This window comes from candidate division WOR-3 bacterium (assembly GCA_029858255.1).
Classification (GTDB): Bacteria; Hydrothermota; Tepidihabitantia; order SM23-42; family SM23-42; genus SM23-42.
Genome location: JAOUFJ010000003.1, coordinates 1 through 115343 on the forward strand (window position 1 = coordinate 1; position 115343 = coordinate 115343).

A 115343-nucleotide genomic window follows, 5' to 3' on the forward strand; every position below is an offset into this window, starting at 1 on the left:
CAGACGGCAGAAATAGACGCCGCTACTCACGCTCCGGTTATGCTCGTCAAGTCCGGTCCAGACAATACTGTATGAACCGGGGCTTTGATGGGAATCAACGAGGGTCTTTACCAATTGTCCGGCAATGTTATATATTCGCAAACGCGCGCGGCCAGCTGCATTGAGCTGGTAACTGATCACTGTCTGTTCACTGAAAGGATTGGGAATATTCTGCTCGAGAAGAACATCAAGATACACAACACCTTCCTTGGGTGTCTCAGCAATTCCCACTTCGCCAAAATCATTCATCACCTTCTCTGCTGCTGTCCGTGCCTGGTCCTGATCCATGAAATACAGAGGAAAGGCGAAGAGTACGATATTGTAGTCATTACCCAGAGATCGCACTGCACACACAGCACCTTCATATGAACTGCCATTATTACGCATGTCCATAGTGTAGACCGCCTCGCCAGGTGCAGCCGCCGTTAGTGATTCTATATACCGCAATACTCCGTTCCATGTGCTGAAAGGTACTTTTGCAGTATCAACCTCAAGTCTCGGATAGCCCAGCAGACCATCGGCCGCCTGGAACGAATCAACTGGCATGGTTATCTCCACGTGTGATATCCTCATATAATCATACATGAACGACCCGGGATTGAAGTTGAAGGGATATGCGGTAATACCTTCCAGGTTAGTCGTGGGCCGCCAGCCTACGAACCAAACATTACCACCGGCCTCGAGGTACTGAATGAAATCCTCGACATGCTCATCCGCATACTGCTGAGTGTAATCATCGGCATGCCATAACATCGATGAATATGGTACAAAATCGGCAAGCACAGGTGCCTCTGCTGGACTTCCGTATTCGTACTCGGTGTGAGTGTAGTTAGACATTATGTAATTATAAAAAGCATCCTGCAGACTATCAGGGGGATTCGTACCGTTGCTCGTTTCGTCGACAACCAGGATGCCTTGATCCAGCGTGATAGGCCGGCCGTAAGCCTCGACACTATATTCGCTGTAATTGCCGGCAAGGTCAAAAGCCCTAAGCGCATAGTAGTAACGGTTCGCACCGGAGAGCGGATAATCGGTGAATGTCGTATCGGTCAAGAGCGCTGTGTTCAGACTGTCGTATGTCGGGCTCTCATTGAGCCGGCAATAGAGCCTGTAGCCTGCCAGGTCGAGTTCGTCGTTCGGCAGCCAGTCGATCCTCACCCCTGATGAGACCGGTGTGGCAATGATCCCGGCCGGCGCGAAAGGAACCAGCCGCGGCGTGCATGTTACCTCATAGGATGCATAGCTCGGGTTACCATCAGAATCCAGTGCCCTGACCGTCATGTAGTATGTAGAATCGTTCAACAACCCGGTGATTGTATCGATGTGACTCGATGCGCCCGATAAAAAGAGGCTGTCAATGTATACCTCGCTCTGAAGACCCCAGCAAATCCTGTACCCGACCACATCATTCTCCGGACTGCTCGTCCAGCTCAGCTGCACATCGCTACCAGTCCCCAGGTCAAGAGCCAGTAAGTCCTCGACCGGGCCGGGGTACAACGACAGAACCGCTAGTGCTGCGACACCCGTCTTTATGATATCGGTGTAAAGAGTGGGAGACATCGTCGACAGTACATCTGTAGTATCATGATAATGTGGGTTGAAAAAGCTGCCAGCCCGCTCGGCCGCACCCACAGCTGGAAACCCATGGACCGCGAAAGGATACCAATCCGAGCCCCCTCCGGAAGTGACCCTGTATATCTCGAGGGGTGCTACGTAGGTCTGACCGACCTCATAAAACAAGTTGGAGAGCCAGAGCGGGGATGAAGAACGACGCTGGATAATGCAATCGAGATTCGAGTCGTCCATATATCCGATCATATCGAAATTCAAAACCGCGCCGATATCAAGATCGAGGCTATCGGCATGCTCGGCATAATGATAACTGCCAATAAGACCAAGTTCTTCGGCTCCCCAGGTGATGAACTGCACCGTAGGGTCCCACGAATAATTGCGGAATATGCGCGCTGCTTCCATCGCCGCGACTGTACCCGATGCATTATCATCAGCACCGGGCGCATTCCAGCTAGCCAGCGTCGTATCCCACCAGACTATCGCATCATGATGACCACCGATGACAACGATCCTGGATGGGATCACCGAGCCGGGCATCGTCGCGATCACGTTGCGCTCGTAACCGGACCCGGGCCAGTTAGTCGTCATGTAAAAACTGTCAAACGCGGTCGACAATCCCCAGGCGTTGAATTTCTGTGCCAGCCATTCAGAGGCCGCGAACGAACTGTCATGCAGGGCAAGCCTCGTTTTGAAATCCTGAAGCCGTTGGATATATGCGGTGATCGAATCCGTATTCACCTGGTCAACGATATTCTGGATGAATGGATCCCATCGAACTTCGTGTAATGGAACCATCTTGCTCAATACCTGGCGCCAGAATCTCTCTGGTAGTTGCTTTTTCCTCAGTGGTTGGAATCGGAGTGGCAGTTTATGCAACTCCACGTTTTGATCCTCCGATATTTTGATGAGCGAAATATTGGTGCCCTGCCATAATATGTCACCGGGGATCGCTGATTCCAGATCGACAGGAACCTCACTCAAGTAGTAAATCCCCGACCATGGTGAGTAGTCAATGACCTCAACGACATACCCATCTGCCCGCAGTGCAACCATATCCGTCTCGATGATTTCGGCAACTGCCTTATTATCGATGAACTCATACGTGGGATATTTCTTTTCCAGCCAATTCTCGATGCGGGTGTTATCACCAAGTTCGACCGTAACAAGCACCGGCTGTGCCTGCATAGATCCTACAGCGAGACAAAAAATAAAAAAACCAAATGCCTTCTTCACTGATACCTCCTCAAGTATTGTGAATAATATAGAAAAAATACGTCGATTGTTGGCAAGAGAATATACAAAATTTCCATATTATATTGACTAATGAAGCAGAGTCAAGAGACGATCAGCAGCCAATAGCTCTCACCCTGCTGAAACAATACTCACGGAACGCTCCTCCCGTGCTCATTTAAAAATCTCTGCCGCGTGATAGGATGAGCGTACCAGCGGTCCGCTGATAACGTGTTTTATTCCGATGCTCTGTCCAATATGCACGAACTTGCCGAACTCATCAGGCGAGTAATACCTCTGCACTGGAACATGTTTTATGGTAGGCTGCAAGTATTGACCGATCGTTACGATATCGACACCGGCATCTTTCAGATCGCCCAGGGTTTCGGTTATTTCATGGTCCTCTTCACTCAGACCCACCATGACCCCGCTTTTTGTGATCATTTGCCGGTTCAATTCCTTACATTTTCTGAGCACACTCAAAGACGTCTCATAACCGCAACGTCGATCCCTGACAAATGGTGTAAGCCGTCTTACCGTCTCCACATTATGCCCTACCACAAAGGGCCTCGCATCCAAGATTTTCTTAAGACATTCTGCGTTGTCACTGAAATCCGGGATGAGAGCTTCAACTTTCACATCGGGATTTTTCTCTGCAATCTTCTCTATCGTATTTGCATAATGTTGACTGCCAAAATCATCGAGGTCATCACGGTCGACCGATGTGATGACAACGTATTTCAATCCAAGGGATCTTATGACCTCGGCAACATGATCTGCTTCTTGAGGGTCCAGTAGCCCCTTCGGGTCTCCGGTTCTCACGGCACAGAACCGGCAAGAACGTGTGCAAACCTTACCGAGTATCATAACGGTCGCGCTCTTTTGCTTCCAGCACTCCGAGATATTGGGACAACGTGCTTCCTGACAGACCGTTGAAAGATTGTTTTTCTGGAGGATGCGATATATGGATTTATACTCGTCCCCGGACGGGATCTTTATCTTTAACCAGTCCGGCTTTTTCAAATAATCTCTTCTAAACATACTTGCTTAACGTCCTGATCGAAGGTCAAACCAAAACTTCTGATGATGCTCTTCTTGACTTCGTTCATCGGAATTTTCTTTCCCAATATCCTTTGCATAGAAGTCATTTCGACGTTCTTCAATCCGCAAGGCACGATCAGATCAAAGTAACTCAAATCTGTATTGACGTTCAAGGCAAAACCATGAAAACTAACCCACTTCTTGACCGCGATGCCGATCGAACAGACCTTGCCCCAATCGGTCCAGACCCCTATCATATCTTCCTTCTTGTATCCCTCTATGCCAAAACCGTGCAGGGTTGCGATTATTGCCTCTTCCATTCCAGTGATAAATGGCTTGATGCCGGCAAGCCCGTCGTGCACATTGAATATCGGATAACCTACTAATTGACCCGGGCCATGATAAGTCGCGTCTCCTCCACGCTCAATATGATAGAAATCGACGTCCTTCTCCTTCAAGAATTCTTCCGGGAAAAGCACATTGCTCTCTTGCCCGCTCTTTCCCATGGTGATTACTGGATTGTGTTCAACGAGGAGCAGGGTATTGGGTAATTCTTCATTGACCCGTTTCTCGTGGATGGTTTTCTGGAGTTCCCAAACCTCTTTGTAATCTCTATCGCCTAAATCCAATACATACACTAAAACACCTTCTTTGCTTCAGTTCTGCCTGATCGAATCGTTACTCTTTTTCAGCCGTGGCGCTGATCGGAATGGGTTTGACCGGCGGCCGAAAGGTCGGCTGCGCGATCTTCTCAACAGGCATATTGAGTTCCCGCGAAAGGATCTTGGCGATATGCCTGCGGCAGCCTTTGCCCTGGCACAGCCCCATCGTTACCCGAAGAATTCTCTTCAGGTCATCCATGGTTTGATACCCTTCTTTAATTTTCTGAACTATCTCTTCCTCGGTAATGTCCTCACAACGACAGATTATTTTCATGGAGTATTCTAACCGAAATTTCGTCTGAGTCAAGCCGGTCATAATCTCTTCCCGCTTTGGATTTTCCACCATAGAGTATATAGTTGTTGTTTTTTTACCTGTGCTCTATCCAACTCGCTGCTCAGAACCAACACAAACTGGATTTCTTGTCTGAACGTTCTCATCAACCACAGAATCAGACAACTGGATCTCACCATACCGTCAATGTTGACGCCGAGCGTTTTTTGTGTATCATTTAAAATCATGGAAACCCAGGCGTCGACGGAGCGTAGAAATTCCGGCCCATACGTCGTTATCGAATGTCCAGAAAAAATACCGTGCGATCCTTGTGTTGATGCGTGTCCGAATAATGCCATATCCATGCCCGGCTCAATAATCGAACTGCCACAGATCGATTATGAAAAATGCACCGGGTGCCTGGTGTGCATTCCCAGATGTCCCGGCCTGGCGATATTCGTCGTCGATGAAACACCAGAAGACCATTCAATTGTCTACATACCGTATGAATTTCTGCCCAGGCCTAAGAAAGGCGATACTGCCAAGGGCCTTGACCGTGAAGGAAAAGAACGGTGTGAAGTGAAAATCACCAGGGTCATCGATGCTAAGAAATTCGACCGTTGCGCGATCGTCGGGTTTTCAGCACCAAAAGAATTGGCTCACGAAATCAGGGGAATTCGACTTTGTGAGTAACTTATTCGATCAATTATTGTCTAAATAAATGAGGTGAAAAATGATGAAAAAAGTCTTATCTTTATTGGCAGTAACCCTCGTCTTTGCGATAGCGGACGAGTATCTTATCAGGGTCGATCTTGACCAAACAGGATTTGCTCCCCTCGCAGAGCAGGAGTTGAAGATCCTGGCAGAATTCGAAAACTCGGCGATCGTCTTGCATGAGGCGACTGAACTCGAAGATATCTCGTCGCTTAATTATTATATACTCGACACTGGACTACAAGAGGGCCAGTATTACATTGCACGTCCGATGGAGAAAAACACGGACCTGACACAATTCGCAGATATCCTGACCCGGGACGGTGATGACTACCTGCTAAAGGTACATCCTGGCATGCTGGAATCGCTCCTTGACCACAAGGTAATGGTCAAACGTCTAACTTTCACGCCGATGGTCCTCAGGAGTGAGGCAGATTTTCCATCGGTACGCTACGACCAAACTGTTCAAGACATCGTGGACCTTGTCGATGCCGACAGCATAATAGCGAAAGTGCAGAGAATGCAGGATTTCCAGACGAGACTGTCGACACATGATTCTTGCATGGCCGCGGCTAACTGGATCTTCAGTAAGTTTGACTCGATCGGATGCGACTCGATCTATTTTCAGAATCATACCAGCGGTCACGCGCCGAATGTCATTGCCGTCAAACACGGCACCGTCTACCCTGATTCGATATATGCAGTGATATGCGGACACTTTGACTCTTATGCCTTCTACTCGCCCAACTTAGCACCGGGCGCGGATGACAATGCAAGCGGCACGTCGGCAGTACTGGAGGCGGCGCGGGTGATGAGCAATTATGATTTTGAGTATTCGATCCGCTACATAGCATTTTCCGGCGAAGAAATGGGAATGTATGGAAGCGAATATTACGCTGCGATCGCTCGAATTGCGGGTGACAGCATTCTTGGAGTGATCAACGGCGACATGCTCGCGTATGTCGATATGCAGCCCGAGTCGCTCGAGGTAATTGCAAAACCGACCAACCCGCCGTGCGAACCCTTTGCTGACTTCTTCATCGCCGCAGCAGACACCTATACTACGCTCACGACACACAAACAGCTCTCTTCAACCATGGTCTATTCAGACCACGCGTCATTCTGGGATCAGGGCTATGTTGCGCTGTGCAACATCGAAGACTGGGATTATGGAACGAACAATCCATTCGTTCACACACCAGGCGATAGTATCGGCGCCGGATTCAATGACCTCGCATTTTGTACCGAAGCGACCAAGGCGGAAATCGCGGCACTGGCATTACTCGCAGTCCCCACCGGTACAGGAATCGAGGAGCTGACAAAGGACCAGTCGGGAAGCACAGGAATGGTTATACGACCGACCATCGGTAATGCGCTCTTCACGATCTCGTTTACGGTACAGGCAGCAAGTCTAGAAGGTCTAACGATCCATGATGTGGCCGGACGTGTGGTGAAAAATATCCCCACACAATCATCTGAAATCGGCAATCTCTTATCGGTAAAATGGGATGGTACGGACAATTCCGGGAAGAAACTCCCCGGCGGCATTTACTTCGTCAGAATTGCGGATGGATTATCGACGCAGACCGCCAAATTGATTTTGATGCACTAAAAAGAAACTGACAGGATACAAACAAGGTGGAGTGGTCGATTAGGGGTTCTCTTCCTCTATCCAGTTTTTTATTTCTTCCTTACTCGGTATTCTCCCGGAACACTTGATCTTGCCGTTAATGACGAGTCCGGGCGTCGCCATGATCTTGTATTCCATTATCTTCTTGATGTCCGTGACTTTCTGAACATCAGCCGCGATGTTCAGACCGGCGAGAACATCGATCGTTCTCTTTTCCACCTCATTGCATCTTGGACAACCAGGACCTAAAATTCTTATCTCCATAATACCTCCTTCGTAGAAATGCCTAAGTACCTAAACACCTAAATGCCGGAATACCTGAATGCCTAAAGAACATTAGGATGTGATTATTAGATAAATACCGCCGAGGATAACCAGAATGCCACATATCTTTCTCACAATGAGAGCACCCCTTGACCGCTCAGTCCAGTTTAAATAATGAGTAACGGTTTCGGTCAATGAACCGGCAAGGACGATTATTGAGCAATGCCCGATACCATAGGCGAGCAACAACCCGATCGCAAAAAACGATCTCTCGGCGGCGACCTTGAAAACAACACCAAGCATCGGTGCCATGTACGCAAAGGTGCAAGGCCCAAGGGCAAGACCAAAAATCAATCCGATAATAAACGCTCCAATCAGACCCTTGCGTTTCATCTGCCTGCCCCCTGATCCTGACCAAGGTAACCGAAAGACATCCAGCAGATGCAAGCCAATGACAAAAAATATCACCGCGACAAAATAATTGCCGATCGCACCAATATCGCCGAGCATACGTCCAGCAAAGGCGGTAATCAAACCTACCAATGCTATGGTCACCAGGATGCCGGTGGCGAAGAGTACTGAAATCCAAAAAGCCCTTTTAACTGATATCCGTCCCTGCTCATCGACGTAGCCAACGATCAAGGGAATGCTAGCAAGGTGGCAAGGGCTTAAAACAATGCTGAGGATACCCCAGATAAAGGATGCGCTTACGGCAATAACAGGATTGCCCTCAATTGCCTTTGTTAACCACGTAAGAAGCTCAATGATCATCAATCACTCCACCCCCATTTTCTTCAACTGGGCAACGATGTCTTCTTCAGCCATGAAACCTTGATGCCGGTTGACCTCTCTCCCGCTTGAATCGAAGAATATCTGGGTTGGGATCATCATAACCCCGTACTTTCTGGACAAGGAAGCGTATTCTCCGACGTCCAGGATAAGTATCTCAGCTCGCCCAGCGTATTCTTTCTGCAATTTCTCAAGAATCGGCAGCATCATCTTGCAGGGAATACAGGTACCACGGCCAAAATCGGCAACGACCGGTCTCCCTGATCTTAAGGCTCTGGATAGAGGATTATCGGCAATGGCGGCCTCTTGCTCCTTAATCCACTCTCCATTACGCACTATCGCCGCATTTGCCTGTAATTCGTTGATATAACCTTCTATGACCAACCTCTGCTTTTCTTCCAATGCATTGGGTCTAACCTGTTCCTTGAGCGACTCATAGTCCCTATGTGGAAACTGATCTTTGTTTCTGTCGAAGAATTCCCTCAGCTCTGATTCGGTGATCGACACATTAGCAACAAGTTCCCGGAGCAAGATATTGATCATGAGTTGCTCTTTTTGTGCTGAATTTTGTGCAGATGCTGTTTTGTATTCTGACCGTTCAGATATCTTCTTGCGCCGGGCATCTTGCAGCAACAGCCGTTTGACGATGAGTTCTTCCAGAAACCCTGCTTTGTCATCCTTGAAATATTCTTTTGCCTGTGGTGGCAATGCATTGAATTCTTTATTCAGCGCGGTGAGGGTCAATTCCTCGCCATTAACAGTCGCCAGCACATTCCTGGCTGGAGTAGGAGATTCGCCTTCTGGCTCACCCTGTTTCTTCTGAAGGCTGTCGACGTCTGTCACTGCTTCACTCCGATTGTCGCTCAGGCTGGTGTCCAATTGCGAATGATACATTGCAGTCGAATCCATCCCCACTTCACTGTCTCCAATATGTTCAACCTCTCTTTGTCTGTCTGAAGTCACAGACTTCAAAATGATCACAAACACTACGATGATAATCACCGTTATCACTATACCGATTTTGTAGTAAGTATTGATGGCTTTCTTCATCGCTCCTCGACAGTATGCTTTTTTTGCCGTCTGCCAAACATTGATTTTATCTTTTTTCCCAATGGCTCCAGCATGTTCCTCTCAACACGAATTCTGCAAACCAAGGCACAACTAAAATCCTAGCTATGATTTGAAAAACCATTTTGTCTTCTTACACAGCCACACAATAAAAAGCATCATGGGAACCTCAGTCAACACACCGACAACTGTAGCCAGCGCAGCACCCGACCTCACCCCGAAGAGCGTCGTTGCGACCGCGATGGCAACCTCAAAATGATTACTACCCGCAATGATCGCACTGGGCGCCGCATCCTCATAGCCAATTCCAATGATCTTGGCAACGATATAGGTCAATGCGAAAACCACAATGATATTCGCGAAAATGCCAACCGTTATCATGCCGATGGCGCCTGGTAGACTAATTATAACATACCCCTGGAGTGCGAAAAGAAGGATGAGCGTCACCAGGAGGGCGATCACCGAGACTGTCTTGAGGGGAGCGATGACGTGGCCGTTGAACCAGCCGAGCCCTTTCTTTTTTATACTGATGTACCGGGTTAAGTACCCGGCACCCAATGGAACACATATGTAAATCAAAACGGATAATGCGATCGTCGCCCAGGGTATGGGTATACCAGAAACACCTAGCAGGAGTCCGGCAAGCGGCGCGTACAGGATAACCATCGAAAGAGAGTTTACCGCACACATTACCAGCGTGTGCGCCATATTGCCTTTGGCCAAGTAACTCCACATCAAAACCATCGCAGTGCATGGAGCGACACCCAGTAATATCATACCCGCCCGGTACTCGAGTGCTGTTTCGTGCGGAATGAAATTCTTGAAAACAACACCAAGAAACAACCACGCAAAGAATGCCATGGTAAAAGGTTTTATACCCCAGTTTGCGATCAGGGTGGTCGCGATAGGTTTCGGTGTTTTACCGGCAACCACAACACGGCGAAAATCGATCTGAACCATAATGGGATATATCATCCAGAACAGACATATCGCAATAGGAATGGAAACCCTGGCAACCTCAAAGCGACTCAGGATTTCACTCAATTGCGGAAATAGCCGACCGAGCGCTATTCCCGCAATTATGCATAAAAACACCCACAGCGTGAGGTACTTCTCCCAGATACCAAGATGTCTGGGATCCTCAATTTTGGTCATAATTTCTCCTTACATTCCTCCGCCTGAATCCAATTCTTAGAATAAGAATCCGTAGAACCAGCCCACGATCGTCGACAACAACACAACCAACGTCACGAAAACCAATGTCTTTTTCGTTCCCATGATGCTACGGATCACCAGCATATTGGGCAGACTCAATGCCGGGCCGGCCAGGAGCAAGGCCAGCGCAGGCCCTTTGCCCATCCCGCTGCCCAATAGTCCCTGGAGTATCGGCACTTCGGTGAGCGTGGCAAAGTACATGAAAGCGCCGGCCACCGAAGCAAAGAAGTTCGCGAATAGTGTATTGCCACCAACTGATATCGCCACGAATCGCGAAGGAATGATCCCGGCATCGGTACCAGGTCTACCTAACAGGAACCCGGCGATGAGAACACCGGCAAAAAGCAGGGGTAAGATCTGCTTGGCAAAGGTCCAGGTAGAAAAGATCCATTCATTGAGTTCGTCCCTTCTGAACCAGGAAAACAACATTACGAAGAGTGTGATCAATGCGGCACCTGTCAAATACCAGTGAATGCCGTGAATTGTGTTCCAGAACCCGACAGTCTCTTCTGGCTTTGCCCAAGCCGCAAAGATCAATATCAAAACAAGCACCAGAAAATACAGGGCGTTTTGACAGAGAGAGCGCGACTTCAATCCAGATGTTTCGGCAGTTGTGAGTTCCTCATCCACGCCCTGCTTATCTTTGAAAAAAAATGACATTAGAAGACCAATGATTACAGAAAACACCACCGCTCCTATTGCGCGCGCAAGACCCAATTGAGGACCAAGTACACGCGCCGTTAGGATGATCGCCAGTACGTTTATTGCTGGACCGGCATAGAGAAAGGCAGTTGCCGGACCAATACCAGCGCCGCGGGTGTATATCCCTGCGAACATCGGCAATACGGTGCATGAACATACTGCCAGTACGCTGCCAGATACCGACGCTATGCTGTAGGCAAGGACCTTATTTGCCCTGGCCCCAAAATATTTAAAGATCGCATCTTTGGATAAGAAAACACTGATCGCACCAGCAATAAAAAATGCTGGGATCAGGCAAAAAAGGACATGCTCACGCGCATATTCCTGAACCATGAGAAAGGCTTCGATGATCGCACGCTGCAGGTTCAGCCCATTAAATGGCAGGAAATAGATACAGAGGAAAACAACAACAAATAAGAGTAACTTCTGCCAATCCTTCACTCAACGCCCCGCGTTGCTGATTGCAGAATATCTCGGGTTTTCTTCAAGTTAGCGAAAACACAATCGCCCACCAGATCTACGATATCAAAGATCGTTGAATCGGTCACTTCATACCAGACTTCGACTCCTCGCTTCTCACTCCGAACTATGTTTGCTTTCCTCAAAATGGACAGGTGATGCGAGACATTTGACTGTTCACCTCCAACAAATGGTATGATCTTACAGACGCAACAAGGACCTTCACGAAGCTTTTCGAGTATCTTAAGGCGGAGCGGATGCGCTAACGCATTGAAAACGGCTGCTTTCATCTTCAATATATCTTCCCGCATATATGAATATATTTAAATATTTACATATGTCAAGCATATTCTTTGAATGTCCTGTATTTTTGGGGGATATCAGCGTACGTGGTCTGGGCAGGATACTAGCCCCGACCCGACATCGTACTCATACGGGCTACTCGTAACCGGGCAGCGCAGATCGATGGCTGACAAACCTTCTAACAACTCCAAACTCTCAGGGTATCGGTCGTTCTCATACCGATAAAGCTGCAGCTGTATTTTGACCTTCCTGATCTGTGCCTCGCACTCAATGCTCCGCGCCCGCTCAACGGGGGTGGTGATATTTTCTGACCCGACACTTCCCTGTCCTGTATACAAAGATACTGCAATGATAACGGCGGCAGCAACGATCAGCAGAGACAAGACCAGCGCGATAATCCCAAAACCCCCATGGAGCGCCTCTTTCATCGGTAAATATAGACCTCCACGAACCAATGTCAATAACCATGAAATTGTGCTATTTACCTATTGACTTTTCCCTGGAATTAGCTATTATTAACGTCTATGGTTAAAATCATGAGTCGAAATTCAAACAATTGCAGGAGGATAGATGGACCCAATTGCTGACATGCTAACCATTATTAGGAACGGTTGCCGTGGCAAAAAGCAAGAGGTTACTGTTCCCTACTCGCGTCTGAAGACCGAAGTACTCAGGGTCATCCTCGAAGAAGGTTATATTAACAATTTCACCCTTGATGCCAAAAAGAGAAAAATCACCATCATGCTAAAATATGCTAAAAGCGGTGAATCCGTTATCAGAGATCTCGAAAGAATTTCCAAATGTTCGCGTCGCCTCTATGTTTCCAAGAAGGAAATACCGCAAGTCCTGGGCGGCCTGGGCACGGCAATACTCACAACACCAGTTGGTGTGCTGAGTGACCGCGAAGCCCGGCGCAAAGGCGTAGGTGGCGAGATCATCGCCTACGTTTACTAACGGAGGGCGCAAATGTCAAAGAATCGTTTTCGTCCGATAGTGATTCCGGAGAAGGTGAAGATCGAGGTTGCCGGCGGAAAGGTCAAGGTCACGGGACCGCTCGGTAGTTTGGCACAGAGTATCTGTCCTAAGGTGCAGGTTGTCATCGAGGACGGCAAAGTACTGGCACAGGCGCTCGAGAACACTAAACAATCAGCGGCGCAGCAAGGTACTATGAGATCTTTGATCATAAATATGGTGGACGGCGTGCTCAAGGAATTCGAGAAAACATTAATCATCGAGGGGACCGGGTACCGAGCGCAGATGAGCGGTACGGGATTACAGCTTTTCCTCGGCTACGTGAAGCCGAAAACAGTGGCCATACCCAAAGATGTAAAATGCGAACTGAAGGTCGTGAAGAGCGCGGAAAAAGGCGATCTTACCTACATTACTCTAAAGGGAATCGACAAACAAAAAGTGGGCGATACCGCGGCACTGGTAAAAAAGACGAAGAAACCTGATCCCTACAAACACAAAGGCGTTCGCTACGAAGACGAAGTACTGAAGAAGAAGATTGGCAAGCGTGCGGTAGTACAGGCATAAGGAGGAACGAGTGGCACTTCGCGGCAGAAAGAAACGGCACCTGAGCATCCGAAAGAAGATGACCGGCACTAACGATCGTCCTCGGTTGTGTGTTTTTCGTAGCAACCGGGCAATATACGCGCAGGTTATTGATGACACAAAACAGAAGGTTTTGTTCTCATGCTCCTCAGCAAATTTGAAAGATATCAAAGGCAAGAAGAAAACAGAAGTTGCGGCAGAAGTTGGCAAGATGATCGGCAAACTCGCCATCGATAAAGGCATAAAACAAATAGCATTCGACCGCGCCGGCTACAGATACCACGGCCGGGTCAAGGCGCTTGCTGATGGCGCCCGTGCTGCAGGATTGAAATTTTAGAAGGAGGTTTGGTGTTAGAGACTTCGCCATTCATTGAGAAACTTATCGAATTGAAGAGAGTCTCCAAGGTAGTAAAAGGAGGAAAGAGATTAAAGCTCTACGCATGCGTCGTCGTGGGTGACGGAACTGGAAGCGTTGGTGTCGGCCATGCAAAATCATCTGAAGTAGCTCCAGCGATCAGAAAGGCAACCGAAAGCGCTAAGAAGAATATGATGAAAGTCGATGTCACAGAGGGTACTATCTTGCATACGGTAACCGGGAAGTTCTGCGCCAGTCATGTCATGCTCAAACCTGCGCTCACCGGTACGGGTATCATCGCCTCGAGCGCGGTTCGCGCCGTCTGTGATGCCGCGGGCATCAAAAACATTCTCACCAAGTCCCTGGGTTCACACAACCCGACGAATCTCGCTCGTGCCACCATAAACGGACTGAAATCCATACGTTCTGTTGCCGAAGTGGCAGATATGCGTAATAAACCAATCGAGTATTTCATGAGGAAAAAGCATGAAAAAGTTGAAAATAACATTGAAGAAAAGCCTGATTGACAAACAGAAAAAACACAAATTGACATTGAAGGCCCTTGGCTTGACGACGATCGGCAAAACAAGAATATTCCCGGATAACAAGGCAATACGCGGTATGGTAAATCAAGTGTCTTACATGGTGGAAGTAGAGGAAGTCAAACATGAAACTGAATGAAATCGGCCCGGCAAAGGGAGCTACGAAGAAACCGAAAAGAATCGGTCGCGGTCCAGGTTCCGGACACGGGAAAACTTCCACGCGCGGACACAAGGGGCACAAAGCGCGTTCCGGATTTCGCAACAAACTCGGGTTCGAGGGTGGGCAGATGCCTCTGGCAAGGAGAATACCAAAGCGCGGTTTTACGAATATATTCAAAGCGGAATATGAGATAGTGAATCTAGATGTGTTGAGCAAGTTTGAACCCAATACTGAGATCACACCGGAATTCCTCAAAGAAAAGGGCATAGTAAAAGGCAAACACAAGTTAAAGGTACTCGGCGATGGAGAACTTTCTGCCCCACTCACGGTCAAGGCTCATAAATTCTCAAAATCGGCACGTGAAAAGATCTTAAAAGCTAAGGGCAACGTAGAGCAGATATCATGATTTCAACATTCGGTAATATTTTCAAAGTACCCGAGCTAAAGAAAAAACTTCTCTTCACCCTGTTTGCGGTCGCCGTATACAGACTTGGAGCCCACCTGCCGCTGCCTGGAATAAATGCCCAGGCACTTGGTATGTTGATGCAGCAGCTGAAGCAGCAAGGGTCGATCTTCGGCATGTACGATATCTTCGTCGGGGGAGCGCTGTCGCGTGCGGCAATACTGTTTTTGGGGGTCATGCCTTATATCTCCGCATCGATCATATTCCAGCTGCTGGGTTCTGTTTTTCCACAAATAGAAAGGCTACAGCGTGACCAGGCGGGCCGCAGAAAAATAACGCAATATACAAGATATCTCACGGTAGGTCTAGCTGCTTTTCAAGCGATCAGCATATCCATATTCCTGGAGAGCCAGAAGTTCTCGGGCCCGACCGGAGTCATACCGATTGTCTTCGACCCGGGCTGGGGATTCAGACTTACCGCCATGCTGACGCTGACGTGTGGTGCAATCTTCGCCATGTGGATCGGCGAGCAGATCACTGAAAAAGGAATCGGTAACGGCATCTCTTTTCTCATCTTCATCGGATGCCTCGAAGAATACCCAGGCTACTTCCTGCGGACCGTACAACTCGTCATGACCGAAGGCCTTTCCATCATAAACCTTATCCTGGTTATTCTGATCATGGTCCTGATCGTAGCCGCGGTGGTCATCATGACCCAGGCCACACGCCGCATCCCGGTTCAGTATCCAAAGCGGATCGTCGGCCGCAAAATGTACGGTGGGCAGTCGACGTTTTTGCCTTTGAGGGTTAACACAGCGGGTGTAATACCGATCATTTTTGCGCAAGCACTCGTGGTATTCCCGGGTACGGTTGCCGCCTACGTCCCTGCATTTAAAGGGCTCACCGAAGTCTTCAGACCAGGATATTTCCTGTATGATATTGTATTCTTTTCGCTGATCGTTTTCTTTACATACTTCTATACTTCGGTTGTCTTTAATCCTGTTGAACTATCTGACAACATGAAGAGGTACGGCGGATTCATTCCGGGTATACGTCCCGGTCCGAAAACGGCGTATTACGTCGATAGTGTTCTATCGAAAATAACCTTGCCGGGTGCGTTGTTTCTTGGTTTCATCGCGCTGGTACCATGGTATTTGATAAACTTTCTCAACGTACCTTTCTACTTTGGCGGAACGACGCTGTTGATTATCGTCGGCGTTGCCCTGGATACGTTACAGCAGATCGAATCGCAGTTGATGATGTACCACTATGAAGGATTCATGAAACGCGGCAAAATCCGGGGCAGACGATGAGAATCATCCTGTTCGGTCCTCCAGGTGTCGGCAAAGGAACCCAGGCGCAGGCGCTCGCGGAGAAGTTCAATCTAGTCAGGCTCTCCACCGGAGATCTGTTGCGTGAGGAAATATCACTGAGCAGCCCCATCGGCAGAAAAGTCGAGCAGTTCCTCAGGAAAGGCCATCTGGTCCCCGATGATATCATGCTTGAGATCATCGATAATATCCTTATCGAAAACAAGGATAGAGACCTACTCTTCGACGGATTTCCAAGGAATCTAAATCAGGCACACAGCCTGGAGAGAAGCCTGGCTCAAATGGAACAGGGAATCAGTATCGCATTCGAAATGCATCTTGAAGAAGATGAACTCGTGAAGCGACTGATGAACCGGAGGTATTGTCCGAGGTGCGAACGAATATATAACTTGATTACAAACCCTCCAAAGAAGGATGGGGTATGCGATGACGACGGTGTGAAACTGGTAACGAGAGAAGATGACACGGCAGAGGTTATTAAGAAAAGACTGAAGATTTACGAAGATGAAACACGCCCACTGGTGAATTATTATAAATTACTCAATGTCTACAAACAGATCGACGCCCGGGGAAATCAGGATGAAGTGTTAAACAGAATAACTGAAATAGTCAATGCCTATCTCAATAGCAAATGCACAAGCAATTGAAAGCATCAGGGCCGCCGGTCGCATCATTGATGAAATATTCAAACGGATCGACAAAATGGATCTAAGGCGAATGAAAACTCTGAATCTCAATGACCGGATCGACACCCTCATCAGGGAGAACGATGCTTCACCGGCTTTTCTCAATTACCGTGGCTTTCCAAAGAGCTGTTGTATTTCTCTGAACAACGAAGTCGTGCACGGAATTCCTGACAGCCGGAGAATCGAAGACGGTGATATTGTCAAGATCGACGTTGGTGTCAATTACCACGGGTACATTGCCGATGCCGCCCGCACTTTTCCGGCCGGCAGTATATCGCCTGAAGTCCAGCAAATGCTGGAGGTCACGAAGCAGGCTCTGAGAAATGGTATAGCTGCCGCAAAACCCGAAAACAAGATTTCGGATATTTCACGCGCCATTCAGACTACCGTCGAAGAAAAGGGCTACAGCGTAGTGCGCGAACTTACCGGTCATGGGATTGGCAAGAATCTTCACGAAGAACCGGCCATCCCCAACTTCGTAAACAGCGGCCCTGAGTTCTTTATCAAACCAGGCATGGCCCTTGCCATAGAGCCGATGGTTAATATGGGAAAACATGACGTTTTCACTGCACCGAACCGCTGGACCATAATGACCCGCGACAATTCACTTTCATGTCACTATGAAGACACGATCCTGATACTCGAAGACGGCAATCTGAACCTGACCAAAATCGTGGAGAACTAAGAAATGGCACGAAAAGACCTGATTCAAACCGAAGGCACAATAATCGAGACACTGCCCAATGCCATGTTTCGCGTTGAATTGGACAACGGACACAAAGTCCTCGCCCACGTATCAGGCAAAATGAGGATGAGCTACATCAAGATTCTGCCCGGTGACCGCGTGCTGCTTGAACTGACCCCATACGACCTGTCTCGCGGCAGAATCGTCTGGCGTTATAAATGATTACAAAAAGGGTTGATTTTTTGGGCAAAATGGTTATAATAAGAGTTTGTAGGAGGAATATTGAAGGTTAAGGCATCAATCAAGAAAAGATGCGCATCTTGTCGAGTCATAAAGAGAAAAGGTGTCGTGATGATAATTTGCAGGAATCCCCGACACAAACAACGTCAGGGATGATGGCAGGCGCCGGGGTAAGATTTGAGATGCAGAGAAATATCACCGCATGAGATTCACTGACCATCTACTCCCGACTGCTAACCGCTGTTATTCTAAGGAGGTTTATGGCAAGAATTGCTGGTGTTGACCTGCCGCCGAACAAAAAGGTGGAATACGGGTTGACTGCGATTTTTGGAATAGGTCTGAGCACAGCTCAAAGAATCGTCGGTCAAATTGGCATTGATCGCACTAAACGCATCAAGGACCTGACCGACGACGAGGTGACAAAAATAAGAAAATTGCTCGAAGCCGAATACCGGGTGGAAGGTGCATTGCGCGCCGAAATAGCGGCTGACATTAAACGATTGATTGACATCGGCTGCTACCGCGGAACAAGACACAAGGTTGGATTACCTGCACGTGGACAACGGACAAGGACAAATGCTCGTACGCGAAAAGGGAGAAAGAAGACCGTTTCTGTTTACAGGGGACCACGAGGAGAACGTAAGTGAAAAAGCCAATCAGAACACCGAGACGCAAGAAAGGCACGCGAGCTGAGTCAACCGGCATTGCTAGCATCTTCGCTACATTTAACAATACAATTGTGTCAATTACTGACACTAAAGGCAACGTGCTTTGCTGGTCCTCGGCGGGGCGAATCGGATTCAAGGGTACCAAAAAGGGTACCGCCTACGCCGCCGCAAAGTGTGCTGACGCCGCGGCTCGGGAAGCCCAGGCATTAGGCGTGAGGAAGGTTGAAGTGCGCATCAAGGGCCCAGGACCCGGCCGGGAGGCCGCAATCCGAACCCTGCAAACGGTTGGCTTAACGATAACCGCCATAAAGGACGTGACTCCACTTCCGCATAACGGCTGTAAACCACCGCGCAGAAGGAGGATATGATGGCACGCTACATTGGTCCGAAATGTAAGATATGCCGGCGCGAGGGTGAAAAACTCTTTCTACGAGGCAGCCGTTGCTACACCGACAAGTGTGCTTTCACACGCAGGGGTTATCCTCCAGGTACACACGGACGCGTGGGAAGGAGGAAACTCACTTCGTATGCAACGCAACTTCGCGAGAAGCAGAAGGTCAAGGCGGTCTACGGTATACTTGAACAGCAGTTCCGAAAAACATTCGCCATGGCGGCAAGAATTTCCGGAAACACCGGTGAGAACCTGCTGTCATTGCTGGAAAGGCGTTTAGATAATGTGGTCTACCAACTGGGTATTGCTGCTTCACGCACCCAGGCACGCCAACTTGTCAGGCATGGACATATAATGGTCAACGGGAAGAAAGTAGATATTCCTTCGTATGTCGTTAAAACCGGGCAAGAAATCAAACTGGTCGACAAACAGAAAAAGAATCCCGAGGTGCTCAAATCACTCGAGGAGCGTGATCTTGAAAGGATCGTCGGCTGGCTGAAGATCGACAGAGATACATTCACCGGTACAGTGCTGAGATATCCCAAACGCGACGACATAACCTTGCCGATCCAGGAAAGTTTAATCATTGAATTCTATTCAAAGTAGAGGGGAACTATGACACTAAAACCGCTGGTCATGCCGAAAAGTGTCGAAATCGACAAGGAAGCGACCAACGACATTTTTGGCCGTTTCATGCTCTCACCGCTTGAGCGTGGCTTTGGCGTTACTCTAGGAAATTCGCTACGCAGAGTGCTCATGTCATCGATACAAGGAGCAGCTATTACCCGGATAAGAATCGAAGATATTCTCCAGGAATTCTCTGCCATCCCAGGCGTCTATGAAGATGTCATACAGATTATCCTGAACCTCAAGAAGGTACGGGTCAAACTACTTTCTGATGAACCAAGCAATCTCTACCTGAAGGTCAAAGCAAGGAAAGAGTATCTGGCTGAAAACATAGAAAAGAATCCAAACGTGATCATCGCCAATCCTGATCAGAAGATCCTGACCGTCACGGATACCAAAGTCAATTTCACGTTGGAAATGTTTGTGGAGGCCGGTCGCGGCTACGCACCATCCGAAATGCTCAAGCATGGCGAAGTACCGGTTGGTACTATCTTTCTCGACGCCATCTTCTCACCCGTGCTCGCCGTCAACTTCGACGTCACTACAACACGAGTGGGTACCAGAACAGACTACGACCATTTGATTCTCGATGTGAAGACCGATGGCACGATTACTCCGGTCGAAGCGTTGGTGGAAGCATCGGGGCTCATGAAACACCATCTCTCTTTCTTTACAAGTCTCGGTGTGGAACCGCAATTCTCTTCCAAGGAACAGCTCGATGCCGAGCACCGGAGGATCAGAGAAATTCTGAAACGCAGCATCGACGAGCTCGAAATATCAGTAAGAGCCTCCAACTGCCTCAAAGAAAAAGACATCAAGACAATAGGTGAATTGGTCAAGAAAAGCAGCAAGGAATTGCTGAGCTACGAGAATTTCGGGCGAAAGTCGCTTAAAGAATTAGAGAAGAACCTCGCCAAAGTCGGACTCCACCTGGAGATGGATGTCAACAAATATCTGAAAGAGGACATATAACACCATGAGACACGGAAACCGCGTAAAGAAGCTCGGCAGGACAAGGGAGCACCGCCGTGCGCTTATGAAGAATCTCTGCCGCTCATTGTTTATCTTCGAGAAGATAAAGACGACACTGCCCAAAGCAAAAGCAACGAGGCAGGTGGCCGAGCGCCTCATCGAATTCGCCAAGAGAAACGATCTTTCGGCAAAAAGGCATATCTACCGCTATATTCCGGACCACAAGCTCGTAAAAATAATCTGCGAGGAAATCGGACCCAAGTTCACTGAGCGCGCCGGTGGTTATACGAGGATATACCGGATAGGGCCACGCCTCGGCGATGGCGCGGAAATGGCGCTGTTGGAACTTGTAGAACAAAGCGATGCAGCCGTGATTTCGCAAAGAAGAAAATTGATCGAAAGACGACAATTGGCTGAGACCAAGAAAGAGAAGAAACCAAAGGAAAAGAAGGTCAAAGAAAAAAAATCAAAAACCAAACCAGAGGAAAAGAAAGAAGAAAAGAATATAAAACCCAGAAAATCAACAAAAACAAAGAAAACAAAGAAAAAATCCAAGTAGCGGCCCGGTGCTCATTCGGTCATGGGATATCCCCGGCACATTAGTTAACTACATCCCTCTATCATGAACGCACCCGTGAGAGCGTTGTCGTTACTCTGTACTCTTTTGATTTGTGTAACCTGCACACGCCACGCGGCTATGGAGAGAGAACCTGTCTTTACCACGCAGAAACCACAACATGAATTCCGGAGGGGCATGTGGGTACGGGCCGCCTCGACCGCGTCGCCCGACTCGATATCTCGTATCATGCAGATCGCAGGACAAATGAAGATCACCGACATCTTTGTACAAGTGGTCGTAGGCGGCTATGCATATTATAATTCGGACTTACTCCCGCGCAGCCAATATCTTTCGAAAATATCAGATCCGGATTATGACCCGCTCGATTCGCTGATCAGGGCGTGCGCGAGCACGCACATACGGGTTCACGCATGGGTGAATACGCTTTTGTACTGGTCGTTGTCCGAACCACCGGATTCACTCAGCCATGTGCTTTACCAACACCCGGAATGGCTCATTCGCGATGTCAATAATCGCTCCATGGCTGATTATCCTTACCGCAAATGGAAGAATCTACGCCTGGAAGGCCTGTACCTCGACCCTGAAAACCCGCAGGTTGTCACGTTTGTTCAAAGTGTATGTACAGAGATTGCATCGCGTTATCCGGTTGATGGTATTCATCTTGATTTCATCAGATACCCTGGTGTGCTATGGGGGTTGCCCGCCATCGACGAAACGGCAGTGCTCGCTGGTATCGAGGCGGAGACTGCATCGTGGTGTAACCTAGTACAATATGGACGCATGAGGTTGTATCAACGCTGGCAGTTCTGGAACGCCTGGCGCCTTACGCAAGGCCGTCAATACACGATAGCACGGATCGTCAGCGGCATAAATAATGCACTGAAGGAAAAAGCGATCAATGAGGATTGTCGCCTATCAGCAGCGGCCTTTGCCAATCCGGCCCTCTATAAGTATTCATTCGCGCAAAACTGGGCCGAATGGCCAGCCGAAATGTTCATGCCCGTGATAATGTCATACACACCTGACACCTCGCTGTTCCGTGATTATGTTGACTATGCTCTCTTCCACCGTCCCGACGCCCTCATTGGCATCGGGTTCCTGTGGCCTGGCATGGCATATATATCACAGATGCAGGAGCAGATAGTGATAGAGGCAGGTGGCCGTGGAGTTTGTTATTTCGATTTTGCCGCCATTGACACAACGGTCGATCTCCTTGCCGGCCAAACCGGTTCCGTCTCTGAAGTGAACGAAAATCTGCTGAATCAAAGTTCAAGAAACGACCCGGTGCCTGATGCTTACGAAGATGAACCACCCGCCGTCCTCGTCACCGGGGGCACCAATTCCTACACCTGGAACAGAGCCCTCTATTTCGCTGCGTTCCTCCTATCTCTTTCCATGAACCCTGACCGCGACCTCGGTCGAATGGGTATCGGAAGGGATCAGTTCCTCCACCTCGTCTTTAACGACGTTGCCGCGTTCGAATACCTGAACAGTAAGATCTTCCCGTTGGGCGATGAATTGATCCGACCACCCACAAGATCGATCAGTTACAGTTTCATACCGTGGAGCGACGGAGATTCGCTTTCGTTGATTCAGAGGGCGAGCGAAATGAGCGCTTATCTGAACGATACCATTCTTTATCCGTTTGCTGCCGATGTCCTGGCCAGAGCAGCGTTTACGGCTCTACCCCACACCAATGAGGTGATCCGCACACTGACCGGGATCTATGCTTTTACGGTCGACACGGTATATGATGGTGGAGAGAAGATCAGCAGATTCGGATTATCACCTGATCTCCAGCCGGTTTATCTCAACTGGACGATAAAAAGCAGGTTCGGAGAAATCATTGAAAATGCTCAGCAGTTTGGCGAATAGCAAACGGGAGAATATATGTTTGAAAAACTGAAATCAATACTGACGAAAGTCGATGCCGAGTACGCCGACATACGTCATGAAGTCAAGAATGTAATAAAGATCGCCTTCAATGGCAGAGAGTTGACCGAAATTGGGAACAATACGACAGATGGTTATGTTTTGCGGATCCTGAACAAGGGAGGCTACGCGTCTATCTCTTTCACCAGCCCTGAGCAGCATGAGAAAGCCCTGGCAACCGTGTCGGAAAACGCACATCTGATGTCCAGGTCCGCTAAGAAACCAGTGGTTTTCAAGAAGACCCCGGTCGTCAAAGATTATTACTCACCAAAACTCGAGGAAGACCCGCGCAAGGTCGCAATCGACGAGAAACTTCAGCTGACCAAAAAGTACAACGATATCATCCTGGCTACCGATAAAATCACCACGACCAGTGTTGCATACGCCGAACTATACCGGGATAAACATTTCCTGAGTACTGAAGGCAGCGAAATAAGGGAAGAATTGATAACAACACGTATCAGCGGGCTGATCACCAGCCGTGACGGGAAACTCATTCAGAACGTGCGCGTGGCGGCTGGCGGAAGCAATGGTTTCGCGGTTCTTCGGGACCGTGAGGATGAATTCGAAAAACGCGCCGGCATCGCCGTGGACCTTCTCAAGGCGCAGCCCATGCAGGGTGGTTGCTACAACGCTATCGTTAATCAGAGTCTGGGCGGCGTGTTCACGCACGAGGCCTTCGGTCACTTCTCAGAAGCCGACATTATCGAAAACAATCGTTCCGTGAGGGAAAGAATGAAGATCGGTGCGAAGCTCGGCAATGAAACAGTTAATATCGTCGACGACCCGACGATGCTCAGCCAACTGGGGCATTACCGCTATGACGACGAGGGTGTTGCTGCCTGCCGGACTTCTTTGCTCAAGAATGGCGTCCTCGTCGGCCGATTGCACTCGCGAAGGACCGCCGCAGCTTTCGAGGAACCGGCGAATGGCCATTGTGTCGCTGAGGACTACCGTTACGCCCCAATAATCAGGATGGGCACGATCTTCATTGAACCAGGCAAGAACACGCTCGAGGAACTACTCGCCCAATTAGGCAATGGCTACTATCTACTCGACGCAAAAGGCGGCCAGACAAGCGGCGAGAACTTCACCTTTGGTGCCCAGTACGGTTATATCGTGAAGAACGGGAAAATAGGTGCAATGGTGCGTGACATCAACATCTCCGGCAATCTTTACCAGACACTGAATAGCATTACGGCAATCGGGGGTGACTTGAAACTGAGCGAGGTTGGTGGCTGTGGCAAAGGGCAGAAAAACATTCGTTCCTGCCACGGCACTCCGCATATGCTGATAAACAATTTGATCATTGGGGGATCGTGAAATGGAAGAATTAATAAAAAAAGCAGAATCACAGAGCGACCAGGCCGAAGTATATTCTCTGGAACACCAACAGAATGATGTCGAATTTGAAGACGGCATACTGAAGGATATCAAGAGCGCAATGCAGGCCGGCATCACCTTACGAATGATACAGAACAAAAAGTTGGGTTTTGCCTACACGCGCAACATCAAAGATAAAGAAACCCTGATCCAGAACGCAAAGCGAGCTCTCGCCGGCGGCGTCGATGCGAGCTATGATTTCCCTTTTACAAAAAAGGTATCATCGCTGGACAGCTACGATCCTGCTATCGACCGGACAACAAGCACGATACTTGCCGATGAATGCAGCCGGATACATGATTACCTGAAGAACAAAACAGAAGGGCAGGTCAATGTTGATACCGGAACGGCAGTAACCAGGATACACATCGTGAATTCAGCGGGCACGGATCTTAAAACACAGAGTTCTCATTACTACATCACAGTTGCGATAATGTACCCTGGTTCAGCAACTAGTGTACATCGTTCGTTGGAATTCAAGAGTTTTAAGAAGGTAGAGTATTCATTCTTGGACAATCTGGTCAAACTCTACAGCAAGAGTGAGAGAGAGATCGATAAGGCTCATGGCCGCATGAAGATCCTTTTCATGCCGGAGGCCATGTACACCCTTACGTGGCGTTTGCAGAGTGCGACCAGTGGCGAGTCTCTTTATCACAAGCAATCACCGCTTGCCGACAGCCTTGAAAGCAAGATATTTGACGAAAAAATCTCCATCATCAACAATCCACTCGACGACGAATATCCTGGTGCCCGGGCCTTTGATGATGAAGGTGTCGAATCCCGGGAAATGGTGATCATTGACAAAGGAACGCTCCGGAATTATTACAATGACCTTTATTACGCGGCAAAATTGCAGGCTGAACCAACAGGTAACGGCTACAAGACCTCACGCTGGGGCAGTGACACGCTTTCAACAAAACCGGCGCCTGCACTGAGTCACATCATGATTAAACCAGGCAATACTGAATTCTGGCAACTCGTCGAGAAAATTGACCGGGGCATCGTTGTCTGCGGGGCGCTGGGAGCTGACAGCGGTAACATATCAAACGGAGATTTCTCGATCGGGCCGTCACCCGGTCTCTATGTCGAGAAGGGTGAGATCGTTGGCAGGATCAAAGATGCAATGATTGCCGGCAATCTATATTCGGTCATGAAGCGTGTGGTAGATATCGAGAACCAACTCCATCCGGCATATACTGGTTACTACCCGGCCGTTCTCTTCGACGAGATGCATATAGCCACGAAAACCTGACGATCTACTATAACCGGCCCTCAGTCAACCTGCAGACCGCAAGAATCAGAGGCAGAATTTCTATCTTGTATATGTTGACCGTCATCGTATAACATTCCTCATCTGATCATGGCTGATGTGCTACATTTGTGAACATTCCATTTGATTTGCAGGTGCATAACAGGTCAAGCGTTGAACGATAACAAGGGAGTGAAAAAGGACTTGTGTTGCGGCATTTTTTACAATATAATGCCGGATGCAATCGATGTTTCCGTTTGTTGGTGAAGCTTTATCCCTGTTAACAGCAGTCGTCTGGGCGCTGGCGGTTACATTATTCAGAAAGAGCGGTGAAACCGTTCATCCCCTCGCCCTCAACGTGTTTAAAAATATACTGGCGCTCGTGCTGCTCATACCGACGATCTGGCTCTTTGGTCAGACCCTCTGGCTTCAAGCATCGACCAGGACATATGTTATCTTGTTTCTCAGCGGCGCGGTAGGCATAGGTATTGGCGACACGCTCTTTTTCCAGAGTCTGAACAGGCTGGGTGCGGGGTTGACAGGGATCGTGGTCTGCATGTACAGCCCGTTCATCATTGCATTTTCACATATCTGGCTGCACGAGAGCCTTGCCCAACTGCAGCTCTTCGGCGTGCTACTCATCATCTTCGCTGTCTTGTTCACGACCGTACACAAGACATCACGGAGCGACATGCCGGCGCGGCCGTTCTTGGCCATTATTTATGGTGTTCTCGCATCCGCGGCAATGGCCGCCGGCGTAGTTTTGATGAAACCGCTACTCGGTAAGTATCCGGTTGTATGGGTAGCGGAAATTCGGCTTTTGGGAGGCATGGCTGCGTTAGCCATTATATTATTAATACATTCTGGCAGAAAACGAATATTGGCATCTCTTATGAGAACGAGTAACTGGCGCTACACTTTGAGCGGTTCACTTCTGGGGGCATACGTTTCAATGGTCTTATGGATCGCCGGGATGAAATACACGCAGGCATCAACCGCCTCGGCGCTGAATCAAACTAGCACAATATTCATCTTCATATTCGCCGGGTTACTCTTGAAGGAACCAGTAACAGCACGCCGGGCTGTGGGGATCGCCATCGCTTTCGTCGGCGCTTTTCTTGTGTCAATCTTCAAGTAGGCACGAGCGTTATTCTGACCCGCGCGTCATTCGAAAAGTGCGTGAACGAAATCCGCGGGTTCGAACTCAACGATATCCTCAATACCCTCTCCAATGCCGAGGTATAATACCGGTAAATGCAGCTCGTTGGAGATAGGTATGATCGCACCGCCCTTTGCCGTGCCATCGAATTTTGTCAGTATCAAACCATTCAGACTGATACCCTCGGTAAAGATCCTTGCCTGTTGGATTGAATTCTGTCCCAGCGTCGCGTCTACAGTCAGAAGATTATAGTCGGGCCCACCGGCTTTGAATTTTCTGATCACACGCAGAATTTTTTTCAACTCTTCCATCAGATCTGTCCTTGTATGCAATCTGCCCGCAGTATCGACGATCACATAGTCGATCTTTTTCGAGCTGGCTTTGGCAACCGCGTCAAAAACGACCGAAGCCGCATCCTGGCCCTTTTGCGAACCGACCATCTCCACGCCTATCCTCCGTGCCCATATTCCGAGCTGCTCGTGTGCAGCGTCCCGATATGTATCACCACTCGCCATGAGCACCGATCCTCGCCGAACGTAGAGATTGGCTAATTTCGCTACGGTAGTAGTCTTGCCTGAACCATTCACACCACTCACCATTATGATATACGGCGGCGACCCTGCGATCTCAGGTTTCGGAAGACTCAACAACCTGATCATTTCTTCCTTCAACGCCGTCAGCGCATCGCCCTTTTTCTTCTGTATTCTCTGGAGGATGACCGATGTATACTGAATGCCAACATCGGCCTGGATCAAAGTATCCTCAATGACATCTGGTGAAGCGTCTCTTGTAGCCGAGAACGCTTGCCTTATTTTCGCAAGTTTACCAACTAACGTGCTGAACATCACCTTATATCAGTATTACGGTGGATATTCCCCGGTGCTATTCTTCCAGCGCGGTTATCTTCTCCAGGTCCGCAAGTCGTGCTGAGATCACCTTGCTTTCCCTCGGTTTCTCCATGGTCAACCCGTAAAGATAATCCGCATATTCCATTGTCGCGCGATTGTGTGTGATGATCACTACTTGTGTTCTCTGCGAGAGATCACGCAGGAACTTATTGAACCTCACCACATTGATGTCATCGAGTGGTGCATCGATCTCGTCCAGGATGCAGAATGGAGCGGGTTTGACTAAATAGAACGCCAGGAGAAGACTGATCGCAAGCAGCGTTTTCTGACCACCTGATAGCTGGTTAATGGTCTTCAGTTTTCTACCCATCATGCGTACTACTATTTCCACCTTGCTTGCCAGCGGATTTTCCGGATCGGTCAATATCAAATCCGCCTGCCCATCCTCAAAGAAATTCGCAAAAACGTAATTGAATTCTTTCCTGACATGCGCAAAGACTTCATTGAAGCGATCACGCGCCCGCTGATCTAACTCCTCAATCGACCGCAGGAGATTCTTCTTAGCGGCAATAATATCATCCCTCTGCCCGAGAAATTCGTCCAATCTTTTCTTCTCTTCTTCATAAGCCTGCAAGCTCAAGGGATTGACTTCTCCAAGTTTTTCTATTCTCCCCCTTACTTCCGAGAGCCTGCTTCCGGCATCGGGCATCTCCTCCTCAGGAACATGGTCGTCGAGGACGATGCCGAATTCCTCATCAGCCTTATGCTTCAAATCATCACGGCGGTGGTTCTTCTCGAACAGCTGATATTTCAATTGCATTATCTGATCCTGCAAGATTTCATGGTCCTTCTGTTTTTGAGCCAATTGGTCATAAACGAGACCCTGTCTTTTGCTGTATTCGGCAAGTAGCTGGTCAGGTAATTGTGCTTCTTGCGTCAACCTCTCCTGCCTTTTTCGATTGAGCTCTTCTTTCAGGTTATTGATAGCTTCATTCAATTCACTGATATTGACAGGTAGCGTCTGTTCTCGTAATGCGTTGATATCAGATTCCGCAGCATTTATTTCACTCTCGATCTGCGCTATAGAGCTGGCAATACTTTCATTCTTTCCCTCCAGGACCGCCTTTTCAGTTGCAATTTTATTCATTTCAGAAACCGCCGTGTCGATCTGAATTTTCTTCTGCTTCATGCTTTCAAAGAGCTGCAGATTCCCCTTTATCAGGTCAGCCTTTTCGGCTTGAAGCTGTTCAATATTACGTTCCGCCGCCTCTATATTCCTGCTAATCGAATCGATCTCCCGCACCAGCGTTTCGCGATCCTCTTTTATATTGACCAGTTCTGATTCCCGCTTACCGAACTCCTTCGTTGTATCTTGCAGTTTTAAAGAACATTCTGATTTTCTGACATTGATCGTAAACAGCGCATTACGGGTATCATCGATATGCTGTTTTATCTCCTCAAGCTCAGCGTTCATGCGTTTTTTCTCTTCGGTCATGAACAGGACTTCATTGCGAAGTGCTTCGATTTTACCCTTGTATTCTTCCAGACTCTGGGTGATTTTGAAATATCCAACCTCGCCCCTCTCCACAACGATCGTGCCGCCTCTGAAAAGAACGCCATTTCCAGTTACAAAACCAAATTCAGGATATTGTTTAGAAAAATCGACTGCCTTGGTGTAATCTTCGACGAAAAAGTAATTCTTCACATAACGCACCAGCGAATCCGGCGCCGATCTAAATTCTACAAAATCGCCTATCGGTATTGCCCCCGGCATATCCAGGTCGGTCGACTTCTCTGAAGATAACCTCATATCGATGAAACCGAAGCGTCCTTCCGGGCAGTTCATTAGATCGTCTACACTATAATCCTTGAGCAGATAGAAACTCAGAAGATCGCCGAGACAGAGGTCTATCACCGACTCTTTTCCCTCGGCAACCTCAATATTGTCTTTGAACATCCCGACCACCCTGCCACCAAACCTCTGCTCTATTTCCCTCTTGCCTTCAACGTGGAGCCGTCGATTGAACATATCGATCATAACCCGGCAGTCATTAATTGCATCACTGCGCGCTTTCAAATTATCATCGATTTCATTCAACGTTTTTTCTAATGCGGCCATGTTGTCGTGCAAAACCTTCAATTCATTATCAGCCTCATCCTGCTGTTTAACGATTATGGCTAACTCACGATCGAGCTCCTTCCGGCTGTGCCGGTACTTCTCGAGTTCATCATTCTGCTGCGAAAGCTCGTCGGCCATTCGTGATAACACGCCTTCTTTGTTATCTTTGTCATATTTCAGTGTTGATATATTACTCTGTGCAACAATGATGCTATTTGCGGCATCCGAAATCTTCTTCTCGCTTTCTCTATAGGATTTCTCCAAAGAAAAGTATTCCTCATTCTCGGCATCGAGTTTTTCACGTATACCGCTCATTCCCGACCGGACATCACCGAGTCTCGCGTCGATCTTCTTGCGTTCTTCTTCTGCTTCAGTCAACCGCTTGCGATTGTTGTTTACAACTTCTTCCTTTTCCTTAATGCTGGTGAGTATTCTTTCGGAGAGAATCGTCTTGGTCCTGACCTCTTTCTCTTTCTCATCGATCTGATTCTGCAAAGCGTCGATAGTGTTTATCAACTGGGACATTTGTGAAAGGTTTTCCTTCTTTTCGCTCTCGACATTCTCGATCTCTTTTTTCAGCTTCTCACGCTCCTCTTCCAGTTGCTTTATTGTATGCAGCAAAGTCTGCCGGGCAGATTCCTGCGCATCTATTTTGCCCTGAATTGTTTTGATGTCTCCGAGCGCCTCCTTGAGTTCATTGACCATGATATAGAGCTTAAGAGTCTTGTACTCTGCCCTCAATTCGTTATACAAACGGGCCTGACGCACCTGCCTTTTCAAACCTCTCAAACCCCGCTGCATCTCGCCGATGATATCCTCAAGCCTCAGTAGATCCTGCTCCGTGGCCACAAGACGGCGCCTGGTTTGCTCTTTCCTCTCCTGGTATTTAAGGATACCGGCGACATCATCGAACATCTCCTTGGTATTACCGTGTACGATCCGCTCAACCTCTGCCAGTTCGAGAAAAGAATAGGTCAAGGCACCTGAATTGAGAAACAAGGCCTGTATATCCTGTAGACGGCATTTGACCCTATTGAGAAAGAACTCACTTTCGCCGGTTTTGTAGAAACGCCGCTTGATCTCGAACTCGCTGCCGAATTGCGGGAAATAATCTTCATTATCTATTGTCACCGCGACCTCGGTGAAGTTCGCGTCCTCGTTGGTATCGGCAGACACATATATCAAATCCTCGATCCTCTCACAACGCAGAGCCTTCATGCTCTGCTCGCCGAAAACCCAGCGTAACGCATCGAATATGTTCGATTTACCACTGCCGTTAGGACCGACGAACGCAGTCACACCGGTGTTCAATAATACTTTTGTTTCCTCACGAAAAGATTTGAAACCGTAGAGCTTTATTTCTTTAATTTTCATCTGATTCCTTCATCACGATCCTGGCTAAGATTCCTCGCCGAGATAAATTTCCCGTTCCAGAAAAGGATGGTAATCGCTCCACTGTTTGTTCTGACCACGATGTCTTGAGTAAATCTGCCTCATCATTTCTATTTTTGAATCAAGGTTATCCGCATAATGTAACACCAGGGCTTCAGGAAACAAAGGTTGTTTCGGAGATCCCCATTCCTTTTCACCGTGGTGAGATAAGATCATATGCAGTATCTTCAACCTGAGATCGCCGGGAAAACCGGGAATGTGCCTGAGGCGCTCAGCAACCATCTCGCTACCAATCACGATGTGGCCGAGCAATCTTCCGCGGTCTGAAATGTTGATACTTCTTTTGTAGGTGTATTCTTCGATCTTACCGATATCATGCAAAATACCGCCGGTGATCAGCAAATCTACATTCAGGAAGTCATAAACCGATTGTATTTTCTTAAGCACCCTGAGTACACTCAGGGTGTGAACGGCAAGACCACCGAGATAGGCATGATGAACTCTCTTGGCAGCAGGTGCCAGGCGAAACAGTATCATGAATTCATTATCGTCAAAGAAAGAATCCAGGAGCTTGCGTAAGCTCGCATCCCGCACATTTGCCCTGAAATCCTGCAGTGCTTTCATCACTTCATTGATATCACCGGAATAGCTTGGCAGGAAATCACCCGCGTCAACCTCACTTTCCTCTACCAAGCTCATCGAATTAACGACAACCTGCAATCGTCCGCTATATTCAGTAACATTACCGGTTATGAACACGAAGTCGCCAGCCGAAACCTCACCAAGGCTATCACCATCCCACGAGATGCCGTCTATTGTACCGGTACGGTCAGAAAATTCCAGGATAGCGTAGAAACCGCCGTCCTTCTTGTCTTTGACTATCTTCTTGCCGAGCGCAAAAATCTCCTTGACGGATTGACCTGCCTTGAGTTCATCGACATACTGACTTTTCATGATCCTCGCTAATTTCTCAGGAAAATACTACTACCACATAGAATGCACCGATAGTCGGCATATTAACTGTCGGGATAGTAGCCAAGTTATGGTTATTTGCCTGGTGTTTCTAAATGGAGTATTTTCTTCTTAATCAAGTCCAATTTTTCGTGCAGTGTTCTCTCTTCTTTTTTCTCCACTTCCAGTGCACTGAGGACTTCTTCTCGCTTCTGTGAGAGCAAGCTTATCTCAGTATTAAGCTGCCCTTCTTCTTCCTTCAGTCCCTCTATATGTTTAATCAGATCGCTCTCCGAAGCCTTCAATTTCTCAATCGATTGCACAATTGGATTGTTCTCGGCTTCCTTTTTCTTTACCTCGTACTCCTCGGTGAATTTCTGTAGCTCCTGTTCTGTAGATTCAAGTTTCTCGTTCATATCTCGGAGCTTGTTCTGTGCTTCATTCTGCGCATTCTTCAAGGCTTCGATCTTCGGTGAAAATATCTCCGACTGACGTTTATTCATTTCATCAATCAGTTTTGCTTTGATGTTCCGCTTCGACAGCAGGGTCAAAAGAAAAGCAATGAACGCGACAACGACTCCAACGACTACAGTTATTGGATTACCCGAAACAGAAAATGTCCCGGATGTAACACGGGGGTTTGCGCCGAAGTATAGAAAACCTACTTTGGTCTTACCTATCTCGATCGAAAATCCACCTTCATATGAACCGTTCCGTTCTGACACGGCAGAGGAACCTCCCGCTAATACATTAGAGGTGTACGTCTTGCTTACCATCGCGGCGTCGGTGGAGACAAGTACTTTGTTATCGCCGTCAGTAATGTGGACATATGTTATTTCCGGTTCGTCGTTCTTCAAACGTGTAACGATTTCGGTGAGTTTCGCCTCTTCGCCCATGATGAGTGCATCCTCAACAAAGGCAGCGTGAGCAATAGAATTGCCAAGGCTCGTGAACCTCATGACGAGCAGTTCTCTCACGATATTCGAATCAAGTACATCATCCCGAGAGAAGAGATTCGGACTGAAGAAGAAAAACCCGGTAAGAGCAAGTACCAGGAATAGTATTACGATCGAAGCCGCGCCTTTTGACATCTATCCTCCGAAGCTGATCGAAATACGGTGCCCACCACCGAGGTCAAAATATGGTGAATAGGTATAGTCGATAAGGAGTCTATCCTTTCTGACGCCCAGACCGAGGGTCACACCGGCGAGAAAACCAAGTCCCTCAGAACCTATCGCGGACAACATCGTGTTGTACGAAGCCTTCAAATGGAGCAGAGAGTTGACATAATAGGCACCACCAATCCGGAGGCCAAAATCCGTCAGAGCAGGTTTGACAAGATCGACACAAAGCCAGCCCGCATCGAAAAGTTTGGCAGCACTGAGCGTGATCTCATAAGGAAACATTTCCTTGTCATCTATGTATGCTTTCAGCCCCAATCCGACGTTCTTTACGGACAAACCAACCTGTACACCCGGGTTCTTTATCGTGTAGATCGCCCCGGCGTCCACGCCGACACCAACTGCATTTAAGGTATCAATGCTTGCATACACACCCTTCAGCGAAATGCCCAGGCCGACATCCTTGTATATGAATCCCTTACCCACGTTCAGATCGATATGGTGGACACCAAAAGTGCCCAGCTCCGCTACGCCGTATTCGTCCACCTTTTTCATACTACCGCTATAGAAATACCGAACACCCACACCGAGCTGCTTGCGCTCATACCCAAGGTACCCAAAATGAGTGCCGGCAAAGTAATTCAGATAAGAAATCGAGTAATATGTATTATTGGCAAAGGCAAGACCGCCGGGATTGTAGTGCACATCATACCCGTCGTTATACAATGCATAACCCATACCGGTCCTGTGAGCAACCGGATCAACGGATAAAAACTCGAAGCCAATGGATGTTATTAATGAAAGGGTAATTACCAGCATTTAGCCTCCATATTGCTATTATAACATCGATATTCAAAAAGTCAAGAACCTTCTCGCCCTATTATTTCTGTTATTCTTGGCAAGAAAGCAGACCTGCGGGCGATGATATTGTTGAGCAATTTTGCGATGATCAATCCGAGCCCGAAACAGATCACGGCTACTAACAGTGCTCCGATCTCGTTCCAGCGCGAGCCCACTATCATACCAATCAGAGCAAGAACGACCGGCAGGCCGAACAGCATAGAAGCAGCGGCAAGACCTACACCAGGAGTCTGCTCTACATGTACTTCGTCACCGACCACTGCACCGATGCTATTATCGACAACTACCGACTGAGCTGACCCTGCGGTCTGACAATATTCATGTGCCTCGCATTTTGCGCATGCTTCACCTGTCTCAAAACATATTGTCGCCTTCGAACCATCAACCGCTATTACCCGTCCCTTTCTTCGCATAAGAGATTATAGATACACAGACATGCCTGTCAATTGAATCAATGATAGACAGGATAACTGATATCCACATCCAGCACAATGCCTCACAATCCCAGTTGACCCACAAGTGAATATGTCTATAATTCTTGATGGATCAATCTCTGATCGACGCCATCAGGACTATTCTCGGTGATGTCAAAGCCAGAGTGCCATACGTAGTAGGCACTCTCTTCAGCAACCGGGGTCTCAATATCGACCTTGATAGAAAAGACGAACGGCTATCATCGGCTCCAAGCAATATGGGCTTTGTGTTATCGATTTTCAATGGCGAGCACTTTGAGGAATTTGCATCCGACATTATCGACAAGGACCACCTTGTGGGATTCTGCCGTGCAGCACTCAACACTGTAGAAGTCAAAGAGCCGAGACACGTCCTTTCGCCTCCAGCAGGAGGAGATCAATCATTCAAAACAGTTGAGAAGATCGACCCCGCCTCGGTATCCCTGCAGGAAAAGATGGATGTATTAAGGGAAAGGCGTTCGCGTATAATCAATGGCAAGAATGTAGTCAATTGCGCGATCAGCTATTCTGAAGAATCATCGACCAAAACCTTCATCAGCCATGATGGAGTAATAAACGAAGAAATACGGCGGATTTCTCACTACCTGGTTGCGTATGTATCTAAAGGCAACGGGGTGAAATACGACTATTTTTCAACAGGAGGAACAGGAGGCTTGGAACTGATTGAACTGCCAGATGGTGCAATCGACGAAATCATCACCACCGGCAATCAGCTGTTGGAGTCAGAGCACATCGAAGCCGGTTTCTACGATGTCGTTGGCACCCCCGAGATTGCCGGGCTGATAGCTCATGAAGCTTTTGGTCATGGAGTCGAGACAGATATGTATCTGCAGGACCGGGCCCGTTCAAGGGATTATCTCGGAAAGAATATTGCATCGCCGCTGGTAAGCATTATCGATGATCCATCATTGCCTGGTGGCTACGGTTCCTACTTCGTTGATGATGAAGGTAACATTGCGCAAGCTACATACATCATCAAGAACGGCAAGTTCATACGCGGGCTGACGCACAAATATGCGAGCGCAGTGCTCGGTCTGCCATCGACCGCAAACGGCCGACGGGAATCGTTCGCGCGGAAAATCTACACCAGGATGTCCAATACTTTTTTCAAACCAGGAACGGACGAACCTGATGATATCATTGCGTCAGTAGACAATGGTGTCTACCTGATCAAAGGATTGAGCGGTATGGAAGATCCCAAGGGGTGGGGAATACAGGTCCTGGTTTTGTACGGCAAAGAGATAAAGAATGGACGGATCACCGGACGGCTCTTCTCACCCCTCGGAATAACCGGATATGTGCCCGATCTCTTGAAGAGCGTCTCACTGGTCGGAAAAGACTTTAAGGTTGACGTAGGCATCTGCGGGAAAGGTCACAAAGAGTATGTACCAGTCTCAAGTGGAGGACCGCATATCAAAACCAGGGTACGCTTAGGATGATGAAGAACCTTGCCGATAAAATCGCCGCACACGGATTTGCCGATTTCAAGGTCATTGAAGTCAAATCGAACGAGAATCAGCTGTATCTACTTAAGGACCGGATCGAATCAAAACGCACCATTGAAAGTCAATACTATGACATAACAGTCTACGCAGACCATAAAAGCAACGATGAAATGCTGCGCGGTGAATACAACTTCATTTACAAACCGAGCACCGACCTGAAGTTCTACCTTGAACAAGCCAAGTTCGCATGTTCGCTGATAAAGAATCGATATTATGGCCTGGTAAGAACTGCGAATTTCTCAAAAGTAGAATTGTTGGATCCACGACTGGAAAACGCAGAAGCAATCGGTATCGACCTGACCGATACGATCTATCAAAGCGTGAGAGATGCCAATGTTCGTCTTTCGAGCGCCGAGATATACCTGAAACGGTCCGAGGTTACGCTGATGACTTCAACAGGGATCGAGCTCAGCAAGCTAAAAGATCTGATCGAAGTCGAAATTACGCTCATCGGCAAGAAAGGGAAAAAAGAGCAGGAGATGAATTTCCATCTCAAGCGGAGACGCATTGAAGATTTGAGGCTGCAGGACCGTATCGAAGAACATATGAGACACACGGTCAACATGTTAAACGTCAAGGTACCCAGTAGCGGCAAGGCGGATGTAGTATTCAACGCATCTGATGTCTATGGATTAATGTCCCCGATTATTTTTCATAGTTCGGGCAAAGCCAAGGATCAAGGCATGAGCCGTTTCAGTCCTAACGATCGAATTGTCGGTCAATCTAAGAATGATTTCACCCTCAAAACAAGTGGTATCATACCGTTCGGGCTCTACAGCGATCCTTTCGACGATGATGGTATCCCCGGCCAGGAACATACTATAATCGATCACGGCATATTCAAGAAACATTGGACAACAAAACGTTACGCGGACTACCTTGGCGTCGAACCGACCGGCGCCTTCAAAAATCTGATCATTGAACCCCCGCCCAATTCCGTTTTCGCCAACGACAACTACTACGAAATCGTACAGTTCTCTGATTTGTCTCCGGATCCGATCACCGGCGATCTGGTTGCGGAAATCAGATTCGGTTACCGTGTGCAGAAAAACAAGAAAACACCGGTAAAAGGCGGTTCTGTCGGCTGCAATATCTTCGAGGCACTGCAGAATGCGTATTTTTCGAGCGATAATACCTTCGAGGGGCACTATCTGGGCCCCAAAACCGTCGTCTTGAAGGACCTGTCCATCAGCGGACAATAACTGTATAAATTGATTTTCTCCCAATTCCTGCACCCTGAATGTACTATGAGTATCTAAGACAAATCTATATTTGATTTGCTGGAAGCCACATATCTTGACATTATGCATCATATCAATATAATGATATGTTAAACAAAGTTTGGAGGTTTTGTATGCGTAAGGTTTTTTTCATCTTTATTCTGTTCTCGGCACTGTTGGTTGGTGCCACTCGTCCCGGTGCGGTATTCTTGCTCATCTGGCCCGGAGCAAGAGCAACTGCATTGAGCGGCGCATTTTCAGCCGTAGCCGATGATGCTACTGCCTGTTACTATAACCAAGCAGGGCTCGCCTTCCTTGATGGCACAATAGTATCCCTGCAGCATGCACCCTGGCTACCTGGTCTTCAAGGTGACATGTACTACGAATATGCCGGTGTCACGAAATCCTATAATGTCGGCACGTTCGGTTTGAGCATTGTATATCTTACGACGGGCCCAACAGAAGTACGCAATATCGAAGGTATATATCTTGGCACTTACACAACATTTGACATATCAGTTGGCTTGAACTACGGAGCAAAGATCAAAGAAAATCTGGGTATCGGGATAGGCTGGAAGTTCATATACTCATACCTCGTCCCCCCCTGGGTATGGGGTAGAATGCCCGAGTTGGGGATCAACAATGGCGGAATCGGCATAACCTACGCGTTCGATGTAGGCACTATCTACAAGCCCTTCTCTTTTCTCACCGTGGCGGGTGCATTGCAGAATATCGGTCCCGATATTAGCTACACAGAAAGCGGTGCCTCGGATCCGTTACCGTATACCTTGAGGCTTGGTCTTCGATTCCAGCCAATCAACAGCAAAATAATCCGTATTGCACTAACCACGGATATCACAAAGATCCTGGTCGGCATGTTCGCCGATGAAACACAGACTTTCTTTGAGAATTTGAGATACGAATTCAACGAAGCCTGGAAAGGCATCGGGCTGGAAATCGACTACTATAACTTCGTGAAACTGCGAGCAGGATATTTCATTGACGACGAAGGAGAGCGAGTCGGGTTCACCTACGGTGGTGGCATAAAGGCCGGTGGTTTTTCGCTCGATGTCGGGGTTGACCAGGACATCTATGATTTTCCGACATCTAACCGCAAATTTTCGCTTTCCTACCAGTTTTAGAGGCATCTTTTCTGAAAATACGGGAGCCATGACGTAGGAAGTGACATTACGGCGCGCCCTTATTTAGAAATCAAAAGCACGGCTATGTCTAACCAGGACATAGCCGTTGTGCTATTCCAAGGGATGATCAATTGGAGAATGAACGGATACTGGTGATCGGGGCAAGCGGTTTTGTTGGCAAGAACCTCGTACCTGAACTTGCGGCGAGAAACCGCGTGACTATCCTCGTTCGACCGACCTCAAATATTGATTCATTCAAAAATAACACCAGGATTTGCATACGTTACGGGGACCTGGAAACGGGTCGCGGAATAGTACAGGCGCTCCAGGACATTGACGTTGTGGTTCACTGCGCCGCCCGGACCATGGGACGGACCTACTGGGAATTCCACAGAACAAATGTCGTCGGCACCGCGAACCTCTTACAAATAATGGAGGAGCGCAACGCAGCAAAATTACTGTACTTGAGCTCCCACGCAGCCTGTGGGCCAAGCGCTGGCAGCGCTCCAATGAACGAGCAGCAGGAACAAACGCCAATTTCATTCTATGGCCGCACGAAGAAGCTGGCTGAAGATATGATTCGGAACAGCAGTTTATCATATGTGATCGTTCGACCCGTTTCCGTATACGGTCCTCACGACAAGGAGATACTCACCTATATCAAACTGTTGAACAAGGGATTCTGTCCAGTCATAGGGTACGGTCATAAGTACCTCAATCTTATCTTCGTCAAAGATCTGGTTACCCTTATCATCAAAATCATCGAGCGCGATTTGTTTGCAAACCGAACTTATTTTGCAAATGATGGACGATGTTATTCACTATACTCGGTGCTGGCCTCAATCGCCAGCGCTCTGGGGAAAAAGAGCTTCCGAATACATATCCCCGAATCCTTCGCCATGTTTGTAGGATTGCTTAATGATGCTCTATTACCGCCACATAAGAAACTGGTGACCCGCGATAAGATAAGAGAACTCGCCTGCCAAGCCTGGGTGTGCAGCAATGTAAGGGTTACCAAGGAAGTAAACTTCCAACCCAGGTATTCATTCGAGCAGGGTATCGTCGAGACGATCGATTGGTACAAAAAACACGGTTATCTTTCCTGACAGAAAAACCAGGCCAGCCTTGACAAGTATCCCGACACAAATATAATAACAAGTGAATAATTCTATGAACTGGTATGCGGGATATACAAAATGCAACCACGAGCGCATCGTCAAGAAAATACTTCAGGAAAAAGGTGTTAATACTTTTCTTCCCGAAATTATCGTTCCAGGACGTCGTAAGAATCGCCGGATTTTGGTCAAACGTCCATTATTCAGAAACTACCTTTTCATTCAAATAGATGCATTGCAGGAAAACTGGATCAAAGTATTTCGAACCCCCGGGCTTGCCCGGATATGCGGTAACGGCAGGCCCATGCCCATTCCCGATGAAGACATCGATTCCATAAAGATCTTTGTCAGAAGCGACCGGAATATCTTCCCGCTACCTTATCTGCAAGTCGGTACGAGAGTCCAGGTCACTTCGGGTCCCCTATCCGGAGCGATTGGAATACTCGTTCGAGAAGATCATAGGAAGCGGAGGCTGTCGGTTTCGCTTGAATTGATGGGACAGTCAGTCGTCGTTTCGCTATTCGATGACGAAGTCAGACCTTTCTAATCTGAACCCCAACTGTCAGAAATCAGAGAAATAAACGGATCAGGTTGAACCGTATGTTGTATTATCTAATGGTACAGCTTGATACCTAACTTCGTGTAGATTTCGTCCATTGTTTGAACTGCGATTTCCTTTGCTTTTTTTCTACCATTACGGAGCGTTTCCAAAACGTATTCACGGTTTTTACGTAACTGAAACTGCTTCTCCTGTATAGGTTCTAACTCCTTGTACATATTGTCCAAAAGGATTTTCTTACAATCGAGACAGCCAATGCCTGCTGCTCGGCATTCACGAGCGCAATAGTCGATATCTTCTTTCTTTGAGAAACCCTTGTGCATGGTGAAAATATTACACTCCTCCGGGTTACCCGGATCGGTGCGTCTCTTCCTTCTCACATCCGTCACCGCGGTCGACAATTTCTTCCACATCTCTTCTTTGGTGTCGTCGAGATATATACAATTATCGAGCGACTTGCTCATCTTGTTTACGCCGTCAAGACCAAGAATCCTTCGCACCTCATCCAGTTGCGCCTTTGGTTCGGGAAAAAGCTGGCCGAAAAGAGTGTTGAACCGTCTGACGATCTCGCGGGTCAATTCTAAATGCGGCAACTGGTCATCTCCAACCGGCACAACTTCGGCTTTGTACAACAGTATATCTGCTGCCATTAAGACCGGATAATCAAGTAAACCCATGTTCACGTAGTCTGGATTCTGCTGTCTCTTCTCCTTGAAGGTAGGGACCCTTAACAGCCAGGAAATTGGCGTTATTGTGTTCAGAATCCACGCCAATTCTGTATGCTCGGAGACGGTTGATTGAACCATCAGAACACTCATCTCGGGATCAATACCCGCAGCCAGATAGTCTATCGCACAGTCAAGGATACTCTGCTCCATGCCCTTCGTGTCAAAATGCACGGTCATTGCGTGATAGTCAACGATGCCGTAGATACAGAAATATTCCTTCTGCAGTGCGATCATGTTGCGCATCGCACCAACGTAGTTGCCAATATGCAACCGCCCTGATGGTTGGATACCGCTGAAAACCCTCTTCTCTGTCATGGTTCTATGATATCCGAATAATAATTCAAGTCAACCCTTCACTTGCCCGGTCAATTTCAACTATTGACAATATTTCAATAGCGCATATAATTATTTGTGAGGTCGGAACTATTCAATAACAAGGAGGTCCATGAGACGATTAAGCGTCTTGTTGTTTCTTTTATGCCTCTCTTCGGGGGCGTGGCAATCAAGCGAGGAATTCGCTCTCACGAAAATCAGTCAGATCAATGATCTGACAATAAGCGATAACGGGGAGACCTGGGTACTCTCCCCATCTATAATCTCAAAGATCGACGAAAACAACGGCGATCTACTAATACCCATACAAATCCAGAATGCCCGCGCGCTCGCTGTGCTTGGCCAGGGTATTTACTACGTAGACAACAATAATAGACTCGTCATGCAATCATCCGACGACCGAGACAATTCAGTGACGACCGAGTTGAACTTCATAAACCCTACGCAGATGACCGCACTATCAGTATCTGGAAGTCCGGGGCTGATCGTGCTTGAACCAACCAGGATTGTTTTCGCCACTCCATTTGAAACCATGAGTACGCTGAGCACTAATGCGGAACGCTTCTCGGTAATACCGCTCGCCGATTACTCGAATCGACGCACACCTTTTTTCACATTGTCCGGTAACAGGATCTACACCTGGTCGGGCGGTAGATTCCAGAATGCGGAAAATTACACCGGCCGGCTTCTTTACAGCGCATCAAACAAAATACTTGACTTCTGTGCTGATAAAAGAGGCAATCTGTACGTGCTGTTTACTGACTCGATTGCTGTCCTGGACATCAGCGGCCAACATAAGGGTAAAATCGGTATTGGCACCATATCTCGTGGATCGAGGATCCTATCGAATCCAGTAAATAACAATCTGGTTATATTTGATCGTTCAACAAAAAGTGTACAAATCATTTCGGAATCCGGACATGTAAACGAAGAACTCATCGTGTTGGAAAAGAACCGGCCCAATCCAGTAGACAATTACACAGAGATCTCCTTTACCTTAAGTGAACCACTCTATCTCACGATAACTATATACAATTTGATCGGCGAACCGGTCAAACTAATTGCCAAGGACCGTTTTCTGCAAGGCACACACCATGTAACATGGAAGGCAAATGACGAAAAGGGAAATCTGGTACCCAATGGCGTCTATTTCTATCGGCTTGAGTCCAGCCGGGGTGTAGCCATAAGGCAACTGATTGTGCTCAGATAAACCTCGCCCGCAAAACCCGATTTCAAAGGCGGCAATAAAATCAGGACTCTCTTCAGTTAAATACACGTTAGGACATCACTCTTTGCTTGAAAAACACGCGAGCGTCCTGGTCGGCGTTTCAGGTGGAATTGACAGCATGGTGCTTTTGTTTCTGCTCCTGAAATACAATGAAAAATACGCACAAAAATGGAGCATCAAAGCCGCCCACATCAACGAAGGATTTCCTGACTGGGATCCAGATCTTCTCGAAGAATACCTCTTGGCCCAAAACGTTCAGTTTGTCATTGCCGGTGGCAAAATTAATGACAGAATTAGGAAGGTTGAGGATAAGTGTTTCTTCTGTTCCCGTGCAAGGCGTAAGAAGCTCATGGAGATCGCCGAAGGATTCGATATTTTCAACATCGCGCTGGCACATCATCAGGAAGATGTTGTCGAAACGTTGCTCCTCAACATGCTTTTCACAGGCCGGATGGGCACTCTTTTACCCATGCAACCAATCGTCCGCGGTCGCTTCACCGTTGTGCGCCCGCTGTATTATATGGATAAGAAAATCATTGTAGAAATCGCTCAGGCCATGGGTTTGAAGAGTTTTGGCAATCCGTGTCCTTATTATGCAGATTCAAGGCGTGAAATGATACGTCAGTTGCTGAACCAAATCGAAAAGAAAAACCCCGACATCTACACCAATATTTTCCACAGTATTTTTGACATAAACAAGCCGTACATGCCGTAATCCGAATAGACAATCGACGGGTTAGACCCTGACCCACAATTGCGTGCCCCTTTGACAGGAAACATTATAGCCATATCGGGCATGTCACTGTAGCGTAAAACTGCACAACTGATCATATACCGGTCCCTCGGGCTTCAGCGTGGATTTGAAGAGAACGACAGCGGCAACTTCGAAGGACTCCGTGTAGATATTCTTGGCAACAATATCATCCACTTTGCAGTTTTTCTTTATCCGTCCAATAGTCAGATGCGCGTGGAATCTCTTTTCCTCCTTGAATCCGAATTGCGCGAGTTCCTTTTCCAGCGCATCAGCAATCGCACAGAGCTCGTTGCCGCCCTGCGTCACGCCGACCCATAGCACCCGGGGATTTCTCGGATGCGGAAAACATCCCAGTCCTTCTAATTTGACTTTGAAAGAACTATGTTCACGGCAAATCGTCTCAATCACCGGTGTAATATCCGTCTTTTTCTTTTCATCTATTTCCCCAAGGAATTTGAGTGTTATGTGCAGGTTTTCAAATTTAACCCATTTGATCGGCAATTCGCTCTTCGCCTCGGTCAGGATAAAATCATCAATGATCTTCCTCTCTTGCTGCGGTACTTCGACCGCCAGGAATGTCCTCATGTTACCGCCTTCCTGCTATGTTTATTTCTTCTCGTACATCCGCATCGATCCCTACATTTTCCCGGCCACGTCCGGTCAATCCGGCAATTAACGGAATGACGGATTGAGGGTTTTTCATATGCCAATAAAAATCATTCATAGAGTGACATCAATACCAATGGGACAATGGTCTGAACCCATCACGTCCTTCAAAATAAAGGCAGCATCCAGACGGCCGCGCAGATTTTCTGTTATGAAAAAATAATCGATCCGCCATCCGATATTCCGCTCACGTGCGCGTGTCTTGAGGTCCCACCAGGTATATTGCCCAGCTTGTCTGTTGAAAACACGGAAAGTATCAATCAAGCCGCAACCAATAAATTTGTCGATCCAGGCACGTTCCTCGGGCAAGAACCCGGAAACCTTGGAGTTCGCTTTCGGCCTGGCTAGATCGATTTCGCGATGAGCGGTGTTGACATCGCCGCATATTATCAGCCGCTTGCCCGTGCGCTGTAAAGACGTGATGAGAGCAAGAAATGCATCGTAGAAAGACATCTTGTATTTGAGTCTATCCCTTGATATTTTACCATTGGGAAAGTAGATGTTGAACAAGACGAATTTTCCGTAATCGACGGTTAATACCCGGCCCTCAACATCAAACTTTTTGATGCCAAAACCCCGTTCGACGCTTTCCGGTTTCAGCTTACTGAATACACCTACCCCGCTGTAGCCTTTCTTCTCGGCCGAAGCATAGTAGACATGATATCCGGGAATGTCTCTTAACTCATCAGGGAGCTGTTCAACAGATGCCTTCGTCTCCTGAACACAGAGAATGTTTGGCTGTTCGTCACCTAGCCAGCCCAAAAAACCCTTCCTGTACACCGCCCTCAGACCATTGACATTCCAGGAAACCATCCTTACCTTACCACCCTTCATACCCGGTCTCCATCGATCAGATATATTTACTGTCGTTCTATGGTATTGATCAACTCTTCAGAGAACACGGAGCATCTCTCTGATCATGTCGAAGGCCTTTTTTACTGATGATTTGCGAACGGTCTGCCGCCCGCCGATGAACATGAATCGCTTAACCTTGCATCTCTTACCGGCAGCCACCGCTATGTACACCAGGCCGACCGGCTTCTTTGCCGTACCGCCGTTTGGCCCCGCTATACCGGTGATGGCGACGCCAACATCTGACCTCATTCTATTCCTGACACCACGAGCCATCTCCCGCGCGGTTTGCGCACTGACCGCGCCAAACCGTTCGAGCGTGCTGCGTTTGACTCCGACAACATTCTTCTTCACCGCGTCCGAATAAGCAATGACGCCACCGGCAAAATATCTTGAACTACCCGGTGCACTCGTGATCGCGGCGCCCAACATGCCACCCGTACAGGACTCACACACGCTTATCCTCAGCTTCCTCTCCAGCAGCATGCCGCCGATGTCCCGCGCAGTTGATTTAGCCATCAGCCAATGCTCAGTAGATAATACTGGCAGATCTGAGAACCAGAATTATTATCGTTGTGTACACTGCGGCCATGAGGTCATCGAGCATGATCCCCCAACCTCCCCCGAGTTTCTCAATGTATTTCAAAGGCGGCGGCTTCAAGATATCAAAAACCCTGAATAGCACAAAAGTAATTGCGAGTGGCACTATTCGCAGCGGCGTGAAGTAAAGAGGAAGAAGAATGCAGGTGTACTCATCAATGACTACACGACGCGGATCCTTACCCCAATTTTTTTCGAGGTCGCCAGAGACAATCACCCCGATGATAAAGAGCGCCGATGCAACGATAATGTAGCCAATCTCACTGATATGGAGAAGATACCATATGAGAACGCCAAGAAAACAGGAAAGCGTTCCAGGGGCAACTGGAGAGTATCCCAGTAAGAATCCGGTTGCGAATAATGTCTTTAGATACTTCGTTATTTCTTCTTCTTAGGAAACTTTTCTTCCCAAACGGATACAATGTTAGCCAGGATGAATATCGATGAGTACGTTCCGATCAGGAAGCCGACCAATAGCGTGAAAGCAAAGTCAGCGATGACAGACCCTCCAAATAGCAGCAGGGCGATGACCGCCAGCAGTGTCGTTCCTACGGTCAGAATCGTACGAGAGAGAGTCTCATTCAACCCCGTGTTCAAGACCACATTATAGGGTTCGCGTCGCATCTTGCTGTATTTCTCTCTTATCCGGTCTGAGATGACTATCGAGTCGTTTATCGAATATCCGATTATCGTAAGCAGCGCACCTACCACGACAATTGAGAACTCACGCTGGGTGAGCACGAGCACGCCGACAGTGAAAACTGCATCATGGAACAGAGCGATAACCGCCGCCGCGCCAAATCGGTAGTCAAATCTGAACGAAACATAGATGAGGATCAACACCAGTGCAATCACGACAGCCCAGATTGTTTTTGTGAGCAACTCTTTGCCGATCTTTGGTTCCACGGTCTCTTCGCGCAGAAATTCCTTCTTTATATCGGGGAAATCCTCGACGAGCGCGTCCTTGACAGTACTGGCGAATTCTTCTGGATTTTCACCCGCGGCCCTGATAATGTATTCCGTGTCCTGCACACCGAGTGCCTGGATCTGTGCATTTCCCCTGCCGATTCTGGCAAGTGCATCTCTCAGTTCGGCAGTGGATACAGGACTTTCGAATCTGACCTGCAGTAAAGCACCGCCCGTGAAGTCAATGCCGAAGTTAGGCCCCTTGATGAAAATCAGGAGGAACGAAATTGCAATGACAACCGCCGAAAAAATAAAACCGAATTTTCTCTTACCGATGAAATCGATATTGGAGTTTCGTACTATTTCAATCATTGTTAGATCCTCAGTTTATGTACATCAAATTTGTAGGTGAAATAGTTGAAGATGACTTTACCCACGAATACCGCAGTGAACAGATTACTTATCAGTCCTATTGTAAGGGTGAGTGCAAAACCTCTGATCGAACCGCTTCCGAATATGAATAGAATAACTCCGATTATTATCGTCGTTATATTCGAGTCGAAGATAGTGATCCACGCCCTGGCAAAACCTTGATCTATTGCGGTCCTCGTCGTCTTGCCGATTTTCAGCTCTTCTCTGATGCGTTCAAAAATGAGCACGTTTGCATCGACGGCCATGCCGATCGTCAGCGCGATGCCAGCAATGCCCGGCATGGTCAAGCTACCTCGGAACGTGCTGAGAATTGCCAGCAGAAAAAACATATTAAGAAGCAAGGCAAAATCGGCCACGAATCCTGACAGTGAGTAGTATATGAGCATGAAAAGAACTACCAGCGCGCTGGCAATCAATACCGCCCGCACTCCGCTCTCGATCGAATCACGGCCAAGACTTGGTCCTACGGTCCTCTCCTCCACGATCTTCAGGGGCGCTGGCAGCGCACCGGCTCTCAATATGATAGCAAGGTCCCGGGCATCTTCGGCAGTGAAACGGCCGGTGATGCTGGCTCGGCCCTGCGGTATGCGTTCGGTTATCACGGGCGCCGATTGTACCACGCCATCGAGTACGATAGCCAACCTCTTATTGATGTTCCTGCCTGTGATCGCAGCAAACTGCCGTGCCGCCTCGCGCTTGAATTCTAGATCGATCTCCCAGGTGCCGACATACTGCAGATTACCGCTCTGATTGGGACCGTGGCGGGCATCGCGAATCGCTTCGCCGGTCAGCTCGGCCGTGGTCCTGAGCAGGTAAAACCGCTTCACCTCACGACCGGTGTATTCCTCGCGGGGACCAAATATAAATTCAACATCATCTGGAATGACTTCGTCGGCACGGGTGAGAAGCGCCAAGACCGAATCTTCATCGCGAAAGTCGATACCGGGATCGCGATCAACGGTCACTATGTAAGAGCTGAACGGCTGTTCAAATGCCAGGGAATCTCCTCCCTGCAGATACTGATCAATCCGATCAATGACTTCTGCAACCCGTTCATCTTCGCATACCCTGAATTCAAGATGGGCAACCTTCTTGATCAGTTCTACTGCCCTTTCCCTGTCCACTCCAGGTAATTGTATCATTATTCTGCCGCCGGACTGCTTTTCGATGACTGGTTCATACACCCCGAACTCATCAACTCGATTGCGGATGATCTCGAATGCGCGGTCTCTCAGGTCATCCGATTTTTCCTGAACACCTGCAGTATCGACCTCAAGAACAAGATGCATCCCACCCCGAAGATCAAGGCCCAAATGTATCGCCCTTTTTGACAGAGCGATCTTTTCTGCCTCCGACAGATTGCTTTCGGTGTAGAGCCTGATCGTAGGAATAATCGCATAAACTCCAAGGATAATGGCGACTATTACTATCCCGAGCCTCAAACCAATATGTCTCATCGTGCTCCTTTTATGATTTCGTTCATTTCACTGACGGCCTGCCGTAATCCAACGAAAAGAGCACGGGCAACAATCGCGAAACCGATCGAGTAGCCCGTGATCTCAGGAATTCTCAGCAGCGGCAAGATGTTTTTATAGTCAATGCCATGGCCTGCATGGACTACCAGACCATCGCGCCGCGCAGCCTTGGCCACGTGTGCAATCCTCAATGTTTCTCCTTTCTTATCCTTTGCCTGCGTATATTCATTGGTATTGATTTCAATACTCTCGGCGCCAAGTCGCAATGCTTCCTCCATCTGCGCCATATCAGGATCAATGAATATGCCCACCCGGATACCCTTGCCCTTCAAATCCAATATATAAGACTTGAGGTCGCCCTTCAAATTCAAGAGATTCAGACCGCCCTGGGTAGTCACCTCCCCAGGCGCCTCAGGTACCAGGGTAACACGATCTGGCATTGCATCAGCCGCAACACATGCCATTCCCTCGGTAGCCGCCATTTCCAAATTCAGTTCAGTCTTAATGATCTGCTTTAGCACAGTAAGGTCACGTTCTTTTATATGACGTCTGTCACCACGCAGATGTACGGTGATCCCATCCGCTCCGCCAAGTTCGGCTTCTACCGCAGCGTGCGCCGGATCCGGGAATCTCTCTTTGCGTGCTTCTCTTACCGTTGCTACGTGGTCAATATTTACTGACAGTTCCATGGGCTATTATATTCATATAATGTGCGCTGTCAACTAGCCAAACCCTGCAAATTACGGTCTATTTACAAGGAATTTCTCCTGACTTTGGTTGTATAATACATTACAAGGAGGTATGGATGAAGTTGATCGCATTAATAATATTGGGTTTAGCAATACCCCTAATAACATGCAGCGAATCTGAAGCGGTTGTGACGCATCTCAAGACAGTAAAGGTTGCCAACCCCATTAAATACAAGAATCTGACGATCTTCCCGCTCACAATGAGAACGATGAGCAGTACTGACTATGTGCCACTTGATAAGGCAATGAAATCCAACTGGCTGAAAATCAGGGAAATCGGCGATGGTGAGGTTAATTCAGTTGAATTAAGGAATACCGGCAACAAGATCGTCTTCATCATGACCGGCGAGATGCTGTCAGGAGCCAAGCAGGACCGGATGCTGCGCGAAGATGTTCTGGTTCCGCCAAACAGCGGGTGGCTCAGAGTCCCGGTTTATTGCGTTGAACACGGACGGTGGGTATCGGTATCCTCCAATTTCAAGCCAGCAAAGGAAGTCGCCCCCAACCAGCTCCGGCAACGTGCGAGAATAACTGAAAATCAATCCGAAGTATGGGATGCTATCGCATCAAGCCAGGACAGACTTGGCATTGCTTCAGGTACGAGCACGGTACAGGCGAACTATGAAGATGAGCGCATCAAGAACGAACTCGCCGAGTATACGCTCCACCTCGGAAAAATTCCGCGACTGACCAAGAATACGGTAGGCGTAGTAGTGGCAACGGGCGAACGGGTAATCTGTGTCGATATATTCGCTAATAACAAACTGTTAATGGAATTCTGGAACAAATTGCTGAGATCATATATCATGGATGCAATATTGGAAAGCGAAGCTGTCGTCACGAAAAAAGAAGTCGAGGGATTACTTAACGAACTGAGCACTGCGCGATATACATCGATTGGTACCCCTGGCCTGGGCGATCTCTATAAGATCGAAACCGATTTTGGAAAAGGCAATGCTCTATTCGACAAAGGCATGGCTGTACACCTGGATTTTTTCTTAGATGAATCGCAAGACGCCGACGATGATGAATGGCGGTTGGATATCAGGCGCGATCAGAGGCTGAACGACTGAGTGTTCATCGTCCACGAGCGAATGTAGGGCGACCTTCAGGTTTGCGACATCTCCATGCAGAGCTGAAGCTCTGCCCTACACTACCTGGATTTCTGCTGCTTTCCTCGTTCAGATCAAGTGACATGGCAGAATGTCAATAAAGGTTGACAAATCATTTCAAGAGTGTATAATATAAAGACCGCGGGGTGGAGCAGCGGTAGCTCATTGGGCTCATAACCCAAAGGTCGCTGGTTCGAATCCAGCCCCCGCTATTATGGGCGGAAAGCAAATAACTTTCCGCCCAAATTCTAAACAAACTCTAATTACCAAAACCCAAATCAGAAGAATTGTTTTGAAGATTCGAATTTAATGTTTCAGTATTGTTTAGGGTTTCGAAATTAGAATTTCGGATTTCAATAAGAGCCCCCGCTATTATAGGCGGAAAGTCTCTCACTTTCCGCCTAAATTCTACACAAATTCCAATTACATAAATTCAAAACAACAAACTGGCGATTGCACCTAAAGCAAAAACACAAACGTGCCTATGTTTAGGGCATTTGAATTTGTGATTTTGACATTGTTTAGAGTTCAGGATTTCGAAATTAATGAATATTGTATCACGATTACGGGGTACGAATACGAGTAACGATCGATGAATACGATTAAATTTCGCCGTACGCTGCCAGTATCTTGGTCATACCCACGATCGCCGCAGTCTCGCTCCGCAGTCGGGTATGACCAAGACTCAACAAAGAAGCCCCCTGGTCTACAACGTCATCTCTCTCCGAATCGCTGAACCCGCCCTCGGGACCGATCAGCAGAAGCAATTTGCTGGCACCGAGCGGCACCTCCTTGCTGCCATACGGGTCGGCAACAATGATTTTGTCGTGGTTGTCGATCTGCAGCATATCTGAGATACTCGTTGCATAAATCATCTCAGGCATGTAGTATTGTTGAGACTGTATCATTGCACTCTGTACTATCTTCCGGAGACGGCTGATTTTCTGCGCACCAACTTTTCTGAACACCGAATGTTCAGAGACGAACACAATGAATCGTGCTACGCCAAGTTCCATCCCCTTCTCAACGATCGCATCGTTCCGCATACCTTTAATGGGAACGAAGCCAAGCGTCACGTGCAGTGATGATCTTCTGGGTATGAATTCCCTGTGTATGATTCTCGCCCGCATCCCTGATCTGGTCACATCCCCCAATTCCGCATCATATCTGTAACCACACCCGTCGGTCAAAGATATTCTCTCCCCTCTCTTTCTTCTCAGCACTTTTACGATATGCTGAAGCTGTGAACCCGGGATGACAACTTCTTTGCCCTTGAAAAAATCAGTAGGGACGTAAAAAATATTATGGTCTTTCATGAAATGGAAACGAGCACCAGGGACTTTCTATCTCTACCGCAACCTTTATGGAATTTCAGTTGCCTCTGCGCCTTGGTCTGGGCTCCCCTTCGTAACGCTTCAGTTCATCAATAATCTTTCCCAGATTTCGATCGGTCGACTCCAAAGGCTTCAAATCCAACTCAACATACATATCACCATATCCGCCATCGGGTCTGGGCATGCCTTTGCCTTTGATCCGAATCACCTCCGGCGCAGTGCTGCCTTTTTTTATCTTCACACGTTCACGCTGACCGTTGAAACCAGGGACTTCGATCGAACCACCGCTTATCAATTTCGAATAGGGTGTCAGCATTCGTATGTAAAGGTCATAACCCCGGCGATCAAAATACTCATGTGCCTTCTCTTCAAATTGTACAATGATATTACCGCTGCCGCCCTGCCCGTGATGACCTTCACCGCGCAAGACAATATATTGACCGCTTGACACACCGCGTGGCGTCTTTATCTCAATTGTCCTGGCAATCCTTGTCCTTCCTGAGCCGCTACATTTGGAGCAAGGTGTCTTTATTATCTGCCCTGACCCCTTGCATGCAGGGCATGGGGTTACAGTCGTGAACGTACCGAAGAAACTCCGCGTCTGCGTCTTCACTTGACCCCGGCCACCACACTGAGAGCACGTGATCAAATCTTTTCCACCTTTGCCCTGACATGCTTTGCACGCCTCGAAACGATTGATCTTAAACTGTTTCTTCGTTGAATTGACAATGTCCTCAAGCGAGACCTTCAGGATCACATGGATATCGCCACCTTTACGCACACGCTGCTGGCCCCTTCGGCCACCGAATCCAAAAATGTCTTCAAACGGCGAACCACCGAACAAATTACCCAGAATATCCTGCAGATCATCAAAATGAGTGAAGTCGTCCCAGCTGAACCCACCGCCCTTGAACGTCTGTGAAACCCCGTCATGCCCGTATTGATCATAGAGCTGGCGCTTCTGCGGGTCCATCAAGACCTCGTAGGCTTCGGAAACTTCTTTGAACTTTTCCTCAGCTTCTTTCTTGTTGGTCGGATTCATGTCGGGGTGGTATTCTTTCGCCTTTTTCAAATACGCTTTTTTGACGTCCTCGGGACTGGCGCCTTTCGCCACGTCCAGCACTTCGTAATAGTCTTTTTTCATTTTCCTGTTTACTACTTCACTCCCCTAAAGTAACCCGCTGTTGGTAAGAAATCACCGGTAGTCACATATCATCCGCTCTTGTCGGGTTCATCATCGACTACCCGGTAATCGGCATCACCCTGACCTTCGGTATCCTGCGCACCACCCGCTGATTCATCCTGGGGCGGTGGCTGGCCAGGGCCTTGCTGTTCAGCACCCTGCTGCTGAGCCTGTGCCGCTTCCTTGTACACGGCTTCCGAAAGCTTGTACACAGACTGCTGAAGGTCATCCAGAGACTGTTTTATTGCTGCTACATCGTTGCCGTCTTTTTTCGCCTTGAGATCCTCGATTTTCTTTCCGATCTCACCGCGATCCTCAAACGATATTTTCTCTCCGTAATCCTTCAGCGTTCTCTCGACAGAGTGTATCACACTATCCGCCTGATTTCGCACATCGATCAATTCTTTCTGAACACGGTCCTCTCCAGCATGTTCCTCCGCGTCCTTTATCATCTTATCGACTTCATCTTTGGACAACCCGCTCGAGGCAGTAATCCTGATCTTCTGTTCCTTGCCCGTTCCCATATCCTTCGCAGAAACATGCATGATACCATCGGCATCGATATCAAACGTCACTTCGATCTGTGGTATGCCTCTCGCTGCCGGTGGGATTCCGTAGAGATCGAATCGACCAAGCGTCCGGTTCTGATTTGCCATCGGTCGCTCACCTTGCAGAACATGCACAGTGACCGCGGTCTGATTATCCTCAGCGGTCGTGAATATCTGAGACTTTTTAGTAGGGATCGTAGTATTACGCGGTATGATCGGTGTCATTACCTGACCGAGGGTCTCGATACCAAGGGTCAACGGTGTAACATCGAGCAGCAGAATATCCTTTGTCTCATGCCCTATGATTGCCGCCTGGAGGGCTGCTCCAAGCGCGACAACCTCGTCCGGATTTATGCCCTTATGCGGCTCCCTGTTGAAGAAATTCTTAACCGCCTGCTGGATCTTGGGCATTCGCGTCTGCCCACCGACCAGGATTACCTCATTGATATCACTCGGTGTTAGTTTGGCATCGGCGAGCGCTTGCTTGCACGGTGGAATCGAACGCTGGACCAAATCCTCAACGAGCGTTTCGAGTTTTGCCCTTGTTAAACGCATCTCAAGGTGCAGCGGTGTCTTGTCCTTGTCTGACGCGATAAACGGAAGGCTTATCGTGCTCTCCATAACGCTCGAGAGCTCGGTCTTCACCTTCTCGGCTGCTTCCTTTAGACGCTGCAAGGCAGTAAGATCGTTTCTCACGTCGATCCCATGCTTTTTCATGAATTCTTCTGCGATATAGTTGATTATTCTTTCGTCCAGATCATCACCACCCAGATGCGTATCGCCATTTGTCGATAATACCCTGAAGACACCGTCTTCCGAAATTTCGAGAATAGAGATATCAAATGTACCTCCGCCGAAATCATAAACGGCTATTTTTTCGCTTTTCTTTTTGTCCGCCCCATACGCAAGTGAAGAGGCGGTTGGTTCGTTCACGATACGTTTCACATCGAGCCCAGCGATGCGGCCCGCGTCCTTTGTTGCCTGACGCTGCGAATCATTGAAGTATGCCGGCACCGTGATCACTGCCTCGGTAACCTTTTCACCCAGGTGTGATTCAGCTGCCTGCCTCAAATACTGCAAGATCATTGCAGATATCTCCGGCGGCGAATACTTTTTACCGGATACCTCAACCCACGCATCACCGTTATCATGCTCCACTACCTTGAACGGAAAACGTGCAGTCTCATTCTTTATCTCACTATATCTACGTCCCATGAATCGTTTTATCGAATAAACCGTGTTCTCTGGGTTCATTATCGCCTGTCGCTTGGCAAGCGGACCAACCAACCGTTCTCCGGATTTAGTAAAGGCGACGACTGAAGGCGTTGTCCGTCCACCCTCCGGATTTGGTATGACGACTGGCTGTCCCCCTTCCATGACCGAGACGGCTGAATTTGTAGTTCCTAAATCAATCCCGATTATTTTCGACATCTTCGTTACCTCCTTTATTCTGTTTGGAGACCAGGACTTTCGCCGGTTTTATCACGCGCTCCTGTACAACATATCCCTTGCTTATTTCTTCGACGATTGTGTTCTCGGGCTTATCATTGTTCACAACCGTCGCAACTGCTTCATGCCGCGCCGGGTCAAAAAACTCACCAAGGCTGGAGAATTCCTCAAGACCCATCGACCTCAGCGCTTCCTGCAGCTGCCGATAGATCATCTCGACCCCTTGAGTGTATTTTTGATGATCGTTCTCTATACTCGCTCCATCCATGGCCCGGTCAAAACTGTCCAGGACAGGGATGATCTTATTGAAGAACTCGACCTGTGCGTATTTACGGTAACTATCGAGCTCCTTATCCATACGCTTGCGGTAGTTATCCATATCAGCCAACGCGCGCAGATATTTGTCCCTAAATTCCTCGATCTCTTTATCTTTGTTTTTCAGCTCTTCTCTTAATTTTGTGACTGGACCTTTCTTCTCCATTAACGGTCTCCTCAACAAAACACGCTTAATGCTCGAAATTTAGACAATATGACAGCTTGCCAGGTTTACCCGATCCATCTTCAAATGAATAAATACTCGGATCTTGAACCGATCACCTGCCGGCCAGGAGCCGGTCGGCCAGGACATCGGGTAAACCACCCATTATTATCTTCTGCTGGGCCAACGGAATATTGTAGTCGAGTCTTATGATCTCTATACTATTGTTATTGCCATCGTAGATCACGTAGCTGGCTCGCGGATCCAAATCCCTGGGCTGTCCAACACTGCCCACATTCACAATATATCGCCTTTTTGCCACGATCGGGAACGGATTGTCCCGGACCAGATCACAGTAGCCGTTATCATCCCGATATATGGCTGCCGGTATGTGCGAATGCCCGATAAAGCAAATCTGCTCACTAAACTGAGAGAACTCCTTCTCGTATTCCTCCAAACTGAACAGGTATCGCCATCTTTCTGGCTCGGCTGGTGTTGCGTGAACCAGATAAAGATCGCCCACTCTGTGACTCAATTCAAGACCCTTGAGTTTGTTGATTCCTTCCTTGCTAATATTTCCCTTAGTCCATCTAATTGCCTCGGCAGCCACGGGATTGAAAGTTGATACATCAGTCTTGTCGATCGCGGCCCAGTCATGATTACCGGCCACAACAACTTTGGATTCTTTCATGCAAAGATCGACACACTCATTTGGATTCGCCCCATACCCTATTAGATCGCCCAAGCAGAATATACTCTTGAGGCGCCGTTTCTTTATGTCTTTTAGAACAACCAACAGTGCTTCAAGATTCGAATGAATATCACTAATTACTGCCGCTTTCATGACTCTTTCTTACTGCATCAAGAACACCATTTATGAATCTCCCCGATTCGTTTCCTCCGTATTTCTTGCCGATCTCAATCGCCTCATTAATAGAAATCTGAGACGGAATATCATCAAAATAGATCAGCTCACAAGTACCCATGCGCAAAATTGTTTTGTCGACAACTGAGATACGATCATACTCCCAATTCTGGAGCACCCTGATTATTTCCTTATCGATCTGCTCGATGTTCTTAACTGTTCGCTCGATGAGTGCCTTTGAAAAATCCTTGTCATTCTTCTCGTATATCTTGACGTCAAGAACGCTCTTCATCGCACCCTGCAAATCGGTATCTCCTTCTTCGTAACGATACAACACCCTGAGAGCAAGCTCACGTGCCAATCTCCTGCCCATTTATTTGACTTGTGAATAGAGATCGGCCAGTTCGAGTGCCGTCAGTGCAGCATCCCAGCCTTTGTTTCCTTTCTTTGTCCCTGCTCGCTCGATCGCCTGATCGGTACTATCTGCCGTGATTATGCCATAGACAACGGCTGGACCGGGCTGCAAATTCAGCGAGGCAATACCTTTCGTCACCTCACTCGCAATGTAATCGAAATGAGGCGTGTCTCCTCTGATTACCGTTCCCAGACAGATCACGCCGTCGAATTTGTCCTTGCGTACCCGCCCGGCAACGCCCGGTATCTCAAAGCTGCCCGGCGTCCAATAGACACTTATGTCTTCAGGGCGTACTGCATGCCTGACCAGACAATCCATCGCGCCATCGAGCAAACGTTTCGAAATGAAATCATTGAAGCGCGAGACCACAATCGCAAACTTCTTACCCTGACCAATAAGATTTCCCTTAATTTCCTTCATTCTTCCTCCTCGGCTCATTTTTTCTTGCGTCCGGCGATTTTTTCCTTTTCGAAGATTGAATCCGGTATCAAGTGCCCGAGCTTATATCTCTTTGCTCTCAGATAATCAACATTGCGGCTATGCACTGCAAAGATTGGCACCTGCTTTGCTACGGTGAGACCATAGCCCTCCAAACCGATGATCTTCTTCGGGTTATTAGTCAGCAGAACGATAGATGACAACCCTAAATCGACAAGAATTTGTGCTCCGATACCGTAATCGCGCAAATCGGCGGGAAAGCCAAGAGCCAGATTCGCTTCAACAGTATCGAGTCCTTTGTCTTGCAGATTATAAGCCCTGAGCTTGTTCAGCAATCCGATCCCCCTGCCTTCCTGACGCATATATAGAAAGACACCGCGCCTGTGTTTGGCAATCAATTTGAGCGCCTGCTCCATCTGATCACCGCAGTCACATCTCAATGATCGAAAGACATCGCCGGTCAGGCACTGAGAGTGAACGCGAACATACAAGTTCTCCTTACCCTTTATGTCTCCGAGCACCAACGCAATATGATGATCGTGGTTTATTTTATCTTCATACAGAATCAGACAGAAATCACCGTATTTAGTAGGCAGATTCGTCTCGAGAATGCGCTCAACGAGCCTCTCCTTTTTCTGCCGGTATTGGATTAAGTCTTTGATGCTGATGATCTTAAGATTGAATCTCCGGCCTATTTTTCTTAAAGCAGGCATCCTGGCCATCCTGCCGTCGTCATCCATAATCTCGCATAGCACGCCAGCCGGATAGAAACCAGCGATGCGGGCAAGGTCAACACTCGCCTCGGTGTGACCCGCCCTTCTCAATACCCCGCCTTCAACGGCTCGCAACGGGAAAATGTGTCCTGGTCTTGCCAGGTCATCGGGTTTTGTCTTCTTGTCAACCAGGACCTTGATAGTCCTGGCACGGTCAAATGCAGAACTCCCTGTTGTTGTGCCCTTCTTTGCATCCACGCTCACCGTGAACTGAGTGCCATGGAGGGCGGTTATTTCATCAACCATGATAGGGATATTCAGCTCTTTCAACCTATCGGGTAACAATGTCGCACATATCAAACCGCGTCCGTGCTGCGCCATGAAATTGATCAAATGGGATGTAATCTTGCTGGCGGCAATGATGAAATCGCCCTCATTTTCACGACTTTCATCATCAACGACGATTACAGTCTTGCCTTTTTTGATGTCTTTTATTGCATCTTCGATACGGGCTAACATAGACAATATTCTACCGAAATTGCAAATAAAGTCAAGAAAAAAATGAAAAAATGTGGTGCGCCTATGAAGAATTTCTACATCAGCAGTTAAATTTGCGGCCAAACGCTACGAAATTTCATGCTTTTTCATTCTCGGCGTGATGCTTGATGACACGAGCCTGGGCAATGTATACGACGTCTTCACATATATTCGTCGAAAGGTCTGCAATACGCTCGAGGTTCTTCGCGACGAGCATATACTGTATCGCTGATTCTATTTTTTTCGGCTCTTGAAGCATATGTGTAACCAAAATGCGGATTGTTTCATTGCGCATAGCATCGACCACGCTATCCCTCTCGCATACTTTCTGTGCCTTTGCAGCATCGTTATCTATGAAGCTCTGGACACTATCACGCAGCATTTCCTTGACGATCTTGGCCATTGTCCAGATATTCGTAATCTGGTCAATGGCAGGAGCTTCAATTACGTATTTTATGCAATCCGCGATGTTCACAGAATGATCGCCCATTCGCTCCAGATCATTGTTCATCTTGATCGCGCCGATCAGAAACCGCAGGTCTCTACCCACTGGCTGGTGGCGGGCGATCAACTCAATGCACATATCCTCTACCAGAATCTCCAATTTGTCGATCCTATGGTCGAGATCACGAATTTCGCCGGCCATCTTTAAATCCTTATTCTTCAACGCGTCCAATGATTCGGTAATTGACTCTTCCACCGATGCTGCCATTTCCACGAGTTTCTTCTTAACGTTCTGCAGTTCTTCATCAAAGTGTCGATCCATTTGTACCTCCTTCTGACTCAACCAAATCGGCCACTGATGTAATCGAATGTCCGCTTGTCCCGCGGATCAGTAAATATCCTCTTGGCCGTGTCAAACTCTACCAACTCACCCAGCAACATGAAACCAACGTCATCGGCAATGCGTGCCGCCTGCTGCATGTTGTGAGTTACGATTATGATAGTATATTTCTTCTTCAATCCGATCATCAGTTCTTCGATCTTACCAGTGGCTATCGGGTCAAGCGCAGAACATGGTTCGTCCATCAACAAAATCTCCGGCTCAACCGCAAGTAGGCGTGCGATACAGAGCCGCTGCTGTTTTTCGGCCGAGAGAACCAATGCCGAGTCAGTCAGCCTGTCCTTCAGATCATCGAACAGATCAACCGCACGCAATGAACGCTCGACTATCTCCCGTAGTGTTTTCTTATCGCTGATGTTCCAGACACGAGGCCCATATGCAATATTATCGAAGATCGACAGCGGAAAAGCATTTGGCCTCTGAAATACCATGCCAACCCTTTTTCTAAGAAGGATAAGGTCGTGCATGGGTGAATAGATATCTTCCTCGTCAATCAAAACGCTGCCGGTGATCCGGACGCCTTCGATCAATTCGTTCATGCGATTGAAGACACGCAGCAAAGTCGATTTCCCACAGCCGGATGGTCCAATGATCCCGGTTATCAAATTCCGCTTGATACGCACACTCACGTTCTTAAGTGCCTGAAATTTTTGATAGTAAAGACTCAGATTGGCAGTGCGGATGCTCATCCGAATCTCCCCCGTATGTAATCATCGGTCCTCGTATCAGCAGGGCTAGTAAAGATTTTTTGCGTTTTTCCAATCTCAATCAATTCACCCAATAAGAAAAATGCCGTCCGGTCTGATACCCTTGCGGCCTGTTTGGTATTATTCGTAACCAAAATAAAAGTATAATCTTTTTTGAGTTCAAGCATTGTAGCTTCAATCTTCGCGGTCGAGATCGGATCGAGACCTGAGCATGGCTCATCCATCAAGATTATCTCAGGCTGCATGGCTAGTGCGCGGGCAATACACAACCTTTGCTGCTGCCCACCGGACAGGCGGGCAGCAGAATCATCGAGACGGTCCTTCACCTCATCCCAGAGATTTGCCGATGTCAGGGCATTGAAGACCAATTCTTCAACTTCCGCCTTCCCGATTCTACGGTGCAATTTTGGCCCGTATGACAAATTCTTGCGGATCGAGCCGGGCAAGACCACCGGTGTTGCGAACACAATACCGATCCTCCTCCTCAACTCATTAATCGGAATGTCGAATATGTCTGTTCCATCCAGCAATATTTTTCCCGTGATCCGCGCGTAATCGATCTCATATAAACGATTCAAAGCCCGCAGAAGAGAACTCTTCCCCGAGTTCGCGGGGCCGATGACCGCCATGATCTCCTTGCTCTCCACGTCAAGATTTATTGATTTTAATGCCTGGTGATTATTGTAGTAGAGACAAAGGGCTCGAATACTTATTTTTGCCATTTAATAATACCGAGCTATGAAACGATGCATTAAACGGTAAGCAATGAAATTTATTGCCAGTATGAAGATGATCAAAACGGCGGCCGTACCGTAAGCCTTTGGCATCGATATACCCTCACGTGCCAGAATATAGAAATGCACGGCAAGGGTACGGGTCGACGAGAAGATCGAAGTTGGCAAACCTAACGATGAACCTGCGGTGAAGATAACGGCTGCGGTCTCACCGACGGCCCGGCCGATTCCGAGGATGACGCCGGTCAGTATGCCGGGCAATGCTGTTGGCAGCACGACCCGGACAATGGTATCGAGTTTGCCGCCTCCCAGTGAATAACTGATCTCACGATAGTTATGTGGCACTGCCTTGATGGCCTCCTCCGAGGTTCTAATGATCGTCGGCATTATCATCACGGCGAGGGTCAGTCCCCCAGACAGAATGCTCCAACCAAGGTTTATAGTGATGACGAAGAAGATGAAACCAAAAAGACCGAAGATTATCGAAGGCACACCGGCAAGACAATCTGCTCCGAAGCTGATAATCCGACGGATCACACCGCCGCGCGTGTACTCGACAAGATAAACCGCACTGCCGACCCCGAGCGGTGTGGCGATCAGAATCGCAAACACGGTTATGAAAATCGTACCGAGAATTGAGGGTAAGATACCACCTTCCCTACCCATTTCCCTCGTCTTATCAGTGAGGAATTCAAGGGTCAACTGCCCTACGCCGTTCCTCAGTACGTAGAAAATTATGAAAAAGAGAACGATGACCACAATTACTGTCATCAACAACAGAATTGAATAGGCGATTATCTGACTCGTGCGCGGTCCAATACGGAACGTCATTTTCTACCTGTAATCCTGATTGCGACAATATTGAGGACTATGATGATCAGGAACAAAATGGAACCGCAGGCAAATAGCGCCGCCCTGTGATCACCGGCCGCGTATCCTAATTCAAGTGCAATCGTTGACGTAAGTGTCCGTACCGAATCGAATATCGAACCCGGGATCTTCAGCGCATTTCCGGCGATCATGATCACTGCCATCGTTTCACCGATTGCCCGGCCCATACCAAGTATGATGCCTGCGACAATGCCGGAACGTGCCGCCGGTATCAAAAGCATGACCACGGTTTGCCACTTTGTTGCACCAACTGCATATGAACCCTCACGGTAGGTTGTGGGCACGGCAAGTAGCGCATCATAGGATATGCTCACAATAGTTGGCAGGATCATAATACCTAATATAATACTGGCAGCCAGGACCGAAAATCCCGGACCGCCAAAAGTATTCCTGATGAATGGTACCAGTATGACTATACCAATGAATCCATAGACCACAGATGGAATACCGGCAAGCAACTCAATTACCGGTTTTAGCGTTTTCTGGATCGTCTTTGATGAAAACTCAGCCAGAAAGATAGCCCCGGCCAGACCAAAAGGCACACCAACTGCCAGGGCGCCAATTGTGACCATGAGCGAACCGATGATCATCGACAGGATCCCAAAACCAGCCCTGGTCGGCGCCCACTTTGCAGAAAAGAAATTCGCCAGACCAGCTCTGAATATCAGTGGAATACCCTGCTGGAATATGAAAAAAGTGATGAGAGCAAGCGACAATATTGCCGAGAGTGCAACGAATAGCAATACTTTCTCGGCGATCTTGTCTTTCATCAATCAGAAGCCACTTTGTTGACAGAGATCAATCCACTGCTGCCCAGTATTTCCTGGCCTTCTGGTGACAGCGTATAGTCGATGAATTTCTTGACATCACCCTTTGGCTCATCTCGCAGCAGTAGCAAGAAGGGACGTGCGAAACGGTATTGTTCGGTTGTGAGATTGGCGAGAGTAGGCTTCACCCCATCGAGCGCAATCGCTTTTTCCCGGTCATCAACCAGGCCCACCGAAATATAACCTACTCCCTGAGTAGTAGTGGCGATGATTTCACGAACCGCGCCATTTGAATCCTGGACAAGACATGCGTCGCTGATAACATCCTCGCCCATTATCATATCTTCAAATGAAGCCCTCGTACCAGACCCTTCCTCTCTGGTCACAGGTATTATTATGCTGTTCAAACCACCGAGCTCCTGCCAGTTGGTCGTCTTGCCGGCAAAGATATCCCGCACTTGTTCGACAGTGAGGTTCTCAATAGGGTTATCTTTATGAACGATCACCGCGATACCATCAAGAGCAATGAGAACGACTTCCAACCCCCGTTCACTCGGCTTGAGATTACGCGAGCTCGCACCGACATCGCATGTTCCGTTGATCGTCGCCTGGACACCAGCCGTTGAACCACCACCCTGTACGTTCACCGCAATGCCGGGATTCTTTTCCATAAAGTGTTCAGCGACTTTTTCTATGAAAGGCTGGACTGAGGTCGAACCGGCGATAATAACACCGCATTTGTTGGGTGCACAACTCAGCATTAAAAACAAGAAGATAAAGAAGAAGAGCCGCACGTTCTATTATATTCAAAAAGCACAGCGAGTCAACATTACTTCGTGGAAATCTTGATTCGTACTCGTAAATCAATCCTGGCCGTTCGGATCATTACGATCGCTATTGCCGTTTATATCGTTATTACCGTTTTGGTCATTCGGATTTTGATGTTTTGAATTTGTTTCGATATTCGGATTTCGGATTTTGTCTTTGGCTATTGGGCATCGTTACCGACCAACGTTTAACATTACCAATGCCTTGCTTGACTTAGATGTTTCTGCGGATAATATATGAAATGCCCAGAGGAAATAACGAAAGCATTAAAGTCAGGGGAGCCAGGGTGCACAACCTGAAAAACATAGACGTTTCCATACCAAGAAACAAATTTGTCGTTATAACCGGACTCTCCGGTTCGGGCAAATCATCTTTGGCATTTGACACGCTTTATGCCGAGGGCCAGCGCCGTTACGTCGAATCACTATCTGCTTACGCACGGCAGTTCCTCGGCATGATGGACAAACCCGATGTCGACGAGATCAGCGGCCTCTCGCCGGCCATTGCTATCCAGCAGCGCAGCGCCGCACGTAACCCCAGGTCAACAGTTGGCACGGTGACCGAAATCTATGACTACCTGCGCGTGCTCTTCGCCCGCATCGGCACACCCTACTGCTATAATTGTGGCAGAAGGATCCAATCACAAACGACCGATCAAATTGTCGATACGATACTTGACCTCCCAGCAGAAACCAGGGTAGAGATCCTCGCGCCTGTAGTCCGCGGCCGGAAGGGCGAGTATAAAGATCTCCTTAATAGTCTCAAGCGCCGCGGCTACGTGCGTGCAAGGGTCGACGAAAAAATATTTGAAATCGAAAATGTCCCCGGTCTTGAGCGTTACAAAAAACATAATATCGAGATCGTGATCGACCGGCTCATCATCAAGGATGATATCCGTAAGAGGCTTGCCGACTCCGTCGAAATAGGATTGAAAGAAGGCGATGGCATACTGATAATTTCAACCGATGGTAAGGAAGAGCGCATGTTCAGCCAGAAACTCGCCTGTGTCCACTGCGGCATCAGCTATCCGGAGATCACACCGAGAATGTTCAGCTTCAACTCACCGTACGGTGCATGCGAGCACTGTGACGGGCTTGGCTTCAAAATGGAAATCGATCCGGCAAAAGTCATCGGTGATGAAAATCTCTCTGTGCTCGACGGCGCGATCGAACCCTACGGAACACCCGGTCGCTGGCGTTCATCACTCTTGAGAGCATTATCAAGGAAAATGAAATTCAGCCTCGAAACACCGTACAAGAAATTGTCTGCAGAAGTAAAGAAAACATTGTTGTATGGTGAGGGGATTCCGATCAGGGTCGAGTACCGGCGCAGCGATGGAAGCGGGCATGGTGAATTTGACGAGCATTTTGAGGGCATCGTGCCCGAACTCATGCGGCGGCACCGTGAAACCCAATCACCAATGATGCGCCAGGAAATCGAGGACTACATGACCTTCACTCCCTGTCCAGAATGCAAGGGAACAAGACTGCGGCCGGAAAGTCTGGCGGTCAAGATCGGAGACAGCAACATCGCGCAGATCACTAAGTTGTCGATCGGAAATACCCTGCAATACTTTGATAAACTCAAACTCAGCAAGAAAGAATTGCAGGTGGGTGGCGAGATCATAAGAGAGATAAAGCGCAGGCTCGGATTTCTCAATTCAGTAGGACTGGACTATTTGACACTGGACCGAACGACCGAGACCCTGGCCGGCGGCGAAGAACAGCGGGTAAGGCTGGCAACGCAAATAGGTTCGGGACTGGTAGGCGTCCTCTATATTCTCGATGAACCATCGATCGGGCTCCATTTTAGAGATAACAAAAGACTACTTGCAACGCTCAAAGAAATGCGCGACCTTGGTAATACCGTGCTCGTCGTCGAACACGATGCAGAGACCATACTCGAGGCCGACCACATCATCGACCTGGGCCCGGGTGCCGGTGCCCAAGGCGGACGCGTCGTAGCAACCGGCACGCCCGAGCAGATCAGGAAAAACAGGAAGTCGATCACCGGCCGTTACCTGAATGGTACGGAACGCATCGAAATACCCGAACAGCGCCGGCCCGATAAAAAACGCCGGATAACGGTCAAAGGTGCGCGCGCCAACAATCTGAAATCGATCGAGGCAGAAATCCCGCTCGGCATGTTCGTGGTCATTACCGGCGTATCGGGTTCGGGTAAATCGACGCTCGTCGTCGACACGCTGTACCGTGCCCTTGCCCAGAAATACTACCATTCCAAATACCCGCCCGGCGAGTACGACAAGATACTTGGCATGGAAAACATCGACAAGGTGATCAACATCGACCAGTCGCCCATTGGCCGCACACCACGCTCGAACCCCGGTACCTATACGAGCGCATGGACCCCGATCCGCGAACTATTTTCTAAACTGCCGGAATCCAAGGTTCGCGGTTACCGTCCGGGAAGGTTTTCGTTCAATGTTCCTGGTGGCCGATGCGAGCAGTGCGAAGGTGATGGCATCCTGTGGATCGAGATGCACTTCCTGCCTGATGTGCATATCACGTGCGACGCGTGCGGAGGCAAGCGTTTCAACCGAGAAACACTTGAAATAAAATACCGGGGCAAGAACATCAGCGATATCCTGAATATGTCAGTATCCGAAGCCCTGGAGTTTTTCAAAAATATCCCGCAGATAAAAAGAAAATTGCAGCTACTCAACGACGTCGGTCTGGGCTACATCAAGATCGGACAGTCCGCCACAACGCTTTCCGGCGGCGAAGCACAACGTATCAAACTTGCCAAGGAACTCTCAAAGATCGCTACCGGCCGGACCCTCTACATCCTCGATGAACCGACCACAGGACTGCACTTCGAGGATGTCAAACTGTTGCTCAAAGTATTGAACAGGCTCGTCGACAAAGGTAACACGGTCATCGTCATCGAGCACAACATGGAAGTGATAAAATGCGCGGATTGGATCATCGACCTCGGACCCGAAGGCGGTGATGAAGGTGGTCGGGTCGTCTGTGCTGGCCGCCCCGAAGAGATCACAAAAGTCAAGGAATCCTACACAGGCCAATACCTAAAAACCCACCTCCCCTAAGCGGGGACAGGCATAAACTTTTAAACTTTTTGCAGAAAAAGTCCTGTATTATCAATAAATCTCACTCTTTGAAGCCAAAACCAAATTCTTGGTCTCTGATGAATTACCGTAACAAATGTCAAAAGTTTAAAAGTTTATGCCTGTCCTCACAGATTGTGTGAATAATCAGACCGATAACCGGCCGCTGTTATCTGATATCAGTTATCGGTCATCCGCCATCTTATTTATTCGCGGTAGTCCTCCCTGACCGGATAGAACACGTCAAGAATGCGGACCGGGGTTTTCGCTTTGCCGCCATGTCTTATGTTCGGCGGCACGATGGCGATGAAACCCGGTTTTGCTACGTAGACCTTTCCTTCTACTGTAAAATCAAATTCACCCTCTATCACGTTTACTATTTGTTCATGAGGATGCGCATGATCGGGCATGACGGCACCGGCATCGATATCCCAGTGGGCAACTGTCATGTTGTCACTGTGCACGAAACGACCCCGGATACCTTTAACAACTTCCCTCTCTTTTACATCATCAACCTTCGTTATCATCATTGTGCAATCTCCTTTCTTTGATTACAGCGTTCGCGCTACATTACTACAATTTGTATCTTAACAACGCTCCCACTCCGCCAATACTCAATAGTATTTTGTTGTCACCCGGGACGAACTCAACCGCTGCCCCGGTCCTTTTCGCCAGGCTTGTTAGCTCCTCAACAATCTTGGCGTTGATCGTCCCAGATATCACGAGGGTATCCACCTGACCCTTGACCAACGCACTGCGGGTCTCTTCAACACCGGCAATGCCTAGAGCCCCGCGCCGCAATTCACCGATCATTTTCGCAAGTAGTTCTTTTTCCTCATTGCGTTCGGTTTCTTCCATTATTGGTCTGACCTTATGCAGAAAATCACTGTCAGCAGCATTGAGGTCCCACCGAACCGTGGCAATCACCTTGCTCTTCAATTTCTGGCTCAATTCTCCCTCAAGAGCAGTGATCATGCGGTCACGGCCGGCGATCAGAATACGCCGGACATTTGCCTCACCGAACACTGCCTCTGCCTTGTCGACAACATCTCTAGCGAAATGCTGCACCTGTTTTAGACGGCGCCGCTGGTAGCGCATCTGTGACCAGCCACCGACCTTGGATAAATGATGGATCTTCTTGCAGAATCTGTCCATATCATCGATGATCAGCCCGGCAACCAGTAATATCCGGACGCAATGCGCATCGATCATGATGACACCGATGCGCTCGTATTCATCATACTGCAAGGCAAGAGGGTGAATAATCGCTTCTTTGTCCACAGCCAACAGAGGTTCAGTAGGCATATTCAACTCCACGGTCTTAAGGTAATCAGAACCCAGGTCAGCAAAGAACGCGATACCCGGTCCTTTGAAACCATCTTTTTTCTTTTCCTTGAGTACATCATCAAGGAATGAAAGCGACGTTTCAAAATATTCCTTCTCCTCCGGTGATAACAAAGGAACGATCCTTTTTGATTCCTGACTGATAAAACGGCGTGCTCTTTCCCAACCGTGTTCCATTTCAATATACACAGATAATACAGTACGTTCGGTCGCGGATAACAAAGAAAGCTCTCTGAGAAGCCCTTCAGTTATTTCACTGGTTTCGTAGATCACCTCTTCTCCCATTTCTCGGCAAACGCTATTCTCTTTCCCGGAGACGGATGTGAATATTTGTACCATTCAACGATCCGGTTCGGAAACGCGATCGACAATTGTTCGTTACAGAACTTTGCGATGAGCGCAACAAATGATGCAGAATCACCGGTCAGGTTCAGCGCACCGCTATCTGCCCTGCGTTCGTAGTATCTGGAAAGAAATGCGCCGAAGGGTCTGAAAACGTATGATATCAAAGAAAAAATGATCGCGAAAACGGGAAATGCAGCTATCTCCGAAGCATGTTCAAAACCAAACCACGCATAGACGAAGGTTTGAATCCTGAAGAACAGATAGAACGTGAGCACGGTGATCATCGACTGCCACAGAATCAACCACCACATATGGTGTTCACGGTAATGTATCATCTCATGCGCAACCGCCGACAATATCTCACCGTTTTCATATTCGGATAAAAGGGTGTCGCCGATGAGGATGCGTTTTGTGTTACCGAGCCCGACTACCGCCGCGTTTGCCTTGGTCGTCTTGCTGCTCAGGTCTATGCTAAAAATGCCTTTGACCTCAATACCCGTGCGTCTACCCAGTTCGGCTATTTGTTCTTTTAGATCACCATCTTCAACTGGCGATGATTTGTAGAACAACGGAAGGATCAAAACTGGAAAGATATTCGCAAGGATAACGCTGAATCCAACCATTATCAACGACAACCACAACCACCATAAGCTCGGAGCAGAGGGTATCAAAAGATAGATGACCTCGAACACCAGCAACCCGATAACATATGTAACAAGAAATGACTTCAACCAATCGATGAACCAAGCCCGCCGGTTCTGCTTAGAAAACCCGTACTTATGCTCGATCACATACCCCTCGACATATGCAAAGGGCATGGTCAGAAAAGAAAAAACGACATACAAGGCAGAGAAATATGAGGCGATGAGTAGCACCCTCGCACTCACATAGATAGACAAGAAACTCACGAAACCTTTTGAAAGGTCGAACAACAATATGACGGCGATAAATAATACACTGACGATCAACGACCCGATACTCAATCTCAGATTGTCACTGCGATAGCGCCGGGCAATCTTCTGACGCTCTTCATCGATCAATGGATGCGTACGCTTCGATGACATGAACCATTCTACATATTCGGGAATTGCATGTCAATGAAAACTTGACTTTTGTACTGTTTGGATTAGAATAGGAAAACTCAAGGAGGTAAAGTGAAACAAATTTATGTTTTTGGCAAGCCAGATTGTTCTGTCTGCAAAGACACACGTGAAAAATTAATGTATTTCAAAGAAAAAAATAGATTTGATGCACCAATTAAGTACTATGATATGGAAACCGTGGAGGGTCTTACGGAAGGAGCATATCGCGAAGTAAGCGATATTCCCACGGTCATAATTCTCGATGGTAACCAGGAGATTGTCCGCTGGGTAAAGAAACCACCCATCAGCGAAGAATTTCTGCCATACTTAATATAGGTCGCCCACATAAAAAAAATCATCAAACTCAAAACAATTCTGAGAAAATACCCTGGTGTTGTTGTCGCTTTTTCCGGCGGCGTTGATTCGACTTTCTTGTTGAGCGTCGCCAAAGAAGTCCTGGGCGACAGGGTGATCGCGGCTACCGTTGTCTCACCGCTACAGCCAAAGGTCGAAACAACTGACGCCTCCCGCATTGCCCGAAGTCTGAAAGTCAGGCATGTCGTGTGCCACATCAATGTGCTGCATAAGCCAGTAATCAGAAAGAATTCCCCGAATCGCTGTTATTACTGTAAGACGATCTTGATGGGAAAGCTAAAGAACCTGGCAGAGCAAAAAGGCTACGTAACCGTCGAGGCATCCAATATATCAGACCTCAGCGACCACCGGCCAGGGCTGGATGCGGTGAAACTCCTGGGAATAGAATCACCCTTGTTAGAGGCTGGCCTCAAAAAAGAAGAGATCCGTCGGGCGGCACGCCGCCGCCGGCTGCCGAACTGGAACAAACCCAGTATGGCATGTCTCGCTTCCCGCATACCATATGACGAGTTGATAACCGCTAAGAAGCTTCAGCGTATTGAAAAAGCCGAAGAATACCTTAGACGCCTGGGATTCACCCAGGTGCGTTTGCGTGACCATTTTCCCATCGCCCGCATCGAAATCAACGCGCACGAATTCAAGAAACTGATCTCGCATCGACAAAAGATCGTGAGGTACCTGCGCAGGCTTGACTACAAGCATGTTGCCTTGGATCTCGATGGATACCATACAGGCAGCTTGAACCCCTGATGGCAAGAAGCCTCCGAGAACTGACCAGGTCGATATTTAAAGTTGGCTTATTCGGCTTCGGTGGCGGCTTGGGCATGCTGGCCCTGCTGCGCACAGAATGCGTAAAGAAGAAACAATTCATCACCGATGATGATCTCTCCACGGCAGTGGCGATGGGACAGATGCTGCCAGGACCGTTTGTACCAAACTACTGCGAGTATATCGGATATCATCTGTTTGGAATACGCGGTGCAGTAGCAGCGGGTGCAGCACTGATACTACCATCATTTATACTAATGACCATCCTTTCCTGGTTCTACTTGACATATAATACCCTTCCCGGTATCACCCTTGTGTTCAAAGGCATCGGTGCAGTGATAACCTCGATCATCCTGTGGGCTTCTTACGAGATGGGCCGGGTACTGATAAAGAATGTCAAAGGAGTGGTGATATTCTTTTTTGCCCTAGCGCTCTTTCTTCTGAAATTCGATCCGATACTCACGGTTATCATCAGCGGCATTCTTGGTATCGTATTCGAACATGTTAGATTTACGCGCCACGCCATGTTGGCAGTGCCTCTGTTGCTCTTTGATTTCAGAAAAGCCCTGGAACTATTCGGCATCTTCGCAAAGATCGGCACCGTAATCTTCGGAGGTGGCTACGCAGCAATTCCCTTCATCCAGAATGAAGTCTGCACCGTGCGCAACTGGCTTACGGCAAAGGAATTCGTCGATGCCGTAGCATTAGGACAGATGACACCCGGTCCAGTGGCGATAACCGCGACCTTCGTCGGATTCAAAGTTATGGGAATACCCGGAGCAATGATCGCAACGCTGGGCATATTTCTGCCCTCATTTCTGATGTTGTTGATCATGGTTCGCATTTACCAAAGGGTATCGGCCAATGTCTACGTCAGATCTTTTTTCAACGGCATTAAATCAGCCGTTGTGGCCATCCTGCTATCAACCGGTGTTTTCTTTGTAATACTCAACTGGCAGCAACCAGTCTATGCTGTTTTCGGAATAGCTGCGTTGTTTCTACTCGTATTCATCAAATTCGAGCCGATATTCCTGATTCTTGCCGGCGCCGTATTCAGTCTGATCGCGCGATGAGAGAATTCTCAGTCCACCTTGTCCCCACTTCGAAGATATTAGCTGTCGGGTTGTGAACTGTATTTACCCGATTCTTTAAGCAGTCTTATTCAGTTTCGACCAACCGAAACTCAGCGACCGCGCTACGCTCCTTGCCACTGACAAGATCTTTGACCTTCAGCACGATCATATAGCTACCTGGCAGCAAATCCATAGGATGATACTCAGTGCCAAGGTATGCAGTATTGCCCGGTTCGATCCAATCTTTGATCATCACATCCACCACTTCCTGGCGCATTCTTTCTTTATTATAGACTTCGTATGTCGTTCTGACACGATACATTCCATCTCTTGTCTCAAGATTATACGCTTCGGAATACAGGTAAAAAGGATCGTGCACCGGCAAGGTCGTATTGAGAAGAGGAATCGTTCGACCAACAGGTTTTTCGAATTTTTCATGTGTGAAGGTGCGGTCGATCAGACGCGCGGGTATCAAATCGCTGATCTCCTTTACATCATCCTGATACTCGACGAGGTTCACGTCAAATTCCTTCTTGCCTATCCTTTCATTTTTCATGTCGAATAGTGAAACCTCAACATGATATTCCTCGGGTTTGAGCCAGAGATTGATTTCGTCAACGAACATGCCCCTATCACCGTGCTCAGGCATCAGTATGTGTCTTGAGTTATGCACCATGCTGTCCCTACGGTTGAAAACCGAAATCTCTCTATATAATTCGAAATCAGCGGTGTCTTCGATATCGATACTGGCATATATCTCCAAACGAGTCAGATTCTTCTGCTGTCTGAACCGACCATATGAGATACTGAAATCAAGCGGTTCTGCGGTCAACAATTCAACACTCGTGTCTGCAATCACCTCCTTCAGATGAGGGACCACGACCAGTTCGCCAAATTCGGAATGTGCCATGAGTTCATACGCGCGCGCCAGCCGGACAAAATCAAACATCAAACCCTCTTTCTGATATCTCCATATCTCAGCGGGATTTACGACAAGCGAAGCATTGACCCCGATTTTTTTCTCCGGAGTGATGATCTCCCTTCTTGTTGGCTCACCATATTTAACATAGATTGGAATTCGATCATCGCTCAATGGTGCGCTCCTGCCGAACTGCCTGAAGGCATATTGGCTACGCTCCTCAAACAACCGACGTTTATCATCCTTGCCGGTCCAATATTCATTGTAGAATATCGATCGGTCACTGGCTGATTCCAGATGCAGATATTCGTAGGCAGCCAGGGTATCGATACCTCTAAAACCAAGATACTTAACCCTTTCGCCTTCGAGCAATCGGTAGTATCGTGCCGCAAATATGTTGCTCGCACAATATATGCAGAGCAGACAGACAGATCCTAGCAGGATCAAATACTTGATATATCTCATATGATCTCCCTCCTTATTCAATACTCTCAAAATCCTTATACCAATTATGCGTCCCGGGCGCGATATCGGAAAGCCAATCCTCTTCGCGCGTTCCATCCCTGAACCCGGTCTGAATTATCTGGGCTATCTCGCCAGGCTTGAGGACCCTGATGAGCCTTGGATTGTCGTCATTTTTGATGTCGCAGAACAAATAATCATTTCTTCCATAATAATACCATACTTCAAAAGGCCGCGACCAGGTAGCAATAGGCACGGTTTCTATTTCGTCCGGTGGCCCCTGCAAAATATACAAACGGCCGCGTTCCGAATCCCTCCCCAGCAATCTACCCACCGAGAATCTCTGATCGGCCTCCATGATCCGCTTCTGAAAATGCATATAGTCATGCCGCGACCAGAATTCCTTCAAATATATCTCCTTCTGGGTTTCGCTCAAGTTTTGGAAATCCTTATATCCGTTGGCATTGATGAGGTACTGAATTTCTGCGTAGAGATCACGGTCAGCGTAACCGCCTACTGTTTTCACCGAAAAAGAAGCCAGGCGTCCAACACTGGCTTGCGACGAAGGGTCTTCAATAATTATGCTGTAATCGTATCGACCTTCCACCAATTGAGACAGATCCACACTGTGTGTATCGATCTGAACATAGTCATATTTAAGAACCCTCCTCTTCTCCTCGAGTACGACTGCACCTTCGCCATCAACAATTCGGTAAATTGCTTCATATAATAGACTATCTGGCACCAGACCATAAATCTCCAGATACGAAAACAGGTCATCACGATCCGTGAATTCGGCTTCTATCAAAGGCAGGAACGGGATATCGTGAAAAACGAAAACCCCATGACCAGATCGGCCGGTGATCACATCACTACAGGACAGATATCCCGTATCCGGTATGATCCCGATCGTGCCACCCCCCTGCATCTCGCCGGTTACCGCGATTATGTGCAGCGTATATTGAAACCTGCCACTATACAGGTTAAGCGGGAAACAATCAACGATCTGCTCACCACCATTCTCGCCGCATGAAATTATCGCCTTTTTACCTTCAAAGTATGCCGAATCACTTCCATCCACATTCTGGATATAGAAGTGATATGAGTAGAAATCGTAGAACGTATCTGCGGTCGTCTGGAGATGTTGTGAATCAACAAGACAGGACACGGGCAACTGATACCAGACTTCGGCGTAACCGTCTTCAAAACGATATACGTTCACGTCTAGTTGCTGAAGCGCAAATAAAATCAAAATTGCCACCAGATATCTCCACTCAATTATAGCGCCCGACTCGCGGATGTCAACTGGCACCCGAGCAGCAATCATTCGTTCAAATGGATGGCGCAAGGCAACTTCCTGACAGCCATTGACAAAAAAGAGATTTGTTGTATACTTGCACGCTGGCGGCGTAGCTCAGTTGGTAGAGCAGGAGAATCATAATCTCTGTGTCGGGGGTTCGAGTCCCTTCGCCGCTATTTTCATATGAAAGAAAAAACAAGCATGAAATCAAATGAATATCGTCACGCAGACCCTGAGAAAGAACAAGTCACAGAACGTATCGCATTTCTCAACACCGAATTCAGGTCACCTTGCTCTATCGTTGAATGCACATCGAGTAATGAATACGCCAAGACTCAATTTGGAGGAAACGCAGGTCGGATAACGCGGCCCCCCCTAACACAGGCACGTCATGGCCAAAGAAGACGTTGATCTATTAGAAGAATTAGAGAAAAAGCTAGCCAAATTAGAGCAAGTGGAAAAAGCTCTAAAAGAAAAGGATCTGGCGATCACAGAGGCAGAAAAGAATATCGCCGATCTGAATTCCGTCCGGGACAAGCTGACGGGCGAAACCCAGGACCTGCGGCGCATCCTGGACAATCTAAAGCGAGAATCGGCAGGTCTCGAGGCTGAGCAGAAAGAATTATCAAAGACGAAAGCGGCCAGTGACGAGATCAGAAAAAACGAGCAACAAATAAGGGACGAAGTCTCAAAGCTCACCGCAACTCGAGATGGCATGCAGGAAGAAATATTACAGCTGGAAGAAAAGAAGACCGGCCTGACAAATCTGATATCCGGTCTCGAACGGGACATTAGTAAAAGAAAGGCCGAAAAAGAAGACGAGGAAGACACTTTCTACAAACTCAAAACGCGTAATGAGGAACTGGTAAAAGAAAATCAGGTTCTCGGCGAGGAAGTGAAGCAGGCCGATTCTGATTTAAAGACGACAAAGCAAGAACTGGAAAAGAACACGAGTGATAAGATATCCCTCGAACAAGAACTCCTTGCGTTGAGAAAGGAATACAACGATATAGCAGCGAAGCTCGAAAGCACCAAAAAGGAAGAAGCAACCCTCGCGTCAGAAATATCATCTATGCAGCTTGAACACGCAACAGTCAGTAAATCGCTGAAAGAGACAGAAAAATCGTGTAAAGAAGCGCGCAGCGAGGACGAAACGGCCCGAAAGGAACTGACAAAGAAAACACAGGAGTTGGAGCAAACGCTCAAGAAATTGGATAAAGCACGTACTGAATACTCTCGCCTTGAAAGCCGCGTAACCGAATACAAAAATCTCGAAAAAGAATTGAAGAATATTGAACCTGAATACCGCAAAATAAAGGATGAATTCGACAAGTCCAAAAGGGAAGGCAGTGAACTGGCAAAGTCGATCGGCCACGCGAGAAAAAAACTCGATGAATTGAAGTCCGAAACGAAGACATACGAGAAAATCGAAGCGGCCTGCAAGGAAAGAAAGGAAGAGCTATCCAGACTCGATGAGCAGCTGAAGGAATACGAATCGCGGTTGAAAGAGAACGACAAAGAACATAAGACTATTCAAAAGGACCTCCCGCAAATGAGAGAAGAGCACGAAGCATTGAAAAAGGCCATCGAAGAAGATGGCCATACCAAGCAATTGGTTGAGACACGAAAGAGGGAGTTATCCATACTTGACGAAAAAATCTCTCAGCGTGAGTCCAAGATTTCAGAGATCATGAACACGCTCCGGCTCCTCGAAGACAAGGACAAAAAAGCCATCGCCGAACTTAACAAAGAAACCCGGGAACTTGCGATGCTTCGTGAAACATACGAGGGTGAGATCAAGCAGTTGCTCGACGAGAAGAAGAATGTCGAGGAGAGATTGAATGACATGAACGTACAGATATCCGAGCTAACTACGAAGGCAGAGAAAGCGCGTTTGTTCGAAAATGATATGCTGGCAAAAATCGAGAGACGGCGTGGTGAAATTGTGAAAATCGACAAAGAGCTCGAAGATAAGAGAACTCAAATGCTCAGGGAATCGGAAGAACAGAAAGTGAAAACGGAAAATGTGAAGAAGGAATTACAGGAACTGGAAGAAAAGAAGCAGGAGGCGCTCGGTAGCATTGCCGAGGTCGACGAGATGCAAAGGCTTCTGAATGAACTGAAAGCGACAAAAGAGGAACTCGACAAAGGCGTTGCCGAGAAAACCAAGGAACTGGAGAAACTAAAGATCTTCATTACAAGGCTCAAGGAAACAAAACCATCGACGCCTGATGAAGAGAGAAAAAATCAAATATCGTTCTGATGACTTACTCAAGACTATGAGATCATGAAAGTCGTAAAACTGCTGTATATCATATTCGGCGGAGCAATATTTGCCTTCGGCTACGCGGCCTTCTTGATACCACACAGAATAGTACCTGGAGGAGTAAGCGGCATTGCCATGATACTTCGCTTCCTGTACAACACACCGGTCGGGATAGTGGCAATACTATTGAATATTCCCCTATTCATAATCGCTTTGCGCGTACTGGGTGTATCATTCGGGGTAAAGTCTCTCGCCGCGATCATATACACAAACCTCCTCATTGACCTTCTCGTGTACTCGGCAGGAATCAAAACGCCAACCGATAATGTAGTTCTTGCCGCGCTCTATGGAGGGATACTGCTCGGTTTGGGCTTGGGATTGATCTTCAGAGGTGACGCAAGCACCGGCGGCACTGATATCATTGGGCAGATCTTCAGTCGTCACACTAACTTGTCGGTCGGTATGTGGATAATGATCGTTGACTTCGCAGTCATCACTATGGCGGGTATCACCACCCGATCGATCGAACTTGCGCTCCTGGGTTATCTCGCCCTTTTTCTCTCTTCAAAAGTGATCGACCTCATCCTTGAAGGCATTGACTACGCACGTGCCGCGTTCGTCGTCAGCACAAAGCCCGAGAAGATAACCGATCAGATATACGAAAAAATGCAGCGCGGCGTTACGATTCTGGATGGCCATTCACCATACTCGCGTGAGAAACGACCCGTCATCCTGTGCGTCATAACGAAAAAAGAAACACCTTTTTTCAAATCATTGATCAAGAAAGTCGATGAAAATGCGTTTGTAATCCTCACGGATGTCTTCGAAGTGCTGGGCAAGGGTTTCAGGTCGCGCGTCTGACGAATATCACGGACCCGAATCGGTCGGGATCTGAGGACTTCTATTTTTCGTCCAAAGACTCACGAGCCATGTAGCCAGAAGAGAAAAGAAGAAACCCGGGATCAGTTCATAAAGAAAGTTCTTCAGTGCCGGAACATTGTACCAGACCACGATCGTGATCGCACCAACCACCATGCCGGCAAAAACGCCGAATTTTGTTGTGCCGCGCCATTTTAGCGACAGTATCAACGGCGGGCCAAAGGACGCAGCCAGGCCCCCCCAGGCGTAGAGCACTAACCAGTAAACAAGCCGCTCGGCCCGTAGCCCGAGCACGAACGCAACAATCGCAACAACTACAGTGAAGATCCGCGCCAGACGCACAAGGTATTGCTGAGTGGCTTTTGGATTGATGATCTTTCGATATATATCCTCGGTTATGGCCGAAGTCGTGACCAACAACTGAGAATCAACCGTCGACATCATTGCGGCCGTTGCTGCAGCCAGAACAAATCCGACAAGCCAGCTTGGCAGTATCTTCGCGGCAAATGCTAGAGTAACATGCTCGGGATCGGCGATCTCACCCCGCAGGTACGGGATAGCCAGAAAACCCAGGAATATCGCGCCGGCGACCGCAAGTGTTGTCCAGGTCATTGCAATGAGCATCGCCTTTTTGACCTCCTTCTCGCTGCGCAAAGCCATATAGCGCATGAGAATATGAGGCTGGCCAGCGTAACCGAACCCAATTGCCAGGCCGCCGAGGATCAATCCGAGATATAATGCAGTACCGCTCTCACCTGCCGAGAGCATTACTGCCTTGGCATCGATAGACCCGATGCGTGAGAAGATATTGGAGAATCCACCAGAATGCACGATGCCTATTATACACATCAGCATCAGAGCAACCACCATTATGATCCCCTGAAAAAAATCCGTCCATGATTCGGCAATGAAACCACCCATCATGGTGTAGAACAGAATAATGCTCAGGCCGATGGCCATGCCGACAACGCGATCGATACCGAAGGTTGCCCCCAGTATCTTACCAGCACCAACGACCTGTGCTGAGACATATAATGTAAAGAAAAATACGATGAGAATTGAGGCGGTAATCCTGAGCAGATGCGAATTGTCTGAAAATCTCGATTCGAAATAGTCTGGTATTGTAAGTGCGTTGTACTTGCCGGTCAATCTACGCAGCGGGGTGGCAATTACCAACCAGTTGAATAGACTACCAACCCATACCCCGATACCGGCCCATATAGCACCGATTCCCATCTTGAAAGCCTGGCCGGGCAGACCGATCAGAAGCCAGGCTGACATGTCCGTCCCTTTCTCAGATAGTGCGATGACCGGAGTCAACATCTTCTTACCACCCAAGATAAAATCATCCAGCGATTTTGACGCTAGCTTCGCGGTCACGATACCGGCTATCACCATGCCGACAAGATAGAGCAGAAACACAAGCAGTACCATGTCCATTAGACCTCCCGAATTCCATTTTAGCCACATGTTTTGATACTGTCAACCTGTCTCTGCCAGCCTATTACGATTGACTGACGACCAGAGATGGACTATACTTCTGCGCATGCACAACGTATATCTCAAGAAACGCCATCGTGGACACCCCTGGATTTTCTCAAATGAAATCAGGCGTGGGGAAGAAATCCAACCTGGCGAAATCGTGAAAATCTATCAAGGACGGACGTTCCTCGGCCGAGGATTCTACAATCCACACTCCCTGATCGGAATCAGACACTTCTCTACAACAGACCAGGAATTCGACCAGCAGTTTCTTGATGGCCTCATTGACAAAGCATTGGCGTATCGAAAAACCTGGAGCAAAGAAAATAGCTTCCGCATGGTCCACAGTGAGAGCGATGGGTTGCCAGGATTGATAATCGACAAATACGAGAGTAATTTCGTCATCCAGATAAATTGCTACGGCATGGACAAACGACGCGATATGATCACCAAATCGCTCGCTCGCATGAAGCCGGATTTTGTCTATGAAAGAAGCGATGCTCAACTCCGTAAGCTCGAAGGACTGGAACCTGTGCAGGCACTCCATTATGGGAACCTTGTAAATCCTGTTACCATCAAGCAGGATGATATTCCGTTTCTCGTTGATATCGAGAAAGGTCAGAAAACGGGTTTCTTTTTCGACCTGAAAGAAATAAGAAATATGGTGATGGAGAGAGCCAAAGACAAAAAAGTGCTTGATCTGTTTTGTTACACAGGTGCTTTCTCGCTATATTCTGCGTCCGGCGGCGCACGTTCAGCGACCGCAGTGGACTCATCCCGGTCGGCAATTGAACTGGCCATGAAGAACAGCGAGAATGCAGGGGTCGCAGTCACACAGTTCGTCTGTGCAGATGTGTTCGATTTTCTAAGACGTGATGAGCAGCTATATGACGTCATCATCGTGGATCCGCCATCATTCACAAAATCGAAGAAATCTCTAATTTCAGCACGCCGCGGCTATGGAGACATAAATCGCCAGGCAATGAAACACCTCGCCAAGGACGGCATCCTGGTTACAACCTCATGTTCGTATCATATAAACGAACAGGATTTCCAGGAAATACTGCGCAAGGCCGCGGTTGATGCCGGCATATTGATGCAGATAACTGACCGGGCAACACAGAGTCTTGACCACCCGATCTTACTCAACATGCCTGAAAGTAACTACTTGAAGTGCTTCTTTCTACGCCGTATTGGCTGAAGCCACCTGTTCTTGACTTTCTGAAGCATTTGGATACAATATAATCCGTACTAGCAATCCCAGGTTCACTAAATCAGCTAGATACAAATTATCGATCAGATTTCAAGTTCTATAGGAGGTTTTTGTGAAAGAAGCACGTAACGAAGCGGCCAGTGTCTATGAAAATGTATGTAGGCAATTCAATAAGGCGGCTGACCTAATTGATTTTGATCCACAGATCCGCAAAATACTGGCCAAGACCCAGAATGAGGTGATCGTAAATTTCCCTGCCATAATGGATGACGGGCATATCGAGATATTCACTGGCTATCGCGTCCAGCACAATAATGTGCTCGGCCCGTACAAGGGAGGTTTACGATACCATCCGGCCGTTGATATTGACGAGGTAAGAGCACTCGCCACATGGATGACGTGGAAATCGGCAATTGTCAACATTCCCTTCGGCGGCGCCAAAGGCGGTATTCAGGTCGACCCTTCAAAATATTCACGGTCTGAGCTCCAGCGTATTACACGGCGATTCACCTTTGCACTGGGGTGCAACATCGGGCCGGAATTCGATATCCCTGCACCCGACGTTAACACTAATGCCCAGATCATGGCGTGGATACTCGACACGTATCTCTCGACCCAACCACCTCATACCCGCCAGGCGAATGTCCACGTTGTAACTGGAAAGCCCGTGGAATCCGGTGGCAGTTTGGGGCGTGATAAAGCTACAGGACAGGGTGTTGTTTATACCATCGAGCAATGGGCGGAAGATCGGAAATTCGATCTCAAGGGTGCAACCTATTTCGTACAGGGGTTTGGAAATGTGGGATCCTGGACAAGTTTACTGATGAAGCCCTACGGCGCCAAATTGGTTGCCGTCGAAGACGTATGTGGAGCGTACGAAGATCCTAACGGAATTGACCCCGACGAACTCAACGCGTATTTCAAGCAGAACCATACTTTTGATGGCTTCAAAAATCTTAAGAAAATCGATCATAAAAAATTCCTGAGCACGAAAGCCGACATATTTGTTCCGGCTGCTCTTGAGAATCAGATAACGGCCGAAACCGCTCCGTTGATCAACGTGAAGGTTATTGCAGAAGGCGCAAATGGACCAACCGATCCCGATGGCGACGAAATACTACAGCAGAAAAAAATTGACCTGATCCCCGACATCCTGTGCAACGCGGGTGGTGTTATCGTAAGTTATTTCGAATGGCTTCAGAACAAACGCAGTGAATTCTGGGATCTGGAAGAAGTCGACCGTAAACTGCGCAAGTTGATCGTCGGTGGTTATGACCGTGTCCGCACTGCGACCAAGAAACATAATACCGACTGGCGTACCGCTGCCTATGTCGTGGCTCTGACCAGATTAGAAAAGGTCTATAAAGAAAGGGGAATTTTCCCATAAAAACATCAGCGAATATTCGCTGATCGGCCAACCCATAGTCTCATTCTGCGCTGCGTGAAGTAGTCAAAGAACGGGGAATTTTGTTATGCAAAAGACCAACTGGCAAATCTTCTTAGGCATTGCCCTAATCGCCTTTTCGGCGGCGGTCTATGTTATACACTACCTCCTTTTTCGCGATGTCCACCATATATTCATATATCTTATCGGAGATATCGCATTCGTGTTCATCGAGGTGCTGCTCGTGACCCTCGTCATCCACAGGCTCCTGACGGTAAGGGAGAAACGTGCCATGCTCGAGAAGATGAATATGGTCATCGGTACGTTCTATAGTGATGTCGGAACAACGCTGCTTAAATCCTTTGCCGGCTTCGATCCAAATATCGACACGATAAGAACCAGTCTCACGGCAGCAAAGAACCTCAGTGACCAGGAATTCCTCCTGCTGAGCAGAAGGCTGCGATCACATCACACTACTATCAAGACGAGCACGAAAGATATCAAAAACCTCAAGATATTTCTCATCGGCAAGCGCGATTTCCTGATCCGTCTTCTCGAAAACCCCATATTGCTGGAACACGCATCGTTCACAAATCTGCTGTGGGCGGTTTTCCATCTTGCCGACGAACTCGGTCACCGAAGAAATATCAATAAATTACCCGGAACCGACCATGAACACATCAACGGGGATATCAAACGTGTCTATCTGTCTCTGCTCAGCGGGTGGGCAAGTTATATGAAATACTTGAAAGACAACTACCCATACCTGTTCTCGCTGGCGATACGCACGAACCCTTTCGATCCACTAGCCAAACCCGAAGTAGAATAGAAAATTCCCGGAAACCTTTCTGCGAAACGACTGATACGGTAAGCTTGTTATTTATCTGAAGCCCTGGGTGCCATACGGTCTTCTTCAATCCGATCCATAAGCGCCCGCGGTATTTCGGTAGGATAGACACCGGTAAAACATGCGGTGCAGAAACCTCTTGATCCGGCACCGACACCTTTAATTAGACCTTCTGTTGTTTGATATACAAGTGCATCGGCATTTATCGATCTGCGAATATCCTCGATCGATTTGTCCCGGGCAATAAACTCTCCCCTCGTCTGCATATCAATACCGTAAACACATGGAAACCGCAGGGGAGGCGAGTATGAAGCATAGTATACCTTTCTTACACCTACGCTTCTAACCAGAGAGATTATCTCGCGTGAGGTGTTCCCTCGGACAATCGAATCGTCAATCAACAATACGTCTTTCCCTTTTATCTCCGGTTTGATGGGATTCAGCTTCAATCTGACAGCCTCGATCCTCTTCTCCTGGGTCGGCATTATGAAAGTACGGTGAATGTAGCGGTTCTTGATGAGCCCTTCCCGATGCCTCACACCAAGGATATCTGCGACCATGAGGGCTGCACCCCTCGCCGTGTCCGGAATGGGCATCACCACGTCTGGCTTGATACCTTCCTGCTTGCAGACCTTACCAAGTTCCTCTCCGAGCCTGAGTCTTGCTTCGTACACACCGATGCCATCGATGATCGAATCTGGCCTGGCAAAATATACGTATTCGAAAATGCACGCTGCTGCATCACTTGCCGCCACCTGATCCACGTGAAGATTATTATCCCTATCGATGAATACTGCCTGTCCCGGCTTAACATCGGTCATCTCCTGATAACCGAGAAGATCGAGGGCAACGCTCTCGGATGCGAAGCAGAAACTTGAATCATCACTTCCCATGATCAACGGCTTGATCCCCTTCGGGTCGCGAAAAGCCAATAGTCCTTTGTTCGCAATGATCGATACCACGGCATAACTGCCAATCAACTTATCATATACCCTGCGCAGGGCAGAAAACAATTTCTCCGGGGGCAGGTTCTTAAGATCCATCCTCGTCAGCTCAACCGAAAGGAGATTGAGTATGACCTCTGCATCGCAGTTGGAATTCAAATAGCGCAATTCGTTCTCGACCAGATCCTTTTTCAATTCGAAAAAGTTGACGAGATTACCGTTGTGTGCCAGGGCAATGCCATATGGTGTGGTTATTATGAATGGTTGAGCATCCTCTGCTGAACCAGCACCGACCGTGGGATATCTGACATGACCGATGCCTGTGTTCCCATTGAGTCGCTCGATGTTTTTCGAATTAAAGACACTGAACACCAGACCATTACCCTTTTTCAACTGAAAACCGTTCTCAAAGGTTGCGGCACCGGCCGCATCCTGGCCACGGTGTTGAAGAGCAAGTAACGCCGGATAAATCCTATCGATCGCTCTTTCTTTGCCGGTCAATCCAATGATGCCACACATGTCAAAGTCTTATGCTGGTCAAAGGGTAGCTCATTCACTTTCCGAGGCCGTCCAACCAGAGCAAACCCTCGATGATTTTGTCATAAGTTTTATTCAACGCCTCTGATATGACTTTAGTTTCTGAAAGCAGTGGCATGAAATTCGAATCACCTTGCCACCTCGGCACAAGATGAAAATGGACATGGTCGACGACACCAGCCCCGGCAACGCGTCCCTGATTCACCCCGAGATTGAATCCTTGGGGCTGCATGGTGTGATCGATTGCTTTGATGACCCTGGAAATGAGCCGATGGACTGCCAGCATTTCTTCATCATCAAGCATCTCGAGTTGCCCGACATGGCGCAGCGGTGCGATCATGACATGTCCATTGTTGTAAGGATAACGGTTCATGATGGTAAATGCACGACCACTCCGCTCGACGATGAATACCTTTCTGCCATCCTTTTCTCGCAATCCGGCGCAAAGGAAACACCCTTTACCAGGATTCCTGATATATTCTACACGCCAGGGCGCCCACAATTTTTCCATTTTCATATTCTCCATTTTTTCAATTCATCATCATCTATCGGCTCGACGACTATCTTCTTGATCTGTCCTTTATACCTGCAGTGTACCTCAACCTCGGCTTCTTTCTTTTTGTCGCTGTACCGTGCCGTAATGGATGCTGCCTCCTTGATACATTTTCTATCGCCTATCAGGATCGCATTTGGGCTCCCGGTATCAGGTACAAAGAGAAATGTGTGGGAATCCTGAGCAAGCTCTTCGATCTTCTTGTTCTCTTCTTCATTGCGTCCGACGATCAGTTTCGCACCAGGAGAAATCCTGAAATGGCGGCCTATTTTCAAAAACTCAATGTCTGCAAGAGCGATCTCCTCCCGGAACCTCAAAACATCGGCCAATCGACGGCAGAATCCGGGATCGGTCAGTAAACACCCTCCACTCGGTGAGAAAAATTCCTCGATCTTTCTTTTCTTCGCGATCTCCAGCGAAAGCCTGCGCGAACGTCCCTTTATCTTTAGCATAGACCGGCGGCTGATCAAACCTTTTATCTCGGGCACTGTCGGAGGCAGCAACGCCCCACTCAAAGGTCTCACCACTAATCCTTCAAGACCGGCTTTTTTCTCGATAAGCATCAAGGTCTCAAATCGTTGCGACATCTGACGCTGTTCGAGAACCTCACCGGTTACCGCGAAGTCCGCTTTTATCTCTTTCATGTATTCCTTCGCCTTCTTCAGCATCAGAATCCGACAGTCGATGCAGGGATTAAGGTTCTTGCCATATCCGTGGTCGGGTTTCTGCACGGTCTGGGCAAATTCCTCCGTTACATCCACAATCTTAAGATCGGGCACGGTCGGCAATTGCTGCGATGAAAGGAACTTGTGCGAGATATGTAATGGATAGACTTTCACACCCCACTCTTTGACGACCTCAAGAGCAAGCGATGAATCGAGCCCACCACTGTAAAGGACTACTGCTTTTGCCATTTTTTGCAGCCTCTGAGTTTCTCTCCGCCAGGATAGAGTATGTTACTGACCTCTTAATTCATTAAGCATGTTACGGGCACTGGTATCCCCCGGGTTTATTGAAAGCCAGTTCTCCAGCACACTTATGGCGGACGCCTTGTCGTCCATTGCGAGATAGGTCATCACCAAACCTGAATAGGCTTGTGAGAACCGCGGGTTCAAGTCGATCGCACGTTTGAAGTATTCGATCGATCTGTTATATAACCCGATATTCCCGAATACCGATCCGATCTGCACCAGCATGCCTGGTTCCTGGACTTCAATTTCTGACAGATACTTGTACGCACTGTCTGGCATGCCCATTTGCGCAAATAGAACGCCGAGGTTGTATGAAAAGTAGATATTCTGAAAGGGCTGGAACAGAAGCGCGAACCGCCACGCATCCAGCGTCCCGTCAAGATCACCTCTTTCCCGCAAAACAACGCCGAGGCTGGCTAGACCCGCCGCATAGTTCGTATAAAGCCGGCGTGTATTTTCATCCTTGTACAACCCATACCCGTAAAATTCCCCCTCTTCTTTTCGCCTCTCAAAATCAACCAATATCTGGGATACAAAATCCTGCTGTTCGGGGCTGAAAATACCGGTGTAGCGGTAGGTGCGATAGAAGAAATTGCCGGTCTTCTTCACATCAACCGCAAAGGTCGGATCACTGCTGTCACCTACAACCCGGTATACCAAACCTTCCAGCTGTAGATATGGACGGTATCCCTCGAAATTTTCCTGAGATACTGTGGAACCGAAATAGATGGGTACCTTGCCGCGGTAATTCTTCAAGTAACGCTCGGCAAACTCCTGCTGAGTGATCACATAATCAGTTTCGGTAAGCCTGATACCTGCGTTGGTGGCAAGGATATTCCTTATCATGATATCCTTGACCCATATCACTCGACGGTCACGCGTCATGAAAGGTTCGAGCCGATTGATCACTCTTTCCGTAAAACTGATCGGCACACCCCAATCCTTTAACTGTCGTATATACCAGTTGGTATTTATCAAAGATAGGTTGGCGTTGATGACCATTCGTTTCAATCCCAGCACTTCCTGGGCAAACCACAGCGGGAAAGTGTCATTGTCACCATTGGTGAACAACACACCACCATCCTCGCATGATACAAGCATGTTGTAAGCATAATCCTTTGGAATAAAATCACCCTTCCGGTTGCTCACTCGGAAATTAGCAAGGAGAGGAATCGCCGAATAAACTAAAAACCCACTGAGGCCGAAGATCTCAATCCACCGTTTTTTCTTCATACCCTTTTTCATGGTCTGCAGGAACCCGAAGAAACCGATACCGACGAGCATACCGAAATAGGTTTGACCGGTATGGAAGAAATAATCACGCTCGCGCACCTCATGTGGCTGATGGCGCGGGTTAGAGTCGCTCGGTGAGAACTTAAGATTAAGGTAACCAACCATCGCGAATGATAGCATGAACATGATCAATGCCGTCAGGAAGAATATCTTGCGTTCTCTCCTGAAAAGTTCCACAAGACCCCAAATGCCAAAAATATAGAAAAGTGCCAATACAATACTCCGGAAGACATTATGCGTGAATTCTGGCACAGGCTGCCAAGAAAGGTACCTTACAAAAAGAGCCATCTGCCAGAAATATCCCTGGAGCACGCCGAAGCCGGTCGATTCCTGCGTCTGCCTTGGGATCAACTTTGCCGGACCATATTGTGCCCGGTGCAGGACATTATTGAATGCCTCGAAATTCTCGCCCGGGTCACACTCATTGATGCGGGGTGCTATGTTCTCTCCGGCATAGTATCTTTCCGCCACATCCTCCTGCTTGTAGAGCGTATCCAGTACGCGAGAACGTATCGGCAGATACAATTCTGACGAAGCGCCAACAACTACCAGGACTATTCCCGCCCAGAAGAAACGCCAATTCTTATACCTCACGGCATTGGTAATTGGCAGAAAGATCCCGGCAAGGAGTATCAATCCAAGGATAATAACCGAAGGCGTGTGCAGCGGTTTCGGCAATAGAAAGACCAGTGCGAAAAATATCGCCTGGAACGATCCCAGAAGCCAGAAAAGCGTGTCCTTGAGGTAGCGCCTCTCCACATAAAACATGAACGCATATATCGGGAAAAATATCAAGAACGGTGTCAAATGAATACCGGTAGCAAGGAATATCAAATAGAAGCACGCCAGAAGATACTTGTTTTTCGGCTCACCCTGTTTGACGCTTTCGTACCATAAGATCATTAAATAGTTTACAAACAAAAAGACAAATGTCGCCGCGGCATAGACTTCGGTCTCGATCGCGTTCCCCCATACCGTATAATAGAATGCCGTTGCGAGAGACGTGCCAAATGTGATGATAATGTAAGCGAGTTGATTGTTGCTCTTCTGCCACATTCTGAATATCCTGAGCATTATCCGGTAAACAAGGAAAACAGACAGCACGGTGAATGTCAGGCCCAAAAGATTCATGTGCCACGCGACTTCCTTTGAGATCGGCAAGACGGATGCGACCAATCCAACGATCATCAGCCAGACACGGCCCAGCAGTACGTAGAACGGTGTTCCCGGAGGATGTGGCACTGCCAGCGTATGGGCGGAAGCGATGAACTCGCCGCAATCCCAGAATGACAGAGTTGGTGAAACCGTGTATAAATAAACAACAGCGACAATCACCAATAAGATATAAAGCAGAATTTTCTCGAGTTTATTGTAATCCATTAGCGCTCCTTCGTTCAATTATAGTCAAACACTACATGATGTCAATAATGCCGCACTCGATGCACTGCTTGCCATAATTGCACTGACCTGCGGCGAACGCTAGAATCGCAACAAGCATTCTCTATTACGGACTTCGCTTTGGTATATACGCCAGTGTGTTTTTTCTCGATTATCTACTCTAATTTCACAACTTTCTGTATCCCAAGAAAAGCGCCAGTTTTGACATGCACAAAATACACGCCTGCTGGCAGCCGCATTCCGCGGTCATCAGTACCACCCCACTTCACCGTGGACTGATGACCGATATCAGATACAGGGACTGAAATGCTGGTGACCTGCTGACCGGTGATGTCAAAAATATCAATATCTGAAGTCGTATTGACACCCGGCAACTGGCATCTGATTTCTGCGTAGTGCCGGAACGGATTGGGATATATTTGTAGCACAGAGGATAACTGCTGGCTCGCAAAATCATAGATCATTATCGGGATTGGATTCAGGCTTATTACAGTAAAATCCGTGCCCGTAACACTGTCAACAGTCTCGCCTCCTACATATAGATTGCTGTCGGCTCCAAAGCACAGCGCGTTGGCAATACAGAAGTCAGGTCCTCCGTAGTCATATGTCCACCGCTGGGTGCCGGAAGTATACAAACTCACAACCGCCAGATGAACTCCCATAACACTGTCGACGCCACATCCTGCCGCATAGATTTTATTATCAGGGGCATATATTATCGAGGTCGCCCAACTTACTGACAGTCCGTGCATATATTCCCACATGAACAATCCAGCACTGCTAATACCAAGCACCGTGAATACGGGCATGTCACTGCCATAAGAACCAGCGCAATAGATATTTCCGTCATCACCAAAAATACCGCAAGTGGCTGAAGATGGTACTGAATTCACATATGTCCAGTGCTCGTAACCTGAGTCACTGAGTTTGATCGTAAACAGAAAGGCATAAACATATCCCGTGTTGACCGCACACGTTCCGAAGGCGTATACATTGCCATCGGCTCCATATACCACGGCATTCGCACCATCTTCATAATGCTGACCATACTGATACACCCAGCGCTCGGTTCCATCAGCCGTCACCGACAACACAACTGCATGATTATAGTCGTACGAACCGGCTGCATAGACATTGCCGTCCGACCCGCACACAATTGAATACGCATCATCAGTGTTATTTCCGGGACCGTTATAACGGTAAACCCAGCGTTCGGTGCCAGAGGTGTCGAGGCTGACAATTATGAAATCGCGTCCTGACTGGAAACGCTCGTCATAACCGGCAGCATAGATATTGCCATCAGCGCCATAAGCAAGGGCGCGAACGCAACCATCACCAATATATGGACCTTGATGCCGGTAGATCCAGCGCTCACTGCCGTCTGGTGTAAGACTGATCACTGTGAAATCCGAGATCGTATCACTATTATAACTGCTACCTCCAACGTAGACATAATTGTTTGCATCACATGTAATTGTATTGGCGTCATCAATAAAATCCGCATATCCATTGTGTACATACACCCAGCGCTCCGCTCCGCTCGTTGAAAGGCTCACAACCACAATATCTATATCCGTGCCGGCATGGCAACCAGTTCCTGCTGCGTAGATATTGCCATCTGAGCCATAGCATATCGCATTGCACGCTTCGTTCTGCCAACCGCTCAAACCACTATATTTATACACCCAGCGCTCGGTTTGGGAAAATATGAAATGCGGTACAAGAATTACACAGCAACAGAATAATACTTCAATATACTTCATAAAACCTCCTCAATTCTACTCTGCTTTATTATAAGAGAATGGCTATTGTTGTCAAGATCATCCAATTACATATACGTGATTTTTCTGAGTGCTTTTAATTTGTCGCTCTCACCTATTTTAGACCGCTTGATCGCCGATTCCAGATAGGCGATGGACTGATTATAGGTATTTCTGTCTACTGGATATGGAAACCCATCCTTGCCGCCGTGGGCAAATGAGTATCTTGCCGGGTCGCGAAAAGACGGTCTTGTCCCGTACAATAATTCCCCTATCAGGGCCAGCGCCCTGACCGTCTTCGGTCCCACTCCGCTAACGCCGATGAGTTCCTCGAAATTGCGGGGTGATTGTTCATATGTTCTTAGAAGGATTTTATGAAAGTACTTCGGGCTTATATCCAACGCCAATACAGGATGTCGGCGTGGCATCTTCAGGATTTTTTCGGCTTCCTTGATCGTTTTATCGGGATTTTCTCTGGCAATCTCAGTAACACTCTCACGCGATCCCGAGCTCTCCACTGCAACCATGTTGAGGGCATCCTGATTCCGGTCGCAGCAAACCGCCGCATGTGGTTCATTTACATACGATCTAAGATCCAAGGAAAGCCAATGGTAACGGCGGGCATAGCGATTATCAGGATTCATTCCCTGTTGCACAACGCTCCAAGCACCATCAGCAGTGAAAATGAACAGGTGATGGTAAAGATTATAACCATCCTGGACACAGGAATTGTCCACCTTTGCCGATGTTTTTGACGCATGAATCAGACTATCACCATCGAGCGATATCGCATTGGCAACCTCCTGAATCTGGAGCGGTGTCTTACGAGACGCTCCACCCTTTCCGCCACAAAAAAACAATCCCAGTTCACGACTGATTTCCCTCGTCCCCTCCTTCATTGCTCCACATACGGTCGTGGTCAACCCTGATGAGTGCCAGTCAAAGCCAAGCACAGAGCCGAAAGCCTGGAACCAGAACGGATCTGACACACGACGCATGAATTCATGACCGCCCTGTTCAATTACTATGGTCTCTATGATGGCTCCGGCAAGTTTTGCCATCTTGGCAAAGAGCCATTTAGGCGCGCGTCCGTGATGCAAGGGAAGATCAGCAGTGCCAGTACGCATATATTAATGATACAGTAGTCAAGCACCTTGTCAATCACCTCAGGCATGAGACATAACGATCGGTTTAAGTCTCACAAAACACTTTACAAAAATACAAATATTACTATAATACTCTTAATGAAAAAATACCTAATGCCGATATATGAATCCATGGTCATTATTCTTGGTATCGGGGCCCCATTGATCCTTGCTTTATTACTGCGTCCTGCTTTCCCGCCGCTGGCGGACAGCATGGTCTTTATTCTCACTTCGATCATCTGCGCGCTGGTCTACATATCCTTGAAAAACACAATACTATCCTTCGAAGTCGTAATCTATTTCTTTATCTTGTTGGTATTCGGAGGCATAGTAGCATCTGTCATGGCGATAATCACCCTGCTGATCGTCTGGACCATAAAGAGTTTCAAGTATATACTCAGAAAGGACATCGCCGAGTTCCGGGTCACGATCAAGACCGGGGTATACAATGCCGGTGTATACGGATTGATGTATCTCCTCGCAGGCCTATTGATGGTTAATTTCCCGCGCAGCGCACAGTGGATCCTGGCAATACCTACGATAATAATCCTCAATGAACTATTCTTCTCCATACACACGCTCCTGAAAGGACAGTCATACTGGACATATCTGAAAGAAGAGGCGCTTGTCAGTGACCTCATGGAGATGTTGATCTACCCGATCGGGATCTCAATGACACTGCTCTATGACGAGTACGGGCTTGTCTCAATAATACCGCTCGCCATAAGCATTTCGGTTTTCTCCTATATTGGATATCTGATGTCTCAATATCAGGAAAAAATGAGGCAAAGGATCACGGAAGAAGAAGACCTAAATGAGATCGCCCGTAAACTGGAAGGCATTCTGGATTTCGAATTACTGATAACTACAATATTACGAAAAGTCCATTCATTCATCCATGCCGAGGAAGTCACACTCAGACTGGAAGACCAGGAACAGGGTATTAATCTGATGCGCAACTATGATGGTACAAAGATCCGTAATCTCAATTTTGCCATTCCCCCGAAATCAATAAATGCGGTTGAGCTGCCTCTGGTAACAAGAGACCGGAACATAGGTACCCTGATCGTCAAACCACAAGAACCACTCGACAAAGAGAGCCTGGTTCTCCTTACGAACCTCGTCAAGCACATCTCACTTTGCCTTGCCAATTCAATGCTTTATAAGATTTCCATAGAGGACACCCTGACCGGACTTTATACAAGACGCTATTTCGAGCAGAAGTTAACCGAAGGCATCGCTGAAGTTCAGCGTGATAATAGAAAACTCGCAATCGTCCTTTTTGACATAGACAACCTGAAGGACGTTAATGATCAATTGGGACATAAAATGGGTGACCACGTGCTTCGGAGCTTCTCTCAGATCCTGAAAGTCCATTCGCGCAAGCGAGACATTATCGCTCGCTGGGGTGGGGATGAGTTCGTTGCCATCATTCCGGGTGCATCAGAAGACGAAGCGCATGTTTTTGGTGAAAGAATGAAGGAACTGTTGTCAAACGAAACTTTCATCGCAGAGAACAAGAACATGAAGTGCAGCGTCTCTTACGGTTCTCTTGAGTATCACCCCAAATCGAGGATTCGCGACAGTGAAATCTTCCATGAGGTCGATAAGAGACTACTCTTAATGAAAAAAGCCGTCAACCGGTAATCCAAGTTAAAACTACTTTAAAACTACTTCATAGTTTCCTTCAAAAAATCTAACGAAGAACGTGAGTCCAATCAGGGACAAGTTTCATCGAAAAAACTTCCTCGGTTTTTCGCAATAGCGATGGAGAAATCCATCTGCGAAAAAAAATATTAGATAATGTTTTGCTGATTTGCAGTTGGGTTAATTCGACCGCTGTTCAGTGTAGCGTCAGTACTGCACCAGGGAAAATACCTCGTATCCCTTCAGTTTTTCGCGGCCTTTGAGGTAGGTCAAATCACTTATGAATACACAAGCAACGATCTTGCCGCCAAGTTTCTCGACCAGCTTGCATGTCGCCTGAACCGTACCGCCAGTGGCCAGAACATCATCAAAAACCAACACTCTTTCCCCTGAATCTATCGCATCTTTGTGGATCTCGATCGTATTCGTACCGTATTCCAGGGTGTAATCCAGAGCAACTGTCTCGGCCGGCAATTTACCCGGCTTTCTAACTGGCACAAAACCGCAATCAAGTTTGTACGCGATTACGCCGCCGAAAATATAACCGCGAGCTTCTACCGAGACTAACTTGTCAACCTGTTGGTTTTTATACTTTTCGACTATTGTATCGATAACATACTTGAAAGGTCCGGATTCTTTCAGCAGTGTAGTAATATCCCGGAACATCACTCCCTTTTGTGGAAAATCCGGAATGTCACGGATATACTTCTTCAGATCCATCACGCCTCCTTTATCTCAACTCGCCTTGAATTGCCTTCAACTACCAAAAATTGCTTCATGTGTCATTTTTAATTTTGCAGCCGGAATTCGGTGAATCCAGAATCTCTCTCTGACCACTTCACTTTGACGCCGGTCACGTGAGCCGAAACAGGACCGATCTTTAGATGGTCGATAAAATCTTTGATTATACCCTTACCACCCTCAGCAACAACTTCAACTGTTCCATCCGGCATATTTCTTACATAACCCTTTACATCATACAAACGAGCCTGGTTCATGACAAAAAACCTGTAACCGACCCCCTGCACAACACCTTGAACAATGATTTCTGCTTTCATTCTGATATCGCCTTGAATGCACGTTCAACGGCATCGGCAGCATTTTTAGCATTTATTATCGGTGCTTCTATGCGCCAGGTATCAATACCAATTACCGGCACATTATACATCAGGCAAAATGCGATCTCGGTCAATGTCCCGTACTTACCGTCTATGGCAATCGCGCAGTCACACGTGCGGGCGATGATGAAGTTACGCGCTTGACCCATACCGGTGACGATCGGAATATCAACGTAGGGATTAGCGCTTGCCTTTTCGGCCGTCGGCAAAATACCGATGACCACACCCTCTGACTGACTTGCACCCTTCGAAGCCGCGGCCATGATCCCGCCCATGCCTCCGGTTATCAGAATTGCGCCGCGCTTAGCGACGAGGGAGCCGACCTCTTCGGCGATCTTGAGGTGTTCCTCACTCGCCTCTGATCCACCGATCACTGCTATGATCTTTCGTTTCATGGACTAGTTTAGTGTATTGATCTTCCGGTTATTAACACCACTGCTAACTTCTCAACTCAAAGCTTATCGACACGTCCCCCATCTCCGTCACGAATTCTGTACAAATCTCTGATTTGTCCACAGAATTCAGTGTCCCGAAATCCCATAGGGATGAGGGGATCTCCCCGTCTCTGCGTCTCCGTTTCACCGTATCTCCCTGTCTCCGTGTCTCAAACTCGGGGCGGTGGGATTTGTCCCGCAAAAACCGAAATCTGCGATTTCGTTGATTTTGCGAGGATCCCGTTTCATCAATCAAGTAAATAAGGTGAAGGAAACGGGGAACCCACGACTCAGATTTCGTTCGTGCAACCTTCCAAAGATCCTGCTTATGCATATCGATCGGGGCGGTGGGATTTGAACCCACGACCTCATGGTCCCGAACCATGCGCGCTAAACCACTGCGCCACGCCCCGTTATTCTTTCCAACCTTGTTTGCCAAGTAACGGTACAAAGGTGCACTCAAATATTTCCTTGCGGAATATTCTTCCCCTTTGTTTTGTCACTAGATTCAACGTCTGGTATAGCTCGCTGCCGACCGGAATGACCAGTCTACCCTTCTCAGCCAACTGGTCGATCAAAGCATTCGGCACTTCAGGAGCTCCAGCAGTTACTATTATACCATCATAAGGAGCATACTGAGGCCAACCAAGACTGCCGTCTCCGGTCATAAAAGCTATGTTCTTGAAACCCAATCTGTCCAGTTTATCCCGCGCACTTTCCTTCAGTGCAGACAGCCTTTCGATCGTGTACACCATCTTAGATAACAGCGCAAGAATCGCGGTCTGGTAACCAGAACCAGTGCCGATCTCGAGGACCGCATCGCCAGGTTTCAGTTCCAGCAATTCGGTCATCACCGCAACCATGTAGGGCTGCGATATCGTCTGCCCGTGACCGACCGAAAGCGGATAGTCATTATATGCCTGGTGCACGTAGATATTATCAACGAAGAAATGCCTGGGCACACACATCATGGCGTCGATCACTCTCGCGTCTTCGACGCCACGGGCGACAATCTGTTCCTTTACCATTCTTTCCCGCTCGTGCCGCCATTCCTGGGTCTCGATCATCGTCCCATTAGAATAACCGAAAAGACGCGAAAGTCAATGCCGATTTGGAAATCAATCCTCGACATGTCCATCCAACGGCTTCCAACCTACCCGGATTTTCCTCCGATATAGCCGTCCAGGTTCTGCATTATATCATAGTCAGTCAAATCCAATTTCAATGGTGTGATCGAAACATAATGCTTGTCGATGGCCTTGAAATCGGTGTCATTATCCGCCCGGTACGACAGCACACCATCAATAATAGAATATATGACGTTTTTCTTCTCTCTATCCCTTATCACCTTGTCTTTGTATATACGCTTCCCCATACGCGTTATTTTTTCACCCTTGATCTTACCGCTCGGTATATTGACGTTAAGAATAATATCGTTCCTGTCCGACGCGAGGACACGGCCGATCAGGTCACGGGAATATTTGACTGCGTTCACAAAATCGCACGAAGCATCGACCGCGATCGAAATCGCCAGCGATCTTATTCCCATACTCGCACCCTGCAAAGCCGCGGCGACTGTCCCGGAATAGAATACATCGCTGCCCATGTTCGGCCCGTGGTTTATCCCGGAAACAACGAGGTCTATTTTCATGCCTATCAAGTCGTGATATGCCAGAAGCACGCAGTCAGTAGGCGTGCCGGCAACAATGTAGAAATTCTCATGAAGCTTTTCAACTCTTATCGGCTTTCTCAGCGTCAGTGAATGACTTGCCCCGCTCTGCTGCGTACTCGGTGCCACGACCATGACGGTGTAATCTTTCTTCAGTTCCTTGTACAGTGCTTGGAGACCAGCAGCATCATAACCATCGTCATTGGTCAACAATATCAACGCCATAAAAACCTCACTGCCATAGTTATAAACCGTACCGTATCGACCATGGGGCTGATGTGACTCTTTTCACTGCCATATATCGTGCTGACCGGTACAAAGCCGATTCTGAATTTCTTCCTGGCTGCCTCTATCACCATTTCCGATTCGATCTCATATTTATTTGTCCTCAATTCTATCTCATCAAATATTTTCAAGTCTATGTACCTGAAACCGCACTGAACATCTGTCGTTCGCACGCCGGACAGTAACGATACAACAAGATTCACAGTTCGATTTGTCAGCAGCCTGTCCAGGGGCATGTGTTTGAATATATTTTCACGTTCTCCGATTGTTATGTCATAGCGACCGTTTATTTCCAGGAAAGAATCTATTTCCGATACTTTATGCTGCGCATCGGCGTCGATCACAAAAATCTTTTTGATGTGGCTCTTCCGTGCAAGATTGAAACCATTTCTCAACGCCGCACCCTTACCAAGGTTCTGTTCATGTTTCAGCAGATTTACACCTTGCTTCTTTGTCAGTTCTTCAGTCCTGTCTGACGAACCATCATTAACCACGATTATGTTGTCCCTGCTGAATCCATAATTAACTAGATCGTTTATCACCGTGCTTATGGTCTTTTCGGCATTAAATGCTGGAATTACAGCACCGATATCTCTCAAATCCACGATCAATTTTACTGCTGTACAGGAAGAAGTCAAGCGACCAATATATACGGTCATATCAAAAGGGACGCGTCTCCCGTCAGGTCATTACCCTTCGAGCTCGCCGAGAAGTAATAATCCACATCTAACACCATGCTGTCGAACCACGATTTACCGTATTGACTTAAAACCTGTGTCGGATAGAATAATCCATGAAGAATATTGCTGTGCTGGCTTCAGGAAGGGGCTCCAATTTAGAGGCAATAATCAAAAGCATTGAGAACGGGACGCTACAGGCGAATCTCGCCTGCGTGATCAGCGATAACAAAGATGCGCGGGCCCTGCAGATCGCCCGAGACCATGGATTCAAGGCAATATGGCTGGACCCCGGGCCGAAAAAGACCTGGCTGTTGCCTGAGTTCGAAGAAAATTACGTGAAGACGCTGCAGGAACATAAGGTAGATCTGATCTGCCTTGCCGGTTTCATGCGGGTCATAAAGAAACCTTTGCTAGAAGCGTTCAAAGGCAGGATCCTTAACATACATCCGGCATTGTTGCCTTCCTTTCCTGGACTCGACGTGCAGCGAAAAGCGCTCGAATACGGCGTGAAGTTCTCCGGATGCACGGTTCATTTCGTAAACGAAGATGTTGATGCGGGTGCTATCATAACCCAAGCCGCAGTGCCGGTGCTTGATGACGATACACCTGAAACACTCGCCGCGCGGATACTGAAAGAAGAACACCGTATCTACACCGAAGCCATCAACATCATCGTATCGGGTAAATATAGGATTGAAGGTAGAAGAGTAATAAAAACTGGTTAAAGGGTTGAGGTTGGGATGCTGGAAAAGCACGAGTCCGTCATTCCTCAGTTGTATTCCAGCTTCCAAATCATTCAGCCACAGACGAGGTTGTCATAGGGCGGTTAGCTCAGTTGGTTAGAGCGTCGGTCTCACATACCGAAGGTCACCGGTTCAAATCCAGTACCGCCCATGCGAAATTCACTTGCATTTGTAGTGTAATGCAAAGGTGAATTTCAGCATCCCGAGCGTTAGCGAGGGGAGCAAATTCGATCATTAGTTTCAGCATCCCGAGTCCGCCGGCAATTATGCGGACGAGGGGATTTTTGTTCATACGGAGAACTGATCATGGTAGACGCACACATCAGAACGGTCCAGGAACTTCTCGGACACAAGGACATCAAAATGACGATGAGGTATAGCCATCTCTCTACCGCACACAAGCAAAACGCGGTGAGGAAATTGGATGTTTGCACAGAAAAGAAAGATGATGTAGGTATGTTGAAGGTCATAATCGGAGGATAACATGCGAAGAAAAATCATTGCGGTGACTGTAGGATTCTTGGTGTCATTAGGAATGCTGTTTATCATTAATATCCTATATCACCCAGGTCGCTATCCCGTAATTGTTCCTGTCATTGCACATTCTCTGTTTGCTCTTGTTGGCGGTTTCACTGCTGGTTATCTGATAGGCCGTCGCGGATTAATATACGGGTTGTTAGTAGCAATAATGCTTGAGACACTCGGTATTGCAAATCATTTCAGGGTAACCCCAATAAGCATTCATACTCTGACTGGAATAGTCCCGACACCATTGTTTGTGTTCGCATGGCACAACTACGTTTGGGGACCATATCATTTCGTTGTTTTCTTCTGGAAGAACATGTATGGATTCCCAATCGTCGCACTTATCTCTGGTGCCGCAGGTGGTCATCTCGGTCAACTTTTGGCACAAAAATGGCACAAGCGTTCACAGAAGAAATCCGATGCTTCAAAGAGTGAAACCAGATAATGCTTCGTCGAGGTCTGCCTGAATGTGCTTATGTCTCACATACCGAGGGTCACCGGTTTCCCGTTTTCATATGACAATTCTATATAGCAAGGAAACGGGATGTCGAGTCCGCCAATTAATCGCACGAATGAGAAAAGCGAATTTTCGATGAGTCTTTCTGCGGTCAAAAAGTGTAAAAAGTGTATGCCTGTCCCCGGCCAGGGCTGGGATCAATATCCCAGCCCTGAGCCAAATTTTCACTTAAACTTGATGAGCTTTTGGGTCTCTGCCTGTTCGTTCAATTCAATACGCAGGAAATATACTCCTGGAGCAAGACGCAGAATTCTTGTATCTCCCAGAGTCACAGAAAGAGGAACGGATGTATAGGTCGCAGAATATGCTGATGCACCACAGATATCGTAGAGTGCGATACTCAGCGGCCCTTTCACTGACTCATCAAAACTTACGGTAATCCTTTCATTGAAAAAAGAAGGAGCAGAAAACAAGCGGTGAGATGCAGCAACGGCTTCCCCATGCTCGATTACTCCCACATTACCGGTCGGATCGCACTTGTAATAGATCTCCCAATTTCCATCACGATCGTCATGCCAGACTACATGCACATGTGAACCGGAAACCGCCACCGAAGGCTCCCTCGACTCGGAAACATTGTCCGTAAGTCTTGTATCTACGCCCCAGTTTACGCCATCATCGAAAGAACATTTGTAGTAGATCTCAGATGGATCTTCGTTCCGGTCATCCGGCCAGACAACATGCACATGAGAACCGGAAACCGCTACTGAAGGATACCACGAAGCAAAACTATCAGCGAGCATTACTTCCGTCTCCCAATTTGTGCCGTCATCCAGAGACCGCGTGTGAAAAATCTTGGGGCTATCGACCCCGAAGCGAAAATCAGCGTAGACAACGTGCACAATGGAATCAGAGACCGCCACCGAAGGAAACTGCGAGGTGGCAGGAGTAATAGGCCTATCCGTCTCCCATGACGTACCATTATCAAGGGAACGTGTATAATAAATCTGCGGGGCGGCACGCATGTCCATCCAGACCACGTGCACGATCGAATCAGAGACTGCCACCGAAGCAAGGTTCTTTCCAGCGGGCGGGGCAGCAGGAGTGATTATTGTATCTGTCCCCCAGGTCGCGCCATTGTCCAGAGAACGTGCATAGTAGATCTGAGGTCCGGCACGCATGTCCGTCCAGACTACATGCACGATCGAATCACAAACAGCCACCGAAGGATGGTACCCCACGCCGGCAGTGGGAGTGAGGCCAATATCCGGACCCCAGGTTGCACCATTATCTAAGGAACGTTTGTAATAGATCCTTGGTGGTCCAATACGGCCGTCATACCATGCAACGTGTATTATTGAATCGCAAACCGCCACTGATGGGCGTTCTGACCAAGCAGCATCTTCAGTAATGCGACTATCCGCCTCCCAGATCATGCCATTATCCGTGGAACGCTTGTAGTAAATCTCAGTATTGCCATCACGATCGTCATGCCAGACCACATGAACCATATCACCGGAACACGCAACACACCAGGCATTGTTAAAAGAAGTCACGGATTCGGAAGGGTCATTGGTCAACCGTACATCCGGCTCCCATTGAGCCAACAATACAAGAGGCATGAACACCCCAAAGACTATTGTCAGCAGATACTTTTTTCTGTCCATTTCAACCTCCTTTATCGACAAGGTATCCTCAATCTAAATCTACTCTCAACACCAACATCACAATGTTCAGAATACACAACAATGCATTATAGGTTGAATTGTGTGCATTTTCGAGTCCTGAGGTGGTCTCGAAAGCGTTTGTATTTAAACATTTGTTAAGGGCATGGCTTCATTGTTGACTTTATTTTGGTTTTTTGTACAATGTTTCCGCATATGGACAACAGACAGCGTCTGCGGCTCAAGGTTACGCATCACTACCTTCAGAACGAAGTTTCATTCAGACAGACCGCTCTGAAGTTTCACATTGCTTATCGCACGGTCTTCAAGTGGGTTAGATTGTATAAGGAACAGGGTGAAGAAGCGCTTTTGTCAGCTTACAGAAGACCCTGGAACCGGGCAAAGCCGGATTTTGAAACAAAAGTCGCCCTGATGAAGGAACATGAACCGGGGTTGACCGTGCGTCAGGCAAAAGAGATCCTGGAAAAAGAAGGCGTCAGAATTTCCATCAAAGGGATATGGGGGATCTGGAAGAGGCATGGTTATGCAGGATTCAATCAAGAAAATATGAGCAGCAACTTCACCGATTGTCCTTGGACCGAGGAAGCAAAAAAGAAATATGAGTTAGCGCAACAACTCTTTGAACGCGGAGCAGTCGATAGGTCGGCTGAGATACTGAATTCTATTCCTGCACTACATGAAAATGAACTTCTTCCACAGATCCCTGATTCACTGCTCAACATGAGAAGGCAGATCGAGAAAATGGGCCTTCTGTTCGGTAAAATTCCCGTCCGTTCCTATCTGGGACGATTGCGGGTTTTATATGAAGAGTGTCACAACCAGAATCTGCACTATTCAATCTTCATCGTGGGATCGCTGGAAATCAAGGCATTATCATGGAGCGGCGAACCGTTGGAGATGTTGAACAGAGTAGTGGAACTAAGAAAGATACTCAAAAGAACCGGAGATAAATATTCTTATTCACTCTTCGCCCCAAGGCTTTCGCTCCTGATCTCCGAGGGATTTGCACAGACCGGGCTTCTAAACATAAAAGCGGCATCGGACATAGCCAGAACCTGCCGTATCTTGCTTAGGAGACGAAAACGTGTATCTCCGTTTTTCATGCGGGATCTTGGACAACTTTATGCACAATTGGAGGATTTCAGAGAAGCCAAATATTGGTATTTAAAATCAAGAGGTAGACTGAATGAGGAAGAAGAGAAGATCACCACATCATTCCTCGCTGATATATTCATTGTGAAGGGGGAGTATAAGAAAGCCCTCGAAATCTGGAAAAATGAAGAATTAGACCATTGGGGGAGTCATTCCAAAATGCTTCGCATAAAATCCATGTGGTCGCTCGTCAAAGGAATGCCCCATAGAGCAATATCGCTCGCCACCGAGGTGCTTGCTTCGTTAGAGAAAGAGGAGGCAAAAGGTAGTATTTTTGGTTGTTATTTGACGATTGCAGGCGCATATTGTAGTCTGGGTGAAAACACCAGAGCCAGACGCATCCTCAAGGGCCTCCTTCCCTTTGTAGCAAAGAACCAACTGGAAATCTTGACAACTATTATCGAAATTCTTGCCTCTCAGGCACCGCATGAGAAAGATTCCATTGCAGTAGACAAACAATCCATGCCCACCATAAAACTCGCCCTCTTACTCAGGAACGGGCAATACGCAAAAGCCGTGAAACATGCGGAGGACAAGGGTATTACAGGGTTCCTGCAGAGGTATATCTTTTTCTTTCCGGAGGTAATCACGGATCTGTTAGAGAAAGGAAAACCGACAAACCTTCCACGGACGATGCTCAACTTGCCCGCCTTCCGAAAGGAAATACCGGTCTACTCTGTGAACTTTCTGGGAAGGCTCATTGTTATCAGAAACCAGCAATATCAGAGGATGAAATTGGCGCCAAAAGACGCCGCTTTCCTGATCCATTTAGCAACTGCAAAAAACCGATGGATCGCTCTTGATAGGATCTATGAAAATTTCTGGCCGGACAGCAAGAACCCTTCAAGAAATCTGGCGCATCTTTTGGTCAGATTAAGAAAAGCACTCTGTCTGCCTTCACATTTCTTGTACATCAAAGAGAATAGTCTCTCTTTTGACTGCCATTTCATCACTGATTACAATGAGTATCAGGAGCACCTTGCCCGGGCAAAGGCATTCTCAATTGCTGGTGAATGGGCGTTTGCTAGGACTGAGTACCTACATGCCTTCTCACTGTTTCGAGACGCACCATTCAAGAGAATGTATGATGACTGGTCAGAAAACATGCGCAACACGATCCTTGGTAACCTGGAAAATGAAACAATGAAATATGCCGAAGCCTGCTCTGCGTACGGTGAACGGGAAAAGGGCATTGAGACACTGCAGAAAATCTCCAAGGTCATCCCCTTTTCGGATGAAATCGAAAACCTTATAAATAGTCTAACTGCCTAATAAATCACGAATTCTTTCATCTTCGTAGCACACGCCCGCAAATCTCGACACATATACCCATCTGCTATTCTTTGTTGGCGAATCGAGAATTCGGAGTCTACTCTGTGCTGAACGGAGCGTGTCCCCTGCGGATCCCTGTGGTGATTTTCTAGATCCCTAATTCTTCGCCGACTATTACCACATTGATGACTGGCCTGTACTTATTGTTGTCGTACTCCCTCTCTATGATAACTGTTTTGTTGCAGATCCTCCACGGCGAGGAGCAATCACTGCATACACCTGTCGAGCCGCATGGCGGCATTGGATCGAATTCCGGGTGGCGTTTCACGTTCGCCGGAGCAGTCCTTTCTTTGATCTTCTTTAATGCTCCCTCGAGGTTCTCTACGATCTTGTTAATTCCCACCACAATGACAACCTTGTCTGGACCGAAAAGCATTGCGGCAACACGGTTCCCGTGTCCGTCGACGTTGACTATTTTACCATCCAACGTCAACGCGTTCGTGCCCGTCACAAATACATCCGAAGTCAAAGCCCGTTTTTTAAACCTAATACTTTCCTCAACACTGATTCCGGGTTTCCATGGATCCAGGAAAATATAATCGCCTTTCGCAAGCGCATCTACAACACCTATTTGCCTCAACGTTAGCGAATCACCGAATCCGACGATACTGCCCTCGGGTATCATAGACATGACCTTCTCAAAAGCCTGCTTCCTGTTTTTCACATAGAACGCCGATATGTTGTTATCTCCAAGTCTACCGATCAACTCCTGGATTTTTTGTTTAATCTTCATCACACCACCCCGCGCTTTATTTTAGCGGCCTTTCCCCGAGCGTTAGACGACTTCCACACGGCAGTTTCGCATAGATTATGCCTGCAGGGCATATTCACAGCCCAAAAGTGCATGCCTATCCCCAAAGAGGGCTTATTCCATTCTACTGATCACATCCGCTACTTCTTTCACGGGCAGCACGACCGGCAGGATATCAAACCCACCGCTGCGCATCATCATTTCAAATGGAGACGATTGAGCAGCTACATCCACTTTCAGCAGGACGAATCCGACTATCATACCGTCAGTATCAAACACCGGCGCGCCGAGGTCACTCATGTCAGGTGAAATGTTCAAGACATACCAGGTGCGTGGTTTTGTGATAATACCAACTATCCATGCCGGCACTGCGAGCGGCGTGTAGTTGGCCGAACTTCCGAGTTTTGACAGGAGAACCACTTGGTCCAGCATTTCTGGCATTGCACCATCTTTCAGCGCAACATGAACCAAGGTTTGCTCGATTTTCTCGATGGGGCGCAGCAATGCCAGATCAAGGTCCGTATCACGGAGAACGATCTTAGCTGGTATCTCTATTTTATCTGGCAGTATGACCGTTATGTCTTTGACCTGGATGTCAACACCGCTCGGGAACAAACCAAGCGATGAAGGATCAATGCTCGCCAGGGACATGACCATAAGGCCGGAAGGATCGACCACCGTCGCCAGCCGTTCGACCGTCATCTCGGACTTACGAACCTCAAGCACGATGCGTACGCTAACCAGAGCATCCTGTGACTTCTCTGATATTTCCCGGGCACTCTCGGCAATCGGATCCGACCATGCTGGAATGACCGTAATATAACACATTAAAAGAACAAAAGTAATACTACGTCCAAACATTATCCCTCCCCTCTTAGTAATCTGTGGTCCAGGAAGGCACCAACTCAATGAACATATTGTGTATTCCTCTCAACACATGAAAGACTACATGCTTTCTTTTCTCGTCGGCGATTTTCTCCATGATACTGGCAAATGCATCGATATCAGCGATATCTACTCCATCAACGGAAAGCACTAGATCACCGACTTCAAGATTTGCCAGCGCTGCCCAACTTCCCTCGCTTACATTGTCCACGAGCACGCCTTTTTGTTCCGGCTCCCAGCGCTGGTCAACACGGTCCTCAAAGGCGATATCGCGTGCCGTGAACTCGAAATCTTCATCTGTATACTTCTTCATCTCATCTTTAGTTGCAGGTGAAGAACCCAATACTACTGACGACTGCATCTCTTTCTTGTCCCGGAGCACTGTCAGGGTTACTTTGCTACCGATATCGTATTTCCGCAGCATTACCGGCAGCACTCCAATGTCTGAAGCCATCGACGCTTCGATCTGTTCGCCCTCAACGGCGACAATGACATCACCGATCCTGATGCCGGCTTTTTTGGCTGCGCTGTTGTCGAAAACCTGCGTTACGCGCACGCCCCTGTATTGTTGAATTCCGAGCGCGTCTGAAATATCCCTGGTCAAAACCTGGGTCTCGATACCTAACCAGGCTTTCTGCAACTCCCTGCCCTGGTCTTCCAGGGTAACCGTATCTAGCTTTACAACCGTGATATAGCGACTATTCTTGCGTTCAAAAGCAACCAGGATCGACGTCACTTCTTCATTCCTTGCAGAAAATTCCTCGGTCAGCCCCACCAGATCTCCGACCCTATACATCTTCTTTCCATTCACTTCAGTTATGACGTCGTTGCGTATCATGGCAGGCTCTGCTTTACCACACGGTCCTCCAGGACGGACTGATGTCACAAGCACGCCATCCCGGCTGTCCCTTTTCAATTCTTTTGCCGCCATCAAGGAAATATCGCGTGCTGTAATCCCCCACCTCTTCACCTCAACGGGCCGGGGCCAGATATACTCCCGCTCTTTGGGTATGACCGTCAATTCTCTTCTCTTTCCATCCCTGAGGACTGTCGCATTCACCTTTTTGCCGATCTCAGAGTTCATCAACAATTGGTTGAATATCGGCAACTCTTCGTTGAACCGAACCGTCACATCCTCTCCTGCATAATGCACGAGAATATCACCGGAAAGAAAACCCGCATCGGCTGCCGGAGACCCGCTGATAACACTGCTGATAAGAGCGCCCGTTTCCCCGTCATACGATTCGAGCAACGGCTGTACTTCAATTCCGATCCAGGATCGGGTAACCTTTCCGTTTTCGATCAACTGCCTGACAACATCCTTTGCCAGGTTTGCCGGTATAGCACCCGCGATGCCGAAACTTATTTCATTTATGCCCACGACTTCGCCATTGAGATTAACAAGAGGTCCGCCTGAGTTACCCGGGTAGATCGGAGCGTCGTGTCCGATCCAGCGTACAACAGAACCAACATCTTCACCTTCAAGGGTGAGTTTGAAAGGCCTGAAAACATCGGGCATGACCATCTCCGTATTGCTCACAATCCCCATGGTCACTGACTGCGAAAGGGCAAGTGGGCTGCCCATCGCCAGTACGTATTCACCGACCGACAGCACATCAGAATTGCCGAAGTCTACATATGGAAAATTACGTTTCTCTGGACTGCGAAGTTTGATCACGCAGATATCAGACAGTGGATCAGTGCCAACGACATCGGCTTCGATCTCCTCCTTGCTAAAAAGAGTACATCTCAACCTTATCGCCCTGCCGGCAACGTGATGATTGGTAACAATGTGACCATCTCGATCTATGATAACGCCACTGCCAGAAGATTCCCGTTTGATCTCGCGTCCCTGGCGGTCGAACACCGATACCGCGTGTATCCTTACCAGAGCAGGTTTCACGACTGAGATCGCTTCTTCCACCACCTCATTCAAAACAAGGTCTGCTGGTTTGGTGTCAACAATTCCCTCTGCTGTTTCACTCTGTCCGTGCATCCGCGCCGTCCAGGGCATAAGAACAAGGCTGAAAATGATGATTGATATTGGTTTTGCACCCACTTATTCCTCCATCGTGTTATGAATAAAAGACGTTACGCAGGTGAAGGTTGACAGGCCTGCCTACTATGGTCTCCTTGTACAAAACTAGTGATAATACGCACTCTATTCTATCACCAATCCGACGTGGATTTCTGTCTCTTTTCTTTCTTCGTTTGTTTTTCTTTCTTAGTTTTTTGTTTCTTTTTTTCTTTCTTCTCGGGCTGCTTCTGCATAAATTCCCCCTTAGTATGAAATTTCTATGCTATTCATCACTCAAAAGGCCCCAGCACCGCTCAACCAATGTTTCAAACATACTGTTCATTGTGGATTATTATAAATACAGTGATTTATTTGTCAATGACGCACCAAAGTGAGGGACGCCATAGGTAACCCCGACATCATACTAATAGAATTCCATCTTGAGCAGGGGGATTTCGATTGACATTCTACTTAGCCCTCTATGTTCGCAATGAAGCTCATTTGCCTTATGAAAATCCATCGAGTGATCATTTGTTTCTTTATATCCTGCATAATAACCACCAACTGCCCCCATGGCCGGCAGCCCCGCAGCAAGACCAATCAAGTAGTACCCGTTATCAGGTGGATCATACATAAGACTCCATACTACTAAGGTGATGAAGGAAATACCTCCCCCCAAGGTGGCTCCTACTGTCGATCCAGCAAAACTCCGCAGGAAAGAGCCGTCCGGTTCCATTAAGGCATTCCCGACAATAGTCGCGCCCAGCGCGGGTCCAATTGTCGCCCCGATTCCATAAGACCAGATCGGTTGTTTGGTTACGGCAAACGTAAGACAGGTAAGAAGAACCCCACTTCCTCCTGCACTAAGTGTCTGCAATAACAACTTTGTGCCAGTTATCCTGCCTGCACCGGGCTGATATGTTTGAGTTTTGAACAAAACATCGGTCTCGGTTATATGATCGCCGTTTTGCAGGAACAGACCTGTCGCATAACCACGATTGTGCCGATAATCTATCCTGACGATCCAATCGTGACTGCATGTTGGATATCTTCTATTGAACAAATCACTCATCCCCGGTTTGCTAGAACCGACCTGACATAGCATCAGTATACAAATGAATACATGCATTCTTATCGTACCGCCTCTACATAATTATACAAGTCCCTTCATCTCAGGTCAAGACACCAGAACAACACATCCAAGATGTTCCCCCCTCACTTTTTCGCAAAAGCGCCGAAGTGCAATAATTCACTTTTGCCATACGGGATAGTAATTAATAAAAAAGGGGAGTGACTGAGCCACTCCCCTTTGACAACGTTCTGCGATAAAAATTATTCTACGGTGCCGGACACCCAGAAGTCATCGATCGCACAGTGCCAGTTCGTACCGCCGGACGCCTCTGCCTCGAATCTGACATAGGCATCCTGTCCGTAACCGGTAAGGAACGCGGTTAGATCAACAGATGTATTCGTCGGTGTGGTCGTCGTTGAGATGTTGAACTGGTCCGTTACGTCCACCCAGGTGGTATCGTCGGGAGAGACAAGAACATATATTTCGGCATTCGTATCTTCGATATAGGCAAACCCGACGGTCAGGCTAATGATATTCGCCTGGGCAGTCAGGTGGTACGTTGCGTGATTGTGAGAGCTGACCGGAAATTCGCGGACCATGATGTAATTGCTGTCAAATGCAATCTCTTCGCGCATCACATTCCAATCAGTCGAAGACCAGTTCCCATTACCGTCCAATAGCGCATATACCGAGTCGAGATACGAAGAAGATGGATAAGAATTGAAGTCGTCGGATTCATAGAAACCGTTGAAGACGATCACGCTGATGGTAGGTGATATTCCTTCATTATCGTCGGCATCATACGCCTTCGCATAAATCGTGTGGCTTGAACTATCTACAAGCCCAGCCGTCGACCACGAATGAGCATAGGGCGCTAACGTGTCCGTTGAGACCAGCGAGTCATCGATATAGAATTCCACGCTCACAACGACACTGTCATCTGTAGCATCAGCAGTTATTTCGACTGTTCCGCTTACTGCGGAACCATCAATCGGAAAGGTGATCTCAACCTGTGGTATCTCAGATTCATCCTCTCCCCCGCACGCGATCCACAACATCATGCACATGAGGCATGCTGCTAAGAATTTTTTCACTGTTCCTCCTTTGTTTGCAGGATATACCAGGCTTTATTGAGTTGGTATCATCCTCGTGCGAGGTGATTATATCTATACTATACTGAATGTCAAGCCACTTATGGGGTATTCAGTCGCCCGCTTCGGTTATCAGGTGTTTCATGTATATAAAAAAGATATGGTCTTTTATCCTCTCATCAGTATACAAATCGGTCTTGGTCTGTTTGTAATTATACCCGATATCGAATCGAGTTTTACCAGCAGCGTTGAAGCCGAACCCGCAGGTAATCGTGTTCGTCTTCGCAATATCATCTTCAATATTGACATCAGGATCAACAGTAATATAGTTGAATCCGCCCCTCAGGGCGATCTGCCTGACCGGTCTGATTTCAAGACCGATTTTGACGCCCCACTCATCGCCTTTTACGATTTCTTCAATGACCCGATCGTCAGTACTCACTTTCTGCAGAAAACCCTCTGCACCTATGAGCGCCGGGCCGTGGACAATACCCAGACCACCACCTAAAACGTAGTTCTGGTATGCGGTCTCGAATTCAACGCTGTCGCCCGGATCTGTATATATAGGCACCTGCTGGTCGAATGATCCGTATACCGCGATGCGCAGGAACCGCAGCTTATATAACAGCTGTGTCTTCGCAGAATAAGCGGTTATCCCCAGATCACCCAGCTCATTGCCATTATAAGACCCTGCCAATCCTATCCACCTGTAGCCAAGCGCATTCGCCCAAGTTAGACCTGCAACCTTGATGATCGCGCCCAGTGCCGGCGCAATTGCGTGTCCGCTAAAGGATTCTTCAGTCCCGGAAGGATATTCAAAAATGAAATTCAAATAATGATACTCGGTATTAAACCCCAAATCAAATTTGGCATCATTGTAGCTCAAGCCGGCACCACCACCCAGGGGCACAAGTGATGCGCCATAATTACCGCCTGGCGAACTATAGCTACCATAGAACGCATCAAAAGCAACACCGAAATCAAGGTGATCTGAAAAAGGGCGCGCGTAGATCAAATTGAGAGCCGGGGTGCTTATCGATTCGGTTTCTTCGTCGAACGTACGGCTCAATCTCGAATATCCACCCCAGAACCCCCATGATTGCCGCGACAATTGACCACCGAAGTAATCATAACCTTCCTCAGTTCTACGCGAAACATAAATAATCTCCCACGGTATTGTCTCGAAGGCCGGTATTGACTGGTAGTATCCAAGGGCCTCTACCGGCGCATATGCCTGCAACTTTTCAGGTAACGCCTGTCCGATCGCCCAGTAGACGACTGAATCCCGTTCCCATTCCTCCCGTAACACAGATCCATGCAACCCGGCGAATGAAACGGTGTCGTTCCTGAAGAAACCGGACGATATCCCCGCGAAATCGTACAGGTCAAGTCTTTGATAATCATCCTGGAATAGAAACGAGAGATTACCCATTCCCATAAACCGTGCGTCTGCCGCAAAGCTGCATGCTGCTGTCAAGAATGCTACTATTAATACTATTTTATACGTATACGACATATCTCCTCCAGTTTGAATATTATAAATCTGGTATCATGGTTGTCAATAACGATATGGCACAGATATGACGTCTTGTGAAGTATGGAGATAAGACCCCGAGGCTTATCTTATCTCAGTAGAATAAGCTTTGCCGTTTCCGAGTGTTCGCCTGCTACAAGCTGTGCAAAATAAACACCGCCTGGCAGCTTCCTGTTGGCACTGTCAGCCCCATCCCACTTCACTGATGCCTGATAACCGATCTCAGGTAACTGCCCAAAGTCTTTGACTCGTCTGCCACTCACGTCGTAGATAGTCAATGTCGGGTTGTCTATCAAGTGTCCGGTATCGAGAATCGAGTATCGTATGATGGTATAATCGCCGAATGGGTTGGGATGGATTTGCAGCATGCTCACAGATTGTGTTTGAAGGGTGAGCTCACCAGTGCCGGGCAATGTCATCCAGGGTTCATAGTCAACATAATCGCTCACCGTATCACCCATGCCACCCGGGTTGGTAACCGGATGATATGGACCGGAAGCATCTCCCCACCAGTTATTTTCGGCAACAACGAGTTCGTCCGGATCGTCGTTTCGGACAGCAAAACCAACGTTACCCGTGATGTTGTTGTTGATGACCAGCGGCGACGAATTATACCCACTGTATATCCCATCCCCGGCATTACCTGATATGATGTTGCTGTCGATGATCGGCGAGGATGCAAGATAAGACCAGATCCCGCCGCCTGCAGAATCAGCGGAGTTCTCTGTTATTGTATTCATGGTGATCGCCAGCAGGGGATTGATCACATAGTAACAGGCTAAGCCGCCTCCGTAATTGGCCGTGTTGCCGGAAATCACGTTTTCCCTGACAACGGTCATCGTGAACGGGCAATCGATATAGACACCGCCGCCCGCGTGTGCCGTATTCGCCGTAATAGTGTTGTTCATGACCAGGGGAGCGATATTCGCCGCGTCGCAGAAACAGGCAACGCCGCCTCCCTGATAGGAAATGTTTTCACTTATCACATTATTGACTATCACGGCCGATGACCACTCGGTATAGATACCTCCGCCTTGTGGCGGCGGACCGAGTGTCGAAAATTCTGACGAGCGACCAACGCGAGGATATCCATATTCATACCCCGCGCTTAAACGGTTGTTTCGCGATTGCCACTGCGAGGTGTTGTTGGTAATGATATTATTGGTGATCCTTGGTCTGCCCCCGACAGAGTGTATTCCACCACCTTGCCATGCGTCGCCGTTTCTTATCGTGAAACCGCGGATCGATGTCGTCGAATCCGTTGGCATCAAAGACAGGTATATGACACCGCTTTCTTTACTGCCGTCAATAACCGTGGTATCGGGACCGTATTCACTCAGAAGGTTGATCCCCTGAACATATGGCCAGTCTATATTCTCGTAATAGACTCCCGGGCCAACCAGCACCGTATCATTAGTAGAACATGAATCCAGAGCCACCTGTATCAAATTCAGAGTAGAATCTGGATGAACGTAAAGAATTATCGCGTTGCCAATGGAAAAGAAGCACAGCAAGCCCAATAAAATCATGCATCGTATACATTTCTTCATACTCTATCCACCCCCTGGTCCAGATTATCAAAAAACTTTGTAATACATCGCCAATAAGTCATTATGCAGAATGATTCCGTCATGTCAAGATACTCGATGCTTGACAAGGTTTGTTTCATAAATAGAATACGTCATGGACACAGCAGTAGGGTCGATCGATATACCGGGACTCAAAAAACTGAGATCGGGAAAAGTCCGCGAGGTATTTGACTTGGGCGACCAATTGCTGATATGCGCCACAGACCGCATTTCCGCGTTCGACTATATTCTGCCGACGCTTATTCCCAAGAAAGGCGAAATCCTTACCCAATTGTCCATATTCTGGTTCCAGGCAACAAACCATATTATCGAAAACCACTTTATCACCGATGATGTCAACAAGTATCCCCCGGCCGTCCTGGATTATAAAGAAACCCTGCAAGGCCGTTCGATGCTCGTGAACAAAGCAGAATTGATCGAAGTCGAATGTGTTGCGCGCGGGTATATTGCCGGTTCAGCGTGGAATGAATACGAGAAGACCGGCATAGTAGGTGACGTAGCGTGCAGCAATCTAAAGAAAGGTGACAAATTCCCGATACCACTTTTCACACCTGCCACCAAATCGTTTTCAGGACACGATGTCAATATCAGCTTCGAAGAAATGAAGAAAACGGTACCAGCAAGAGACGCTGAATACATCAAGCACAAAACGATCGAAATCTATAACTTCACCCATGATTACGCGCTTGAACGGGGCATCGTGATCGCAGACACAAAGTTTGAGTTCGGAAGGTTGAACGACAAGATTATACTCATCGATGAGATATTTACGCCTGATTCAAGTCGCTTCTGGGACAAGGAGCTGTACGACAAAGAACGTTCCCTCATTGCCTTTGATAAGCAGTTCGTACGCGATTATCTGCTCAGCACTGATTGGAACAGGAATTCAGAACCGCCCGAGTTGCCGCTCGACATCGTCGAGAAAACGGTTGAGCGTTACAAAGAAGCGCTGAAAAGACTGACTCGATAAGACGACAATATCCTCTTTCGGATTTCTTACCGAGCCCGAACCGTTGCCAGCCCGATCCCAACCAAGCAATTCATCAAGGCAAAAACAAAGAGCGTAAATACAATTCCCAGTATCGGTATCAGAAGCATTGCTGTGACGAGTGCGCCGATACTTGACCCGATCAGGTCGACACCGTAGACAAAACCAGGCCGTTTACTTTCCAACGCCGCGATACTCAGAGGAAAGTGCATTCCGCCTATCAAACCGCCCGCAAACACCAAGAATGCAACGATCAGATTAATGCAGGGTAGCTGGAAAAGGGCGACAGCGATAATTACGGCGAAATACACACTCAACACAAATTCTATTCTCAACAGGTTACCGACCGGTCTACTTCTCAACCCCGGAACTCTCAAGTAGATCAATGTACCAGCCGCCAGCCCCAGCATGTAAAAGGCGATGATCGCACCGATCCAGCCGTAGACATACCCATAGAACACCTGGAAGAGCACGATCAGAATCACTTCGGCCGATATTTCGCTCGCACCCACGGCGAGCACCGAGACATAAATAATGGATCTTCGTCTGTAGAAGAAGAATACAAGCAGGAGCGACAAGAGGAAGAACACTGCAGGTATATTGAACAAGCCAACGAATACCTTTCTCGTGGAACCGGACAGAATACCGCCCCAGAGGATCGAGGAGAAGTAATAACACACCGGCTTGAGGTCGCTGTTATAGTAACCCTTGGATCCGGCAATGCGTTCCCTTATGTAGCCGAGTTTTTCTGCTGACAGGTCATATCTGAAGTAATATTCATTGACGTAGGTCAAAGCGAGGCCCCTTCTTTTGATCCTGGCGCTCAGGGTATCGACGATACCGTCCGTGGCCAAAGCACCATTGCTGGCAATGAACGTAATCTTCGACGCAGGCAGAACAATGATATTGCCGAAAACCGTATTCAACGTATTGTATGTCGTCCTCAATAATTCACCGTATACAGGGCTAATGATGTCTGGTGGTGCTGTTATGCGCACCGACAACAGACCTCCAGGGCTGAGAGTTCTGTTTGCCTCGCCGAAGAATTCCTTTGTGTAGAAACGGTTTATCTGGGCGTTCACCGGATCGGGTAGATTAACTATGACAACATCGTATTTCACATCTGCATGTTTCACATGGTACCTCGCATCGCCGAAGATGACGGTGAGTTTCTCGCTGCGGCTCAAACTTTCGCCAAGATATCTCTGACCAATTTCAAATAGCATCGGATCCAGCTCGACGTAAGTAATGTTCTGCACACTCGGATGCTTGAGGACCTCGGTAATACTACTGCCGATGCCTCCTCCAACGAGCAAGACATTCTTCGGCTCCGGGTGGAGCAAGAGCGCATAGTGGACGGCTTCTTCACTCGAATAAGGATCAGGGTATGAAAAATCATAGAGGCCATTTGTATAGAAATTATACTGTTCACCGGATTTCGTAACCGCAATCACACCATATCTTGATTCGTTCAGACCGATGAGATCAACGCTACCCATTTGCACTTTCCTGAAATGCATCTCAACCGAGTCAATCCAAAGGAACAATACGGCAAGCAGCAAAGGCATCCAGAGCACCTTCCTCATCTGCAGGAAGTAAAGCGTGATCAACAACAGGATGATGCCGGACAATAGCATAATGCCAAAAGGAGGTAGGATTGTCACAAAGAGAAATGAGAAAAGGATACCGCCGGCGAATGCACCAATACCCTCGAGGAAATACACTCTCTCAGGTTGGAGGATCCGTGATGCGCTCGGGAATAGCGCACCTATAACCATACATACGGGCGCCACGGTAATAACCGATATTACAATTATTCTGTTCAGATCAATGACTTCACCAAGCGGCAGGCTGAATATCCGCGGGGCAATTCTGATGAAGCACAGTGAAAAGAACTGGAGGAGGCAAAGAATAAATAGTAATATCGCATATACCCTGGCCGGATTAGTCCGTAAGCGGATGCTGGAGAAAACAATGCTGCCGATACCGCCCCAGATCAGCCAGAAACACAAAAGGATTCCAGAGACAAGTTCATTGCCGCTGAAAAGCGCGAGTGCCTCGCGTATGATAAGGGTCTGCGCCACAACCGCTGCGAATCCCGAAACAAACACAACCAGATCTTTCCGCCGCATATATTGAGTTTAGGCAAAAAGGCAGGAAAATCAACCGGATGATTATGTGCCTCAATCTCTGTCGTGTGGACTTGACTTGCTCATATTTATGACTAATATTAGTACAAAAGGAGTACTCTATGTCCGGACATTCGAAATGGTCCAAAATCAAGAGGAAAAAAGGTAGCGCTGATGCAGCACGCGGCAGACTCTTCTCAAAACTTATTAAGGCAATCACGATCGCTGCAAGACACGGCGGTGGAGATCCCGATTCCAATGCAAGACTTCGCACGGCAGTCGACGAGGCTAAATCGAACAACATGCCGTGGGATAACATAGAACGCGCCATCAAGAGAGGAACTGGCGAAATTGATGGTCAGGCGCTCGAAGAAGTCACCTATGAAGCTTACGGACCGGGTGGTGTGGCGATCCTCATTGAGATCGTGACCGATAACCGTAACCGGGCGACATCCGAAATCCGCCATGTACTCTCACGGTTAAATGGCTCGCTCGGCACAAGCGGGTCAGTTGCTTGGCAGTTCAGCGCCCAGGGTATGATATCAGTAGATGCCAAAAAATACGACGAAGATACGATAATCGCCTATGCACTGGAGGGAGGCGCAACCGATGTCAAGACTGAAGATGAAACCTATCTGATAGTAACAGCTCCCGATACTTTTTCCAAGGTGAAAGAAATCCTGCAGAATAATAAGATCGAGATCTTAACTGGTGAAGTCACAAAAGTCCCGCAGAATACTGTCCCGCTCACAGACAAGGAGGCGGAAAAAATGCTGAAACTCTACGAAGCCCTCGATGCTCTGGATGATGTGCAGCAAGTCTACGCAAATTTTGACATCTCCGATGAAGTAATGGAAAAAATCTCCTCGGAAGCAGGTTGAAGCTTATCGGCATTGACCCGGGGATCAACGCTACCGGCTATAGCATAATAGACGACAAGAACTGTATAACGGCTGGTACGATTCGAACAAAACAAACCAATACCTACAAGAAAATAAGTGAAATATGCATACGCGTGGAAAGTCTGGTGAACGAACACAATCCAGATTATGTAGCTCTTGAAAAGGTTTTCCATCACAAGAACGTGCAAAGTCTCATACGCTCATCCGAGTTAAGAGGAGCGATCATAATGACGATATTGTCATGCGGAAGGGATGTCGTCGAATACACACCGGCGCAGATAAAATTGACGACAACCGGCAATGGGCGGGCGTCAAAAATGCAGGTCAGATATTTCATTGAGAAAGCGATCATGAAAGACCACAAGCGACTTTCGAGTCATGCGATAGACGCGGTCGCCATCGCGTATACAGCAACCCGTAAGATACGCCATGATCTCAGGCACCGTCAACAGGGGTAACAATCTCCATGATCGGTAGAATAAGAG

Annotated in this window: 115 protein-coding genes and 4 tRNA genes (1 of these 119 running past the window's edge); 51 read left to right on the forward strand and 68 right to left on the reverse strand. The window is 47.8% G+C overall.

Translation table 11 applies throughout. The annotated features are described in order from the left end of the window. The 4 genes from OEV79_02140 to OEV79_02155 all read right to left on the reverse strand — a co-directional run. Nucleotides 1–2844, reverse strand: a 2844-nt coding sequence (locus tag OEV79_02140; GenBank protein ID MDH4210231.1) for a M20/M25/M40 family metallo-hydrolase, incomplete at its 3' end; no start/stop codon positions are given. Between the two features lie 171 nt (nt 2845–3015). Next, entirely contained in the window at nt 3016–3882 is an 867-nt protein-coding gene (lipA, locus tag OEV79_02145) for a lipoyl synthase (protein MDH4210232.1), read from the reverse strand. After that, entirely contained in the window at nt 3861–4520 is a 660-nt protein-coding gene (gene lipB / locus OEV79_02150; protein MDH4210233.1) for a lipoyl(octanoyl) transferase LipB, read from the reverse strand. The genes lipA and lipB overlap by 22 nt, the downstream gene beginning before the upstream one ends. A 40-nt stretch (nt 4521–4560) precedes the next feature. Then, complete coding sequence (locus OEV79_02155; GenBank protein ID MDH4210234.1) at nt 4561–4818, reverse strand: (2Fe-2S)-binding protein; 258 nt, start codon at nt 4816–4818, stop codon at nt 4561–4563. 243 nt (nt 4819–5061) lie between these two features. Here OEV79_02155 and OEV79_02160 point away from each other — a divergent pair, with 243 nt between their 5' ends. After that, on the forward strand, nt 5062–5508 hold the full coding sequence (locus OEV79_02160; protein ID MDH4210235.1) for a 4Fe-4S binding protein: 447 nt from the start codon (nt 5062–5064) through the stop codon (nt 5506–5508). Between the two features lie 40 nt (nt 5509–5548). Then, nucleotides 5549–7141, forward strand: coding sequence for a M28 family peptidase (locus OEV79_02165; protein MDH4210236.1), 1593 nt, complete (start codon nt 5549–5551; stop codon nt 7139–7141). 39 nt (nt 7142–7180) lie between these two features. Here the strand turns inward: OEV79_02165 and OEV79_02170 are convergent, their stop codons facing one another. The 7 genes from OEV79_02170 to OEV79_02200 all read right to left on the reverse strand — a co-directional run bounded on the left by OEV79_02170 (nt 7181) and on the right by OEV79_02200 (nt 12387). Beyond that, nucleotides 7181–7423 (reverse strand): thioredoxin family protein, encoded by a 243-nt coding sequence (locus tag OEV79_02170; protein MDH4210237.1) that lies wholly within the window; start codon nt 7421–7423, stop codon nt 7181–7183. 72 nt (nt 7424–7495) lie between these two features. Beyond that, nucleotides 7496–8194 carry a cytochrome c biogenesis protein CcdA gene (locus OEV79_02175; GenBank protein MDH4210238.1) on the reverse strand — a complete coding sequence of 233 codons (699 nt, stop codon included), beginning with the start codon at nt 8192–8194 and terminating at the stop codon, nt 7496–7498. 3 nt (nt 8195–8197) lie between these two features. Next, complete coding sequence (locus OEV79_02180; protein MDH4210239.1) at nt 8198–9262, reverse strand: thioredoxin domain-containing protein; 1065 nt, start codon at nt 9260–9262, stop codon at nt 8198–8200. 123 nt (nt 9263–9385) lie between these two features. Next, nucleotides 9386–10435: an ACR3 family arsenite efflux transporter gene (arsB, locus tag OEV79_02185; GenBank protein MDH4210240.1), complete on the reverse strand. Its 1050-nt coding sequence runs from the start codon at nt 10433–10435 to the stop codon at nt 9386–9388. Between the two features lie 36 nt (nt 10436–10471). Further along, entirely contained in the window at nt 10472–11638 is a 1167-nt protein-coding gene (locus OEV79_02190; GenBank protein ID MDH4210241.1) for a permease, read from the reverse strand. Then, nucleotides 11635–11967, reverse strand: coding sequence for a metalloregulator ArsR/SmtB family transcription factor (locus OEV79_02195; protein ID MDH4210242.1), 333 nt, complete (start codon nt 11965–11967; stop codon nt 11635–11637). The genes OEV79_02190 and OEV79_02195 overlap by 4 nt, the downstream gene beginning before the upstream one ends. A 69-nt stretch (nt 11968–12036) precedes the next feature. Beyond that, entirely contained in the window at nt 12037–12387 is a 351-nt protein-coding gene (locus OEV79_02200; protein ID MDH4210243.1) for a type II secretion system protein GspG, read from the reverse strand. Between the two features lie 142 nt (nt 12388–12529). Here OEV79_02200 and rpsH point away from each other — a divergent pair, with 142 nt between their 5' ends. The 20 genes from rpsH to OEV79_02300 all read left to right on the forward strand — a co-directional run bounded on the left by rpsH (nt 12530) and on the right by OEV79_02300 (nt 26855). Beyond that, on the forward strand, nt 12530–12913 hold the full coding sequence (gene rpsH, locus OEV79_02205) for a 30S ribosomal protein S8 (GenBank protein ID MDH4210244.1): 384 nt from the start codon (nt 12530–12532) through the stop codon (nt 12911–12913). A gap of 12 nt (nt 12914–12925) precedes the next feature. Further along, nucleotides 12926–13495 carry a 50S ribosomal protein L6 gene (gene rplF / locus OEV79_02210; protein MDH4210245.1) on the forward strand — a complete coding sequence of 190 codons (570 nt, stop codon included), beginning with the start codon at nt 12926–12928 and terminating at the stop codon, nt 13493–13495. 10 nt (nt 13496–13505) lie between these two features. Continuing rightward, nucleotides 13506–13850: a 50S ribosomal protein L18 gene (rplR, locus tag OEV79_02215; protein MDH4210246.1), complete on the forward strand. Its 345-nt coding sequence runs from the start codon at nt 13506–13508 to the stop codon at nt 13848–13850. 11 nt (nt 13851–13861) lie between these two features. Then, complete coding sequence (gene rpsE / locus OEV79_02220) at nt 13862–14395, forward strand: 30S ribosomal protein S5 (GenBank protein ID MDH4210247.1); 534 nt, start codon at nt 13862–13864, stop codon at nt 14393–14395. After that, nucleotides 14355–14549, forward strand: coding sequence for a 50S ribosomal protein L30 (rpmD, locus tag OEV79_02225; protein ID MDH4210248.1), 195 nt, complete (start codon nt 14355–14357; stop codon nt 14547–14549). Before rpsE ends, rpmD begins: the two co-directional genes overlap by 41 nt. Beyond that, nucleotides 14536–14976 (forward strand): 50S ribosomal protein L15, encoded by a 441-nt coding sequence (rplO, locus tag OEV79_02230; GenBank protein MDH4210249.1) that lies wholly within the window; start codon nt 14536–14538, stop codon nt 14974–14976. The genes rpmD and rplO overlap by 14 nt, the downstream gene beginning before the upstream one ends. After that, nucleotides 14973–16286 carry a preprotein translocase subunit SecY gene (secY, locus tag OEV79_02235; protein MDH4210250.1) on the forward strand — a complete coding sequence of 438 codons (1314 nt, stop codon included), beginning with the start codon at nt 14973–14975 and terminating at the stop codon, nt 16284–16286. Before rplO ends, secY begins: the two co-directional genes overlap by 4 nt. Next, nucleotides 16283–16951 carry an adenylate kinase gene (locus OEV79_02240; GenBank protein ID MDH4210251.1) on the forward strand — a complete coding sequence of 223 codons (669 nt, stop codon included), beginning with the start codon at nt 16283–16285 and terminating at the stop codon, nt 16949–16951. Before secY ends, OEV79_02240 begins: the two co-directional genes overlap by 4 nt. Continuing rightward, nucleotides 16917–17675 (forward strand): type I methionyl aminopeptidase, encoded by a 759-nt coding sequence (gene map, locus OEV79_02245; GenBank protein ID MDH4210252.1) that lies wholly within the window; start codon nt 16917–16919, stop codon nt 17673–17675. Before OEV79_02240 ends, map begins: the two co-directional genes overlap by 35 nt. Nucleotides 17676–17678: 3 nt before the next feature. Beyond that, the gene (infA, locus tag OEV79_02250) at nt 17679–17897 is read left to right on the forward strand and encodes a translation initiation factor IF-1 (GenBank protein ID MDH4210253.1); all 219 of its coding nucleotides are present in this window, start codon (nt 17679–17681) and stop codon (nt 17895–17897) included. A gap of 60 nt (nt 17898–17957) precedes the next feature. Beyond that, nucleotides 17958–18071 carry a 50S ribosomal protein L36 gene (gene rpmJ / locus OEV79_02255; protein ID MDH4210254.1) on the forward strand — a complete coding sequence of 38 codons (114 nt, stop codon included), beginning with the start codon at nt 17958–17960 and terminating at the stop codon, nt 18069–18071. A gap of 104 nt (nt 18072–18175) precedes the next feature. After that, on the forward strand, nt 18176–18562 hold the full coding sequence (gene rpsM, locus OEV79_02260) for a 30S ribosomal protein S13 (GenBank protein ID MDH4210255.1): 387 nt from the start codon (nt 18176–18178) through the stop codon (nt 18560–18562). Next, nucleotides 18559–18951 (forward strand): 30S ribosomal protein S11, encoded by a 393-nt coding sequence (gene rpsK, locus OEV79_02265; protein MDH4210256.1) that lies wholly within the window; start codon nt 18559–18561, stop codon nt 18949–18951. The genes rpsM and rpsK overlap by 4 nt, the downstream gene beginning before the upstream one ends. After that, nucleotides 18951–19580: a 30S ribosomal protein S4 gene (gene rpsD / locus OEV79_02270; protein ID MDH4210257.1), complete on the forward strand. Its 630-nt coding sequence runs from the start codon at nt 18951–18953 to the stop codon at nt 19578–19580. The genes rpsK and rpsD overlap by 1 nt, the downstream gene beginning before the upstream one ends. Nucleotides 19581–19589: 9 nt before the next feature. Then, nucleotides 19590–20573 (forward strand): DNA-directed RNA polymerase subunit alpha, encoded by a 984-nt coding sequence (locus OEV79_02275; protein MDH4210258.1) that lies wholly within the window; start codon nt 19590–19592, stop codon nt 20571–20573. Between the two features lie 4 nt (nt 20574–20577). Further along, entirely contained in the window at nt 20578–21132 is a 555-nt protein-coding gene (gene rplQ, locus OEV79_02280) for a 50S ribosomal protein L17 (GenBank protein MDH4210259.1), read from the forward strand. Nucleotides 21133–21270: 138 nt separating this feature from the next. Beyond that, a complete protein-coding gene (locus tag OEV79_02285) occupies nt 21271–23028 on the forward strand; it encodes a family 10 glycosylhydrolase (GenBank protein MDH4210260.1) in 1758 nt (585 codons plus the stop codon). Between the two features lie 15 nt (nt 23029–23043). Further along, nucleotides 23044–24408, forward strand: coding sequence for a TldD/PmbA family protein (locus OEV79_02290; GenBank protein ID MDH4210261.1), 1365 nt, complete (start codon nt 23044–23046; stop codon nt 24406–24408). Between the two features lies 1 nt (nt 24409). Beyond that, nucleotides 24410–25720 (forward strand): TldD/PmbA family protein, encoded by a 1311-nt coding sequence (locus OEV79_02295; GenBank protein ID MDH4210262.1) that lies wholly within the window; start codon nt 24410–24412, stop codon nt 25718–25720. 244 nt (nt 25721–25964) lie between these two features. Next, the gene (locus OEV79_02300) at nt 25965–26855 is read left to right on the forward strand and encodes a DMT family transporter (GenBank protein ID MDH4210263.1); all 891 of its coding nucleotides are present in this window, start codon (nt 25965–25967) and stop codon (nt 26853–26855) included. Between the two features lie 26 nt (nt 26856–26881). Here OEV79_02300 and ftsY read toward each other — a convergent pair whose 3' ends face one another. The 6 genes from ftsY to OEV79_02330 form a co-directional block, all read right to left on the reverse strand. Beyond that, a complete protein-coding gene (ftsY, locus tag OEV79_02305; GenBank protein MDH4210264.1) occupies nt 26882–27721 on the reverse strand; it encodes a signal recognition particle-docking protein FtsY in 840 nt (279 codons plus the stop codon). A 37-nt stretch (nt 27722–27758) separates the two neighbouring features. Further along, nucleotides 27759–31217 carry a chromosome segregation protein SMC gene (gene smc, locus OEV79_02310; GenBank protein MDH4210265.1) on the reverse strand — a complete coding sequence of 1153 codons (3459 nt, stop codon included), beginning with the start codon at nt 31215–31217 and terminating at the stop codon, nt 27759–27761. 24 nt (nt 31218–31241) lie between these two features. Further along, a complete protein-coding gene (locus tag OEV79_02315) occupies nt 31242–32189 on the reverse strand; it encodes an HD domain-containing protein (GenBank protein MDH4210266.1) in 948 nt (315 codons plus the stop codon). A gap of 92 nt (nt 32190–32281) precedes the next feature. Beyond that, nucleotides 32282–33277 carry a hypothetical protein gene (locus OEV79_02320; protein ID MDH4210267.1) on the reverse strand — a complete coding sequence of 332 codons (996 nt, stop codon included), beginning with the start codon at nt 33275–33277 and terminating at the stop codon, nt 32282–32284. Further along, complete coding sequence (locus OEV79_02325; GenBank protein MDH4210268.1) at nt 33278–34126, reverse strand: hypothetical protein; 849 nt, start codon at nt 34124–34126, stop codon at nt 33278–33280. Nucleotides 34127–34167: 41 nt separating this feature from the next. Then, nucleotides 34168–34581 (reverse strand): SoxR reducing system RseC family protein, encoded by a 414-nt coding sequence (locus OEV79_02330; protein ID MDH4210269.1) that lies wholly within the window; start codon nt 34579–34581, stop codon nt 34168–34170. Between the two features lie 128 nt (nt 34582–34709). Between OEV79_02330 and OEV79_02335 the strand changes: the two genes are divergently transcribed. From OEV79_02335 to OEV79_02355, 5 genes are all read left to right on the forward strand, one after another. Continuing rightward, the gene (locus OEV79_02335) at nt 34710–36080 is read left to right on the forward strand and encodes a TldD/PmbA family protein (GenBank protein ID MDH4210270.1); all 1371 of its coding nucleotides are present in this window, start codon (nt 34710–34712) and stop codon (nt 36078–36080) included. Continuing rightward, nucleotides 36080–37348: a metallopeptidase TldD-related protein gene (locus OEV79_02340; protein MDH4210271.1), complete on the forward strand. Its 1269-nt coding sequence runs from the start codon at nt 36080–36082 to the stop codon at nt 37346–37348. The genes OEV79_02335 and OEV79_02340 overlap by 1 nt, the downstream gene beginning before the upstream one ends. A gap of 152 nt (nt 37349–37500) precedes the next feature. Then, on the forward strand, nt 37501–38508 hold the full coding sequence (locus OEV79_02345) for a PorV/PorQ family protein (protein MDH4210272.1): 1008 nt from the start codon (nt 37501–37503) through the stop codon (nt 38506–38508). Between the two features lie 131 nt (nt 38509–38639). Then, nucleotides 38640–39614 carry an NAD-dependent epimerase/dehydratase family protein gene (locus OEV79_02350; protein ID MDH4210273.1) on the forward strand — a complete coding sequence of 325 codons (975 nt, stop codon included), beginning with the start codon at nt 38640–38642 and terminating at the stop codon, nt 39612–39614. Nucleotides 39615–39666: 52 nt separating this feature from the next. Further along, entirely contained in the window at nt 39667–40170 is a 504-nt protein-coding gene (locus OEV79_02355; protein MDH4210274.1) for a UpxY family transcription antiterminator, read from the forward strand. A gap of 65 nt (nt 40171–40235) precedes the next feature. Here OEV79_02355 and trpS read toward each other — a convergent pair whose 3' ends face one another. Beyond that, nucleotides 40236–41225, reverse strand: coding sequence for a tryptophan--tRNA ligase (gene trpS / locus OEV79_02360; GenBank protein MDH4210275.1), 990 nt, complete (start codon nt 41223–41225; stop codon nt 40236–40238). Nucleotides 41226–41355: 130 nt separating this feature from the next. On the opposite strand from trpS, the gene OEV79_02365 reads away from it, so the two are divergent. Continuing rightward, entirely contained in the window at nt 41356–42453 is a 1098-nt protein-coding gene (locus OEV79_02365; protein ID MDH4210276.1) for a T9SS type A sorting domain-containing protein, read from the forward strand. 82 nt (nt 42454–42535) lie between these two features. Further along, nucleotides 42536–43186 (forward strand): tRNA 2-thiocytidine biosynthesis TtcA family protein, encoded by a 651-nt coding sequence (locus OEV79_02370; protein MDH4210277.1) that lies wholly within the window; start codon nt 42536–42538, stop codon nt 43184–43186. A gap of 84 nt (nt 43187–43270) precedes the next feature. Here OEV79_02370 and thpR read toward each other — a convergent pair whose 3' ends face one another. From thpR to OEV79_02405, 7 genes are all read right to left on the reverse strand, one after another. After that, nucleotides 43271–43810, reverse strand: a complete 540-nt coding sequence (thpR, locus tag OEV79_02375) for an RNA 2',3'-cyclic phosphodiesterase (protein ID MDH4210278.1) — start codon at nt 43808–43810, stop codon at nt 43271–43273. Nucleotides 43811–43945: 135 nt separating this feature from the next. Beyond that, nucleotides 43946–44725, reverse strand: coding sequence for an exodeoxyribonuclease III (xth, locus tag OEV79_02380; GenBank protein MDH4210279.1), 780 nt, complete (start codon nt 44723–44725; stop codon nt 43946–43948). A gap of 57 nt (nt 44726–44782) precedes the next feature. Next, a complete protein-coding gene (locus tag OEV79_02385; GenBank protein ID MDH4210280.1) occupies nt 44783–45262 on the reverse strand; it encodes a nicotinamide-nucleotide amidohydrolase family protein in 480 nt (159 codons plus the stop codon). A 10-nt stretch (nt 45263–45272) separates the two neighbouring features. Continuing rightward, nucleotides 45273–45725: a phosphatidylglycerophosphatase A gene (locus tag OEV79_02390; protein MDH4210281.1), complete on the reverse strand. Its 453-nt coding sequence runs from the start codon at nt 45723–45725 to the stop codon at nt 45273–45275. Beyond that, complete coding sequence (secF, locus tag OEV79_02395) at nt 45722–46621, reverse strand: protein translocase subunit SecF (protein ID MDH4210282.1); 900 nt, start codon at nt 46619–46621, stop codon at nt 45722–45724. The genes OEV79_02390 and secF overlap by 4 nt, the downstream gene beginning before the upstream one ends. Nucleotides 46622–46623: 2 nt before the next feature. After that, nucleotides 46624–48138, reverse strand: coding sequence for a protein translocase subunit SecD (gene secD, locus OEV79_02400; protein ID MDH4210283.1), 1515 nt, complete (start codon nt 48136–48138; stop codon nt 46624–46626). Then, nucleotides 48135–48845 carry a pyridoxine 5'-phosphate synthase gene (locus tag OEV79_02405; GenBank protein ID MDH4210284.1) on the reverse strand — a complete coding sequence of 237 codons (711 nt, stop codon included), beginning with the start codon at nt 48843–48845 and terminating at the stop codon, nt 48135–48137. The genes secD and OEV79_02405 overlap by 4 nt, the downstream gene beginning before the upstream one ends. A gap of 116 nt (nt 48846–48961) precedes the next feature. Between OEV79_02405 and OEV79_02410 the strand changes: the two genes are divergently transcribed. Both OEV79_02410 and OEV79_02415 read left to right on the forward strand, forming a co-directional pair. After that, nucleotides 48962–49978 (forward strand): hypothetical protein, encoded by a 1017-nt coding sequence (locus OEV79_02410; GenBank protein MDH4210285.1) that lies wholly within the window; start codon nt 48962–48964, stop codon nt 49976–49978. Between the two features lie 179 nt (nt 49979–50157). Next, a tRNA-Met gene (locus tag OEV79_02415) sits at nt 50158–50229 on the forward strand. A 390-nt stretch (nt 50230–50619) separates the two neighbouring features. On the opposite strand, the gene OEV79_02420 is transcribed toward OEV79_02415, so the two are convergent. From OEV79_02420 to OEV79_02485, 14 genes are all read right to left on the reverse strand, one after another. Continuing rightward, complete coding sequence (locus OEV79_02420; GenBank protein MDH4210286.1) at nt 50620–51333, reverse strand: 16S rRNA (uracil(1498)-N(3))-methyltransferase; 714 nt, start codon at nt 51331–51333, stop codon at nt 50620–50622. Between the two features lie 55 nt (nt 51334–51388). Further along, nucleotides 51389–52495: a DnaJ domain-containing protein gene (locus OEV79_02425; GenBank protein MDH4210287.1), complete on the reverse strand. Its 1107-nt coding sequence runs from the start codon at nt 52493–52495 to the stop codon at nt 51389–51391. Nucleotides 52496–52563: 68 nt separating this feature from the next. After that, nucleotides 52564–54513 carry a molecular chaperone DnaK gene (gene dnaK, locus OEV79_02430; protein MDH4210288.1) on the reverse strand — a complete coding sequence of 650 codons (1950 nt, stop codon included), beginning with the start codon at nt 54511–54513 and terminating at the stop codon, nt 52564–52566. Continuing rightward, nucleotides 54491–55012: a nucleotide exchange factor GrpE gene (grpE, locus tag OEV79_02435; protein ID MDH4210289.1), complete on the reverse strand. Its 522-nt coding sequence runs from the start codon at nt 55010–55012 to the stop codon at nt 54491–54493. Before grpE ends, dnaK begins: the two co-directional genes overlap by 23 nt. A 112-nt stretch (nt 55013–55124) precedes the next feature. Next, nucleotides 55125–55853, reverse strand: a complete 729-nt coding sequence (locus tag OEV79_02440; GenBank protein ID MDH4210290.1) for a metallophosphatase family protein — start codon at nt 55851–55853, stop codon at nt 55125–55127. Further along, on the reverse strand, nt 55834–56247 hold the full coding sequence (gene nusB / locus OEV79_02445; GenBank protein ID MDH4210291.1) for a transcription antitermination factor NusB: 414 nt from the start codon (nt 56245–56247) through the stop codon (nt 55834–55836). The genes OEV79_02440 and nusB overlap by 20 nt, the downstream gene beginning before the upstream one ends. Continuing rightward, the gene (ribH, locus tag OEV79_02450) at nt 56248–56709 is read right to left on the reverse strand and encodes a 6,7-dimethyl-8-ribityllumazine synthase (protein ID MDH4210292.1); all 462 of its coding nucleotides are present in this window, start codon (nt 56707–56709) and stop codon (nt 56248–56250) included. It lies immediately after the preceding gene. A 14-nt stretch (nt 56710–56723) separates the two neighbouring features. Further along, nucleotides 56724–57959, reverse strand: coding sequence for a bifunctional 3,4-dihydroxy-2-butanone-4-phosphate synthase/GTP cyclohydrolase II (locus tag OEV79_02455; protein MDH4210293.1), 1236 nt, complete (start codon nt 57957–57959; stop codon nt 56724–56726). Nucleotides 57960–58074: 115 nt separating this feature from the next. Next, entirely contained in the window at nt 58075–58743 is a 669-nt protein-coding gene (gene phoU, locus OEV79_02460) for a phosphate signaling complex protein PhoU (GenBank protein ID MDH4210294.1), read from the reverse strand. 17 nt (nt 58744–58760) lie between these two features. Beyond that, nucleotides 58761–59510: a phosphate ABC transporter ATP-binding protein PstB gene (gene pstB / locus OEV79_02465; protein ID MDH4210295.1), complete on the reverse strand. Its 750-nt coding sequence runs from the start codon at nt 59508–59510 to the stop codon at nt 58761–58763. Further along, nucleotides 59507–60250, reverse strand: a complete 744-nt coding sequence (locus OEV79_02470; protein ID MDH4210296.1) for a phosphate ABC transporter ATP-binding protein — start codon at nt 60248–60250, stop codon at nt 59507–59509. Before OEV79_02470 ends, pstB begins: the two co-directional genes overlap by 4 nt. Further along, complete coding sequence (gene pstA / locus OEV79_02475) at nt 60251–61093, reverse strand: phosphate ABC transporter permease PstA (protein ID MDH4210297.1); 843 nt, start codon at nt 61091–61093, stop codon at nt 60251–60253. Beyond that, nucleotides 61090–61923 carry a phosphate ABC transporter permease subunit PstC gene (pstC, locus tag OEV79_02480; GenBank protein MDH4210298.1) on the reverse strand — a complete coding sequence of 278 codons (834 nt, stop codon included), beginning with the start codon at nt 61921–61923 and terminating at the stop codon, nt 61090–61092. Before pstC ends, pstA begins: the two co-directional genes overlap by 4 nt. After that, on the reverse strand, nt 61923–62714 hold the full coding sequence (locus tag OEV79_02485; protein MDH4210299.1) for a phosphate ABC transporter substrate-binding protein: 792 nt from the start codon (nt 62712–62714) through the stop codon (nt 61923–61925). The genes pstC and OEV79_02485 overlap by 1 nt, the downstream gene beginning before the upstream one ends. A 275-nt stretch (nt 62715–62989) precedes the next feature. Between OEV79_02485 and uvrA the strand changes: the two genes are divergently transcribed. Further along, nucleotides 62990–65815 (forward strand): excinuclease ABC subunit UvrA, encoded by a 2826-nt coding sequence (gene uvrA / locus OEV79_02490; protein MDH4210300.1) that lies wholly within the window; start codon nt 62990–62992, stop codon nt 65813–65815. A gap of 224 nt (nt 65816–66039) precedes the next feature. On the opposite strand, the gene OEV79_02495 is transcribed toward uvrA, so the two are convergent. Genes OEV79_02495 through OEV79_02505 form a run of 3 tightly spaced genes read right to left on the reverse strand, consistent with a single transcriptional unit; the run spans nt 66040 to nt 68586 of the window. Further along, nucleotides 66040–66363 carry a cupin domain-containing protein gene (locus OEV79_02495; protein MDH4210301.1) on the reverse strand — a complete coding sequence of 108 codons (324 nt, stop codon included), beginning with the start codon at nt 66361–66363 and terminating at the stop codon, nt 66040–66042. A gap of 43 nt (nt 66364–66406) precedes the next feature. After that, nucleotides 66407–67450: a Vms1/Ankzf1 family peptidyl-tRNA hydrolase gene (locus OEV79_02500; GenBank protein ID MDH4210302.1), complete on the reverse strand. Its 1044-nt coding sequence runs from the start codon at nt 67448–67450 to the stop codon at nt 66407–66409. Beyond that, on the reverse strand, nt 67447–68586 hold the full coding sequence (locus OEV79_02505; protein MDH4210303.1) for a M48 family metallopeptidase: 1140 nt from the start codon (nt 68584–68586) through the stop codon (nt 67447–67449). Before OEV79_02505 ends, OEV79_02500 begins: the two co-directional genes overlap by 4 nt. Nucleotides 68587–68676: 90 nt before the next feature. Between OEV79_02505 and OEV79_02510 the strand changes: the two genes are divergently transcribed. Genes OEV79_02510 through chrA form a run of 3 tightly spaced genes read left to right on the forward strand, consistent with a single transcriptional unit; the run spans nt 68677 to nt 70820 of the window. Next, a complete protein-coding gene (locus OEV79_02510) occupies nt 68677–68940 on the forward strand; it encodes a hypothetical protein (GenBank protein MDH4210304.1) in 264 nt (87 codons plus the stop codon). A 21-nt stretch (nt 68941–68961) separates the two neighbouring features. Then, nucleotides 68962–69729 carry an ATP-dependent sacrificial sulfur transferase LarE gene (larE, locus tag OEV79_02515; GenBank protein MDH4210305.1) on the forward strand — a complete coding sequence of 256 codons (768 nt, stop codon included), beginning with the start codon at nt 68962–68964 and terminating at the stop codon, nt 69727–69729. Beyond that, nucleotides 69729–70820, forward strand: a complete 1092-nt coding sequence (gene chrA, locus OEV79_02520) for a chromate efflux transporter (protein MDH4210306.1) — start codon at nt 69729–69731, stop codon at nt 70818–70820. Before larE ends, chrA begins: the two co-directional genes overlap by 1 nt. A gap of 85 nt (nt 70821–70905) precedes the next feature. Here the strand turns inward: chrA and OEV79_02525 are convergent, their stop codons facing one another. After that, the gene (locus OEV79_02525) at nt 70906–72204 is read right to left on the reverse strand and encodes a hypothetical protein (GenBank protein ID MDH4210307.1); all 1299 of its coding nucleotides are present in this window, start codon (nt 72202–72204) and stop codon (nt 70906–70908) included. A 13-nt stretch (nt 72205–72217) separates the two neighbouring features. Next, on the reverse strand, nt 72218–73462 hold the full coding sequence (locus tag OEV79_02530; protein MDH4210308.1) for a GWxTD domain-containing protein: 1245 nt from the start codon (nt 73460–73462) through the stop codon (nt 72218–72220). Between the two features lie 142 nt (nt 73463–73604). Between OEV79_02530 and OEV79_02535 the strand changes: the two genes are divergently transcribed. The 3 genes from OEV79_02535 to OEV79_02545 all read left to right on the forward strand — a co-directional run bounded on the left by OEV79_02535 (nt 73605) and on the right by OEV79_02545 (nt 76628). Further along, nucleotides 73605–73677: transfer RNA gene (locus OEV79_02535), tRNA-Met, on the forward strand. Nucleotides 73678–73892: 215 nt separating this feature from the next. Further along, the gene (locus OEV79_02540; GenBank protein ID MDH4210309.1) at nt 73893–75764 is read left to right on the forward strand and encodes a hypothetical protein; all 1872 of its coding nucleotides are present in this window, start codon (nt 73893–73895) and stop codon (nt 75762–75764) included. Between the two features lie 24 nt (nt 75765–75788). Next, a complete protein-coding gene (locus OEV79_02545) occupies nt 75789–76628 on the forward strand; it encodes a YitT family protein (GenBank protein ID MDH4210310.1) in 840 nt (279 codons plus the stop codon). Nucleotides 76629–76634: 6 nt separating this feature from the next. On the opposite strand, the gene OEV79_02550 is transcribed toward OEV79_02545, so the two are convergent. Next, nucleotides 76635–78086 (reverse strand): sodium/proline symporter, encoded by a 1452-nt coding sequence (locus OEV79_02550; GenBank protein MDH4210311.1) that lies wholly within the window; start codon nt 78084–78086, stop codon nt 76635–76637. Nucleotides 78087–78192: 106 nt separating this feature from the next. Between OEV79_02550 and OEV79_02555 the strand changes: the two genes are divergently transcribed. The 3 genes from OEV79_02555 to OEV79_02565 all read left to right on the forward strand — a co-directional run bounded on the left by OEV79_02555 (nt 78193) and on the right by OEV79_02565 (nt 81554). After that, on the forward strand, nt 78193–79329 hold the full coding sequence (locus tag OEV79_02555; protein MDH4210312.1) for a class I SAM-dependent rRNA methyltransferase: 1137 nt from the start codon (nt 78193–78195) through the stop codon (nt 79327–79329). Between the two features lie 124 nt (nt 79330–79453). Further along, the gene (locus OEV79_02560; protein ID MDH4210313.1) at nt 79454–80728 is read left to right on the forward strand and encodes a Glu/Leu/Phe/Val dehydrogenase; all 1275 of its coding nucleotides are present in this window, start codon (nt 79454–79456) and stop codon (nt 80726–80728) included. 85 nt (nt 80729–80813) lie between these two features. Continuing rightward, nucleotides 80814–81554, forward strand: a complete 741-nt coding sequence (locus OEV79_02565; GenBank protein MDH4210314.1) for a hypothetical protein — start codon at nt 80814–80816, stop codon at nt 81552–81554. Nucleotides 81555–81601: 47 nt separating this feature from the next. On the opposite strand, the gene purF is transcribed toward OEV79_02565, so the two are convergent. The 6 genes from purF to OEV79_02595 all read right to left on the reverse strand — a co-directional run bounded on the left by purF (nt 81602) and on the right by OEV79_02595 (nt 90155). Continuing rightward, nucleotides 81602–83035, reverse strand: a complete 1434-nt coding sequence (gene purF, locus OEV79_02570; GenBank protein MDH4210315.1) for an amidophosphoribosyltransferase — start codon at nt 83033–83035, stop codon at nt 81602–81604. Between the two features lie 34 nt (nt 83036–83069). After that, nucleotides 83070–83564, reverse strand: a complete 495-nt coding sequence (locus OEV79_02575) for an HIT domain-containing protein (GenBank protein ID MDH4210316.1) — start codon at nt 83562–83564, stop codon at nt 83070–83072. 2 nt (nt 83565–83566) lie between these two features. Beyond that, nucleotides 83567–84520 (reverse strand): tRNA 4-thiouridine(8) synthase ThiI, encoded by a 954-nt coding sequence (locus OEV79_02580; protein ID MDH4210317.1) that lies wholly within the window; start codon nt 84518–84520, stop codon nt 83567–83569. A gap of 42 nt (nt 84521–84562) precedes the next feature. Beyond that, nucleotides 84563–87250: a DUF2723 domain-containing protein gene (locus tag OEV79_02585; GenBank protein ID MDH4210318.1), complete on the reverse strand. Its 2688-nt coding sequence runs from the start codon at nt 87248–87250 to the stop codon at nt 84563–84565. A 173-nt stretch (nt 87251–87423) separates the two neighbouring features. Then, complete coding sequence (locus OEV79_02590; GenBank protein MDH4210319.1) at nt 87424–89031, reverse strand: T9SS type A sorting domain-containing protein; 1608 nt, start codon at nt 89029–89031, stop codon at nt 87424–87426. A 65-nt stretch (nt 89032–89096) separates the two neighbouring features. Then, the gene (locus OEV79_02595; protein ID MDH4210320.1) at nt 89097–90155 is read right to left on the reverse strand and encodes a DUF763 domain-containing protein; all 1059 of its coding nucleotides are present in this window, start codon (nt 90153–90155) and stop codon (nt 89097–89099) included. A gap of 117 nt (nt 90156–90272) precedes the next feature. Between OEV79_02595 and OEV79_02600 the strand changes: the two genes are divergently transcribed. Then, on the forward strand, nt 90273–91820 hold the full coding sequence (locus OEV79_02600; GenBank protein MDH4210321.1) for a diguanylate cyclase: 1548 nt from the start codon (nt 90273–90275) through the stop codon (nt 91818–91820). A 207-nt stretch (nt 91821–92027) separates the two neighbouring features. Here the strand turns inward: OEV79_02600 and OEV79_02605 are convergent, their stop codons facing one another. The 7 genes from OEV79_02605 to OEV79_02635 form a co-directional block, all read right to left on the reverse strand. Next, complete coding sequence (locus OEV79_02605) at nt 92028–92540, reverse strand: adenine phosphoribosyltransferase (protein MDH4210322.1); 513 nt, start codon at nt 92538–92540, stop codon at nt 92028–92030. Nucleotides 92541–92608: 68 nt separating this feature from the next. Then, complete coding sequence (locus tag OEV79_02610; GenBank protein MDH4210323.1) at nt 92609–92878, reverse strand: acylphosphatase; 270 nt, start codon at nt 92876–92878, stop codon at nt 92609–92611. Then, a complete protein-coding gene (locus OEV79_02615) occupies nt 92875–93333 on the reverse strand; it encodes a TIGR00725 family protein (protein MDH4210324.1) in 459 nt (152 codons plus the stop codon). The genes OEV79_02610 and OEV79_02615 overlap by 4 nt, the downstream gene beginning before the upstream one ends. Before the next feature lie 378 nt (nt 93334–93711). Further along, nucleotides 93712–93785: transfer RNA gene (locus tag OEV79_02620), tRNA-Pro, on the reverse strand. Next, entirely contained in the window at nt 93786–94439 is a 654-nt protein-coding gene (locus OEV79_02625) for a protein-L-isoaspartate(D-aspartate) O-methyltransferase (GenBank protein ID MDH4210325.1), read from the reverse strand. Between the two features lie 86 nt (nt 94440–94525). Next, complete coding sequence (surE, locus tag OEV79_02630) at nt 94526–95266, reverse strand: 5'/3'-nucleotidase SurE (GenBank protein ID MDH4210326.1); 741 nt, start codon at nt 95264–95266, stop codon at nt 94526–94528. Then, entirely contained in the window at nt 95257–95931 is a 675-nt protein-coding gene (locus tag OEV79_02635; protein MDH4210327.1) for a glycosyltransferase family 2 protein, read from the reverse strand. Before OEV79_02635 ends, surE begins: the two co-directional genes overlap by 10 nt. A gap of 188 nt (nt 95932–96119) precedes the next feature. On the opposite strand from OEV79_02635, the gene purN reads away from it, so the two are divergent. Then, the gene (purN, locus tag OEV79_02640; GenBank protein MDH4210328.1) at nt 96120–96731 is read left to right on the forward strand and encodes a phosphoribosylglycinamide formyltransferase; all 612 of its coding nucleotides are present in this window, start codon (nt 96120–96122) and stop codon (nt 96729–96731) included. A 95-nt stretch (nt 96732–96826) separates the two neighbouring features. Further along, nucleotides 96827–96900, forward strand: a tRNA-Val gene (locus OEV79_02645). Here OEV79_02645 and OEV79_02650 read toward each other — a convergent pair. Continuing rightward, nucleotides 96874–97041, reverse strand: coding sequence for a hypothetical protein (locus tag OEV79_02650; protein ID MDH4210329.1), 168 nt, complete (start codon nt 97039–97041; stop codon nt 96874–96876). The two genes, OEV79_02645 and OEV79_02650, sit on opposite strands and share 27 nt — an antisense overlap. Before the next feature lie 14 nt (nt 97042–97055). Between OEV79_02650 and OEV79_02655 the strand changes: the two genes are divergently transcribed. Next, nucleotides 97056–97232 (forward strand): tyrosine-type recombinase/integrase, encoded by a 177-nt coding sequence (locus OEV79_02655; protein MDH4210330.1) that lies wholly within the window; start codon nt 97056–97058, stop codon nt 97230–97232. 1 nt (nt 97233) lies between these two features. After that, on the forward strand, nt 97234–97719 hold the full coding sequence (locus tag OEV79_02660) for a YrzE family protein (protein MDH4210331.1): 486 nt from the start codon (nt 97234–97236) through the stop codon (nt 97717–97719). Between the two features lie 236 nt (nt 97720–97955). On the opposite strand, the gene OEV79_02665 is transcribed toward OEV79_02660, so the two are convergent. Then, nucleotides 97956–99398: a T9SS type A sorting domain-containing protein gene (locus OEV79_02665; protein ID MDH4210332.1), complete on the reverse strand. Its 1443-nt coding sequence runs from the start codon at nt 99396–99398 to the stop codon at nt 97956–97958. 213 nt (nt 99399–99611) lie between these two features. Here OEV79_02665 and OEV79_02670 point away from each other — a divergent pair, with 213 nt between their 5' ends. Then, entirely contained in the window at nt 99612–101840 is a 2229-nt protein-coding gene (locus OEV79_02670; protein MDH4210333.1) for a helix-turn-helix domain-containing protein, read from the forward strand. 148 nt (nt 101841–101988) lie between these two features. On the opposite strand, the gene OEV79_02675 is transcribed toward OEV79_02670, so the two are convergent. The 7 genes from OEV79_02675 to OEV79_02705 all read right to left on the reverse strand — a co-directional run bounded on the left by OEV79_02675 (nt 101989) and on the right by OEV79_02705 (nt 110800). Next, nucleotides 101989–102633: a lactate utilization protein gene (locus tag OEV79_02675; protein ID MDH4210334.1), complete on the reverse strand. Its 645-nt coding sequence runs from the start codon at nt 102631–102633 to the stop codon at nt 101989–101991. A gap of 132 nt (nt 102634–102765) precedes the next feature. After that, the gene (locus OEV79_02680; protein MDH4210335.1) at nt 102766–103512 is read right to left on the reverse strand and encodes a serine protease; all 747 of its coding nucleotides are present in this window, start codon (nt 103510–103512) and stop codon (nt 102766–102768) included. Nucleotides 103513–103525: 13 nt separating this feature from the next. Then, complete coding sequence (locus tag OEV79_02685) at nt 103526–105595, reverse strand: PDZ domain-containing protein (GenBank protein ID MDH4210336.1); 2070 nt, start codon at nt 105593–105595, stop codon at nt 103526–103528. Between the two features lie 382 nt (nt 105596–105977). Continuing rightward, on the reverse strand, nt 105978–106625 hold the full coding sequence (locus OEV79_02690) for a hypothetical protein (GenBank protein MDH4210337.1): 648 nt from the start codon (nt 106623–106625) through the stop codon (nt 105978–105980). 260 nt (nt 106626–106885) lie between these two features. Beyond that, nucleotides 106886–107719 (reverse strand): Ig-like domain-containing protein, encoded by an 834-nt coding sequence (locus OEV79_02695; protein MDH4210338.1) that lies wholly within the window; start codon nt 107717–107719, stop codon nt 106886–106888. 109 nt (nt 107720–107828) lie between these two features. Then, the gene (locus OEV79_02700; GenBank protein MDH4210339.1) at nt 107829–109232 is read right to left on the reverse strand and encodes a hypothetical protein; all 1404 of its coding nucleotides are present in this window, start codon (nt 109230–109232) and stop codon (nt 107829–107831) included. A gap of 107 nt (nt 109233–109339) precedes the next feature. Continuing rightward, the gene (locus OEV79_02705) at nt 109340–110800 is read right to left on the reverse strand and encodes a right-handed parallel beta-helix repeat-containing protein (GenBank protein MDH4210340.1); all 1461 of its coding nucleotides are present in this window, start codon (nt 110798–110800) and stop codon (nt 109340–109342) included. Between the two features lie 133 nt (nt 110801–110933). Between OEV79_02705 and OEV79_02710 the strand changes: the two genes are divergently transcribed. Next, nucleotides 110934–111809: a phosphoribosylaminoimidazolesuccinocarboxamide synthase gene (locus OEV79_02710; protein ID MDH4210341.1), complete on the forward strand. Its 876-nt coding sequence runs from the start codon at nt 110934–110936 to the stop codon at nt 111807–111809. A gap of 26 nt (nt 111810–111835) precedes the next feature. Here the strand turns inward: OEV79_02710 and OEV79_02715 are convergent, their stop codons facing one another. Then, nucleotides 111836–113959 (reverse strand): hypothetical protein, encoded by a 2124-nt coding sequence (locus tag OEV79_02715; protein MDH4210342.1) that lies wholly within the window; start codon nt 113957–113959, stop codon nt 111836–111838. A 119-nt stretch (nt 113960–114078) separates the two neighbouring features. Between OEV79_02715 and OEV79_02720 the strand changes: the two genes are divergently transcribed. The 3 genes in view from OEV79_02720 to ruvA are tightly spaced (at most 8 nt apart) and all read left to right on the forward strand, a layout consistent with a single transcriptional unit that may run on beyond the window. Continuing rightward, nucleotides 114079–114837 carry a YebC/PmpR family DNA-binding transcriptional regulator gene (locus OEV79_02720; protein MDH4210343.1) on the forward strand — a complete coding sequence of 253 codons (759 nt, stop codon included), beginning with the start codon at nt 114079–114081 and terminating at the stop codon, nt 114835–114837. Next, complete coding sequence (gene ruvC, locus OEV79_02725) at nt 114834–115316, forward strand: crossover junction endodeoxyribonuclease RuvC (GenBank protein MDH4210344.1); 483 nt, start codon at nt 114834–114836, stop codon at nt 115314–115316. Before OEV79_02720 ends, ruvC begins: the two co-directional genes overlap by 4 nt. A gap of 8 nt (nt 115317–115324) precedes the next feature. After that, on the forward strand, nt 115325–115343 hold the 5' end (the start) of the coding sequence (ruvA, locus tag OEV79_02730; protein ID MDH4210345.1) for a Holliday junction branch migration protein RuvA. Its footprint extends 524 nt past the window's final position; the window shows 19 of its 543 coding nt (coding positions 1–19); its start codon is at nt 115325–115327; its stop codon lies beyond the right edge, outside the window.

Coding starts and splice junctions, on each gene's coding strand:
- lipA (MDH4210232.1), bottom strand. CDS start 3,882: ATGTTTAGAAGAGATTATTTGAAAAAGCCGGACTGGTTAAAGATAAAG.
- OEV79_02155 (MDH4210234.1), bottom strand. CDS start 4,818: ATGAAAATAATCTGTCGTTGTGAGGACATTACCGAGGAAGAGATAGTT.
- OEV79_02160 (MDH4210235.1), top strand. CDS start 5,062: ATGGAAACCCAGGCGTCGACGGAGCGTAGAAATTCCGGCCCATACGTC.
- OEV79_02165 (MDH4210236.1), top strand. CDS start 5,549: ATGATGAAAAAAGTCTTATCTTTATTGGCAGTAACCCTCGTCTTTGCG.
- OEV79_02170 (MDH4210237.1), bottom strand. CDS start 7,423: ATGGAGATAAGAATTTTAGGTCCTGGTTGTCCAAGATGCAATGAGGTG.
- OEV79_02175 (MDH4210238.1), bottom strand. CDS start 8,194: ATGATCATTGAGCTTCTTACGTGGTTAACAAAGGCAATTGAGGGCAAT.
- OEV79_02180 (MDH4210239.1), bottom strand. CDS start 9,262: ATGAAGAAAGCCATCAATACTTACTACAAAATCGGTATAGTGATAACG.
- arsB (MDH4210240.1), bottom strand. CDS start 10,435: ATGACCAAAATTGAGGATCCCAGACATCTTGGTATCTGGGAGAAGTAC.
- OEV79_02195 (MDH4210242.1), bottom strand. CDS start 11,967: ATGCGGGAAGATATATTGAAGATGAAAGCAGCCGTTTTCAATGCGTTA.
- OEV79_02200 (MDH4210243.1), bottom strand. CDS start 12,387: ATGAAAGAGGCGCTCCATGGGGGTTTTGGGATTATCGCGCTGGTCTTG.
- rpsH (MDH4210244.1), top strand. CDS start 12,530: ATGGACCCAATTGCTGACATGCTAACCATTATTAGGAACGGTTGCCGT.
- rplF (MDH4210245.1), top strand. CDS start 12,926: ATGTCAAAGAATCGTTTTCGTCCGATAGTGATTCCGGAGAAGGTGAAG.
- rpmD (MDH4210248.1), top strand. CDS start 14,355: ATGAAAAAGTTGAAAATAACATTGAAGAAAAGCCTGATTGACAAACAG.
- rplO (MDH4210249.1), top strand. CDS start 14,536: ATGAAACTGAATGAAATCGGCCCGGCAAAGGGAGCTACGAAGAAACCG.
- secY (MDH4210250.1), top strand. CDS start 14,973: ATGATTTCAACATTCGGTAATATTTTCAAAGTACCCGAGCTAAAGAAA.
- OEV79_02240 (MDH4210251.1), top strand. CDS start 16,283: ATGAGAATCATCCTGTTCGGTCCTCCAGGTGTCGGCAAAGGAACCCAG.
- map (MDH4210252.1), top strand. CDS start 16,917: ATGCCTATCTCAATAGCAAATGCACAAGCAATTGAAAGCATCAGGGCC.
- infA (MDH4210253.1), top strand. CDS start 17,679: ATGGCACGAAAAGACCTGATTCAAACCGAAGGCACAATAATCGAGACA.
- rpsM (MDH4210255.1), top strand. CDS start 18,176: ATGGCAAGAATTGCTGGTGTTGACCTGCCGCCGAACAAAAAGGTGGAA.
- rpsD (MDH4210257.1), top strand. CDS start 18,951: ATGGCACGCTACATTGGTCCGAAATGTAAGATATGCCGGCGCGAGGGT.
- OEV79_02275 (MDH4210258.1), top strand. CDS start 19,590: ATGACACTAAAACCGCTGGTCATGCCGAAAAGTGTCGAAATCGACAAG.
- rplQ (MDH4210259.1), top strand. CDS start 20,578: ATGAGACACGGAAACCGCGTAAAGAAGCTCGGCAGGACAAGGGAGCAC.
- OEV79_02285 (MDH4210260.1), top strand. CDS start 21,271: ATGGAGAGAGAACCTGTCTTTACCACGCAGAAACCACAACATGAATTC.
- OEV79_02290 (MDH4210261.1), top strand. CDS start 23,044: ATGTTTGAAAAACTGAAATCAATACTGACGAAAGTCGATGCCGAGTAC.
- OEV79_02295 (MDH4210262.1), top strand. CDS start 24,410: ATGGAAGAATTAATAAAAAAAGCAGAATCACAGAGCGACCAGGCCGAA.
- OEV79_02300 (MDH4210263.1), top strand. CDS start 25,965: ATGTTTCCGTTTGTTGGTGAAGCTTTATCCCTGTTAACAGCAGTCGTC.
- ftsY (MDH4210264.1), bottom strand. CDS start 27,721: ATGTTCAGCACGTTAGTTGGTAAACTTGCGAAAATAAGGCAAGCGTTC.
- smc (MDH4210265.1), bottom strand. CDS start 31,217: ATGAAAATTAAAGAAATAAAGCTCTACGGTTTCAAATCTTTTCGTGAG.
- OEV79_02315 (MDH4210266.1), bottom strand. CDS start 32,189: ATGAAAAGTCAGTATGTCGATGAACTCAAGGCAGGTCAATCCGTCAAG.
- OEV79_02320 (MDH4210267.1), bottom strand. CDS start 33,277: ATGTCAAAAGGCGCGGCTTCGATCGTAATACTATTCCTGGTACTTGCT.
- OEV79_02325 (MDH4210268.1), bottom strand. CDS start 34,126: ATGCTGGTAATTACCCTTTCATTAATAACATCCATTGGCTTCGAGTTT.
- OEV79_02330 (MDH4210269.1), bottom strand. CDS start 34,581: ATGCGAAGAAAGGGACGGGTAATAGCGGTTGATGGTTCGAAGGCGACA.
- OEV79_02335 (MDH4210270.1), top strand. CDS start 34,710: ATGGATCAATCTCTGATCGACGCCATCAGGACTATTCTCGGTGATGTC.
- OEV79_02340 (MDH4210271.1), top strand. CDS start 36,080: ATGAAGAACCTTGCCGATAAAATCGCCGCACACGGATTTGCCGATTTC.
- OEV79_02345 (MDH4210272.1), top strand. CDS start 37,501: ATGCGTAAGGTTTTTTTCATCTTTATTCTGTTCTCGGCACTGTTGGTT.
- trpS (MDH4210275.1), bottom strand. CDS start 41,225: ATGACAGAGAAGAGGGTTTTCAGCGGTATCCAACCATCAGGGCGGTTG.
- OEV79_02365 (MDH4210276.1), top strand. CDS start 41,356: ATGAGACGATTAAGCGTCTTGTTGTTTCTTTTATGCCTCTCTTCGGGG.
- thpR (MDH4210278.1), bottom strand. CDS start 43,810: ATGAGGACATTCCTGGCGGTCGAAGTACCGCAGCAAGAGAGGAAGATC.
- xth (MDH4210279.1), bottom strand. CDS start 44,725: ATGAAGGGTGGTAAGGTAAGGATGGTTTCCTGGAATGTCAATGGTCTG.
- OEV79_02385 (MDH4210280.1), bottom strand. CDS start 45,262: ATGGCTAAATCAACTGCGCGGGACATCGGCGGCATGCTGCTGGAGAGG.
- secF (MDH4210282.1), bottom strand. CDS start 46,621: ATGATTGAAATAGTACGAAACTCCAATATCGATTTCATCGGTAAGAGA.
- secD (MDH4210283.1), bottom strand. CDS start 48,138: ATGAGACATATTGGTTTGAGGCTCGGGATAGTAATAGTCGCCATTATC.
- OEV79_02405 (MDH4210284.1), bottom strand. CDS start 48,845: ATGGAACTGTCAGTAAATATTGACCACGTAGCAACGGTAAGAGAAGCA.
- OEV79_02410 (MDH4210285.1), top strand. CDS start 48,962: ATGAAGTTGATCGCATTAATAATATTGGGTTTAGCAATACCCCTAATA.
- OEV79_02420 (MDH4210286.1), bottom strand. CDS start 51,333: ATGAAAGACCATAATATTTTTTACGTCCCTACTGATTTTTTCAAGGGC.
- OEV79_02425 (MDH4210287.1), bottom strand. CDS start 52,495: ATGAAAAAAGACTATTACGAAGTGCTGGACGTGGCGAAAGGCGCCAGT.
- dnaK (MDH4210288.1), bottom strand. CDS start 54,513: ATGTCGAAAATAATCGGGATTGATTTAGGAACTACAAATTCAGCCGTC.
- grpE (MDH4210289.1), bottom strand. CDS start 55,012: ATGGAGAAGAAAGGTCCAGTCACAAAATTAAGAGAAGAGCTGAAAAAC.
- OEV79_02440 (MDH4210290.1), bottom strand. CDS start 55,853: ATGAAAGCGGCAGTAATTAGTGATATTCATTCGAATCTTGAAGCACTG.
- nusB (MDH4210291.1), bottom strand. CDS start 56,247: ATGGGCAGGAGATTGGCACGTGAGCTTGCTCTCAGGGTGTTGTATCGT.
- ribH (MDH4210292.1), bottom strand. CDS start 56,709: ATGAAGGAAATTAAGGGAAATCTTATTGGTCAGGGTAAGAAGTTTGCG.
- OEV79_02455 (MDH4210293.1), bottom strand. CDS start 57,959: ATGTTAGCCCGTATCGAAGATGCAATAAAAGACATCAAAAAAGGCAAG.
- phoU (MDH4210294.1), bottom strand. CDS start 58,743: ATGGATCGACACTTTGATGAAGAACTGCAGAACGTTAAGAAGAAACTC.
- pstB (MDH4210295.1), bottom strand. CDS start 59,510: ATGAGCATCCGCACTGCCAATCTGAGTCTTTACTATCAAAAATTTCAG.
- OEV79_02470 (MDH4210296.1), bottom strand. CDS start 60,250: ATGGCAAAAATAAGTATTCGAGCCCTTTGTCTCTACTACAATAATCAC.
- pstA (MDH4210297.1), bottom strand. CDS start 61,093: ATGACGTTCCGTATTGGACCGCGCACGAGTCAGATAATCGCCTATTCA.
- pstC (MDH4210298.1), bottom strand. CDS start 61,923: ATGAAAGACAAGATCGCCGAGAAAGTATTGCTATTCGTTGCACTCTCG.
- uvrA (MDH4210300.1), top strand. CDS start 62,990: ATGCCCAGAGGAAATAACGAAAGCATTAAAGTCAGGGGAGCCAGGGTG.
- OEV79_02495 (MDH4210301.1), bottom strand. CDS start 66,363: ATGATGATAACGAAGGTTGATGATGTAAAAGAGAGGGAAGTTGTTAAA.
- OEV79_02505 (MDH4210303.1), bottom strand. CDS start 68,586: ATGTCATCGAAGCGTACGCATCCATTGATCGATGAAGAGCGTCAGAAG.
- chrA (MDH4210306.1), top strand. CDS start 69,729: ATGGCAAGAAGCCTCCGAGAACTGACCAGGTCGATATTTAAAGTTGGC.
- OEV79_02525 (MDH4210307.1), bottom strand. CDS start 72,204: ATGAGATATATCAAGTATTTGATCCTGCTAGGATCTGTCTGTCTGCTC.
- OEV79_02540 (MDH4210309.1), top strand. CDS start 73,893: ATGGCCAAAGAAGACGTTGATCTATTAGAAGAATTAGAGAAAAAGCTA.
- OEV79_02545 (MDH4210310.1), top strand. CDS start 75,789: ATGAAAGTCGTAAAACTGCTGTATATCATATTCGGCGGAGCAATATTT.
- OEV79_02550 (MDH4210311.1), bottom strand. CDS start 78,086: ATGGACATGGTACTGCTTGTGTTTCTGCTCTATCTTGTCGGCATGGTG.
- OEV79_02555 (MDH4210312.1), top strand. CDS start 78,193: ATGCACAACGTATATCTCAAGAAACGCCATCGTGGACACCCCTGGATT.
- OEV79_02565 (MDH4210314.1), top strand. CDS start 80,814: ATGCAAAAGACCAACTGGCAAATCTTCTTAGGCATTGCCCTAATCGCC.
- purF (MDH4210315.1), bottom strand. CDS start 83,035: ATGTGTGGCATCATTGGATTGACCGGCAAAGAAAGAGCGATCGATAGG.
- OEV79_02575 (MDH4210316.1), bottom strand. CDS start 83,564: ATGGAAAAATTGTGGGCGCCCTGGCGTGTAGAATATATCAGGAATCCT.
- OEV79_02580 (MDH4210317.1), bottom strand. CDS start 84,520: ATGGCAAAAGCAGTAGTCCTTTACAGTGGTGGGCTCGATTCATCGCTT.
- OEV79_02585 (MDH4210318.1), bottom strand. CDS start 87,250: ATGGATTACAATAAACTCGAGAAAATTCTGCTTTATATCTTATTGGTG.
- OEV79_02590 (MDH4210319.1), bottom strand. CDS start 89,031: ATGAAGTATATTGAAGTATTATTCTGTTGCTGTGTAATTCTTGTACCG.
- OEV79_02595 (MDH4210320.1), bottom strand. CDS start 90,155: ATGCGTACTGGCACTGCTGATCTTCCCTTGCATCACGGACGCGCGCCT.
- OEV79_02600 (MDH4210321.1), top strand. CDS start 90,273: ATGAAAAAATACCTAATGCCGATATATGAATCCATGGTCATTATTCTT.
- OEV79_02605 (MDH4210322.1), bottom strand. CDS start 92,540: ATGGATCTGAAGAAGTATATCCGTGACATTCCGGATTTTCCACAAAAG.
- OEV79_02610 (MDH4210323.1), bottom strand. CDS start 92,878: ATGAAAGCAGAAATCATTGTTCAAGGTGTTGTGCAGGGGGTCGGTTAC.
- OEV79_02615 (MDH4210324.1), bottom strand. CDS start 93,333: ATGAAACGAAAGATCATAGCAGTGATCGGTGGATCAGAGGCGAGTGAG.
- OEV79_02625 (MDH4210325.1), bottom strand. CDS start 94,439: ATGATCGAGACCCAGGAATGGCGGCACGAGCGGGAAAGAATGGTAAAG.
- surE (MDH4210326.1), bottom strand. CDS start 95,266: ATGGCGTTGATATTGTTGACCAATGACGATGGTTATGATGCTGCTGGT.
- purN (MDH4210328.1), top strand. CDS start 96,120: ATGAAGAATATTGCTGTGCTGGCTTCAGGAAGGGGCTCCAATTTAGAG.
- OEV79_02650 (MDH4210329.1), bottom strand. CDS start 97,041: ATGAACAAAAATCCCCTCGTCCGCATAATTGCCGGCGGACTCGGGATG.
- OEV79_02655 (MDH4210330.1), top strand. CDS start 97,056: ATGGTAGACGCACACATCAGAACGGTCCAGGAACTTCTCGGACACAAG.
- OEV79_02660 (MDH4210331.1), top strand. CDS start 97,234: ATGCGAAGAAAAATCATTGCGGTGACTGTAGGATTCTTGGTGTCATTA.
- OEV79_02665 (MDH4210332.1), bottom strand. CDS start 99,398: ATGGACAGAAAAAAGTATCTGCTGACAATAGTCTTTGGGGTGTTCATG.
- OEV79_02670 (MDH4210333.1), top strand. CDS start 99,612: ATGGACAACAGACAGCGTCTGCGGCTCAAGGTTACGCATCACTACCTT.
- OEV79_02675 (MDH4210334.1), bottom strand. CDS start 102,633: ATGAAGATTAAACAAAAAATCCAGGAGTTGATCGGTAGACTTGGAGAT.
- OEV79_02680 (MDH4210335.1), bottom strand. CDS start 103,512: ATGTTTGGACGTAGTATTACTTTTGTTCTTTTAATGTGTTATATTACG.
- OEV79_02690 (MDH4210337.1), bottom strand. CDS start 106,625: ATGAGTGATTTGTTCAATAGAAGATATCCAACATGCAGTCACGATTGG.
- OEV79_02700 (MDH4210339.1), bottom strand. CDS start 109,232: ATGTCGTATACGTATAAAATAGTATTAATAGTAGCATTCTTGACAGCA.
- OEV79_02705 (MDH4210340.1), bottom strand. CDS start 110,800: ATGAAGAAATGTATACGATGCATGATTTTATTGGGCTTGCTGTGCTTC.
- OEV79_02710 (MDH4210341.1), top strand. CDS start 110,934: ATGGACACAGCAGTAGGGTCGATCGATATACCGGGACTCAAAAAACTG.
- OEV79_02715 (MDH4210342.1), bottom strand. CDS start 113,959: ATGCGGCGGAAAGATCTGGTTGTGTTTGTTTCGGGATTCGCAGCGGTT.
- OEV79_02720 (MDH4210343.1), top strand. CDS start 114,079: ATGTCCGGACATTCGAAATGGTCCAAAATCAAGAGGAAAAAAGGTAGC.